Annotated in this window: 96 protein-coding genes, 2 tRNA genes, 3 rRNA genes, 1 other RNA gene and 1 pseudogene (1 of these 103 cut by a window edge); 40 read left to right on the top strand and 63 right to left on the bottom strand. The window is 71.7% G+C overall.

All coding sequences use genetic code 11. The annotated features are described in order from the left end of the window. Positions 1–317 precede the first annotated feature (317 nt). On the bottom strand, positions 318–917 hold the full coding sequence (locus tag O7546_RS27455; RefSeq protein WP_194801994.1) for a hypothetical protein: 600 nt from the start codon (positions 915–917) through the stop codon (positions 318–320). Further along, positions 907–1110, bottom strand: coding sequence for a hypothetical protein (locus O7546_RS27460; RefSeq protein ID WP_194801995.1), 204 nt, complete (start codon positions 1108–1110; stop codon positions 907–909). Before O7546_RS27460 ends, O7546_RS27455 begins: the two co-directional genes overlap by 11 nt. A 309-nt stretch (positions 1111–1419) precedes the next feature. Between O7546_RS27460 and O7546_RS27465 the strand changes: the two genes are divergently transcribed. From O7546_RS27465 to O7546_RS27475, 3 genes are all read left to right on the top strand, one after another. Continuing rightward, positions 1420–1731 (top strand): hypothetical protein, encoded by a 312-nt coding sequence (locus tag O7546_RS27465; protein ID WP_281600203.1) that lies wholly within the window; start codon positions 1420–1422, stop codon positions 1729–1731. 237 nt (positions 1732–1968) lie between these two features. Further along, positions 1969–2643 carry an HAD-IA family hydrolase gene (locus tag O7546_RS27470; RefSeq protein ID WP_194803326.1) on the top strand — a complete coding sequence of 225 codons (675 nt, stop codon included), beginning with the start codon at positions 1969–1971 and terminating at the stop codon, positions 2641–2643. Positions 2644–2719: 76 nt separating this feature from the next. Further along, positions 2720–3823 (top strand): ionic transporter y4hA, encoded by a 1104-nt coding sequence (locus O7546_RS27475; protein WP_228533023.1) that lies wholly within the window; start codon positions 2720–2722, stop codon positions 3821–3823. Positions 3824–3860: 37 nt separating this feature from the next. Here O7546_RS27475 and O7546_RS27480 read toward each other — a convergent pair whose 3' ends face one another. Continuing rightward, on the bottom strand, positions 3861–4334 hold the full coding sequence (locus O7546_RS27480; protein WP_269697788.1) for a hypothetical protein: 474 nt from the start codon (positions 4332–4334) through the stop codon (positions 3861–3863). A gap of 110 nt (positions 4335–4444) precedes the next feature. On the opposite strand from O7546_RS27480, the gene O7546_RS27485 reads away from it, so the two are divergent. Next, positions 4445–5728 (top strand): MFS transporter, encoded by a 1284-nt coding sequence (locus tag O7546_RS27485; protein WP_194803323.1) that lies wholly within the window; start codon positions 4445–4447, stop codon positions 5726–5728. A 57-nt stretch (positions 5729–5785) separates the two neighbouring features. Here O7546_RS27485 and O7546_RS27490 read toward each other — a convergent pair whose 3' ends face one another. The 3 genes from O7546_RS27490 to O7546_RS27500 form a co-directional block, all read right to left on the bottom strand. Beyond that, on the bottom strand, positions 5786–7528 hold the full coding sequence (locus tag O7546_RS27490) for a bifunctional metallophosphatase/5'-nucleotidase (protein ID WP_194803322.1): 1743 nt from the start codon (positions 7526–7528) through the stop codon (positions 5786–5788). A 401-nt stretch (positions 7529–7929) separates the two neighbouring features. Then, the gene (locus tag O7546_RS27495; protein ID WP_281600204.1) at positions 7930–8622 is read right to left on the bottom strand and encodes a histone deacetylase; all 693 of its coding nucleotides are present in this window, start codon (positions 8620–8622) and stop codon (positions 7930–7932) included. 12 nt (positions 8623–8634) lie between these two features. Then, positions 8635–9414 carry a phosphodiesterase gene (locus tag O7546_RS27500; RefSeq protein WP_194803320.1) on the bottom strand — a complete coding sequence of 260 codons (780 nt, stop codon included), beginning with the start codon at positions 9412–9414 and terminating at the stop codon, positions 8635–8637. A 178-nt stretch (positions 9415–9592) separates the two neighbouring features. Between O7546_RS27500 and O7546_RS27505 the strand changes: the two genes are divergently transcribed. Next, entirely contained in the window at positions 9593–11050 is a 1458-nt protein-coding gene (locus O7546_RS27505) for a diguanylate cyclase (RefSeq protein WP_281600205.1), read from the top strand. Positions 11051–11221: 171 nt separating this feature from the next. Here the strand turns inward: O7546_RS27505 and O7546_RS27510 are convergent, their stop codons facing one another. Both O7546_RS27510 and O7546_RS27515 read right to left on the bottom strand, forming a co-directional pair. After that, positions 11222–12283: an aspartate-semialdehyde dehydrogenase gene (locus O7546_RS27510; protein ID WP_194803318.1), complete on the bottom strand. Its 1062-nt coding sequence runs from the start codon at positions 12281–12283 to the stop codon at positions 11222–11224. A 6-nt stretch (positions 12284–12289) separates the two neighbouring features. Further along, a complete protein-coding gene (locus tag O7546_RS27515) occupies positions 12290–13555 on the bottom strand; it encodes an aspartate kinase (RefSeq protein ID WP_135242401.1) in 1266 nt (421 codons plus the stop codon). Positions 13556–13793: 238 nt separating this feature from the next. Between O7546_RS27515 and O7546_RS27520 the strand changes: the two genes are divergently transcribed. Continuing rightward, positions 13794–14555, top strand: a complete 762-nt coding sequence (locus O7546_RS27520) for a hypothetical protein (RefSeq protein WP_281600206.1) — start codon at positions 13794–13796, stop codon at positions 14553–14555. 10 nt (positions 14556–14565) lie between these two features. On the opposite strand, the gene O7546_RS27525 is transcribed toward O7546_RS27520, so the two are convergent. After that, a complete protein-coding gene (locus O7546_RS27525; RefSeq protein ID WP_281600207.1) occupies positions 14566–15552 on the bottom strand; it encodes a DUF5937 family protein in 987 nt (328 codons plus the stop codon). A 71-nt stretch (positions 15553–15623) separates the two neighbouring features. On the opposite strand from O7546_RS27525, the gene O7546_RS27530 reads away from it, so the two are divergent. Together O7546_RS27530 and leuA are read left to right on the top strand one after the other, a co-directional pair. Beyond that, complete coding sequence (locus O7546_RS27530; protein WP_281600208.1) at positions 15624–16898, top strand: MFS transporter; 1275 nt, start codon at positions 15624–15626, stop codon at positions 16896–16898. A gap of 238 nt (positions 16899–17136) precedes the next feature. Further along, complete coding sequence (gene leuA, locus O7546_RS27535) at positions 17137–18882, top strand: 2-isopropylmalate synthase (protein ID WP_194803315.1); 1746 nt, start codon at positions 17137–17139, stop codon at positions 18880–18882. 24 nt (positions 18883–18906) lie between these two features. Here leuA and O7546_RS27540 read toward each other — a convergent pair whose 3' ends face one another. Beyond that, entirely contained in the window at positions 18907–20346 is a 1440-nt protein-coding gene (locus tag O7546_RS27540; protein WP_194803314.1) for an MFS transporter, read from the bottom strand. A gap of 108 nt (positions 20347–20454) precedes the next feature. On the opposite strand from O7546_RS27540, the gene O7546_RS27545 reads away from it, so the two are divergent. Together O7546_RS27545 and O7546_RS27550 are read left to right on the top strand one after the other, a co-directional pair. Next, positions 20455–21114, top strand: coding sequence for an HNH endonuclease family protein (locus tag O7546_RS27545; protein WP_013474959.1), 660 nt, complete (start codon positions 20455–20457; stop codon positions 21112–21114). Further along, the gene (locus O7546_RS27550) at positions 21096–21548 is read left to right on the top strand and encodes a hypothetical protein (RefSeq protein ID WP_194803313.1); all 453 of its coding nucleotides are present in this window, start codon (positions 21096–21098) and stop codon (positions 21546–21548) included. Before O7546_RS27545 ends, O7546_RS27550 begins: the two co-directional genes overlap by 19 nt. Positions 21549–21602: 54 nt before the next feature. Here the strand turns inward: O7546_RS27550 and O7546_RS27555 are convergent, their stop codons facing one another. The 9 genes from O7546_RS27555 to ffs all read right to left on the bottom strand — a co-directional run bounded on the left by O7546_RS27555 (position 21603) and on the right by ffs (position 32026). Then, the gene (locus tag O7546_RS27555; RefSeq protein WP_194803312.1) at positions 21603–22706 is read right to left on the bottom strand and encodes an oligopeptide/dipeptide ABC transporter ATP-binding protein; all 1104 of its coding nucleotides are present in this window, start codon (positions 22704–22706) and stop codon (positions 21603–21605) included. Beyond that, a complete protein-coding gene (locus O7546_RS27560; protein WP_194803311.1) occupies positions 22703–23818 on the bottom strand; it encodes an ABC transporter ATP-binding protein in 1116 nt (371 codons plus the stop codon). Before O7546_RS27560 ends, O7546_RS27555 begins: the two co-directional genes overlap by 4 nt. A gap of 7 nt (positions 23819–23825) precedes the next feature. After that, positions 23826–24794 carry an ABC transporter permease gene (locus O7546_RS27565; protein ID WP_194803310.1) on the bottom strand — a complete coding sequence of 323 codons (969 nt, stop codon included), beginning with the start codon at positions 24792–24794 and terminating at the stop codon, positions 23826–23828. Continuing rightward, entirely contained in the window at positions 24791–25795 is a 1005-nt protein-coding gene (locus O7546_RS27570) for an ABC transporter permease (protein WP_194803309.1), read from the bottom strand. Before O7546_RS27570 ends, O7546_RS27565 begins: the two co-directional genes overlap by 4 nt. A gap of 78 nt (positions 25796–25873) precedes the next feature. Continuing rightward, on the bottom strand, positions 25874–27535 hold the full coding sequence (locus tag O7546_RS27575) for an ABC transporter substrate-binding protein (RefSeq protein ID WP_194803308.1): 1662 nt from the start codon (positions 27533–27535) through the stop codon (positions 25874–25876). A 322-nt stretch (positions 27536–27857) separates the two neighbouring features. Continuing rightward, the gene (gene recR / locus O7546_RS27580; protein WP_013289050.1) at positions 27858–28451 is read right to left on the bottom strand and encodes a recombination mediator RecR; all 594 of its coding nucleotides are present in this window, start codon (positions 28449–28451) and stop codon (positions 27858–27860) included. 8 nt (positions 28452–28459) lie between these two features. Then, on the bottom strand, positions 28460–28768 hold the full coding sequence (locus tag O7546_RS27585) for a YbaB/EbfC family nucleoid-associated protein (RefSeq protein ID WP_228533033.1): 309 nt from the start codon (positions 28766–28768) through the stop codon (positions 28460–28462). A gap of 108 nt (positions 28769–28876) precedes the next feature. Beyond that, positions 28877–31828 carry a DNA polymerase III subunit gamma and tau gene (locus O7546_RS27590; protein WP_281600209.1) on the bottom strand — a complete coding sequence of 984 codons (2952 nt, stop codon included), beginning with the start codon at positions 31826–31828 and terminating at the stop codon, positions 28877–28879. 108 nt (positions 31829–31936) lie between these two features. After that, positions 31937–32026: signal recognition particle sRNA small type (ffs, locus tag O7546_RS27595), an RNA gene on the bottom strand. Between the two features lie 81 nt (positions 32027–32107). On the opposite strand from ffs, the gene O7546_RS27600 reads away from it, so the two are divergent. Then, a tRNA-Ser gene (locus O7546_RS27600) sits at positions 32108–32192 on the top strand. 63 nt (positions 32193–32255) lie between these two features. Here the strand turns inward: O7546_RS27600 and O7546_RS27605 are convergent. Then, the gene (locus tag O7546_RS27605; protein WP_281600210.1) at positions 32256–33476 is read right to left on the bottom strand and encodes a DUF6596 domain-containing protein; all 1221 of its coding nucleotides are present in this window, start codon (positions 33474–33476) and stop codon (positions 32256–32258) included. Beyond that, positions 33473–33805, bottom strand: coding sequence for a YciI family protein (locus tag O7546_RS27610; RefSeq protein ID WP_281600211.1), 333 nt, complete (start codon positions 33803–33805; stop codon positions 33473–33475). The genes O7546_RS27605 and O7546_RS27610 overlap by 4 nt, the downstream gene beginning before the upstream one ends. Positions 33806–34037: 232 nt before the next feature. On the opposite strand from O7546_RS27610, the gene O7546_RS27615 reads away from it, so the two are divergent. Together O7546_RS27615 and O7546_RS27620 are read left to right on the top strand one after the other, a co-directional pair. Next, a complete protein-coding gene (locus tag O7546_RS27615; RefSeq protein ID WP_281600212.1) occupies positions 34038–34652 on the top strand; it encodes a hypothetical protein in 615 nt (204 codons plus the stop codon). After that, complete coding sequence (locus O7546_RS27620) at positions 34649–35170, top strand: hypothetical protein (RefSeq protein WP_194803302.1); 522 nt, start codon at positions 34649–34651, stop codon at positions 35168–35170. Before O7546_RS27615 ends, O7546_RS27620 begins: the two co-directional genes overlap by 4 nt. 81 nt (positions 35171–35251) lie before the next feature. On the opposite strand, the gene O7546_RS27625 is transcribed toward O7546_RS27620, so the two are convergent. Then, positions 35252–35899 (bottom strand): response regulator, encoded by a 648-nt coding sequence (locus tag O7546_RS27625; RefSeq protein ID WP_194803301.1) that lies wholly within the window; start codon positions 35897–35899, stop codon positions 35252–35254. A 273-nt stretch (positions 35900–36172) separates the two neighbouring features. On the opposite strand from O7546_RS27625, the gene O7546_RS27630 reads away from it, so the two are divergent. Then, complete coding sequence (locus O7546_RS27630) at positions 36173–36304, top strand: hypothetical protein (RefSeq protein ID WP_255533242.1); 132 nt, start codon at positions 36173–36175, stop codon at positions 36302–36304. Between the two features lie 131 nt (positions 36305–36435). On the opposite strand, the gene O7546_RS27635 is transcribed toward O7546_RS27630, so the two are convergent. After that, positions 36436–36522 (bottom strand) — tRNA-Ser (locus O7546_RS27635). A gap of 75 nt (positions 36523–36597) precedes the next feature. Here O7546_RS27635 and deoD point away from each other — a divergent pair. The 3 genes from deoD to O7546_RS27650 all read left to right on the top strand — a co-directional run bounded on the left by deoD (position 36598) and on the right by O7546_RS27650 (position 38519). Beyond that, positions 36598–37305 carry a purine-nucleoside phosphorylase gene (deoD, locus tag O7546_RS27640; RefSeq protein ID WP_043327826.1) on the top strand — a complete coding sequence of 236 codons (708 nt, stop codon included), beginning with the start codon at positions 36598–36600 and terminating at the stop codon, positions 37303–37305. Positions 37306–37416: 111 nt separating this feature from the next. Next, complete coding sequence (locus O7546_RS27645; protein ID WP_194803300.1) at positions 37417–38055, top strand: TetR/AcrR family transcriptional regulator; 639 nt, start codon at positions 37417–37419, stop codon at positions 38053–38055. Further along, positions 38052–38519, top strand: coding sequence for a thioesterase family protein (locus O7546_RS27650; protein ID WP_194803299.1), 468 nt, complete (start codon positions 38052–38054; stop codon positions 38517–38519). Before O7546_RS27645 ends, O7546_RS27650 begins: the two co-directional genes overlap by 4 nt. Positions 38520–38536: 17 nt before the next feature. On the opposite strand, the gene O7546_RS27655 is transcribed toward O7546_RS27650, so the two are convergent. The 4 genes from O7546_RS27655 to O7546_RS27670 all read right to left on the bottom strand — a co-directional run bounded on the left by O7546_RS27655 (position 38537) and on the right by O7546_RS27670 (position 40339). Beyond that, positions 38537–38974, bottom strand: coding sequence for a nucleoside deaminase (locus O7546_RS27655; protein ID WP_194803332.1), 438 nt, complete (start codon positions 38972–38974; stop codon positions 38537–38539). Between the two features lie 178 nt (positions 38975–39152). Next, positions 39153–39677, bottom strand: a complete 525-nt coding sequence (locus O7546_RS27660) for a tRNA adenosine deaminase-associated protein (protein ID WP_194803298.1) — start codon at positions 39675–39677, stop codon at positions 39153–39155. A gap of 122 nt (positions 39678–39799) precedes the next feature. Continuing rightward, positions 39800–39970 carry a hypothetical protein gene (locus O7546_RS27665; protein WP_166457820.1) on the bottom strand — a complete coding sequence of 57 codons (171 nt, stop codon included), beginning with the start codon at positions 39968–39970 and terminating at the stop codon, positions 39800–39802. Positions 39971–40042: 72 nt separating this feature from the next. Beyond that, positions 40043–40339 (bottom strand): hypothetical protein, encoded by a 297-nt coding sequence (locus tag O7546_RS27670; protein ID WP_228533020.1) that lies wholly within the window; start codon positions 40337–40339, stop codon positions 40043–40045. Positions 40340–40510: 171 nt separating this feature from the next. On the opposite strand from O7546_RS27670, the gene O7546_RS27675 reads away from it, so the two are divergent. Beyond that, positions 40511–41242: a M23 family metallopeptidase gene (locus O7546_RS27675; protein ID WP_194803297.1), complete on the top strand. Its 732-nt coding sequence runs from the start codon at positions 40511–40513 to the stop codon at positions 41240–41242. 71 nt (positions 41243–41313) lie between these two features. Further along, on the top strand, positions 41314–42384 hold the full coding sequence (locus O7546_RS27680; protein ID WP_194803296.1) for a PHP domain-containing protein: 1071 nt from the start codon (positions 41314–41316) through the stop codon (positions 42382–42384). A 3-nt stretch (positions 42385–42387) separates the two neighbouring features. Here the strand turns inward: O7546_RS27680 and O7546_RS27685 are convergent, their stop codons facing one another. Continuing rightward, a complete protein-coding gene (locus O7546_RS27685; protein ID WP_194803295.1) occupies positions 42388–43362 on the bottom strand; it encodes a DMT family transporter in 975 nt (324 codons plus the stop codon). Positions 43363–43435: 73 nt separating this feature from the next. On the opposite strand from O7546_RS27685, the gene O7546_RS27690 reads away from it, so the two are divergent. Beyond that, positions 43436–45106 (top strand): DUF885 domain-containing protein, encoded by a 1671-nt coding sequence (locus O7546_RS27690; RefSeq protein ID WP_194803294.1) that lies wholly within the window; start codon positions 43436–43438, stop codon positions 45104–45106. Positions 45107–45151: 45 nt separating this feature from the next. Here O7546_RS27690 and O7546_RS27695 read toward each other — a convergent pair whose 3' ends face one another. From O7546_RS27695 to O7546_RS27705, 3 genes are all read right to left on the bottom strand, one after another. Continuing rightward, positions 45152–46696 carry a DUF6114 domain-containing protein gene (locus tag O7546_RS27695; RefSeq protein ID WP_194803293.1) on the bottom strand — a complete coding sequence of 515 codons (1545 nt, stop codon included), beginning with the start codon at positions 46694–46696 and terminating at the stop codon, positions 45152–45154. A 77-nt stretch (positions 46697–46773) separates the two neighbouring features. After that, complete coding sequence (locus O7546_RS27700; protein ID WP_194803292.1) at positions 46774–47397, bottom strand: DUF6230 family protein; 624 nt, start codon at positions 47395–47397, stop codon at positions 46774–46776. A gap of 392 nt (positions 47398–47789) precedes the next feature. Further along, positions 47790–48947 carry a DUF3068 domain-containing protein gene (locus tag O7546_RS27705; RefSeq protein WP_120572659.1) on the bottom strand — a complete coding sequence of 386 codons (1158 nt, stop codon included), beginning with the start codon at positions 48945–48947 and terminating at the stop codon, positions 47790–47792. A 113-nt stretch (positions 48948–49060) separates the two neighbouring features. Between O7546_RS27705 and O7546_RS27710 the strand changes: the two genes are divergently transcribed. Continuing rightward, a complete protein-coding gene (locus tag O7546_RS27710) occupies positions 49061–50284 on the top strand; it encodes an acyltransferase (RefSeq protein WP_194803291.1) in 1224 nt (407 codons plus the stop codon). Positions 50285–50436: 152 nt separating this feature from the next. After that, positions 50437–51615 (top strand): glycosyltransferase family 4 protein, encoded by a 1179-nt coding sequence (locus O7546_RS27715; RefSeq protein WP_194803330.1) that lies wholly within the window; start codon positions 50437–50439, stop codon positions 51613–51615. Here the strand turns inward: O7546_RS27715 and O7546_RS27720 are convergent. The 3 genes from O7546_RS27720 to O7546_RS27730 are packed head-to-tail and all read right to left on the bottom strand — an operon-like array spanning position 51600 to position 55422. Further along, positions 51600–51794: a hypothetical protein gene (locus O7546_RS27720; RefSeq protein ID WP_091425994.1), complete on the bottom strand. Its 195-nt coding sequence runs from the start codon at positions 51792–51794 to the stop codon at positions 51600–51602. The two genes, O7546_RS27715 and O7546_RS27720, sit on opposite strands and share 16 nt — an antisense overlap. A 35-nt stretch (positions 51795–51829) precedes the next feature. Continuing rightward, on the bottom strand, positions 51830–53539 hold the full coding sequence (locus tag O7546_RS27725; protein WP_269697802.1) for a hypothetical protein: 1710 nt from the start codon (positions 53537–53539) through the stop codon (positions 51830–51832). Beyond that, positions 53539–55422 carry a hypothetical protein gene (locus tag O7546_RS27730; protein ID WP_269697803.1) on the bottom strand — a complete coding sequence of 628 codons (1884 nt, stop codon included), beginning with the start codon at positions 55420–55422 and terminating at the stop codon, positions 53539–53541. The genes O7546_RS27725 and O7546_RS27730 overlap by 1 nt, the downstream gene beginning before the upstream one ends. Before the next feature lie 163 nt (positions 55423–55585). Here O7546_RS27730 and O7546_RS27735 point away from each other — a divergent pair, with 163 nt between their 5' ends. Both O7546_RS27735 and O7546_RS27740 read left to right on the top strand, forming a co-directional pair. Continuing rightward, positions 55586–60109 carry an alpha-(1->3)-arabinofuranosyltransferase family protein gene (locus tag O7546_RS27735; protein ID WP_281600213.1) on the top strand — a complete coding sequence of 1508 codons (4524 nt, stop codon included), beginning with the start codon at positions 55586–55588 and terminating at the stop codon, positions 60107–60109. Next, positions 60106–61389, top strand: a complete 1284-nt coding sequence (locus tag O7546_RS27740) for a polysaccharide biosynthesis protein (RefSeq protein WP_269697805.1) — start codon at positions 60106–60108, stop codon at positions 61387–61389. The genes O7546_RS27735 and O7546_RS27740 overlap by 4 nt, the downstream gene beginning before the upstream one ends. Here the strand turns inward: O7546_RS27740 and nudC are convergent. Further along, a pseudogene (gene nudC, locus O7546_RS27745) lies at positions 61292–62203 on the bottom strand (NAD(+) diphosphatase); the annotation flags it as partial. The gene O7546_RS27740 and the pseudogene nudC overlap by 98 nt on opposite strands. A gap of 186 nt (positions 62204–62389) precedes the next feature. Here nudC and O7546_RS27750 point away from each other — a divergent pair. Beyond that, entirely contained in the window at positions 62390–64213 is a 1824-nt protein-coding gene (locus tag O7546_RS27750; RefSeq protein ID WP_281601190.1) for a VanW family protein, read from the top strand. 59 nt (positions 64214–64272) lie between these two features. Here O7546_RS27750 and O7546_RS27755 read toward each other — a convergent pair whose 3' ends face one another. The 5 genes from O7546_RS27755 to O7546_RS27775 form a co-directional block, all read right to left on the bottom strand. Next, the gene (locus O7546_RS27755) at positions 64273–64899 is read right to left on the bottom strand and encodes an NADPH-dependent F420 reductase (protein ID WP_194803287.1); all 627 of its coding nucleotides are present in this window, start codon (positions 64897–64899) and stop codon (positions 64273–64275) included. 204 nt (positions 64900–65103) lie between these two features. After that, positions 65104–65220 (bottom strand): 5S ribosomal RNA (gene rrf / locus O7546_RS27760). Between the two features lie 80 nt (positions 65221–65300). Continuing rightward, positions 65301–68409 (bottom strand): 23S ribosomal RNA (locus O7546_RS27765). A 385-nt stretch (positions 68410–68794) separates the two neighbouring features. Continuing rightward, a 16S ribosomal RNA gene (locus O7546_RS27770) occupies positions 68795–70309 on the bottom strand. Together the 16S, 23S and 5S rRNA genes form the textbook arrangement of a ribosomal RNA operon. 696 nt (positions 70310–71005) lie before the next feature. Then, the gene (locus tag O7546_RS27775; protein WP_194803430.1) at positions 71006–71290 is read right to left on the bottom strand and encodes a hypothetical protein; all 285 of its coding nucleotides are present in this window, start codon (positions 71288–71290) and stop codon (positions 71006–71008) included. 123 nt (positions 71291–71413) lie between these two features. Between O7546_RS27775 and O7546_RS27780 the strand changes: the two genes are divergently transcribed. The 7 genes from O7546_RS27780 to O7546_RS27810 all read left to right on the top strand — a co-directional run bounded on the left by O7546_RS27780 (position 71414) and on the right by O7546_RS27810 (position 79975). Then, the gene (locus O7546_RS27780; protein WP_194803431.1) at positions 71414–71857 is read left to right on the top strand and encodes a PRC-barrel domain-containing protein; all 444 of its coding nucleotides are present in this window, start codon (positions 71414–71416) and stop codon (positions 71855–71857) included. A gap of 270 nt (positions 71858–72127) precedes the next feature. Then, positions 72128–73186, top strand: coding sequence for a tryptophan--tRNA ligase (gene trpS, locus O7546_RS27785; RefSeq protein WP_194803432.1), 1059 nt, complete (start codon positions 72128–72130; stop codon positions 73184–73186). 271 nt (positions 73187–73457) lie between these two features. Then, a complete protein-coding gene (gene argS, locus O7546_RS27790; protein ID WP_281600214.1) occupies positions 73458–75176 on the top strand; it encodes an arginine--tRNA ligase in 1719 nt (572 codons plus the stop codon). A gap of 150 nt (positions 75177–75326) precedes the next feature. Further along, positions 75327–76667 carry an MATE family efflux transporter gene (locus tag O7546_RS27795; RefSeq protein WP_194803434.1) on the top strand — a complete coding sequence of 447 codons (1341 nt, stop codon included), beginning with the start codon at positions 75327–75329 and terminating at the stop codon, positions 76665–76667. Between the two features lie 47 nt (positions 76668–76714). Then, positions 76715–77890, top strand: coding sequence for a hypothetical protein (locus O7546_RS27800; protein WP_194803435.1), 1176 nt, complete (start codon positions 76715–76717; stop codon positions 77888–77890). Then, on the top strand, positions 77865–78554 hold the full coding sequence (locus tag O7546_RS27805; RefSeq protein ID WP_194803436.1) for a hypothetical protein: 690 nt from the start codon (positions 77865–77867) through the stop codon (positions 78552–78554). The genes O7546_RS27800 and O7546_RS27805 overlap by 26 nt, the downstream gene beginning before the upstream one ends. Beyond that, entirely contained in the window at positions 78542–79975 is a 1434-nt protein-coding gene (locus O7546_RS27810) for a condensation domain-containing protein (RefSeq protein ID WP_281600215.1), read from the top strand. Before O7546_RS27805 ends, O7546_RS27810 begins: the two co-directional genes overlap by 13 nt. A gap of 52 nt (positions 79976–80027) precedes the next feature. Here O7546_RS27810 and O7546_RS27815 read toward each other — a convergent pair whose 3' ends face one another. The 3 genes from O7546_RS27815 to O7546_RS27825 all read right to left on the bottom strand — a co-directional run bounded on the left by O7546_RS27815 (position 80028) and on the right by O7546_RS27825 (position 84092). Beyond that, positions 80028–82133, bottom strand: a complete 2106-nt coding sequence (locus tag O7546_RS27815) for an MMPL family transporter (protein ID WP_194803438.1) — start codon at positions 82131–82133, stop codon at positions 80028–80030. A 113-nt stretch (positions 82134–82246) separates the two neighbouring features. Further along, positions 82247–82912 (bottom strand): response regulator transcription factor, encoded by a 666-nt coding sequence (locus O7546_RS27820; protein ID WP_030504405.1) that lies wholly within the window; start codon positions 82910–82912, stop codon positions 82247–82249. Between the two features lie 28 nt (positions 82913–82940). Then, entirely contained in the window at positions 82941–84092 is a 1152-nt protein-coding gene (locus O7546_RS27825; RefSeq protein WP_194803439.1) for a histidine kinase, read from the bottom strand. Positions 84093–84261: 169 nt separating this feature from the next. On the opposite strand from O7546_RS27825, the gene O7546_RS27830 reads away from it, so the two are divergent. Next, positions 84262–85341: an inositol-3-phosphate synthase gene (locus O7546_RS27830; protein ID WP_135242443.1), complete on the top strand. Its 1080-nt coding sequence runs from the start codon at positions 84262–84264 to the stop codon at positions 85339–85341. 48 nt (positions 85342–85389) lie between these two features. On the opposite strand, the gene O7546_RS27835 is transcribed toward O7546_RS27830, so the two are convergent. The 15 genes from O7546_RS27835 to O7546_RS27905 form a co-directional block, all read right to left on the bottom strand. Continuing rightward, positions 85390–86073 carry a 4'-phosphopantetheinyl transferase superfamily protein gene (locus O7546_RS27835; RefSeq protein ID WP_194803440.1) on the bottom strand — a complete coding sequence of 228 codons (684 nt, stop codon included), beginning with the start codon at positions 86071–86073 and terminating at the stop codon, positions 85390–85392. Beyond that, on the bottom strand, positions 86066–87223 hold the full coding sequence (locus tag O7546_RS27840) for an acyl-CoA dehydrogenase family protein (protein WP_194803441.1): 1158 nt from the start codon (positions 87221–87223) through the stop codon (positions 86066–86068). Before O7546_RS27840 ends, O7546_RS27835 begins: the two co-directional genes overlap by 8 nt. Beyond that, entirely contained in the window at positions 87220–87873 is a 654-nt protein-coding gene (locus O7546_RS27845) for a hypothetical protein (protein ID WP_194803442.1), read from the bottom strand. The genes O7546_RS27840 and O7546_RS27845 overlap by 4 nt, the downstream gene beginning before the upstream one ends. Then, the gene (locus O7546_RS27850) at positions 87870–88703 is read right to left on the bottom strand and encodes a hypothetical protein (protein WP_194803443.1); all 834 of its coding nucleotides are present in this window, start codon (positions 88701–88703) and stop codon (positions 87870–87872) included. The genes O7546_RS27845 and O7546_RS27850 overlap by 4 nt, the downstream gene beginning before the upstream one ends. A gap of 5 nt (positions 88704–88708) precedes the next feature. Beyond that, complete coding sequence (locus tag O7546_RS27855; RefSeq protein ID WP_209310374.1) at positions 88709–88984, bottom strand: acyl carrier protein; 276 nt, start codon at positions 88982–88984, stop codon at positions 88709–88711. Positions 88985–89018: 34 nt separating this feature from the next. Beyond that, on the bottom strand, positions 89019–90275 hold the full coding sequence (gene lysA / locus O7546_RS27860; protein WP_194803444.1) for a diaminopimelate decarboxylase: 1257 nt from the start codon (positions 90273–90275) through the stop codon (positions 89019–89021). Further along, on the bottom strand, positions 90272–91651 hold the full coding sequence (locus O7546_RS27865; protein WP_194803445.1) for an ATP-grasp domain-containing protein: 1380 nt from the start codon (positions 91649–91651) through the stop codon (positions 90272–90274). The genes lysA and O7546_RS27865 overlap by 4 nt, the downstream gene beginning before the upstream one ends. Before the next feature lie 9 nt (positions 91652–91660). After that, on the bottom strand, positions 91661–92590 hold the full coding sequence (locus O7546_RS27870; RefSeq protein WP_281600216.1) for a 3-oxoacyl-[acyl-carrier-protein] synthase III C-terminal domain-containing protein: 930 nt from the start codon (positions 92588–92590) through the stop codon (positions 91661–91663). Next, on the bottom strand, positions 92587–92859 hold the full coding sequence (locus tag O7546_RS27875) for an acyl carrier protein (RefSeq protein ID WP_228533073.1): 273 nt from the start codon (positions 92857–92859) through the stop codon (positions 92587–92589). The genes O7546_RS27870 and O7546_RS27875 overlap by 4 nt, the downstream gene beginning before the upstream one ends. Further along, positions 92856–94562, bottom strand: coding sequence for an acyl-CoA dehydrogenase family protein (locus O7546_RS27880; RefSeq protein WP_281600217.1), 1707 nt, complete (start codon positions 94560–94562; stop codon positions 92856–92858). Before O7546_RS27880 ends, O7546_RS27875 begins: the two co-directional genes overlap by 4 nt. Next, complete coding sequence (locus O7546_RS27885) at positions 94562–96283, bottom strand: acyl-CoA dehydrogenase family protein (RefSeq protein ID WP_194803448.1); 1722 nt, start codon at positions 96281–96283, stop codon at positions 94562–94564. Before O7546_RS27885 ends, O7546_RS27880 begins: the two co-directional genes overlap by 1 nt. Position 96284: 1 nt before the next feature. Continuing rightward, a complete protein-coding gene (locus O7546_RS27890) occupies positions 96285–98057 on the bottom strand; it encodes a fatty acyl-AMP ligase (protein ID WP_281600218.1) in 1773 nt (590 codons plus the stop codon). Positions 98058–98172: 115 nt separating this feature from the next. Continuing rightward, on the bottom strand, positions 98173–99327 hold the full coding sequence (locus O7546_RS27895; RefSeq protein WP_269697811.1) for a hypothetical protein: 1155 nt from the start codon (positions 99325–99327) through the stop codon (positions 98173–98175). Continuing rightward, positions 99324–100358 carry a Gfo/Idh/MocA family oxidoreductase gene (locus tag O7546_RS27900; RefSeq protein WP_194803451.1) on the bottom strand — a complete coding sequence of 345 codons (1035 nt, stop codon included), beginning with the start codon at positions 100356–100358 and terminating at the stop codon, positions 99324–99326. The genes O7546_RS27895 and O7546_RS27900 overlap by 4 nt, the downstream gene beginning before the upstream one ends. Then, complete coding sequence (locus O7546_RS27905; protein WP_281600219.1) at positions 100355–101719, bottom strand: aspartate aminotransferase family protein; 1365 nt, start codon at positions 101717–101719, stop codon at positions 100355–100357. The genes O7546_RS27900 and O7546_RS27905 overlap by 4 nt, the downstream gene beginning before the upstream one ends. A gap of 181 nt (positions 101720–101900) precedes the next feature. Here O7546_RS27905 and O7546_RS27910 point away from each other — a divergent pair, with 181 nt between their 5' ends. From O7546_RS27910 to O7546_RS27925, 4 genes are all read left to right on the top strand, one after another. Beyond that, positions 101901–102725, top strand: a complete 825-nt coding sequence (locus O7546_RS27910; RefSeq protein ID WP_281600220.1) for an inositol monophosphatase family protein — start codon at positions 101901–101903, stop codon at positions 102723–102725. Next, on the top strand, positions 102722–103456 hold the full coding sequence (locus O7546_RS27915; RefSeq protein WP_194803454.1) for a sulfotransferase: 735 nt from the start codon (positions 102722–102724) through the stop codon (positions 103454–103456). The genes O7546_RS27910 and O7546_RS27915 overlap by 4 nt, the downstream gene beginning before the upstream one ends. A gap of 28 nt (positions 103457–103484) precedes the next feature. Then, positions 103485–104237: a hypothetical protein gene (locus O7546_RS27920; protein WP_194803455.1), complete on the top strand. Its 753-nt coding sequence runs from the start codon at positions 103485–103487 to the stop codon at positions 104235–104237. A 97-nt stretch (positions 104238–104334) separates the two neighbouring features. Next, entirely contained in the window at positions 104335–105015 is a 681-nt protein-coding gene (locus O7546_RS27925) for a response regulator transcription factor (protein WP_194803456.1), read from the top strand. Positions 105016–105090: 75 nt separating this feature from the next. On the opposite strand, the gene O7546_RS27930 is transcribed toward O7546_RS27925, so the two are convergent. The 3 genes from O7546_RS27930 to O7546_RS27940 form a co-directional block, all read right to left on the bottom strand. Next, complete coding sequence (locus O7546_RS27930; protein WP_194803457.1) at positions 105091–105762, bottom strand: LuxR C-terminal-related transcriptional regulator; 672 nt, start codon at positions 105760–105762, stop codon at positions 105091–105093. A gap of 146 nt (positions 105763–105908) precedes the next feature. Then, the gene (locus O7546_RS27935) at positions 105909–106577 is read right to left on the bottom strand and encodes a response regulator transcription factor (protein ID WP_194803458.1); all 669 of its coding nucleotides are present in this window, start codon (positions 106575–106577) and stop codon (positions 105909–105911) included. Continuing rightward, positions 106544–107902, bottom strand: coding sequence for a histidine kinase (locus O7546_RS27940; RefSeq protein WP_228533084.1), 1359 nt, complete (start codon positions 107900–107902; stop codon positions 106544–106546). Before O7546_RS27940 ends, O7546_RS27935 begins: the two co-directional genes overlap by 34 nt. Positions 107903–108739: 837 nt before the next feature. Here O7546_RS27940 and O7546_RS27945 point away from each other — a divergent pair. Then, positions 108740–109261 carry an alpha/beta hydrolase gene (locus O7546_RS27945; protein ID WP_194803460.1) on the top strand — a complete coding sequence of 174 codons (522 nt, stop codon included), beginning with the start codon at positions 108740–108742 and terminating at the stop codon, positions 109259–109261. A gap of 146 nt (positions 109262–109407) precedes the next feature. On the opposite strand, the gene O7546_RS27950 is transcribed toward O7546_RS27945, so the two are convergent. Together O7546_RS27950 and O7546_RS27955 are read right to left on the bottom strand one after the other, a co-directional pair. Then, positions 109408–109701 (bottom strand): DUF4287 domain-containing protein, encoded by a 294-nt coding sequence (locus O7546_RS27950; RefSeq protein ID WP_194803461.1) that lies wholly within the window; start codon positions 109699–109701, stop codon positions 109408–109410. Between the two features lie 181 nt (positions 109702–109882). Beyond that, on the bottom strand, positions 109883–111424 hold the full coding sequence (locus tag O7546_RS27955; RefSeq protein ID WP_281600221.1) for a non-reducing end alpha-L-arabinofuranosidase family hydrolase: 1542 nt from the start codon (positions 111422–111424) through the stop codon (positions 109883–109885). A 306-nt stretch (positions 111425–111730) separates the two neighbouring features. Here O7546_RS27955 and O7546_RS27960 point away from each other — a divergent pair, with 306 nt between their 5' ends. Both O7546_RS27960 and O7546_RS27965 read left to right on the top strand, forming a co-directional pair. Next, positions 111731–113776, top strand: coding sequence for a hypothetical protein (locus tag O7546_RS27960; protein WP_269697816.1), 2046 nt, complete (start codon positions 111731–111733; stop codon positions 113774–113776). 10 nt (positions 113777–113786) lie between these two features. Next, positions 113787–115343, top strand: partial view of a hypothetical protein gene (locus tag O7546_RS27965; RefSeq protein ID WP_281600222.1) — the 5' portion only. The gene runs 705 nt beyond the window's last position; 1557 of the gene's 2262 nt are visible here — the first part of the coding sequence; it begins with the start codon at positions 113787–113789; the stop codon falls past the right edge of the window.

Below are 115343 nucleotides of genomic sequence, written 5' to 3' on the forward strand. Positions count from 1 at the left end.
GGCTTCCCTCGCCGAGCAGTAATCGAAGCAGGTTCAGCGGCGAAGGCCAGCGCCGATCAAGCTGCTCGGTCCAACATGCGGGCCGCCCAGCACTACCCGACGACGGGGAGCAGCCGCAGCAGTACAGCAGCGAAGTACAGCAACCGAGCAAGCCGCACGAGCTGCCACGCGACGACCAGGAGCTGTGGGAGGTCGGGCGCGGCCACGAGAGATCGCATCGCCCGGAGCTACGGATCAGAAGGTGGCTGTACAGCCAGCCGCTGGCTGGGGCGGTCCTGGGCCGACGGTGAGCGACGCGACGAGCAGGTGGGCCGCAATCACTCCGGGATGGACTGGCCAGTCTCTTGCTCGTAGTCGTTCGTCCAGGTCCGATGAAGCAGGTGCGGGGCCTCGCACAGGTCGAGGAGGGCGGCGTAGTCCTCGAAGCGGGGCGGCACGCCCAGGCCGATGAGGTCACGCACTACGGACTCAAGCGTTACGCGACCACTCAGAATGTGCTGCTTATTCGACAGCACAGCGTCGGGTCGCAGCTGCGATGACCCGAGGTGGATATGGGGTCGCTTCTCGTGCGAGAGGCCCACGGGGTGCCAGTGGTAGTCGATGACGGCCGCCCCGTCCGTCTTGCGAACCGAGTAGTCGTAACCACGAGTGGTAACGCGGTAGGGACCGTAGTCCTCCCGCGGATCCTCAATGATCATGTAGAACATGCGGGCGCGGAACTCAAGGTCCGTGCGGGGAAGCCGCAGGAAGCCATCCGTCTCGCGCTGATGGCCCGTGAGGTAGAGGTTGTGCTTCTGGTTGATCAGCGTTTGACCGCCTGGAGAGACGGCCAGACGCGGGTGGACGACACAGTTCAGCGCGTCCGTCATTGGAGTGACGAACGCGCTGAACGCGGCATGAGGGGTGCTACCGGGCATCAGGCAGCAGCATAGCCACCTGAGTCACCTTCGGGTCGTCATTGTCGCGAAACTCGCCGGCTTCCCAGCGCTGCCGAAACTCTTCGACGTCCATGCCCAGCAGGCGGCGGGACTCTCTCTGGATGTACTCGTGCTCCTCGTCTGGGGTCAGCTCCACCACTTGGATGTCGCGTGCGTCACTTGCGGTAAGCATCGCACTACTCCTCTCGGGGGGGTGCTTGTAACGGTACCTGCCAGGTCCGACCTTTTCGCATCGGATGCTTGTCTAGACTCTCGCCGCTTCCATCTCTGTACCCGCTCCTGGCTGGCACAAGCCCCCTACCCAGCCGCTGCGAAGTGCCACGGCCTGCATGGGCGCGCCAGTGTCGTTGGCGTGTCGGCTGACCTGTTTCCTCGGCCCAGCTGGCTAGCCTCCAAGACTTGGCAGCGAACGAAGGCGCCCAGAGGGGCAGAGGCCGCCTCCGCTTGCTGACCTGCCTTCGCATCCCGTCGTCTACGAGGAATGGAGCAGTACGTGATCTCCGATGAAGACTTCGAGGAGAAGATCGGCAAGTACCTGACCGACGCCTGGGCTCGCGCGCAAGCCGTCGATGATCGACGATCCCACGTCCATCCAGGCGTGGACAAACCTGATGAAATGGCGGCATATGCAACACTCGCACATGCAGACCTCGCGTTGGCGCGGGTATGGGTTGAGATGGCCAAGGCAGCGGCGCAGGCACAGACTGCAAGGGCGTTGACCGAGTTGGCCCGACTGCAAGCCAGCCAGACGGTGGAGGGCAAAGCTCCTACCCCACGAGGGTGGTGGAAGTGAGGCGCAGCCGGGTCGTCACATGCCGGATCTGTACTTCGATCCCTGGCGCCCACTCGCGGAGGCAGCGAGAAGGCACCGCACGTACCGCGTCAGCGCGACACGTGACAACAGATTGAGTGGTCTCCGAGCTGAGGGGCACAGGATGACAACCGGCAACAGCGGTCAGTGGCATCAAGGGCTTCGGATGTGCCCTCCGCGTTTCCCCGGCACCGGTCACCGTCGCAGTAGGATCCCGCCATGCCACGGCCGGTCGTCTTCGACCTCTTCCACACCCTGGTCCACGGCGCCGACGACGAGCGGGACCGGGTGGTCGGCGAGATGGCGCTCGTCGTCGGGGTGGATCCGGCGGCGCTCGTCGCCGCGTACCACGCGACCTGGCGGGACCGCCTCGTCCGCTGGAACGCGGCGGAGACCGTCCGCATCCTCGCCGGGCGCCTCGGTGGTTCGCCCACGGATGAGCAGGTGGCCCGCGCCGCCGCGCACCGGCTGGCGCTCGCCCACCGGGTGCTGGGCCGCGTCCCGGCCGAAACCCTGGACGTGCTCGACGCGCTGCGGCAGCGCGGGCACCGGCTGGCCCTGATCAGCAACGCCACCTCGGAGACGGCCGAGGTGTGGCCGGGCGGCCCGCTCGCACGGCGGTTCGACGTCACGGTGTTCTCCTGCGAGGCCGGGCTGGCGAAGCCGGATCCGGCGATCTACCGCGCCGCCGCGCAGCGGCTGGGCGTCGCGCCGGCCGACTGCGTGTACGTGGGCGACGGCGCGGACGGCGAGCTGGCCGGTGCGGCGGCGGCCGGCATGACGGTGCTCCGGACCACCGAACACCAGGACACCGATCCGGGCTGGATCGGACCGGTGATCGCGAACCTCCGTGACCTGCCCACCCACCTGGGGCAACCGGCGTCGATCGAATAGATCCACAGGACTGCCCGAAGCCACCCCGCCACGCGCGGTTGACCCCGCTGCCTGGCAAAGTATGCGCATGCCGCCGATGATCCGATCCCGCCTGACCGATTGGACCACCGTCGCGCCCCTGGTCGCCGTGCTCGTGCTCGTGATGACCTGGGGACGGGAGCTGCCCGGCCCGCTCATCTTCGTGGTGGCGGGCCTGCTCGCGGCGGCCGTACTGGCGGCTGTCCACCACGCCGAGGTGGTCGCCCACAAGGTCGGTGAACCGTACGGGTCACTCGTGCTCGCGGTGGCGGTCACCGTGATCGAAGTCGGTCTGATCGTCACACTGATGATCAGCGGTGGCGACAAGACGCAGGCGCTCGCGCGGGACACCGTCTTCGCCGCCGTCATGATCACCTGTAACGGCATCCTCGGCCTGTCGCTGCTACTCGGCGCGCTGCGGCGAAAGGTGGCGGTCTTCAATCCGGAGGGCACCGGCGGGGCGCTCGCCACGGTGGCCACGCTCGCCACGCTCAGCATGGTGGTGCCGACGTTCACCACGAGCCGGCCGGGCCCGGAGTTCTCCCCCGCGCAGCTCGCCTTCGCGGCGGTCGCCTCGCTCGCGCTCTACCTGCTGTTCGTCATGGTGCAGACCGGCCGGCACCGCGACTACTTCCTCCCGGTCACGCAGGAGGGCAGCATCCTCGCCGAGGACAGGACCGGCGACGGGCACGCCGAGCCGCCGTCCACCCGTACCGCGCTGGCCAGCCTGGCGCTGCTGGTGGTGGCGCTCGTCGCGGTGGTCGGCGACGCGAAGACGATCTCCCCGGCGATCGAGACGGCGGTCAGCGCGGCGAACCTGCCGCAGGCGTTCGTCGGTGTGGTCATCGCGCTGCTGGTGCTGCTGCCGGAGACGCTCGCCGCGGCCCGGGCGGCCCGGCGGGACCGGGTGCAGATCAGCCTCAACCTCGCGCTCGGCTCGGCGATGGCCAGCATCGGCCTGACCATCCCGGCCATCGCGATCGCCTCGATCTGGCTGGACGGGCCGCTGGTGCTGGGCCTGGGCGGCACCCAGATGACGTTGCTGGCGCTGACCGCGGTGACGGCGGTGCTCACCGTCGTGCCGGGCCGGGCGACTGTGCTCCAGGGCGGCGTGCACCTGGTGCTGCTCGCCGCGTTCGTCTTCCTGGCCGCCAGCCCGTGAGCGGGCCCACCGCCGGGCCGCGCGCCGACAAGGACCGTCAGTCGTGCATCTCCGTCCGCGCCACCTCGGCGAACGCGGCCGTCAGGTACTCGGCGAACGGCCGCCCGTTGACCGACAGCAGGTCGGCCACCAGCAGCGGCGCGTGCCGGGCGATCGCCGCCGGGTCGGGCGGGTTCTCGTCGTCACCCGGGTCGTAGACGCCGAGCGCTCCGGCCAGCAGCACCAGCAGCACGTGCGGGTCGACGTCGGGCCACCAGGTCGCCGCCGACCGGACGCACTGCTCGAGCACCTGCCGTACGTCGTCGCCGTCGAGTCCGTCCGGGTGCCCCTCCTCCAGCAGCAGCCGGACCACGCCGCCGAGCACCAGCCCGGACCGGTCGGCGGCGGCCAGCCGCTCGACGGCCGGGGCGTACGCCTCGGCGTCGTGGGCCTGCGCGGCGCTCACCGCGTCGGTGGCCGTCTCGGCGATCTCGCGAGCCGGAGCGGGCAGGTGCCGCCAGGTCGTCGTCACCGGGTCAGCATGGCAGAGCACGTGTGCTCGCTCACCCTCCGGCCCGGCGACCGCGTGTGTAAGGGGTAAACGGGTCGCGGTCGTCGTACCCGCCGAACAGAATCCCTGCCATGCTGCGCCGCGCCCTGCCCGCCCGTCCCGAAGCCCGCCGGATCCTGCTCGGCACGTTGTTCTCCGCTGTCGGGCGCGGCCTCACCCTGCCGTTCCTGTTCATCTACCTCACCGACGTACGCGGCCTGACCGACACCCGGGCCGGGTTGGTGATCGGCTGGTTCGGCGCTGTCACGCTGGCTCTCTCGCCGCTGGCCGGCACGTTCATCGACCGGTTCGGCGCGCGCCGGGTGGTGCTGCCCTGCCTGGTGATCGAGGCGATCGGCACCGGCTCGCTGGCGCTCGTCGACTCGACCGCGTCGGCGTTCGGCGTGATGACGCTGATCGCCGTCGGCAGCTCGGCGATCTGGGCCGGGCAGAACACGATCCTCGCCTCGCTGACCGACGACGGCGAGCGGCAGCGCGTCTTCGGGCTCAACTTCGCGCTGCTCAACCTTGGTATCGGCACCGGCGGCCTGATCTCCGGCGCGGTGGTCGACGTGGCCCGTCCGTTCACCTTCGAGGTGATCTACCTGCTGGACGCGGTGAGCTACCTGACCCCCGCGCTGATCCTGCTCACGCTGCCGCACGTCGGACGCCTTCCGGCCGTGGCCGCCGGCGCGAAGGCTGACGACCGGAGGACCGGCGGCTACCTCACGGTGCTGCGGGACCGGCCGTTCCGCCGCCTGGTCGTCTTCGGCCTGGTGCTCACCACCTGCGGGTACGCGCAGATCGAGGTGGGCTTCGCGGCGTACTCGGTCCGGGTGGTCGAGGTGACGCCCCGGGTGGTGGCGTGGGCGCTGGCCGCGAACACCGTGATGATCGTGCTCTCCCAGTTGCTGGTGATCCGGCGGCTGGAGGGGCGCAGCCGTACCCGTGCACTCGCCACCGTCGGCGCTGTCTTCGCCGGCGCGTGGCTGGTGCTCGGCGCGGCGGGGGTGGTGGGCAGCGGCAACGCGGTGCTCGCGGCGCTCGGCGTGGTGGCCTGCTCGGCGATCTTCGGGTTCGGCGAGACGATGCTGTCGCCGGTCATGCCCGCGCTCACCAACGCGCTCGCCACCGACGAGCTTCGCGGCCGGTACAACGCGATGAGCTCGATGATCTTCGGAATCAGCGGTGTGGTCGGCCCGGTCACCGCCGGCCCGCTGATCGGCGCGGCGAACGGCCGGGTCTGGGTGGCTGTGGTGGTGGGCGGCTGCCTGGCCGCCTCGGTGCTCGCGCTGTCGCTGCGTCCGCTGCTCACCGCCGCACAGGACGGCCGCCTGACGGCCACCGAGGCACCCGAGCCGGCCCGGGTCGGCTGACACGCGAACGGGCCCCGGAGCGAACGCTCCGGGGCCCGTCGGCGGTGCGGTCGGCCGTCAGCCGGCCGCGACCTCGGTGGTCGTGCGGATCCGGTCCAGCGCCGGCGGGGAGACCGGCGACTTCTCGGTCAGGTACGCGGTGAAGGCGTCCAGGTCGATCTGGCCGGTCACCGCGTTGGTGCCGCCGGTCAGGACGCTGAAGCCGTCGCCGCCACCGGCGAGGAAGTTGTTCACGGTGACCCGGTAGGTGGCGGTGTCAGTCACCGGGGTGCCGTTGATGGTGAGGCTGCCCCGGACCACGCGGGTGCCGGCGCACGGGGTGCCGGCCGGCGCGGTGGTGCCGTTGACGTCGACGACGTAGTTGACGGTCGAGGACGCGTAGAGCACGCGCGCCACCGTGAACTGCTGCTCCAGCATGCAGTAGAGCTGCGCGCCGGTCAGGTCGAGCGTCACCAGGTTGTTGGCGAACGGCTGCACGGTGAACGCCTCGGCGTAGGTGACCGGGCCGGCGTCGAGGTCGGCGCGGACGCCACCGGGGTTCATGAACGCGGCGACCGCGTTCTGCTCGGTGTCGGTGGCGGCGAGTTGCGCGTCGGCGATCACGTTGCCCAGCGGCGACTCACCGGTCTGGTACGTCGGCTTGCCGTTGACGTCGACCCCGGTCTGGTACAGGTTCTCCTGGGTCTTGGTGATCGCGGCGGTGGTCTCGCCGACGACCCGGTCGGCCACCGGGCCGAGCGCGGTCTTGTACCGGTTGATCAGGTCGGTCGAGGGCTGGTCCGGCTTGACGTCCCGGGTGACCACCACGTTGTTGGCGGATGCGCTCACCACGTCGCGGGTACGCGGGTCGATCTTCAGGTCGATCTGGGTGACCAGGCGGCCGAACGAGCTGGCGCTGGTGACCAGCTTGTTGTTGATGTTGCAGTTGTACGCGGCGTGGGTGTGCCCGCTGACGATCACGTCGATGGACGGGTCCATCCGGTTGGCGATGTCGACGATCGGGCCGCTGAAGCCGGTGCAGTCGTTGATGCCGCCGCCGTTCTGCACGCCGCCCTCGTGCAGCAGCACGACGATGCTCTTGACCCCGAGCAGGCGCAGGATCTTGGCGTACTTGTTGGCGGTGTCGGCCTCGTCGGTGAACCGCAGCCCGGCGACGCCCTGCTGGCTGACGATGTTCGGGGTGCCCTCAAGCGTCATCCCGATGAAGCCGATCGGGACACCCTTGACAATCTTGATGCCGAACGGCTGCATCAGCGGCAGGCCGGTGGAGGTCTTGAAGGCGTTCGCCGAGAGGTACGAGAACTTGGCGCCGCCGAACGGGGTGCCGTCGGCGCAGCCGTCCACCGGGTGGCAGCCGCCGCGCTGCATGCGCAGCAGCTCGGCCGCGCCCTCGTCGAACTCGTGGTTGCCGACGCTCGCGAACTCCAGCCCGGCGAGGTTCATCTCCTCGATGGTGGGCTCGTCGTGGAACGCGGCGGACAGCAGCGGCGAGGCGCCGATCAGGTCACCGGCGGCGACGGTGACGGTGCCCTTGCCCTGCTTCTTGGCCTCGGCGCGCATCGACTTCAGGTGGCTGGCCAGGTATTCCGCGCCACCGGCCAGTTGGCCGTCGATGCTGCCGCTGGAACCGGTCGGCGGCTCCAGGTTGCCGTGGAAGTCGTTGATCGCGAGCAACTGGACGTCGACCGGCTTCGGGCGGGCCTCGGCCTGGTCGGGGGTGACGGCGACAGCGGTGAACGCGGTCGCGGCGAGTGCGGCCAGGCCGACGGCGGCCCGGCGTCGCATCCCGGTGACGGACATGGAACTCCTCGTGAGATGCCGGTATGTGGCGTCCGGGCGATGGTGCGCCCGGCGACCCTGGTCCGTGCCGTGACAGGTGTCGATCGCGGAGGGCGGTACTCGGGGGAACGCCGCCCCGCCGGGGTAGCTTCTCATCCACCGGCCGCCAGGTCGAACGGGGTGGCATCAGGAATCGTCGCTGCCTCGGGCGGCCCGCACCGGTCTGCCGGACGAGTCGGACATGACGGTCAGGTGAAATTCCGCGCGGCGCACGCTGCCGGTGCCCGCCGCCGTCGAAGGCGCCGGCTCCCAGGGACAGGGAGCCGGCGCCGACGCTCATGTCACGCGGAATTCGTTGCGCTGGCAACCGTCCTTGCCGGAATCACCTCCTGCCGGACACCCATCGCGGACCGAACGGTCGTTCATGTACGACGGCCCGGCATATCGAGCGAACTGTCCGAACTCGACTCACTGCCGGGTGTGCCGGTTGGAAACCCGCTGTGGGCGGCGGCGACCAGCCTGCGCAACGCGTGCCGGGTCCACCGCCCGGCCACCCCCGGCCGGCCCGCCAGGTAGCCGACGGTCTGCGCGGCGTCCCAGCCGTGCGCCTCGCGCAGCCCGCGCGCCAGCATTCCGAGGTAGATCGGCGCGGGCCGGGTCCACCGCACCTCCACCGCCCGGTGCGGCGCGGTGAACGTGAGCATCGGCAGGCCCTCGTGGACGCCGACGCGCAGCAGCGTCTCGTAGCGGCCCGGCCCGAGCCTCGCCCGCCCGGTCTCGACCGCCGCGAGGATCCCGGCCAGGTCGGCGCCGGGCGGCCGGTACATCTCCTGCGCGGCGATGTCCGCGAACTGCTCGACTGTCACCAGGTAGCCGCGCGCCGCCGCCCGCCCGGGCAGCAGCGGGTCGTAGAACGCCATGCCGCCGGTCCAGGCCCGCGACTCGCCGGCGAAGTAGACGCCGCCGTCAATCAGCACCGGAACCGTCCGGCGTGGCGGCCGGCGGTCCCGGCAGCCGGGGTACGTGCGCAGCCCGCCCGGTGGACACCCGCCACGCAGATACCAGTCGAGCCGCGCGGCGTACAGGTTCGAGCCGTACGCGACGTACCAGAGCATCGGCGGCGCGACTCAGAACCAGCAGGTGCGCCCGGCGGCGTGGCTGACCTGGACGGTGTGCGTCACGCAGCCGCCGCCGGCGATCAGGTGCAGCAGGAAGGCTGTGGGCTCGGCGACGAACCCCGGCTCCTCCTCCTCGGTCATGCTGAGGCTCACCTGGATCCAGGTGCTCGGCGCGGTGGTCAGCACCGTACCGGCGAACGCGCTCGTCACCTGACGGTGCAGGTGACCCGCGGCGACGCGTACGACATGGGGGTGACGGCCGACCACGGCGGCGAGCGCGTCGGCGTCGGCGAGGCCCATCGCGTCCATGCCCGGCACGCCCACGGCGACCGGCGGATGGTGCAGGCACACGACGGCGGGCGCGTCGGTGCGCCCGGCGAGCACCCCGTCCAGCCAGGCGAGCTGCTCGTCGCCGAGCCGCCCGCCGGGGCTGCCCGGGGTGAGCGAGTCGAGCACCACGAGCGTCGCGTCCGGCAGGTCGACGTGGTAGTGCGCCGAGAAGCCACCGGCCAGGTAGGGGGTGCCGCCGAACGTGTCGAGCAGCGACTCGCGGTCGTCGTGGTTGCCGGTCACCAGGTGCACAGGCAGCGGGAACGCGCCGACGATCTCGCGCAGGGCGAGGTATTCGTCCGGGCGGCCGTTGGCGGTGAGATCACCGGTGATCACCACGCAGTCGGGCCGGGGCCGCAGCGCGAGCACCGTGCCGAGCGCCCGGTGCAGCCCGGACGCCGGGTCGGCCGCGAGCGGGCCGGTGGTCACGTGCGGGTCGCTGAGCTGGGCGATGAGCATCGGCCGCCTCCTCGGGTGCCCGGGCCTTCACGCTATCGCCGCGCGGCCTCCCCGCGCAGGCCCGATTCTGCCCACAGGCTGCGTCCACAGCCTGTGGATAGCACATGTGTACGAAGGTCGGTGGCGGTTGCGCTGAGTACGCTTGATCGCGACCCGACCCCCTCCGAGCAGGAACGACGTGGACCACGAGCGAGTCCTCCGCGACGTCACGGTGCGCCTCCCCACGGCGTCGACCGTCCCGGAGGCGTGCCAGTGGACCGTCGCCGCGCTCGCCCGGCACACCCCGGCGACCGCCACCGTCCTGCTGCGCGTCCACGACCGTCTGCGCTGCGTCGCCGCGACCGGTGCCTGGCAGGTCTTCTCGCACGTGCCGGCCACCGCCGACGGCGCCCCGCCGGGCCGCCACCGGCCCGAACCCTCTGTGGTGCGGCGGGTCTACGCCTCCGGGATCACCGCCGCCGTGCCCGACGTCGGCGCCGACCCCGACTACCTCGAGGTCCGCCCGGACGTCACCGCCGAACTCTGCGTGCCGGTACGCGACCCGGACGGCCGTCCGATCGGGGTGCTCGACCTCCAGTGGAGCGAGCCGGTCGTGCTCGCGGCGTGGCGGGAGACAGCAGAACTGGTGGCCGACCGCCTCGGCGGGCGGATCGCCGCGCTCGGCGGGCCGCCGGCCGAGAGCCGCAGCGAGAAGCTGCTCCGGCACGCCGCCGCGTTCACCGCCGCGCCGACCGACTGGGACCTGATGACCGCCGCGCTCGCCGCGGCCCGGGACGTGTCGGCGCTCTCCGCCGCCGTGCTGGTGCTCACCGGCCGGCGCGGCCCGCACCTCGGCGCGCCCACCGGCACCCCGGGCGACCTGGAGGCACGGATCCGGGCCGAGCTGGACGAGGCCGGACCGGTAGCGCTGGACCGCATGATCGACCGGGCCCACCGGTACGGCTCGGCGTACACGCTGGGCGAGGCGGGCCACCCGCCCACCGACGAGTACCTGCCGCTGACCCGGGCCGGCGCGCGCACGCTGGTGGCGGTGCCGGTCGGCACACCGGCCTCCGGTGGGGTGCTGCTCGTGGCCGACGAGCAGCGCCTGCGACCCGACCCGACCACTGTCAACCTGATCGAGCTGCTCGCCGGGCAGGCGTGGACCTGCCTGGACCGGCTGCGTACGCTCGCCCGGCTGCGCGAGCAGGCCAGCTCGGACCCGCTCACCGGCCTGCGGCACACCGGCCCGTTCGGGCAGCGGATCGCCACCGCGACGCCGGGGCGTACCGCGCTGCTGGCGATCGACGTGGACGGGTTCAAGGACGTCAACGACACGTACGGCCACCAGGCCGGCGACCGGCTGCTGGTGGGGCTGGCCCGGGCCCTCGAGGGCGCGTTGCGCCAGGGCGACGAGCTGTACCGGACCGGCGGCGACGAGTTCGTGGCGGTGATCGAGGTGAGCCGCCCGGAGGAGGCGGTCCGGATCGCCGAACGGCTCACCGAGGCGGCCCGCCGTACCGGCCGGACGATCAGCGTCGGCGTCGCCCTGCCGCGACCCGGCGAGTCCCCCGAGCGCACCCTGCACCGAGCCGACCAGGCCCTCTACGCGGTGAAGCGCCACGGCCGAGACGGAGTCCACCTCTCCGCCGCCTGACCCACCCCGCCCTCTCCCCGCCTCCCCCCTCTCCCAGCCGTCGATCATGGAGTTGGCGGTGACAAATCGGGCGGTGATTGCCGTCAACTTCATGATCGACGGGCTCTGGGCGGGCGCGGCGCGGAGGCGCGGGGCGGGGGCGGGGGCGGGGGCGGGGGCGGGGGCGGGGCTTTATGGGCGGGTCAGGTCCTTGGCCAGGAGTTCGGCTATCTGGGCGGTGTTGAGGGCGGCGCCCTTGCGGAGGTTGTCGCCTGTCACGAACAGGTCGAGGGCTCTCGGGTCGTCGACCGCTCGGCGGATGCGGCCCACCCACGACGGGTCGGTGCCGACCGCGTCGATCGGCATCGGGAACTCCCCGGCCGCCGGGTCGTCGACCAGGATCACGCCCGGCGCGTTGCGCAGCACCTCGCGGGCACCCTCGGCGTCCACCTCGGTGGCGAAGACCGCGTGCACGGCGACCGAGTGACCGGTCACCACCGGTACCCGTACGCAGGTGGCGGACACCTTGAGGTCGGGCAGCCCGAGGATCTTGCGCGACTCGTTGCGCAGCTTCATCTCCTCCGACGACCAGCCGCCGTCTGCCAGCGAGCCCGCCCACGGGACGACGTTGAGCGCCAGCGGCGCCGGGAACGGACCCAGCTCGTCACCGACCGCCTGTCGCACGTCACCGGCCCGGGAACCGAGCACCCGATCGCCGGCGATCTTGCCGAGCTGGAGGTGCAGCGCGTCCACACCGGCCTGACCCGCCCCGGAGACCGCCTGGTACGACGCGAGCACCAGCTCGCGCAGGCCGTACTCGCGGTGCAGCGGCGCGACCGCCACGATCATCGCCAGCGTGGTGCAGTTGGCGTTGGCGATGATCCCCTTGGGCCGGTTGCGTACCTGCTCGGGGTTGATCTCGGGGACCACGAGCGGGACGTCGCGGTCCATCCGGAACGCGCCGGAGTTGTCCACCACCACCGCGCCGCGCGCGGCGGCGACCGGGGCCCACTGCGCGGAGACGTCGTCCGGCACGTCGAACATCGCCACGTCGACGCCGTCGAGCGCGTCGGCGGTGAGCGCCTGGACGGTCAGTTCCTCGCCCCGGCACTGCATGCGCCGGCCGGCCGACCGCTCGGAGGCGAGCAGCCGGATCTCGCCCCACACGTTGCGCCGGGAGGAGAGGATCTGGCACATCACCGTACCGACGGCACCTGTCGCCCCGACCACGGCGAGGGTGGGCAGCGACGCCACGGCGCGTTACCGCCCGGTGCCGGCGTAGACGACGGCTTCGGTGTCACCACCCAGCTCGAAGGCGTCGTGGATGGCGCGGACCGCCTTGTCCAGGTCGGTGTCGCGGCAGACCACGGAGACCCGGATCTCCGAAGTGGAGATCATCTCGATGTTGACGCCGGCCGCGCCGAGGGCGGCGAAGAAGCCGGCCGCCACGCCCGGGTGCGAGCGCATGCCCGCGCCGATGAGGGACACCTTGCCGACGTGGTCGTCGTACAGCAGGCCCTTGAACTTGACCGACTCCTGAATCTTGCTGAGTGCGGTCATCGCGGTCGGGCCGTCGGCCTTGGGCAGCGTGAACGAGATGTCCGTGCGGCCGGTGCCCTCGGTGGACACGTTCTGCACGATCATGTCGATGTTGATCTCCGCGCCGGCCACGGTGTCGAAGATCGACGCGGCGGCGCCCGGCTCGTCGGGCACGCCGACGATCGTGATCTTCGCTTCGCTGCGGTCGTGGGCGACCCCGGTGATCAGTGCCTGTTCCACAGGAAGGTCCTCCATCGATCCGGTGACCATCGTGCCGGTGTTGGTCGAGTATGACGAACGGACGTGGATCGGCAAGCCCGCGCGCCGCGCGTACTCGACGCTGCGCAGATGCAGCACCTTCGCGCCGCAGGCGGCCAGCTCCAGCATCTCCTCGTAGGTGATCTGCTTGATGTGCCGGGCGTTCGGCACGATGCGCGGGTCGGCGCTGAAGATGCCGTCCACGTCGGTGTAGATCTCGCAGACGTCCGCCTCCAGCGCGGCGGCGAGCGCCACTGCGGTGGTGTCCGAGCCGCCCCGCCCGAGCGTGGTCACGTCCTTGGTGTCCTGCGAGACGCCCTGGAAACCGGCGACGATGACCACCGCGCCCTCGTCCAGCGCGCCCTTGAGCCGCCCCGGGGTCACGTCGATGATCCGGGCCCGGCCGTGCACCGAGGTGGTGATCACGCCGGCCTGGGAACCGGTGAACGAGCGGGCTTCGTACCCCAGGTTGTGGATGGCCATGGCGAGCAGCGCCATGGAGATCCGCTCCCCGGCGGTGAGCAGCATGTCCAGCTCGCGGCCCGGCGGCAGCGGGCTGACCTGGTTGGCCAGGTCGAGCAGCTCGTCGGTGGTGTCACCCATGGCGGACACCACCACCACCACGTCGTCGCCGGCCTTGCGCGCGGCCACGATGCGCTCGGCCACCCGCTTGATCCGCTCGGCGTTGGCGACGGAGGACCCGCCGTACTTCTGCACCACGAGTGCCACGACGGTGCACTCCCTCCCAGCGACGACCCTGAGCGTGCCGACGCCGCCGGCGCTCTCGGTCCGGCGGCGCGTGTCAGACCGCCTCAGCCTATCGGGCGGCCCGCGACGCCGGGTCGGGTGATCCCACCATCCGGCCCCGGCGTGGGGCGGCTCACCAGCCCGGAAGGACGCGACACGCCAAGCGGTACAGCCGTACGGTGGGCTGACCTGGACCCTCCCCACGACGCAGAATGAGCCGGTGCACGCTCATCGACGTGCGGCCCGCCTGACCGGCGTGCTCGCGCTCACCCTGCCGGTACTGCTGGCCGCCTGCGACGGCGGCAACCCCGAGGCGGCGCCCACCGGCACCGCCGACCCGGTCCCGGTGCAGGTCGACGCCGCCCGCGAGGAACTGGCCGGGCTGGCCGCCGCGGCGCAGGACCGCCACCTCACCGCCACGTACGCGTTCACCCCCGCCGAGGGCACGCCCCGCACGGTTGCCTTCACCAGCGCCAACGACGGCAGCTGGCGGGTCGACGTGCCCGGCTGGGGACACGCCGGCACGGTGGACGTCTCGCTCGCCGGCACCTTGGACGGGCTGTTCCAGTGCGCGCTGCCCTCGGCCGGCTGGACCCAGGCGGCGACCTGCGTGCGCCTCGGCGACGCCGACGACGCCGTGCCGCGCCGGCTCGACCCCCGGGTACAGCACCCGTTCACCGACTGGCTGGAGGTGCTGACCGACAGGCGCGCGCCGCTCGCGGTCTCCCCCGCCGAGCCGCTGCCCGGCACCGGCGGCCCGTGCTACACGGTCGACAGCACCTCGGCGTCGCTGAACGCGCCGCTCGACGTGGGTATCTACTGCTTCCGGGAGGACGGCACACCGGCGGCGGTACGGGCCGGGTTCGGCACGCTGACGCTGACCGGCGAGCCCGGCGCCGCGCCGGGCACCGTCGAGCTGGCCGGCGCGGTGACCGACGGCGAGCCGGTCAGCCGGGACGCCCCGAGCCCCGGCACGCCCTGACGCGTCCCGCTCAGCAGCCCCGCGCCGCGCGGAGCAACGCGGCACCCACCTCGCTGTTGCGGTAGAGCACGTGCCGCCCGGCCCGGGACCGGGTGACCAGACCGGCGGCGTGCAGCGCGGAGAGGTGCTGGGACACGTTCCCGGCGGACAGCCCGGTGAGCCGGGCGAGGTCCGTGGTGGTCGTCGCCGCGTCGAGCAGGTTCAGCAGGGCGGCCCGGCCGCCGCCGACCACCCGGGCGAGCGCGTCGCCGGCCGGTTCAGGTCCGCGTTCCCACAGCGTCCCGACCGCCCGCACCGGGTACGCCGCGGCGGGCAACGAGTCCTCCAGCAGGTTCCACAGCACCCGCTGGCGGCTGAACACGCTCGGGTTCAACGCCAGCCCTCGCCCCCGCAGGTCGAAGTCCCGCTCGAACGGGTCGTCGCTGACCACCCGGTCGCCGAGCCACCGCAGGTCGGGGTGGAGCCGCTCGAACAGCTTCCCCGTCCCGCCCTCGGCGAGCTGGGCCGCTCGATACGCGACGTCGGCGTCGAGCACCGCCCGCATCCGCGGCCAGTCCGGGGCGATCGCCTCGTCGTACCAGACCCGCATCGCCTCGACGAGCCGCGGCAACAGCTCGGCCGGGTCGGCGAGCAACGCCCGCCCGAACGGGCGCAGCGGCCCGCTCGGCGTGGTCGCCAGCAGGTCCCGGACCACCACGTCGGGCGGCGTCGCGGCGATCTGGTCGAGCTGGCCGTCCATCTCCACCCCCGGGCGGGCCGCCGGGGTGAGGAAGTCGGGCAGCCAGCGGCGCGGCAGGGTGAGATGCACCAGCGGAGCGACGCGCTCGGCCACCTCCGGGCGGCGCAGCGTCGCCCGGGCCCGGTCGATCCACGGCAGGTGCACCGGATAGCGGGCCGGAGCGGCGAGCGCCCACATGCTCATGACCGTCTCGTTGGCCGGCGACAAACCGAACCGGACGCCCGCGACGTCGGCCGGCGTGAACCGCAACTCGGACATGCGCACCCCCCGATTCGGCTCAGCCTAAAAGGCTCGACCGGCACGTGGGGGGCACGATCTGCTCATCGGTCATGGGAGCCAGAGAGAGCATCCGCACCGCCGTCCGCGACGTCGTACCGCCGGCCGGGCTGACCCGCGTCCTGGCCGTGCAGGCGATGGTCTACGCCGTCGGCACCGGACTGTTCCAGGCGGGCAGCGCCGTCTTCTTCACCCGGGCGCTCGGGCTGAGTCCGGCCCAGGTGGGTCTCGGCCTCTCCCTCGCCGCCGGCGCGTCCCTGCTCGGCACCGTGCCGCTGGGCGGGCTCACCGACCGGTACGGGCCGCAGCGGGTGTGGATCGTCTGCCTGTTGCTGGACGCGGCGCTGTTCGCGGCGTACCCGTTCGTCGGCGGCTTCGCCGGGTTCCTCGCGGTGGTGATCGCGCTGGCCGTGACGGGCGCGGCGACCGGCGTGGCCCGCCAGGGCTACTCGATAAACGTGCTGCGCCCGGAGGAACGGGTCACCGCGATGGCCTACCAGCGCTCCTCGCTGAACGTCGGCTTCGGGATCGGCGCGCTGATCAGCGGCCTGGTGCTGGCCGTCGACACGATCTGGGCGTACCGCGGGATGGTCTGGTTCATCGCCGCGGTCTTCCTGGTGACCGCCGGTTTCGTCCGCCGGCTGCCCCGGCTGCCGGAGGTGACCCGCACGGCCGAGCCGATGAGCCGGCTGGCGGTGCTGCGGGACCGGCCGTTCATGACCGTCGCGCTGCTCTCCGGGCTGCTCACCGCGCACCAGACGCTCTACCTGACGGTGATGCCGCTGTGGATCCTCACCCACACCGACGCGCCGAAGACGATCATCGCCGCGCTGGTGCTGCTCAACACCGTGCTGATCGTGCTGTTCCAGGTACGCGCCAGCCGGGGCGCGGACGACGCGGCGGGCGCGGCCCGGGCGTCCCGTCGGGGCGCGGTTCTGATCGCCCTGTTCTGCCTGGTCCTGCCGATTTCCGGCGCGACCCGGGGAGCGCTCACCGTGGTCGCGCTGGTGGCCGCCGCGACGCTGCTCATCCTGGCGGAGCTGATCGAGTCGGCGGGCGCCTGGGGACTCACCGCCACGCTACCGCCCGCCGCCCAGCGCGGCGCGTACGTCGGCGCGTTCGGGCTCGGCTCCCAGTTGCAGTTCCTGATCGCTCCGGCCGGGCTGACCGCGCTCGGCGTGAGCACCGGCGGCTGGGGCTGGTACCCGGCCGCGGCGATCTTCATCCTGGTCGGACTGGCGATCGTGCCCGCGGTGACCCGGGCGGAACTGACGCCTCGGCTACCGGGCGTGGCGAAGCCCTCCGACTCCGTGACTCTGGTCCCATAGTCCGGACCAGCCTTCCCACCGCCCGTCCCACCACGTAGGGTGACCTTGTCATGTGGCGCGCGTACCTTCTCCTTGGCTGCCGCGACGAGGCCTGACCGGCCGGCACCTCGTCGCGGAGTAGAAACGCGCCGTCCAGCACATCCGATCTTCTTCTCGGCACCGCCGCGCACCGTCGCCCGGCAACTCGCCGACACCTTTCCGATCTGCTGACGCCACATGTTCCAGGGAGCACTCCGAGATGGCTCAACCTGTCACCGAGACCGATCCGTTCGCCCGCCAGCGCCCCAGCCGGATGCCGGTCCACCGCTACGTTCCGTACGACCGTGAGTTCGGCGTCGACCTGCCGGACCGCGCCTGGCCGACCCGCCGCGTCGAGGCCGCGCCCCGCTGGTGCGCAGTCGACCTCCGCGACGGCAACCAGGCCCTGATCGACCCGATGTCGCCCGAGCGCAAGCGCCGGATGTTCCAGCTGCTGGTGCAGATGGGCTACAAGGAGATCGAGGTCGGCTTCCCGTCGGCGAGCCAGACCGACTACGACTTCGTACGGCAGCTGATCGAGCAGGACCTGATTCCCGAGGACGTCACCATCCAGGTGCTGACCCAGTGCCGGGAGCACCTGATCGAGCGGACCTTCGAGTCGCTGCGCGGCGCCCGCCGGGCCATCGTGCACTTCTACAACTCCACCTCGACGCTGCAGCGCCGGGTGGTCTTCGGTCTGGACCGCGACGGCATCACCGACATCGCCACGCAGGGCGCGCGGCTGTGCCAGAAGTACGCGGAGATCCACACCCCGGACACCGACATCCACTACGAGTACTCGCCGGAGTCGTACACGGGCACCGAGCTGGAGTACGCGCTGGAGGTCTGCTCGGCGGTCATCGACGTGATCGACCCGACGCCGGACCGGAAGCTGATCATCAACCTGCCGGCCACCGTCGAGATGGCGATGCCGAACGTCTACGCCGACTCGATCGAGTGGATGCACCGGCGCCTGCCCCGGCGGGACAGCCTGGTGCTGAGCCTGCACCCGCACAACGACCGGGGCACCGGCGTGGCGGCCGCCGAGCTGGGCCTGCTGGCCGGCGCCGACCGGATCGAGGGCTGCCTGTTCGGCAACGGCGAGCGCACCGGCAACGTCGACCTGGTGACGCTGGGCCTGAACATGTTCTCCCAGGGCATCGACCCGATGATCGACTTCTCGAACATCGACGAGATCAAGCGCGCCGTCGAGTACTGCAACCAGCTGCCGGTGCACGAGCGCCACCCGTACGCGGGCGACCTGGTCTACACCGCGTTCTCCGGCTCGCACCAGGACGCGATCAACAAGGGCTTCGCCGCGCTGAACGCCGACGCGACGGCGGCCGGGGTGCCGGTCGACGACTTCACCTGGGCCGTCCCCTACCTGCCGATCGACCCGAAGGACCTGGGCCGCACCTACGAGGCGGTCATCCGGGTCAACTCGCAGTCCGGCAAGGGCGGCGTCGCGTACATCATGAAGACCGAGCACCAGCTCGACCTGCCCCGCCGCCTCCAGATCGAGTTCTCCGGCGTGGTGCAGCAGGTCACCGACCACGACGGTGGCGAGGTCGAGCCGGGCGCCATGTGGGAGATCTTCGCCCGCAACTACCTGGTCGACCACCAGGTCGACCCGGCCGTGAAGCTGGCCGACTACACCATCGGCACCGTCGACGGCAAGGTCGAGATCGACGCCCGCGTCGGCTTCGGCGGCGAGACCCGCGCGCTCACCGCCGTCGGCAACGGCCCGATCGACGCGTACGTCAACGCGTTGCAGTCCCTGGGCGTGGCGGTACGGGTGCTCGACTACCACGAGCACGCGCTGTCCTCCGGTGGGGACGCGCAGGCCGCCGCGTACGTCGAGTGCGAGGTGGACGGCCGTACGGTGTGGGGCGTCGGGGTGGACGCCAACATCGTCACCGCCTCGATCAAGGCGGTCACGAGCGCGGTGAACCGCACCCGCGCCTGATTCCGGCGACGCGGGGGCCCGGCTTCAGGCCGGGCCCCCGCGCTGCTTCGGCGGGCGGTGAATCAGCACGGCGGCGAGCACCGCGCCGGCGAGCAGCAGCCCCGCGCACCACGCCAGCGCCCCCCGGTACGCGTCGGCGAGCGCGCCCTTCTGCTCGTACCCGGTGCCCGACAGCCCCACCAGCAGCGGCAACGCGGCCACCGCGAGCAGGCCACCGGCCCGGGAGGCGGCGTTGTTGAAGCCGCTCGCCACCCCGGCGAACCGGTCCGAGACGGCGCCGAGCACCGACGTGGTCAGCGGCGCCACCACGAGCGTGAGCCCGGCGCCGAACAGCGCCACGCCCGGCAGCACGTCCACCCAGTACGACGCACCCGGCCCCACCCGCCGCAACAGCAGCAGGCCCACGGCGGCGATCACCGGGCCGACGGTGAGCGGCAGCCGGGGGCCGATGCGGGCCGACAGCGCGCCGGCGCGCGGCGAACCGACCAGCAGCAGCACCGTCATCGGCACCGTGGCCAGGCCGGTGAGCAGCGCCGACCAGCCGACCACGTTCTGCAGGTAGACGGCGAGGAAGAAGGTGAACCCGCCGAGCGCCGCGTACACCACCACGGTGAAGACGTTCAGCACCGAGAACAGCCGGCTGGAGAACAGCCCGGTGGGCAGCATCGCGGTGTCACCGCGCCGCCGCTCGACCAGCACGAACACCACCACGGCGACCACCCCGAGCACCGCCGCGACCAGCACCGCCGGGGAGTCCAGGCCGCGCGCCGGCGCGTCGATCAGCGCGTACGTGACGCCGCCGAGCGCGAGCGCGCCGAGCAGCGCACCGGCCACGTCGAACCGACGCCCCTCCCCGGTACGCGACGCCTCCTCGTCCCGGCTCTCCGGTACCCAGCGCAGCGCGGCGAGCACCACGCCGACTGCGAGCGGCAGGTTGACGAAGAAGATCCACCGCCAGGAGAGCGCGTCGATGAGCCATCCGCCGAGCAGCGGGCCGAGCGCGGTGGACACCCCGGACAGTCCGGACCAGGTGCCGATGGCGCGGCCCCTGTCGTCCGGGTGGAAGCTGGCCTGGAGCACGGACAGCGAGCCGGGGGTGAGCAGCGCGCCGCCCGCCCCCTGGAGGAAGCGGGCGGCGACGAGCCAGCCGGTGTCCTGGGCCAGCCCGCAGAGCACCGACGCGACCGCGAACCAGACCACGCCGAGCAGGAAGACGCGCCGCCGGCCGAACCGGTCGCCGAGCGCGCCGCCGAGCAGCACGAACGCGGCGAGCATGAGCAGGTAGCCGTTCACGGTCCACTGCAGACCGGCGACTGTGGCGTCGAGTTCGGCGCCGAGGCGCGGCAACGCGACGTTCACCACGGTGCTGTCGAGGAACACCATGCCGGAGGCGAGGATCGCGGCGAGCAGTGTGCCGCGTCCGGCGGCGGAGCCGGTACGCAGCGCGGGAGCGGGTGCGGTCACGTCTCACCACTCTGCCCGCCGCCCATCCTCGACGCCACGAATCGCGGAAACCGCCGCCGGGTACTGTGCGGACTCGCCCGGAGCACGCAAGCTGGAGAGGTGTCGTCTGTGCGTACGAGATCAGGAGCCCGAGCCGGGCTGGCGGCCGCGCTGAGCGCGGTGCTCGCCCTCGGCGTGGCCGGCTGCGACGTGTCGGTCACCGAGCCGGAGGCGCCACCGAGCGCCGCCGGGAACGTCAACAAGCAGCTCGGTGAGCTCACAGTGGCCACGGCCGGGTCGATGAAGGGCTACAGCCGTTCCCGCTTCCCGCACTGGCGCGGCACCGGCAAGAACTGCGACGTACGCGACAGCGTGCTGCAACGCGACGGCGAGGGCATCAAGCTGTCCGGCTGCAACGTGGTGGGCGGCCGGTGGGAGAGCGTCTACGACGGTGTGGTGCTCAACGATCCGTCGGACGTGGACATCGACCACACCGTGCCGCTGGCCGCCGCGTGGCGGTCGGGTGCGGACGAGTGGGACGACTCGAAGCGCGGCGACTTCGCCAACGACCTGACCCGGCCGCAGCTCATCGCGGTTTCGGCGCGGTCCAACCGGGCAAAGGGTGACCAGGATCCGTCCCAGTGGAAGCCGCCGAACCGGTCGTCCTGGTGTCAGTACGCGGCGGACTGGGTGACGGTCAAGCACTACTGGCGGCTGACTGTGACAAGTGCCGAGAAGGCCGCTCTCACCGACATGCTGGAGGGCTGCACATGGGCGAGCAAACCGTGACCGGGCCGGACGCCACACCGGCCCCGGCGGCAGGCGGCGCACCGGCCCCGGAGTCCGCACCCGCCGGTCCGGCCTCGGCCGGGATGACGGCGGACGGCCGGCAGCCGGCGTCCGCCGACGTGGCCGGGGCGGGCATGACCGCCGACGCGGTGCCGGGTGCTCCGGCCGGGGGCGCGCCGGCCGGTCCGTCGGACCGCAGCACCGACATCACCGCCGGTCCGGGCGGGGTCATGACGGACGAGGTGGGCGTGGTGACCGGCGAGTTGACGCTGCGCACCGAGCACGCCGACGGCCGGGTGACGTTGCGGGTGCAGTACAAGGACGCCGACGAGTGGTACGCGGTCACCGGCGGTTCCGCGCCGCTGGCCGACCCGGCCGCGCTGGACGCCGTGCACACGATCGCGGTGGGCCTGCTCAACCGCCCCGAGGGCTGACCGACGGACAAGCGCGTCCCCAACCCGGGTCGGGTGGGGACGCGCTTCGTCGTGTCAGACGTACGAGCCGGGCTCGCTCGGCGCGGAGACCACGCCCGGCTCCTCGCCCTCGCCCTCCGGCCGGGTGATCTTCGCGGTCACCTCGTGCGGGCGCAGCTCGCCGGCGGCGATCTGCTCGGCCCAGTGGCAGGCCACCCGGCTGGCGCCGATCTGGCGCAGTTCCGGCCGCTCGTCGGCGCAGCGGGTCGGCTGCGCCCACGGGCAGCGGGTGTGGAACCGGCAGCCCGACGGCGGGTTCGCCGGCGAGGGCAGGTCACCGGCGAGCAGGATACGCTCACGCCGGTCCTCCACGTCCGGGTCCGGCACCGGCACCGCCGACATCAGCGCCCTGGTGTACGGGTGCATCGGCTCGGTGTAGAGCCGGTCGCTCGGCGCCTCCTCCACCAGCGCGCCCAGGTACATCACGCCGACGATGTCGGAGATGTGCCGCACCACGGCCAGGTCGTGCGCGATGACCAGGTAGGTCAGGCCGAGGCTGTCCTGGAGTTCGTCGAGCAGGTTGACCACCTGCGCCTGGATCGACACGTCCAGCGCGGAGACCGGCTCGTCGGCGACGATCAGCTCCGGGCCGAGCACCAGGGCGCGCGCGATACCGATGCGCTGGCGCTGGCCGCCGGAGAACTCGTGCGGGTAGCGGGACAGCGCCCACTTGGGCAGGCCCACCGCGTCGAGCGTCTCGCCGATGATCCGCCGCCGGTCGTCCCGGTTGGCGCCGATGCCGTGGGTCTGGAGGCCCTCGGTCAGGATCGACTCGACGTTCTGCCGGGGGTCCAGGCTGGACATCGGATCCTGGAAGATCATCTGCATCCGGCGGCGCATCGCGCGCAGCTTGCCGGCCGGGAGCGTGGTCAGCTCGACGCCGTCGAACTTCACCTCGCCGCTGGTCGGCGGGTTGAGCTGGAGCAGCGCCCGGCCCAGCGTGGACTTGCCGCAGCCCGACTCGCCCACCAGCCCGTACGTCTTGCCGCGCGGAATGCTCAGGTCGACCCCGTCGACCGCCTTGACGTGCCCGACGGTCCGGTCGAAGAGCACACCCCGGCGGATCGGGAAGTGCACCTTCAGGTCGCGGACCTCGACGAGGATGTCGTTGTCGCTCATGGGGTCTCCTCCTCGCGCGGAGCCGGTCCGAAGCCGGGCACGGCGGGCGGGTCGGCCGGTTCGGCCTGGGCCGGCACCGCACCCGGTTCGGTGGTCGTCGGCGCGGTCGCGCGGGCGTCCGCCTCCGGGGTCAGGCCGGGAACCGGCACCGGGTTGACGCAGCGGTAGCTGCGGGCGTCGTGGGTGATCACCAGCTCCGGCGGCTCGCCCACGCAGGCGTCGACGCGGCGGGCGCAGCGCGGGGCGAACGCGCAGCCGTCCGGCCAGGGCAGCACGTCGCGCACCGAGCCGGGGATGGGGTTGAGCCGTTCACCGCGGCCGGCGTCCAGGCGCGGCACCGAACCGAGCAACCCCTCGGTGTACGGATGCCGGGGCTGGCGGAACAGCGGACGGCGGGTGGCCGTCTCCACCACCCGGCCGGCGTAGAGCACGTTGATGGTGTCGCACATGCCGGCGACCACGCCCAGGTCGTGGGTGATCATCACCAGTGCGGTGCCGGAGTCCCGGACCAGGTCCTTCAGCAGCTCCAGGATCTGCGCCTGGATGGTGACGTCGAGCGCGGTGGTCGGCTCGTCGGCGATCAGCAGTCGGGGCTGGCAGGCGACAGCCATGGCGATCAGCGCCCGCTGCCGCATGCCACCGGAGAGCTGGTGCGGGTATTCCTTGAGCCGGCGCCGCGGGTCCGGGATGCCCACCCGGTCGAGCAGGGCGGCCGCCTCCTTGGTGGCCGCCTCGCCCTTCATGCCCCGGTGCCGGGCCAGCACCTCGGTCACCTGGAGCCCGATCGGGATGACCGGGTTCAGCGAGGACAGTGGGTCCTGGAAGATCATCGCCACGTCCCGGCCGCGGATGTCGCGGCGCGACCGGTCGTCGAGCTGGAGCAGGTCGGTGCCGTCGAAGACGGCCTTGCCGCCCACGCGCAGGCCCGGCTGCTTGGGCAGCAGGCCCATGATCGCCAGCGACGTGACGCTCTTGCCGCAGCCGGACTCGCCGACCAGGCCGACCACCTCGCCGGCGTCGACCGAGAAGGACACCCCGTCCACCGCGTGCACGGTGCGCTGCCCACGACGGGCGAACGTGACGGAGAGGTCGTCCACTTCGAGCAGTGCCATTTCCGACCTACTTCCGCAGCTTCGGATCGAGGGCCTCGCGCATCGCCTCACCGAGCAGGGTGAACCCCAGCGCGGTGATGATGATGCCGAGCGCCGGATAGATCGCCAGGCCCGGCCGGATGCCCAGGTACGGCTGCGCGTCGGCGAGCATGACGCCCCACTCCGGGATGGCCGAGTCGGGGTTGCCGAGACCGAGGAAGGACAGCGCGGCCGCCTCGATGATCGCGGTGGCCAGCGTCAGCGTGGCCTGCACGATGACCGGGGCGATCGAGTTCGGCACCACGTGGGTGAGGGCGATCTTGGACCGCTTCACGCCCAGCGACGTCGCGGCCAGCACGTAGTCGCTGTTGGCCTGCGCGATCATCGAGCCGCGCAGCAGCCGGGCGAAGATCGGCACCGACACCACACCGACGGCGATCATCACGGTGGTGAGGCTGGCGCCGAGCAGCGCCGCGATGCTCACCGCGAGCAGCAGGCTCGGCATGGCCAGCAGCATGTCGATGAAGCGCATCAGGGTGGTGTCGATCCAGCGGCCCCAGCGCCCGCCGAGGCCGGCCGCGGCACCGGCGACGCCGCCGATCAGCGCGCCGACCGCGAGGCCGATCAGGGTGGAGACGACGCCGACGAGCAGCGTCTGCCGGGCCCCGACGATGAGCCGGCTGAACTCGTCCCGGCCCTGGTGGTCGAAGCCGAGCCAGTGGTCGGCGGAGGCACCCGGGATGATGCCCTGGCCGGACTTGACCAGACCCTCGCGGATGCCGATGGAGTCGGTCGGGCTGTACGGGACGAGGAACGGCCCGATGACCGCGACCAGGACGAAGACCGCCAGGATGACCACGCCGATGACGGCCGCCGGGTTGCGCCGCAGGCGGCGGAACGCCTCCTTCCAGAGGCTCACCCCCTGCTCGTCGTCGCGGGCGGACAGCTCGGCGAGCCGGTCGATCTTCTCGCGCTTCTTTCCTCCGGTGATGGTCATCGCACCCTCACCCTCGGGTCGATCACGCTGTAGGAGAGGTCGACCAGGAGATTCACCAGCACGTACACCACCGCAATGATCATGATGAAGCCCATCAGCACCGGGTAGTCGCGCTGGCTGATCGACTCGGCGACGAACGCGCCGATGCCACTGAACGCGAACACGGTCTCGGTGAGCACCGCGCCGGAGAGCAGGAGACCGGTCTGGAGACCGATCGAGGTGGCCACCGGCAGCATGGCGTTACGCAGCACGTGCCGGCGGCGGACGGTCCGTTCGGTCAGGCCCTTGGCCTCGGCGGTGCGGACGAAGTCCTCGTTCAACACCTCCAGCACGCTGGCCCGGGTGATCCGGACGATGATCGCGAGCGGGATGCTGGCGAGCGCGATACCGGGCAGCACGAGGTGCCAGAGCGCGTCGGCGGCGGCGTCCCACTCGCGGGTCATGAGCCCGTCGAGGACGAAGAAGTTGGTGACCCGGGTCGCCCCGATGGTCGGGTCCTGCCGGCCGCTGGAGGGGAACCAGCCCAGGTTCTCCGCGAAGATCGCCTTGAGCACGTACGCCAGGAAGAAGACCGGGATGCAGATGCCGATGAGCGATCCGCCGACCGAGGCGTGGTCGAGGAACCGGCCCCGGCGGCGGGCGGCCAGGTAGCCGAGCGGGATGCCGATGCCGACCGCGAGGATCATGGCCATGATCGTCAGTTCGACGGTGCCGGGGAACCGTTCCACGAACTCCGTGGTGACCGCCCGCTTCGTACCGGTCGAGGTGCCCAGGTCGAGCCGGATCATCCGCCGCAGGAAGCGCGCGTACTGGACCAGGATCGGCTCGTCGAGGCCGAGGTTGCGCCGGATGGCGGCGCGCGTCTCGGGCGTGCCCCGTTCACCGAGGATCGCGGTCTCGGGCCCGCCGGGAAGTCGGTGGAGCCAGATGAACAGCAGGACGGAGAGCCCGAACAGCGTGGGTATCAGCTGTAGCAGGCGTCTGATGATGAACCGGAACACGGGCGCCTCGGAGGGTGTGCGGAGGGGTGCGGGCGGGCGCTGTGGTCACAGCGCCCGCCCGCGTACGGTGCCTTCAGATCACTTGAACTCTGCGGTCGCGTACCGCTCGTCGGTGAGCGGGCTCGCCTTGATCCCGGTCACGTCCTTGCCGAACACGATCGCCGGCGGGGAGTGCGAGATCGGCACACCCGGCAGGAAGTCCATGATCGACTTGTTCAGTGCCTTGTACTTCTCCGTACGGGCCGCCGCGTCGGCGGTGGTGTCGGCGTCCTTGAACTGCGCGAAGAGCGCGGGGTTGTTGAAGCCCCACTCGTCCTTCGGGCGGTCGAAGAAGGTGCCGATGAAGTTGTACGCGTCGCCGTAGTCACCGGTCCAGCCGAGGAAGTGCAGGTCGTGCTTGTTGCCGGAGGTGGTGGCGTTGAGGTAGTCCGGGCTCCACTTCAGCGGGATGGCCTGGACGTTGATGCCGACCGCCTTGAGGTCCGCCGAGAGCAGCTCGAAGATGTCCTTCGGGTTCGGCATGTACGGCCGGGTGACCTCGGTCGGGTAGTGGAACTTCAGCGTCAGGTTCGACGCGCCGGCCTCGGCCAGCAGGGCCTTCGCCTTGGCGGGGTCGTAGTCGTACTTGGTGACGTCGCCGTTCCAGCCCTCGACGGTGTCCGGGAAGAAGTTCATCGCGACCTTGGCGCCCGGGGGCAGCTTCGAGTCGACAAGGGCCTGCCGGTTCAGCGCGTGCGCGATGGCCTGCCGGACCTTCAGGTCGGCCAGCTTCGGGTTCCCCTTCTGGTTGATCGCCAGGTAGAGGATGTTGAAGGCGGGCCGGGTGAGGACGTTGAAGCCCTCCTTCTTCAGCGGCTCCACGTCCGCCGGGCCGACCAGGTCGTAGCCCTGGATGTCACCCGAGCGGAGCGCCTGCTTGCGGGCGTTCTCGTCCGAGATCGTCTTGAAGATGATGGTCTTCAGCTTGGCCTTGTCGCCGTGGTAGTCGTCGTTGCGCTCGATGGTGAGCGTCTTGTTCGCGACGTCCCACGCCTTGAACTTGAACGGGCCGGTGCCGGTCGGGTGCTCCATCGCGTACGCCGGGTACTTGATGTCCTCGGCGGTGCCGGTCACGTTGCTGGCGTCGTACTGCTCCATCGCCTTGGGGCTCTGGATCGAGAACGACGGCAGCATGAGCGCGGCCGGGATCTTGCTGGAGACCCGGGTGAACGCCAGATCCACAGTGGTGGCGTCCTTGGCGGTGCAGGACTTGAAGAGGCTCGGCGGCAGGTCCGGGTTCTCGTTCTTGGCGAACCCGCCCATGACGTCCTGCCAGTACGCGGTCACGTCCGGGCTCTGCATGAGGCCCTTGGCGTTGTACCAGCGGTCGAAGTTGGCGCAGACGGCCTCGGCGTTGAAGTCGGTGCCGTCGTGGAACTTGACGCCCGAGCGGAGCTTGAAGGTCCAGGTCGTGCCCGCCGCATCCGGCGTCCAGGACTCGGCGAGGCCCGGCGTCACCTTGGTGCCGCCCTCCTCCGGACGGACCAGGGTCTCGAAGACCTGGCGCGCCACGCGCAGCGACTCACCGTCGCTGGCGAAGCTGGGGTCGAGCACCTTCGGGTCTCCGGCGACGCCGAAGACGAGGGTGTCCTTCTTGCTATCTCCGGAGCCACTCTCACGGTCGCTCTCGGCGCAGCCTGCAACCGCGAGGGCCGCGACCGCGACGGCCGCGATTGCGACCTTCGGCCTGGATGCACGCATGGTGCTTCACCTCGTCCTTGGGGGTACGGACAACGTGGTGACAGGGTCACCGATGTGCGCAGACCTTAGCCCTCGGGTGGACGGCGCGGAAACGGGCGGGGGGCGGGTTGGTATCGAATCGTGTCTGTTCCGCAACGAGGCATACGAATCGAAGGAGAATCACTTACACTGCCGAGGTTTCGTCGGCCAGAAGGCCGAATTTATTACGTCGATCCGGTCCCGGACGCACGTTCCTGTCAGATCGACGGACATCCCGGTCCGGCCCGGAGACACGTCCGGCGGGCACCCCGCAGGGCACCCGCCGGAGGCGGCACGGCTCGATTCAGACGGCCCGTCGGCCCTCGAAGGCCCGGCCCAGCGTGATCTCGTCGGCGTACTCCAGGTCGCCGCCGACCGGCAGTCCACTCGCGAGCCGGGTCACCGCGATCCCCATCGGCTTGACCATCAGCGCCAGATAGGTGGCCGTCGCCTCGCCCTCGGTGTTCGGGTCGGTGGCGAGGATCAGCTCGCGGACCTCGCCGCCGCCGAGGCGGGTCATCAGCTCACGGATCCGCAGGTTGTCCGGGCCGATGCCCTCCAGCGGATTGATCGCGCCGCCGAGCACGTGGTAGCGCCCCCGGAACTCGCCGGTCCGTTCGATCGCCACCACGTCCTTCGGCTCCTCGACCACACAGAGCACCTCGTCGGTGCGCCGTGGGTCGCGGCAGATCCGGCACTGCTCCGACTCGGCCACGTTGTAGCAGGTGGTGCAGAACCGGACCAGGTCCTTGACCTTGCGCAGCGCGCCGGCCAGCCGGTTCACGTCGGCCGGATCCGCCGACAGCACGTGGAACGCGATCCGCTGGGCGCTCTTCGGGCCCACGCCCGGCAGCCGGCCCAGCTCGTCGATCAGATCCTGGATGGCACCCTCGTACATCTGCCGGCTCAGAACCCGGGCAGGCTGAGGCCGCCCATGCCGCCCGCGACCGGGCCCATCTTCTTCTCGGTCAGCTCGCGGGCCGCCTCGGCGGCGTTGTGCACTGCGGCGACCACCAGGTCCTCGAGCGTCTCGACGTCCTCCGGGTCGACCGCCTTCGGGTCGATCTTGATCGCCTTCAGCTCACCGGTACCGGCGACCGTAGCGGTGACCAGGCCCCCGCCGGCGGTGCCGGTCAGCTCCGCCTCGGCCAGCTCGGCCTGGGCCTTCGCGATCTGCTGCTGCATCTTCTGCGCCTGCTTCAGCATCTGCTGCATGTTCGGCTGTCCACCTGGGCGCACGGACCGCTCCTTCTTCCACTCGTCTGGTCGGCCGCGCCCAGCCTAGTCGGGCCACGGCACCGCTGAATCGCGGTCGGCGCGCGCTCAGCGCGCGTCCACCTCGTCGATCTTCTCCGCCCCGAACGTCTCGCGCAGCAGCTGCACCGCCTGCTCCTCGCTCGACTGCCGGGCGGTCCGCTCGTCGATCACTTCGTCGAGCGGCTCGTCGCCCGGATCGAACCCCTCGTAGGCGGGCGCCGCCGCGGGCGCGCCCCCGCCCCGCACCGGGCCGTCGAAGTCCGGGTCGTAGGGCGGCTCGCCCGCCCACTCGGCATCGGCAGTCTTCCGCGCCGGCTGCGCCGCGCGCGGCCCCTTGCCGGCACCACCGCCCGCGGCAGCAGCCGCCGCGGCCGCCCGCGCCGCCGCGATCGCGCTGTTCTTCGGCCCCGCCGGCCTCGCCCCACCGGCAGGCGCCGTCGCAGGTCCAGCCGGCTTGGGTACGACGACGGGGGCGGTGGCGGTCGCCGTGCCCCCGCCCGGACGGGCAGCCGCCGGCCAGTCCTCCGCATCCCCGGTGCCCGCCGCCGAGGCGGTACCGGTGGCCGAGGCGGTGGCCGCGCCACCGGGTCGGGCCGGCTCCGGCCAGTCCTCCTCGCCGGCCCGGCCAACGGCAGCGGTCGCCGCCGTCCGGTGCGAGGCGCCGACCGAACCCGCGTCGGCCCGGCCCGCCGGTCCTCCGGCCTGGCCTGCGGCGCCTTGGCTACCGGTGGCCGGGGTGCCAGTGGCTCGGCCACCAGTGGTGCCGCCCGAGCCGGACACCGGCTGTCCGGGGCCGCCCGCCGACGCCGGGTGCCCGACGGCGGCGGAATCCGGACGGCCCGGACCGGAGTGGGCGCCGGCGTCCGGGCGGACACGCCCCGCGTCGGCGTCCGGACGGCCGTGAGCAGTACCTACCGCCCCGGAAACCGGCCCGCCGGACCCGGCATCGGCCGCCGGGCGGGCCGGAGCGCTGTCGGACGGGGTGCGCCCCGGTGCGGCGTCGGCCTGCGGGCGGCTCGCGCCGGACGGGCGGGACGGGCCGCCGAGCGAGGCCGCGCCGCGCTCACCGGCCACCTCGCAGCGGATCTGCCACCGACCGCCCAGCTCCTCGTAGAGCGCGTCGGTCAGGACTGCGGCGTGGTCGGCCATCATCTTCGCCAGCACCGTCGACTTCACGGTCAGCACCAGCGTGTCGCCGTCCAGGTCGCGTACCACCGCGTCCCGCATCAGCGCGGCGATCCGCTTGTTGCTGCGGTTGACCTTGCCGACCACCTCGGGCCAGACGCGGCGCACCGCCACGGCGTCGAGCGCGCCCGGATTCGCCGCGCCCGGGCGGGGCGGCTCGGGCGTGGCCGGGTCGGGCATCACCGCGGACGGCGGTACCGGGCGTCGGGCAGCGGCCGGACCGGACGTCGCCGACCCGGCGGCGGCTCGCTCGGCGGCGGCCGACGCGGGGAACCCGGCGTCCGTGTCGGAGTGGACCCCGGCAGCCGCGGCCGCTTCGGTCGCCACCGGAGCGGAACGCGGGCCGGACTCGGCAGATGCCGAACCGGACTCGGGAACCGCACCGGCCGCGGGACGGGAATCGATGCCCGCACCGTTCGGGGCCGGACGGGTGCCGGTGGCGGGGCCGACCGGACGGGAGCCGGGTGTGGTGCTCCGGGCACCCGCCGCAGCGGCTGCGGCGGCACGTGCGGCGGCGGCACCGGTCGGGGCACCGGCAGCCGCCGGCGTGCCGGCGGAATCCGGGTGGACCGCGGCGGCAGCCGCGCCCGGGGCGGGAGTCGCCGGGCGTACCCCAGGGGCCTGAGTGGGGTGCGCGGAGTCGGCGGCGGCCGGCGGCAGCTCGGCGCCCCCGAGCGCCAGCCGGCGCTCCATCCGCTCCAGGCGCTGGAGCAGGCCGGCCGAGGAGTCGTCCGCGCCGGGCAGGAGCATGCGCGCGCAGATCAGCTCCAGCAGCAGCCGGGGCGCTGTGGTGCCGCGCATCTCGACCAGGCCGTTGTGCACGATGTCGGCGCAGCGCGACAGCGTGGCCGGGCCGAGGCGCTGCGCCTGGGCGGCCATCCGCTCGATCTGGTCGGCCGGGCCGTCGATGAGGCCCCTGGCGGCGGCATCGGGCACCTGCTGCAGGACGATCAGGTCGCGGAGGCGTTCCAGCAGGTCGGAGGCGAAGCGGCGCGAGTCGTGCCCGGCCTCGGCGACCCGGTCGACTGTGGCGTACGCGGCGGCGCCGTCACCGGCGGCGAGCGCGTCGCACATCTCGTCGATCAGCGCGGCGTCGGTGACCCCGAGCAGCGCGGCGGCCCGGGCGTAGTCGACGCCCTCCGGGCCGGCGCCCGCGATGAGCTGGTCGAGCACGGAGAGGCTGTCGCGCATGCTGCCGCCGCCGGCGCGCACCACCAGCGGGAAGACCGCCGGCTCGACCTTGACGCCCTCCGCCTCGCAGAGCTGCTCGAGGTAGGGGCGGACCACCTTCGGCGGGAACAGCCGGAACGGGTAGTGGTGGGTCCGCGACTTGATCGTGCCGAGGACCTTCTCCGGTTCGGTGGTGGCGAAGATGAACTTGACGTACTCCGGGGGCTCCTCGACCAGCTTGAGCAGGGCGTTGAAGCCGGCCGACGAGACCATGTGCGCCTCGTCGATGATGTAGATCTTGAAGCGGCTGCGGGCCGGGGCGAAGAACGCCTTCTCGCGCAGCTCACGGGCGTCGTCGACACCACCGTGGCTGGCCGCGTCGATCTCGATGACGTCGATCGAGCCGCCGCCGTCGGGCGCCAGCCCGCGGCACGAGTCACACTGCCCGCACGGCTCGGGGGTGGGGCCCTGCTCACAGTTGAGGGAGCGGGCCAGGATCCGGGCGCTGGAGGTCTTGCCGCAGCCCCGCGGACCGGAGAAGAGGTAGGCGTGGTTGAGCCGCCCGCTGCGCAGCGCCTGCGACAGCGGCTCGGTGACCTGCTCCTGGCCGATCATCTCGGCGAACGTCCGCGGCCGGTACTTGCGGTAAAGGGCCAGTGCCACCCGTCCCGCCTCCTCTCGAGGAGAGCCATTCTGCGCCGGTCGGCCCCGGGTGACCACCCACCACCCCGTGACCCGACCCGCAGCGACGTTACCCGGCCCGGGAGACAGAAAGGCCTCCCGTGCACCCGGCAGAGCTCGCTTATCCTTGCTGCCTTCCGGCCCTGGGGAGGTTCACGAGATACCGCCGCACGGGAGGTGACGCCAAGCCTACCCGAAGGGTTGTGGATCTTCCGGGAGGGTGGGGTGGCCCGCCGTCGGGAGACCTGTATCCTGGCTCGCGGAGGATTCGCCTAGAGGCCTAGGGCGCACGCTTGGAAAGCGTGTTGGGTTCACACCCTCACGAGTTCGAATCTCGTATCCTCCGCTCGCAGACGACAGGGTCGGCTCCCGCACGGGACCGGCCCTGAGTCGTACCGTGCGGCGAGACTCACCGGCCGCCCAACTGGTCCCGTCGCCGCGTCAGGTACGCCGTCTCCGCGCTGTTCCCCGCCAGCTTGATCGCCCGGTCGTACGCCTCCCGCGCCTCTCCGCCTCGCCCCATCCGGCGCAACAGCTCGGCGCGCGTCGCGTGGTACGCGTGATATGCCTCCAGCGGCAGCCCGTCCACCTCCGCCAGCGCGACCTGCGGCCCGTCCAGTTCGGCGACCGCCACGGCCCGGTTGAGCCGCACGATCGGCGACGGGTCGACGCGTACCAGATGGTCGTAGAGCGCGGCGACCTGCGCCCAGTCGGTGTCCCGCGCGTCGCGGGCGCCGGTGTGGACGGCGTTTATCGCGGCGAGGATCTGGTAGCGGCCCGGCGGCCGGCCGGCGGCGATGCACGCGCGGACCAGGGCGTGCCCCTCGGCGATGAGTTCGTGGTCCCAGGCGCTGCGGTCCTGCTCGGCGAGGACGACGAGTTCGCCCGTCGCGGAGACCCGGGCGGGCCGGCGGGCCTCGGTGAGCAGCATCAACGCCAGGAGTCCGGCGGCTTCGTGGTCGTCGGGCAGCAGCGTACGGACCAGGCGGGAGAGCCGGATCGCCTCGGCGGTCAGGTCGGCGCGGACCGCCTCCTTGCCGGGATCGGAGGCGAGGTAGCCCTCGTTGAAGATCAGGTACAGGACGGCGAGCACACCGCTGACCCGGGCCGGCAGGTCCTCGCGGGACGGCACTCGATACGGGATCCCGGCCGCCTTGATCTTCGTCTTGGCCCTGGTGATCCGCCTGCTCATGGCGGCCTCCTGGACCAGGTAGGCCCGCGCGATCTCCGGCACGGTGAGCCCGCCGACCAGGCGCAGCGTCAGCGCCACCCGCGCCTCGATGGCCAGCGCCGGGTGGCAGCAGGTGAAGATCAGGCGGAGCCGGTCGTCGTCGATGACACCGAGCGGTTCCGGGACGTCGGCCAGCATCAGCGCCTCCCGGTGCTTGTCGTCCCGCCGGCTCTCGCGCCGGATCCGGTCGACGGCCCGCCGGTACGCGGTGGTGGTGAGCCACGCGCCGGGGTTCGGCGGTACGCCGTCGGCCGACCACCGTTCGACTGCGGCGGCGAACGCCTCGGCGGTCATCTCCTCGGCCACGTCGAGATCGCCGATGCGCCGGGCGAGCGTGGCGACGACCCGGGCCCACTCCTCGCGGTGGACCCGGGTGAGCGCTTCGCCGACGTCTGTCACGCGCTCAGGAACGGCCGCAGCTCTACCCGCCTGTTGCACCGCTCCGAGGCCAGCGCGGCGAGCGGCAGCGCCACATCGAAGTCCGGTGCCTCGATGATCCAGAACCCGCCGACGTACTCCTTCGTCTCCACGTAGGGCCCGTCGGTGAGCAGCGGACTCCCGCCCCGCGCGTCCACGACGGTGGCCGTCTCCGGCGCCGCGAGCCCACCGGCGAAGACCCAGTGGCCGTCGGCTCGCAACTGCTCGTTGAACTCACCGATCGCGGCCATCTCCGCGTCGGTGGCCGAGCCGGTCTTGCCGTCGAGTACGGAGATCAGGTACTGCGCCATCGGTTCCTCTTTCGCTCTCGTCGGCTGTCGGCCGGGCCGCCGTCACCCCGGCTACGAACGCCGCCACCCCGATCCGACAACCGTGCAGTGCGAGTATCGGGCGCGATGATGCGCGAGCGCTGCTCCGCCCGTACGTTGGGCATCGGTCGCGTCACTCGTCGAGCGCGCCGAGAGGCCCATAATCCGTCGTACACATGTTCCATCCACAGCCTGTGGACGCCGAGAGGACCGGATGAGTTACCAGCTCAGCGCCGTGGTCGCCGACGTCGAGCTGCTTCGCGAGCAGACCGCCGACCTGGACCACGCGGTGCTCGCCGCGCTCCGCCAGGACTTCGCGCTGCTGCCTGTCACCCCGCAGCTCGTGCAGGAACTGACCGGCGGCCTGCCGGACTACGCCACCGACGAGCCGCACGCCGAGCGTCCGTTCCGGCTGGTGCTCTCGCCGCCGCTCGCGGAGGTGCTGGCCCGCTGGTCGAGGAGCGGCCCGGTGGCGTACCTGGAGGCGGAGTTCGCGGGCGGCCTGGGCCACCAGTCGGCGGTGGTGTGGCTCGGCGGCGAGGTGAGCTGGGGCCCGCGGTACGACGCCGCGCTGGACCGGCCGCGTACCGAGTGGCCGATCAACACGGCGCTGGCCCGGCTGGGCGCGGAGCCGGGCGCGTGGATCGACCCGTTCGCAGAGCTGGGCCTGCACCTGGAACGCGACACGGACGGCTGGCTGGCGCACGGCCGGCGCGGACTGTCCGCCGACTACTGGGACGAGCTGGCCGAGGAGTGGGAACTACGCCAATCCGACAAACAACAGCAACCTCATCGCCCCGGTCCCGTTGGTGACTGGGGGATTGCATGAAACTACGACAATTCGGCTTTATTGCCGCACTGCTCGCTGCCGCGTCCGCAGCCGGCAGCGGCGTTCATCCACAGTGGCCCACCCGCCCGGTCGGCGCCGCTCAGGTGGTCAGCCTGGAGGGCCTGCGCAACGCGGAGTTCGGCGACACCGAGGCGGACCTGACCCGGCGCGGCGTACTGCGCGCCGACGAGGAGGCATGCGGACCCGCGCTGGTCGGGCACGGTTCGGTCAGCCCGATCTTCGTCGACGACCGGCTCGTCCTGCTCTGGCTCGACGACCCGATGAGCACGCCCGAAGGCATCAGCGCCGGCGCGCCAGTCGGCGAGGTCCGCGCCGCGTACCCCGGCGCCGTCGACCTGCCGGCACCGCCCGGCAGTCACCGCTTCGCCGGGCTGCTCGCCCGCGACGGCGACCGCGCGTACCTGTTCCTGCACGACGGGGTCACCGTCCGCGAGATCATCGCCGGGTACGCGGACTGGGCCCGCCGCCTCTTCGACGAGGGCTACGGCCCCTGCTGACCGTCTACCGGTCCTAGAGATGACGAGCGACAAATCAGGCTGGCGGCCTAAGCACTGCAAGCCGGGCCACTGGACTACGAGTCAGAAAGCGGTGCCGAACTTGACGCGCTCCATGATGTCGATGACGTAATGGACGATGTCGTCGACGGCGTTGGTGTAGGCGAAGATTCCAGGATGAACGCCGATCTGCGGATCGAAGTTCGATGCGGCGATGATCACAGGGCTTCGGTCTCCCTGACGCTCAAGGGCGTCGAGCAGAGTGATGCCCGCGCTCTGCGCCGGATGTTCGGTATCCCTCCGCATATCGCTGAGGATCAAGTCGTAGCGGCGGCTCCGAAGGTTGGCGATCGCCTCGTCCGTGGAGCGCGACGTGTCTACGGTCATGCCCAGTCGCCGAAAAAGCTGTATCAGAGGCAGGTTCCATTCGGGGTTGTCATCAACCCAGAGAATTCGGCCACCTCGCAGGATTTCGGCCGCGTGTTGCAGCCGTGAGACGGCTGCGCGCTGCTCACTGACGGAAGGTGGCGCGCTTGCCTCGGACCGGGCCGCCGCTTCGACCAGTAACTGCTCGGCGAAGCCGAGCTCGATCATTGGCGTCTTCACGCTGTGAAGGCGGCTAATCTGCGGGATGATCGCGCTCCGAAGAGAAAGGTAGACCAGCGCGGCGAAGGCAACCCAGAGAATCGCGGGCACAGCTTTGATCAACTCAACAGTGATGGTCTGGGACATCTGCCCTCCGTCCATCTCTGAGACAGCCCATCGAAGGGTACCGTTCACTGCGGAGTTCCGTCGATGTCTGCAACCCCCCTTTCAGGAAGAGGCGTAGCAGATTGCCGACTCATTCCGACCGCCCACAGGTCGCCCCCAGATCGCGCTTTCGTGCCCGCTGGATCCGGCGTCTACCCGGAGCTGCCACCATTGCCTCCCCGACGCCGAACGGGCAGGCTTTCGGCCATGACTCCGGAGGAGCGACTCCAGCAGATGATTGAGGATCTTCGGCGAATGCGGCTGCAGTGCGAGCCCAAGTCGAACCAGAACCCTCGCTACCTGCGGTACTCCGCGGCCGTCTCGGCGTTGCGATGGATCATCGACGACCTGGCCAAGGAGGCAACCACCCGGCGGCGAAGTGACTGACGAGCGTCACCGAACCGGTGCCTCGCCGCCTACCAAGCGGCATCAGTCGGACGGCGACTCGAGAAAGCCGGAAACGACGAAGCGCCCGGATCAGTCCTCCTGGACTGCCGGGCGCTGCGCCTCTTCAAAGGCGGTGGCGGCGGGATTTGAACCCGCGGAGGGCGTAAACCCTCACACGCTTTCGAGGCGTGCTCCTTAGGCCACTCGGACACGCCACCGCCGACGAGGGTACAGGACCGCCGGCTTGGACGCCGAACCGGTATCCCTCGGCCCGGCCTGGCAGGATCTTTGCCATGAGTACGCACATCGGCGCTGAGCCGGGAGAGATCGCCGAGCGGGTCCTGATGCCGGGCGACCCGCTGCGGGCCAAGTGGATCGCGGAGACCTACCTGGAGGGGGCCCGCTGCTACACGACGGTGCGCGGCATGCTGGGCTTCACCGGGAAGTGGAACGGTGTCGACGTGTCCGTCCAGGGCTCCGGCATGGGCATGCCGTCCGCCTCGATCTACGCCCACGAGCTGGTCAACGAGTACGGCGTGAAGTCGCTGATCCGAGTGGGCTCCTGCGGCGCCCTGACCGAGGATCTGCAGCTGCGGGACGTGGTGGCGGCCATCGGGTCGTCCACCGACTCGAACATGAACCGGATGCGCTTCGACGGGCTGATCGACTACGCCCCGGTGGCCGACTTCGGGCTGCTGCGTACCTCGGTCGAGGTGGCCGAGCGGCGCGGCATCAGCATGCGGGTGGGGCCGATCCTGGCGGCGGACGCCTTCTACACGGACCGGCCTGACCTGTACGACACGCTCGCCGACTACGGCGTGCTGGCGGTGGAGATGGAGTCGGCGGCGCTGTACACGATCGCGGCGCGTTTCAAGGCCCGTGCGCTGACCATCCTGACCGTCAGCGACCACATCAAGACCGGCGAGAAGACCACGTCGCAGGAGCGCGAGCAGACGTTCGGCCAGATGGTCGAGATCGCGCTGGACACCATCATCGCCTGACCCCGACCGACCTGGACCGCCCCGTCACCGCTCGGTGGCGGGGCGGTCCGCGTTACCGGCGTCACAAAAATAAATACGACCGGTCGTGCTTGTTTCCCCTAGGCTGAGCGCATGACCTCCGACGGCCGCGTCGCCCGTGGCGACCGCACCCGCACCGCGGTGCTGGACACCGCAGTGGCGCTGGCGACCGAGGTCGGCCTGCACGGTCTGTCCCTGGCCCAGCTCGCCGATCGGCTGGAGGTGAGCAAGTCCGGCCTCTTCGCGCACTGGCGCTCCAAGGAGGCACTGCAACTCGCCACCGTCGACCGCGCGGTGGCGCAGTGGCAGGAGATGATCGTCGCTCCCGCCCTGCACGCACCCCGGGGCGTACGCCGACTGCGCGCGCTACACGAGGCCCGGATCGACTTCTACGCCGCCCGGGTGCTGCCCGGCGGCTGCTTCTTCGCCAACACCGAGTTCGAGTACAACGCCCGTCCCGGCCCGGTCCGGGACCGGCTCGCCGACGCGTTGTCCCGCTGGACCGCACTGCTGGAGCGCCTCGTCCAGGAGGCGGTCGACCTCGGCGAACTCCCCGCCGATCTGGACGTGCCGCTGCTCGCGTACGAGATCGACGCGCTGGGGATCAGCGCGGTGATGCGGTCCCGTCTGCTCGACCCGGACGCCTCCTACCGGCACGCCCGCCAGGGCCTGCTGAACCGGCTGCGGGCGCTCTGCCCGGATCCGGCCCTGCTACCGGAAGGCCAGTCATGAGCCACGCCACCACCGACCGGCCGGTCGCGGAGTTCGGGCACGTCGAGCACGTGCCTGTGCACTTCGACGACCTCGACGCGATGGGCATCCTGCACAACGCCCGGTACGCCGTGCTGCTGGAACGCGCTTTGACGCCCTACTGGGCCGAGCGCGGCGTCGCCTTCCGCGGCGACGTGCACGCCGCACCCGACGTGTTCCACGCGGTCCGCGAGTTCACCATCACCTACCAGGCGCCGGTCGTCGGCGTCGGCACGGTGGCCGTGCACTTCTGGCTGGAGCACTTCGGCACCAGCAGCGCCCGTTACGCCTTCGAGTTCCGCTCGACCGACGGCGCCACCGTGCACGCCACCGGCACCCGGTCGATCGTCCGGCTCGACCCGGCCACGCTGCGTCCGACCGCCTGGACCGAGGTCGGCCGCGCGATCGCCGCGACGCTGCTGCGCCCCGCACCGGCCGGCGCCTGAGACAAGACCAGAACCCCTCAGCGGAAGAAGGCGCGCAGCACCGCCGCGCTCTCGCGTTCCAGCACGCCTCCGTACACCTCGGGGCGGTGCGTGACGCGGCGGTCGCGCAGCACGTCCCAGAGTGACCCGACGGCGCCGGTCTTGGGTTCCCACGCGCCGAACACCACTGTCGAGACGCGGGCCAGGGCGATCGCCCCGGCGCACATGGTGCACGGTTCGAGCGTCACGACGAGCGTGCAGTCGTCCAGCCGCCACCGGCCGAGCCGCTGCGCGGCCCGCCGCAGCGCCAGCACCTCGGCGTGTGCGGTCGGGTCGCCGGTCAGCTCCCGCTCGTTGCGCCCGATCGCCAGTTCGGTGCCGTCGGGGCCGTAGAGCACCGCGCCGACCGGCACGTCGTCGGCATCTGGGGTCGCACCGTCCGGGCCGGTCACCGCGACCTCGAGGGCCCGGCGCATCCACAGCTCGTGCCGCTGCCGGCGGCCCACAGCGCCCGGGTCGGCGAGCGCCTCGTCGGCGCCGGGACCGACGCGCGCGGCCCGGCCGGGGGTGGGCTGCCCCGGGCGTACGGTCTCCAGCGACGGGTCGGTCGCGTCTGCCGGTTCGGCGGCGCCGGGCGTCACTGACTCCCCGGGCTCAGACCTCACGCAGCTCCTCGACCTCGTCCACGCAGCCGAGCACCTGGCAGATCTCGGCTGTCACGTCGGCCGGCATGGAGCCCTCGTGCGCGCAGAGCGCCAGCAGCTTCTGCGCCGGGATGCCCAGATCGGCGAGGAGATCCGCGTCGCCGACCGGGTCGGCCTCCGGGTCCACGGCGGGCTGCTCGGTGTCGTCGTCGCCGGTGGAGGTGCGCGGTTCGTCGACGTCCTCCAGCCCGGTCACCGAGGTCTTCAGGTCGCCGACGAGCAGCGCGCCCAGCCGGGACTCCTCTGCGTACGCCGAGTCCGAGCCGAAGACCCGCAGGTCCTCCCCCTCGTCCAGGCGCAGGATGACCAGGTACGTGTCGTCGGCCTCGACGAACAGCAGCGAGAGGTCGGCGTCCGGCTCGACGTCGCGCAGCCGGTCGGCCACCTCCTCGATGTCGGTGACACCGCGCAGGCTCACCTCACCGGCGGTCCAGCCGCCGTCGACGCGCGCCACGGCAGCAGCGAAGTACGACACGGTCCCCCCAAATCAGCCTCGGCAGCACGCCGACACGTCACGCGATGCACGTTAACCGGTCGGGTCGGCGGGCGAGCGGTCAACGCCCCGTATGGGCCGGCCGTTCCTGAAGAGAAAGCCGGTCAGCCGACGACGCGCCGGCGGGTGGCGATGAGTTGGCGCAGTCGCTCGGTGCGGGCCCGCTGCGGCCGTTGCCGCTGCTGTACCGCACGGGCACCGGCCAACTCGGCGAGGAGTTGCAGGCGACGGCGGCTCCGCTCGGGGTCGAGCCGCGGCGGTGTGGTCCAGGCCATACCGCGAGCGTGGACCGTCCTCAGGCGTACGTCAAGGTGGCCTTCGCTACGCAGCGAAACCGGCACCGAAGGTCACCAGAGCGGCCAGTCCCCGGTCTGCGCCCAGCGCATCGCGACGATCGCGGCGGCGATGCTCCAACCACCGGCGGTGACGATCGCGACGCCCGTCGCCACCCCCCGGTCGCCGTGACGGACCAGCACCGCGGCGGCCATCCACGCCAGGCCGCCGGCCAGCAGCGTCCACCAGGCGTATCCGGCCACGCCGCCGCCGAGCAGCCCGAACAACAGCAACCAGGCGAACGCGACGAGCGCGCCGGCTGCGACGCCGGCGCCGGTGATCGGGTACGGCTCGCGATAGCTGGGCCGCATCGACGTGCTCGACGGGAACAGCCCGGAGGGTGTACGCGGTGGCGGGAACGCCCCCGGACCGGTCCCCTCGGGTCCGCCGTGCCATCCGTGCGTCACCGCCGCCCCCTTCCCGGATCACCCGTCCCGTGCTCGGCATTCGTCCCTACGGTAGTGGTCTGTCAGGATGACCGGATGCGCTCGCCATCGATCGGACGCCGGACGCGGCCGGCGTACCCGGTCCTGCTGCTCGTCGCGGCGCTCGCCGCCGCCGGGTGCGGCGCCACCACCGGGCGCGCCGACAGGTGGCAGGAGCCGAGCCCGATGACGACGGCCGCGCAGCCCGCCGACCCGGCCCCGCCACCAGCCGCCTCCTCGTCCGCCGCGCCGTCGCCGGCCCGCACGGACCTGAAGCGGGTCTTCCCGGTGCGGGCCGGCAACGTCGACTACCACCCGACGCACGGCGGCTACCCGGGCACCGACGTGTTCGCCGACTGCGGGGAACCGGTGGTGGCGGTCACCGACGGCGTGGTGCTGGAGGTGAGCCGCGTCGACAGGTTCGACAAGCGCGGGCCGCTGGGCCCGAACAACGGCGGGCTCTCGGTCTCGCTGCTCGGCGACGACGGGGTGCGCTACTACGGCTCGCACCTGAGCGCGATCGCCGCCGGGGTCGACGCCGGGGTACGCGTACGCGCCGGGCAGCAGCTCGGGAAGGTGGGCCGCACCGGCAACGCCAACAACGTCTGCCACCTGCACTTCGGGCTCTCCCCGAAGTGCACGGGCGCTGACGACTGGTGGATCCGCCGGGGAGTGGTCTGGCCGGCGCCGTACCTCAACTCGTGGCGCAAGGGCGGCAACCGCTCCCCGGTCACCGAGGTCACCGCCTGGCAGCGCAAGCACGGCTGTCCGGCCGCGCCCGGCCGGTAGGCGCGCGGCGGCTGACCGGCTCGCGGTGCGGGGTCACCCGGCGGGCGACGAATGCGCGTAGGTTCCAGGACATGACTGCCCGGGATCCCATCGCCGACCTGCGCCGGATCGCGTTCCTGCTGGAACGGGCCAACGAGGCCACGTACCGGGTCCGGGCGTTCCGGTCGGCGGCGAAGACGCTGGGCGCGCTGCCCGCCGCCGAGGTGACCGAGCGGGCCCGCACCGGCAAGCTGACCGAGCTGTCCGGCGTCGGTGACGTCACCGCCCGCTGCGTGGCCGAGTCGCTGGCCGGCGAGGAACCGGTCTACCTGCGCCGGTTGCTGGCGACGGAGGGCACCGACCTGGACGAGGCGGCGGCGAAGCTGCGGGACGCGCTGCGCGGCGACTGCCACACACACTCGGACTGGTCCGACGGTGGCTCACCGATCGAGGAGATGGCGCTGGCCGCGGTCGAGCTGGGTCACGAATACCTCGTGCTCACCGACCACTCGCCCCGGCTGACTGTGGCCCGCGGCCTGACCGCGGCGCGGCTGCGCAAGCAGCTCGACCATGTCGCCGCCGTCAACGAGGCGCTGCCGAAGGGCTTCCGGATCCTCACCGGCATCGAGGTGGACATCCTCGCCGACGGCTCACTCGACCAGGACGAGGACCTGCTGGCCCGCCTGGACGTGGTGGTCGGCTCGGTGCACAGCGGCCTGAATGACGACCGGGCGAAGATGACCCGCCGGATGCTGACCGCGATCGCGAACCCGCACCTGGACATCCTCGGCCACTGCACCGGCCGGATGGTCTCCTCCCGGCCCGCCGGGGTGACCGGGCCCGGCGACAAGGGGCACCGGGCGCGTACCCGCAAGGAGAGCGAGTTCGACGCGGACGCCGTCTTCGCCGCCTGCGCCGAGCACGACGTGGCCGTCGAGATCAACTCCCGGCCGGAGCGGCAGGACCCGCCGAAGCGTCTGATCCGCCTCGCGCTGGAGGCCGGGTGCCGGTTCGCGATCGACACCGACGCGCACGCGCCTGGCCAGCTCGACTGGCAGCGCTTCGGCTGCGAGCGGGCCGCGCTGTGCGGCGTACCGGCGAAGCGGGTGGTGAACACCTGGACGGCCGACCGTCTGGTGAAGTGGACGGCCGGCCGCGGCTGACGGTCAGCCCCTGGTGGCCGCTTCGGCCGGACGGGTGGTGGGTGTCACCGCGTCCGGGCGCGGGCGGCGCCGCCCGAACAGGCCCTGGGCGACCGCGACGCCGACGAGCACCACGAACGCGCCGACCGGTTGGTGCCAGTTCATCCGCTCGCCCAGCACCACCGCCCCGACGAGCACCGCGAACACCGGGATCAGGTAGGTCACTGTGGACGCCGTGCTGGCCCCGGCCAGCCGGATGTTGCGCATGTTGATGACGAAGGCGAGCCCGGTGCCGAGCGCGCCGAGCGCCAGCACGCTCGCCGCCACGCGCGGGGAGAGGTCGAGCGGTGACGGCGGCGTGCCGACGAACGGCGCGACCAGCGCGAGCTGCGCGGTCGCCACCAGCAGCTGGGCCGCCGACAGCGAAAGGCCGGAGTACGCGCTGCCCGCGACGAACTTCTTCTGGTACGGGATCGCCAGCCCGTAGCAGGCCGCCGCGCCGAAGCACATGAGCTGGCCGACGAAGTGGGCACCGCCCACGCCCTCCCAGACGCCGAGCACCACCAGGACGCCGACGAAGCCCAGCCCCAGCCCGACCGCCCGCCGGGCGGTCAGCCGCTCGGTGCGGAACACCAGCACCGCCAGCGGCAGCACGATCAGTGGCGTGGTGGCGTTCCAGATGCCGGCGAGCATCGACTCGACCCGCTGCTCGCCGTAGCCGAACAGCGTGAACGGCACCGCCACGCCGAACGCGGCCACCACGAGCATGTGCGCCCAGACCCGGGGCTCGCGGGGCAGCCGGTCGCGCAGCACCGCGAGCACCACGAGCAGCGTCAGCGCGCCGGTGGCCACCCGGTAGAGGGTGAGGTGCACGGGGTGCAGCTCGGCCACGCCCACCTTGATGAACAGGAAGCTGGAACCCCATATGGCGGCGAGTGCGACGAACCCGGGCAGCCAGCTGCGCACCGGGGCCCGGTCAGGAGTGATCTCGACGGTCACCCATGACACTCTGCCGCAGAGGTACGACGAAGTCGCGCGGTATTCCGGATGCGGGGTCACGTAGGGTCGCCTCGTGGGACGAATCGATGACCTCGCCAACCGGTACGTGGCCGAGTGGGCGCCGCTGAGCCCGACCGGCGCCACCTACGTCGGCATCGCCGGCTACGACGACCAGCTCGACGACCTGTCGCCCGAGGGTTACGCCGCCCGCGCCGACCTGGCCCGCCGCACGCTCGGCGAACTCGACGTGACCGAGCCGGAGACCGAGGCGGAGCGGACCGCCCAGGAGGCCATGCAGGAGCGCCTCGGCCTGGAGCTGGCCCGCTACGACGCGGGCGAGACCGGCAGCGAGGTCAACGTGATTGCGAGCGGACTGCACGAGATCCGGATGGTCTTCGACCTCATGCCGACCGACGGCGAGGAAGCCCGGGCGAACGTGGCCGCGCGGCTCAACCGTTTCGCGTCCGCGCTGGACGGCTACAAGCGGACGCTGCGCGAGGCCGCCGCCGCGGGACGGGTCAGCTCGCGGGTGCAGCTCGTCGAGGTCGCCAAGCAGTGCGACGTCTGGGTCGACCCGGAGGGCGACAACTTCTTCCACGGGCTGGTCGAGCGGATCGACGCCGACGGCGCGCTCGGCGCGGAGCTGCGCAAGGGCGCCGCCGCCGCGACCGCCGCCACCGCCGAGTTCGGGCAGTTCCTGCGCACCGAGCTGGCGCCGGTGGGCCGGGAGAAGCAGGCCGCCGGGCGGGAGCGCTACGAGCTGGCCTCGCAGTACTTCCTCGGCGCGACTGTCGATCTGGACGAGACGTACGCCTGGGGTTTCGCCGAGCTGGCCCGGCTGGAGGCCGAGATGCGCGCGGTGGCCGCGCGGATCGCCGGGCGCGGCGCCTCGGTCGACGACGCGGTACGCGCGCTCGACGCCGACCCGGCGCGGACGGTACGCGGCAAGGAGGCGTTCCGGGACTGGATGCAGGCGCTCGCCGACAGGGCGATCACCGAGCTGAACGGCACCCACTTCGACATCCCGGAGCAGGTACGCCGGATCGAGTGCTGCCTCGCGCCGACGAGCGACGGCGCCATCTACTACACCGGCCCGAGCGAGGACTTCTCCCGGCCGGGACGGATGTGGTGGGCGGTGCCGCAGGGCATCACCGACTTCTCCACCTGGCGCGAGGTGACCACCGTCTACCACGAAGGCGTGCCGGGTCACCACCTCCAGGTCGCCCAGACCGCCGTCCGGGCCGACCTGCTCAACCGCTGGCAGCGGCTGCTGTGCTGGGTCTCCGGGCACGGCGAGGGCTGGGCGCTCTACTCCGAGCGGCTGATGGACGAGCTGGGCTACCTCGACGACCCGGGTGACCGGCTCGGCATGCTCGACGGGCAGGCGCTGCGCGCGGCCCGGGTCATCGTGGACATCGGCATGCACCTGGAGCTGGAGATCCCGAAGGACAACCCGTTCGGCTTCCACCCGGGCGAGCGGTGGACGCCGGAGCTGGGCTGGGAGTTCATGCGGGCGCACTGCCGGGTGCCGGACGAGAACCTGCGCTTCGAGCTGAACCGCTACCTGGGCTGGCCCGGTCAGGCCCCCTCGTACAAGGTGGGCGAGCGGATCTGGTTGCAGGCCCGGGAGGACGCGAAGGCCCGCAAGGGAGCCGACTTCGACCTCAAGGAGTTCCACCGCCAGGCGCTCGACCTGGGCTCGCTGGGGCTGGACCCGCTGCGCAAGGCGTTGGCCCGGCTCTGAGCCGTGGTCCGGGTGCCGGCGGTGCGTCCGCCGGCACCCGTCGCCCTACGCGCCGAGGGTCAACCGCAGCGGCTCGCCGGTCAACGTGTTGCTGGTGACGTACGCCAGGTCGATGACCGGGTCGGTGAACGTCACCTTGAAGGGCAGCGTGACCGGCAGCCCGTCCGGGAACGGCAGGTCCGGGGTCAGCGTCAGCTTGATGCCGGCGAGCTTGCCGACGAACCGGGTGCAGTAGAACGCGACGTCGTCGCGGACGACGAGCTGAGGGGTCACGTACCGCTGGGTGCGACCGAGTGGACCGTCGGCGACCAGCAGGAAGTCGTCGGTCACCGCCTCCTTCATGCTGAACTTCAGCACCTTGAGCGCACCCTGCTCGGTCTGCAGGTCGGTGATCCCCTCGAACCGCAGCCCGGTCATGGCCACCTTGGAGCCGGTGAGCTTCGACGGCGTCCGGCCCACCTTCGGCAGGCCCGGGTCCGCGGCGATACGCGGCAGGGGCTTGCCCGGTTCCACCTTGCCGGGCTTCGCCGGGTCCACCTTGCCCGGCTTGTCCGGCGCCGGGCACTCGGTCGACCCGGGACGGGCCGTCGGCTTGCTCGTCGGGGCCGCCGATCCGCTCGCGGTCGGCGTGGGCGAGGGCGTCTCGCTCTTCTTGCTGCTGCCCTTGAACAGGTCACCGATCCCCTCGAAGAAGTCGGTGATGATGTTGCCCGCCCGCGTCGGGCTCGCGCTCGGCGACGGGGTGGGCGTCGCCGTGGGCGCGCTCGCGCCGGGCGCCGGCGTGGCGGGCTTCGACGGGCAGGCAGTGGCGGCGGGCTTGTTCGGGGCGGCCTGCACCGCGCGCGGCTGCACGGCGAGGCCGGCGGTGGCGAGGCCGAGCACCACGAGGACGATGCCGAAGGCGCGCGGGTCCGCCGAACGGCCCGCCCACTCCGGCGGCCCGCCGTCGGATCCGGCCGCCTGCCCGTTCACCGACTGCCGAGGGACCGGCCGCTCCCCGCCCGGCCGCTCGGCAGTCGGCTGCTCGACGGCCGGCCGTACGCCGGCCGGCACCTCGACGGTCGGTCGCTCGTCCGCGGGCTGCGTGTCCACGGGCTGCGCGTCCACGACGGTGTCGGCCTCGGCGTCCGCGGCGGTGCCGGGTTCGGCGTCCGCCTCGGTGTCGGGTTCGTCGGCGGCCGGACCGGCGGGACCAGCCGGAGGGGTCGGCACCCAGGCGAACGCGAGCGCGCTGCCCACGATGCCGAGCAGCAGGCCGAGGAAGAAGCCGCCGAGGTTGAGCCCGATCAGGGAGTAGACGGCGGTGATCGCCGCGACGATGGAGTAGAACAGCCGCTGCGGCGGGCTGAGCCAGAGCAGCACCCCGCAGGTCACCAGGATGCCCGGGATCAGCAGCGAGAGCAGGCCGGTGGCGCCGCTGCTGAAGCTCAGGCCGTTGAGGGTCAGCCGGGTGGAGGCGAGCATCTCCACCCCGGCCAGGATGATCAACAGGCCACCCCAGAACGGCCGGCTCCGCTGCCAGCGGCGGAAGGTCCGCCATGCCCGGGCCGCGGTGCCGGGCCGGGCGTGGGACGGGTCGACGGTTGTCACGTACTCCTCCTGGCGGAGCGGGGACGGGGACGGTCGGGCGGGCCCGCGGTGGTCGGCCACCGCGGGCCGTGCTCAGCTCAGAAGCACTCCTTGCCCTTGGCGTCGTCGCCCACGTTGACCTTGAGCCGCAGCCCGACCAGGTTGAACGTCGAGGAGGTGGTGTAGCGGGACACCTGCTTCAGGTCACGGATGGTCACCCGGTCGGAGTTCTGGCCGAACGAGCCGCGCTGCGCCGTCGGGTTGAGGTCGCTGGCGTCGCGTCCGATCTTGATGTTGGTGAAGGTCGCGTTGCCCTCGAGCGAGTCCATCGCGATCACGAGGTCCTTGGCCCGGGCGGGCTCCTTGCCCTCACCGGCGTTGATGGTGAGCACCACCGGCAGGCCGGGCAGGTCGGCGCGGACGGACTGGCAGAGCTTGTACAGCTCCGCGCTGCTGATCTCGGCCATCGCGACCGGGCGGGTCGCGCCGGCCTTCCCGTCCTCGCCCTTCTCGCGGACGATGCCGCCGTACTGCTTGAAGCCCTCACCCTCCAGGCGGTCGGCGCCGATCTTGAACGTCTGCCCGGACACGGTGATGTCGGAGGCGATGGCGCCGGTCGACATGCCGAACAGGATGGCACCGGCGGCGGCCGTGGTGGGCACGATCATGGCGGCGAACCGCCGCCACCGGGTACGACCCTGGTTGTCGAGCCGATTCTGCACGGGTTCCTCCTCGAACGAATGTGCGCGGCGGCCGGTGGGGAACCGGCGGCCCGCGCCGGGCCCGTCCTCTGTTACCGACGGGTAACGATCGAGCCTGATCGTGCACCCGATGCGGTGCAGCTCACAACCCCCCGATTACCCGGCGGTAACACCGGGGTGAGACGGGGAGGTGACCACGCGTCACGAAATCCCAGGCCAGGGGCGGCCTGGAGGGCGAAATGTCGCGGCAAACCGGGCATAGATGACGGTGAGCGCGACGGAAAGTCACCGGATATCTCGCCGTTACAATCGAGTAACGAATGTAAAGTAGGTTCGCCCGCATGGGAGATCTTCACGACGGAGGGGTGGACCGCGATGCGGCCCACCCCTCCGTCGTGCTTACGGCTCACCGGTCAGCGGCGCTCCACCTCACCGGCGCCCGAACGCTGGGCCGGCACCGACGGGTCGTCGGACCGCCAGTTCGTCGACGCCGGCGGGATCTCGTCGTCGAGCGGGCCACCCACGGGCTCCTGGTCGACGCGGGTGGGCGTCGGGTCGGAGGTCGGCGCGTCCGCGCGGTGCCGGGCGTTGCCGTCGCCCTTGGGCCGGGTCACCAGCCACACGCCCGCGATCAGGGCGATCAGGCCGAGCACGCCGGCGATGATCGGGCCCCAGACACTGATCATGCCGATCTTGAAACGGTTGTCCTTCACCGTCTCGACGCTGCGGCTGATCGTGTCGTCGTTGTAGTTGAAGTCCGCGTCCAGCAGCACGGTCGGGGCGCCGGTGTCCGGACGCAGCTCCTTGTACTGCTGCTCGCGCACCTTGATGTAGGCGCCGGTCACCGGGTCGACCCAGAGCGTACGGGTGTTGCTGTAGACGACCTGGCCGCTGGTCGCGGTCGGGGCGAACTTGCCCAGCAGCGTCTTGACGCTGTCCGCCGGGGTGTTCAGCGGCTCGTTCTCGATCCGCTGCTCGAAGCGGTACGTCTCGACGCCCTTGATCTTCTCGGTGCCGGTGAACCGCGCCGGGAACGTCTTCTTCAGGTCGCGGTCGAACACCTGGTAGTCACGCTTGCCGGTGCCGAACGGGAACTTGTAGATCTGGCCCGAGTAACGCACGTTGCCGACCGGGGTCTGCTCCGCGCCGGACTCGTTGAGCCACTGCTCGTCCCACGGCGCCGCCGCGCCGGAGATCCGGTAGAGCGCCAGCTCGGTGCTGTACTGGCTGATCACATCCTGGTTGTCGCTGCGCTTGACCGTCTGGAAGACGTTCCAGATGACCGCGTCGCCCTTCAGCTCCTTGGGCACGCGGTCCTTGGTGTCCTCCGGCTGCGGGATGACCTCGATGCTCGATACGAGATCGGCCTGCGGCACCTCGATGCTCACCGCGCCGGCTTCGGACTTGATCTGTAGGAACTTCGCGCCCTTCGCCTCCGCGACGGACGTCGTTGGTTCCAGGTCATAGGGCAGCTTGGTCACGGCGGGGGCCACGTAGAACGGCAGCCCGGCCGCGAAGACCAGCAACAAGACACCTAGCCCGAAGAGCGCGGCGCCCACGCGAAGCTTCACTCATCCTCCTGTAACCTGCCGCCCTGCGGTCTGTCGTCCGGGGCACCCGATCCTTAGCATTGGCGGGAGGTTACTCCCCAGTCACCTGCAAAAGCGACCCCCTGGATGTCCAGATGTCCACAGCCACCACGCCAACAATCCCGGAGCCACCGGTAACGGGCCGTCTTCCCGCCCTCGACGCGCTGCGAGCGATCGGCGCGGTGGCGGTCGTCGGTCACCACGTCGGCTTCCAGACCGCCGTCACCATGAACACCACGTGGGGCGGCTGGTTGGCGCGCCTGGACGTGGGCGTGGCGATCTTCTTCGTGCTCTCCGGCTTCCTGCTGTTCCGCCCGTGGGCGCTCAGCGTCGCCACCGGACGGCCGCGGCCCCGCACCGAGCGGTACTTCTGGCGCCGGGCGCTGCGAATCCTGCCCGCGTACTGGCTGGCGGTGGTGGTCTGTTTCGTCGTCCTGCCCGGCAACCACCCGGTGTCGGCCGGTGACTGGCTGCGCCACCTCACGCTCACCCAGATCTACGAAGCCGGCCAGCTCGGGCACGGGCTCAGCCAGACCTGGAGCCTCGCCACCGAGGTCGTCTTCTACCTGCTCCTGCCGCTGCTCGCCGTGCTCGCCGTGGGCCGGACCTGGCGTCCCGTCCGCACCGTGCTGCTCGCCTCCTCCGGGGCGCTGCTGACCCTCGCGTGGGTCGCCATGATGGGCGCCGGCTGGCTCGACGGCGCGCTGCACACGATGTGGTTCCCGTCGTACGGCGCCTGGTTCGGCGGCGGCATGGCGCTGGCCGCGGCGCACGTGGCTCTGCGTACCGGCACCGCGCCGGCCGCCTTCCGCGTGCTCGACGACCTCGCCTCGGCACCGCTCGCCTGCTGGGCGGCAGCGGTCGCGGTGATGGCGATCGCGACGACGCCGATCGCCGGCCCGCGCGACCTGACCAGCCCGACCGCCACCGAGTTCGGCACCAAGCTGGCTCTCTACCTCCTGATCGCCGTCCTGATCACGATCCCGGTGGCGTTCGGCGGGCAGACCCGGGCCAAGGAGGCCTTCAGCAGCGGTTGGGCACGCTGGATGGGCCACGTCTCGTACGGCCTGTTCCTGTGGCACCCGCTGGTCATCGAGCTGATCTACCTGCTCGAGGACCGGCCGCTGTTCACCGGCGATTTCGTCGACGTCTTCGCCCTGACCATGATCTTCGGGCTGATGTACGCGGCGGCCAGCTACTACGGCGTCGAGCGCCCGCTTCAGATGCTCGGCACGCAACGCCGCCGCCGGCCGACCGGACGCGGACCGGCGCCGGGGACACCGGCCGCCACCACGCCGGACGTCGCGGCGCCCGCCTGAGGGTCACCGACCGAACACCGATCGTCATACCGCGACGCCCGGCGGCTCAACGCCGCCACTCGGGGCATTGCCGGGCGCAAGTCCCAGCCCTTAATGTGACGCGCACCGCTAAATTACTTGAGAGTAGGGTTCGCGTGGAGCGTCGCTTCGGCATGCCCGGACACGTGCTGTTCCTCAACTGGCGAGACACTCGCAACCCCGAGGGCGGCGGTTCCGAGGTGTACGTGGAACGGATCGCCGCCGAGCTGGTGGCGCGCGGATTCCGCGCCACCCTGTTCTGCGCCGCGCACCGCGAGGCTCCCGCCGACGAGGTGAACGACGAGGGCATCCGGTTCGTCCGGCGCGGTGGCCGGCACACCGTCTACGTGTGGGCCGCGCTCTGCTACCTGGCCGGGGCGTTCGGCCTCGGCCCGCTCGCCGCACGCCGGGGCGGCCGGCCGGACATCCTCGTCGACGTCTGCAACGGCCTGCCGTTCCTCTCCCCGCTCTGGGCCCGGCGCCCGGTGGTCAAGCTGATCCACCACGTGCACCGCGAGCAGTGGCCGGTGGTCCTGCCGCAGTGGGCCGCCCGGTTCGGCTGGTGGGTCGAGTCGTCGCTTGCGGTACGCGTCTACCGGCGCTGCCGGTACGTCACCGTGTCCGAGGCGACCCGGCGCGAACTCGCCACCCTCGGCGTACCACCGGAGCAGGTGTCGGTGGTCTACAACGGCACGCCGGAGCTGCCCCGCACCGACGCCGAGCGCGCCCCGTTCCCCCTGCTCGTGACGCTGAACCGGCTGGTGCCGCACAAGCGGGTGGAGGTGGCGCTGCGTGCGGTCGCGGCGCTCGCCGACGAGCTGCCCCAGCTCCGGCTGGTGGTCGCCGGTCAGGGCTGGTGGGAATCGCACCTGCGTGAGGTCGCCGACGAGCTGGACATCGCCGACCGGGTGGACTTCCGGGGCTTCGTGACAGAGGAGGAGAAGGCCGCGCTGCTCGCCTCGGCCTGGGTCGCCCTGACGCCGTCACTCAAGGAGGGCTGGGGGCTGACGATCGTGGAGGCCGGCGCGGCGGGTACGCCGACAGTGGCGTTCCGGGAGGCGGGCGGCGTCGCGGAGGCGGTGGTGGACGGGCGTACCGGCCTGCTGGCCGACGACATCGACGACTACCTGGCGAAGGTGCGCGCGCTGCTGCACGACGACGAGATGCGTCAGGAGATGGGCGCCCAGGCCCGGCGGCACGCGGCGAACTTCACCTGGCCGGTGGCGGGGGAACGCTTCGCGACCCTGCTGGAGACTGCGGACTCGCCCCGCCCGGTCCAGCGGCGGGGCGACCCGTCCTACCTGTTGCCGTAGACCTCGGGGGCGTACGGGTCCTGCTTCCCGGCCCGCTTGGCCGCCTCCGTGGCGTTGCGCGCCTCGGTCGCGGCCTCCTCGGCCGTGGCGGTCGCGGCGGCCGAGAGCCCGCCGAGGGCCAGGACCCCGAGCAACGCCGCCACCAGGCCGGACACGACAAGGGTCAAAGCTCTACGCATGCCATTCCTCCGATGGTGAGACGTGCGAGCGGACGTTACCACGCAGTAGCTCGCCGGCGTAGGGTCGAAAAGGCGGCAGCCATGACCGCCAGAACGGCAGTTCCGCACGCCAGCACGACCAGCCAGCGGCTCGCTCCGGTCCGCGGCGGCGAACCCGAGGCGGCCGGGTTCCGGTAGAGGCTCAGCGACTCCCCCTCGTACCGGAGGTCGAGACCGGTCAGAACGGCCGGGTCCACTGTGCTCGGCGTACCGTGCTGCACCACCACCCAGCCCACCCCGGTGGCCGAGACGGGCCGCCCCTCGGCGAGCGCCCGGCGCACCTCGCGCAGGCGCGGATTCTCCCCGGCCACCGCGACGTCGTCGACCACCAGCGTGTCGTCGGTGAGCACGGTTCCCGGCAGATAGCGGGGCGCCGGGTCGAGCACCACCCGCCCCGGGTTCCACGGATAGGCCCGGTAGGTGGTCAGCGGCAGGGCGAGGACCTCCCCCGGGTCGTCGGGCAGGCGCTCGGCGACCGCCCGCCAGTCCGCCGGGTAGCGCACCGGGCTGATCCGGCCGGCGCCGCCGAACGCCAGGTCCGGCATCGCGGCCACCGGCAGGAGCAGCAGCCCGGCCAGCACGATCCCGCCGACCTCCCGGTCGATCCGGGCCACCAGCCGCTCGGCGCCCAGCGCCGCGCACACCACCAGCACGAGGGCGTACGGCGCGAGGAACTTCTGCCCGTCGCGGAGCAGTCCCGCGCCCGGCACGTGCGCCACCGCCCAGCTCAGCGCCGCGTTCCCGCCGGGCAGCACGGCGAGGGCGGCCAGCAGGTACCCGCCGCCGGCCAGCACGCCCAGCCGTACCGCCGCGCCCGCCGGCAGCCGGCGCCGCAGCAGGCCCGCGCCGGCCACCGCCAGGACCACGAGCACCACAGTCGCCAGCGGGGCCAGCGTGGCGGACCGGCTGGACGGGGTCGCCTGCACGTTCCAGATGCCGCCGGTGCCCGCGAGCGCCACCAGCGGGCCGGCCCAGTTCTCGGCGCGCGCCGAGAACGCCGCCACACCCGCCGGGTCGGACGTGCCACCCGCGCCGGTGACCAGGGCCGCCACGATCCACGGGGCGTTCAGCAGCGCGACACCGCCCACCGCGACCGCCGACGGGCGGAGCCGGGCCCGGTCCGCCGCCAGCACCAGCACCGTCGCCAGCGCGATCAGGCCACCGGTCGGGGTGATCGCGGCGGGCGCGGCGAGCAGCACCACCCGGGCGAGCGCGCCGTCACGGCCCGCCCGCAGGTCCAGCGCCGCCCGCACCAGCCACGGCAGTGCGGCGTACGCCAGCAGCAGCCCCCACTGCCCGATCAGCAGCCGCTCAGCCAGGTACGGCGTCCACGCGTACGCCACGGCGGCCACGAGTTGCACCGCACGCCGCTGCGTCGGCACCAGCCGTCCGGCGCCCACTGCGGCGAACAGGACCGCACCGGCCAGCGCCACCCGCTGCACCACCCAGCCCGGCACGAGCTGGGTCACCAGCGAGACCAGCGCGTCCATCGGCACCGCCCGGGGCAGGCTCTGCGCCGGGGCCACCAGATCCCAGCTCAGCGGCTGCCGGGGGACGAACACCATGTCGTACCGCAGCGCGTAGCCCGGCGCCACGAGCGGCGCCAGGATCAACGCGGTGACGACGACCGCCACGAGGTACAGCGGCAGCGTCTCCCGCCACCGCCGGAGCGCGGGGCCGCCGGCCTCGGCGGGACGTCCGGTCATTACGGCTTCGGCACCGCCCGGCCGATGGTGATCAGGTTGGTGCACAGCCGGACGCCCGGCGTGTTCACGGTCAGCTCGACGGCGGAGCCGGCGCCCTCGAGCATGAAGAACACGTCGTTCAGCCCTTCCTTCAGCGTGATCTCGCGGGTGGCGTCGCCGAGCTTGAACACCGCCGTCGAGTCACCGGAGCCGACGTAGCCGAAGTGCACCACGTACGGCCACTCCACCAGGTAGCCGTCCATCGGGATCCGGGCGGTCCGGCCGCCCTCGGCCAGGTGCCCGCAGCCCTCCACGGTGCCGGGCGCGACCTTGCGCCCCTCGACCACGACCGGCCGGATCCGGCCGTTCTCGTCGAACGTCGACGGCTTCTCGCTCATCGTCACGAACGTCGGCCGACGCTGGGCCGGACGGAAGAAGTGGGACTGGAGGTTGTCCGGCCAGAAGTATCCGGCCACGACCCGGTCCGGGACGGTCGTGTCGAAGAAGACGGTGCCCGGCGGCGCGGCGGCCAGCTCGGCCTGCGTCGTGGCCAGGTAGTCCCGCCCGTGCTTGGTGCTCCAGTTGTCGCCGAACCGCGCGGTGCTCCACAGCGTGCCCACGCCGATGGTGGCCAGCAGCACGACCATCGAGACCAGGCCGACCGCGAAGGCGCCCGGCTCCCGCAGCACGGTCGGCAGCGGCCACGCGGAGACGTCGTCCTCGTCGCTGTCCTTCATCCCGAGCAGCGCCACCCCGACGCAGATCGCGGCCACCAGCACCACGTCCGCGACGTACCGGGGGACGACGCCGACCAGCGGTCCCAACGGTCCGCCGAGCCGGGTCACCGCGAACAGCGCCGCGACCAGGCCGAGGTAGCAGGCGAGCAGCAGCCAGGCCCGCCCGGCGGTCGGCCGCCGCCGCACGGTGACCACGATCAGCGCCGCGAGCACCGCCCACGACAGCCACTTCGCGATGTCGTACGGGTCGGACAGCGGCGGCCCGTCACCGGCGTACGTCCAGCGCCACGGCCCGCCGAGCAGGCCCGGCACCACCGTGTCGCCGATCAGGTCGCCGAGGAAGGAGAAGACCTGCCCGACCGAGGTGGGCTCGTCCAGCCCACGGGCCGGGCGGGTCAGGTAGTACGCCAGGTACGCCCCGGACAGCACGGTGAGCATCAGCCACGCCGGCCAGAACCGCACGACAGTGCTCACCAGGCTGCGCCACGCGCGGCCCTTGGTGAACAGGAACGCGGTCAGCAGGAACAGCAGCGGCACGATCAGCAGCGCCTTGGTGTCGAAGAGCAGGCCGAACACCACCCAGAACGCCACCAGCACGAGGTGCCGCCTACGGCCGGTACGCACGTAGCGGACCTGGGCCGCCACCGCGAGGACCAGGGCGAGCTGCGGCGGCAGCACGAGCAGCCCGACCAGCCACAGCGACGACACCTCGAGCGTCAGCGGGCTGAACAGGAACAGGCTCAGCGGGACCAGCAGCCCCCAGCCGGGCCGCAGCAGGTCACGCAGCAGCCGGTAGAGGGCGATCCCCACCGCCGCCTGCCCGGCCGCCAGCAGCAGGATCCACGGCCAGCCGGCGAAACCGGCCGCCCGGACCATCAGCCACGCGACCGCCAGCCCGGCCGGCATGAGGTGGTTGTTGAACGTGCCCAGCAGGTAGTCCGGGTCCAGGCGGGTGTCGAGCACCTGCGCGGCGATGACGAACTCGTCCTGCGAGAACCAGCCACGGGCGGCCAGCCCGGCGCGCGACGCGACGGACACGACGATGAGGGCGATCGCGACCGCGCGGACGCGGTCGGCGGCGATCCAGCGACCGATCGGTCCGGGTCCGTCGTCCTCCGCGCCGACGGCTGCCGGATGCGTCTCGGCCGCTGCTTGTGGCATTGACATGGTCGGCAGCCTGCCACACGCTTACACGCCGTGGGGACGGCCGTTCTCCTGATAACGCCTCGCCGCGCCCCCAGGTCGCCACTGCGCGTCCGGTCCGGATAACGTCGCGCGACACGCGTCATGTTGCAGGTGCGCGTACGGCCGGCGGAGACGGGAGCCGAAAATGCGTGCGGACGGGACGACAACGTCGCCGACGGGGACGGACACCCCGGCCCGGGAGACCGGCCGTGCCCGGCAGACGGCGCGACGGTTCCGGCACCTGACGATCTGCCTCGCGCTCACCGCCCTCGCCTTCCAGCAGGCACCCGGGCAGGTCGTACCGGACACCAAGGTCGACCTGAACGTCAACCCGGCGGGCTGGCTGCTGCGCTCGCTGCACCTGTGGGATCCCACCGGCACGTTCGGCCAGCTCCAGAACCAGGCGTACGGATATCTCTGGCCGATGGGCCCGTTCTTCCTGCTCGGGACGGAACTGGGCATCGCGCCGTGGATCGTCCAGCGGCTCTGGTGGGCGCTGCTGTTCTGCGTCGCGTACCTCGGTGTGGTGCGGCTGGCGGGCCGGCTCGGCATCGGCAGCCCGGCGGGCCGGATGATCGCCGGTGTCGCGTTCGCGCTGTCGCCGCGCATCCTGACCCAGCTCGGCTGGTCGTCGGTGGAGTCCTGGCCCAGCGCCGTCGCACCGTGGGTGCTCATCCCGCTCGTGGGGCTCGCCCGGGGCGCCCGGCTGCGGCGCGCGGTCGCCGGGTCGGCGGTCGCCGTCGCCTGCGCGGGCGGCGTCAACGCCACCGCCGTCGCCGCCGTGGTGCCGCTCGCCCTGCTCTGGCTCGCCACGCTCCGGCCGCTGCGCCGCCGCGTCACCGCCCTCGCGGCCTGGTGCGGCGCGGTCGCCCTGGCCACCGCGTGGTGGCTGATCCCGCTGCTGGTCCTCGGCCGGTACAGCCCGCCGTTCCTGGACTACATCGAGACCGCCCGCAACACCACGAGCGTCACCGACGCGGTGACGACGCTGCGCGGCGCCTCCTACTGGGTCGCGTACCTGGCCTCCCCGTTCGGCGCGACCATCCCGGCCGGCGCGCGGCTGGCCAACGACACGCTGCTCGTCGTGGCCACCCTGGCGGTCGCCGCGCTCGGCGTGCTCGGCCTGTCCCGGCGCGGCATGCCGCACCGCCGGTTCCTCATCACCGGCCTGCTGGTCGGCGTCGCGCTCGTCGGGCTCGGGCACACCGGCGACCTGCCGAACATCCTCGCCGGGCCGCAGCAGCAGTTCCTCGACGGCATCGGCGCCCCGCTGCGCAACGTGCACAAGTTCGACGTGCTGCTGCGCCTGCCGCTGGCGCTCGGCCTGGCGCACCTGGTCAGCCTCGCCGTACGCGCCGCCCGGACCGCGCCCGAGCAGCGCCGCGGTCGTGCCACCGCCCGGGCCTGGCTCACCGCCGGCACGGCGATGGTCGCGGTCGCGGGCGTCGCCTCGCCGGCGATCGCCGGTGGCCTCGCCACCCCGGGAGCGGTGAAGGACGTGCCCGGCTACTGGCACGAGGCCACCGACTGGCTGGACGCGAACACCGGACGCGGACGCGTGCTCGTCGTCCCCGGCGCGCGCTTCCCCGCGTACGACTGGGGCAACACCACCGACGAGATCGCCCAGCCGCTGCTGGACAGCCGGTGGGCGGTCCGCAACGCCATCCCGTTCACCCCGCCCGCCACGATCCGGCTGCTGGACGCGATCGAGTCGACGCTCGCCACCGGCGCCGGTTCGACCGGCCTGGCCGACCTGCTCGCCCGCTCGGGGATCAGCCACGTCCTGTTCCGCGCCGACCTCGACCACGGCCGCTCGGACACGGCCCGCCCGGCGGTCGTCCGGCAGGCGCTGGAACGCTCGCCCGGGCTGACCCGCGTGGTGTCCTTCGGCCCGGTACGCGGCGGCTCCGACACCCCTGACGAGTTCCGCGACCAGGGCCTGGACGTGCCCGGACGGGCGCTCGAGGTGTACCGGGTGGACCGGCCCGTCCAGCCGGTGGTCGCGTACGACCGCGACGACGTGACCACTGTCGTCGGCGGTCCCGAGTCGCTGCTCGACCTGGCCGCCTCGGGCCAGCTCGGCGCCGCGCCCACGATCCTGGCCGGCGACGTGAAGGCCGGCGAGACCAACGGGCGGGTCGTGATGACCGACGGGCTGCGCCGGCGCGACGTCTCGTTCGGCCGGCTGCGCGACAACTCCTCCCAGACGCTCACCGCCGACGACACCTTCGCGGTGTCCGCGCCCGCGCACGACTACCTGCCCGACTGGGGGCCGGAGTGGTCGACAGTCGCGCGTTTCGAGGGCATCAGCGGGATCCGCGCCTCGACCGCCCGCTCTCAGATCGACGCCACCGGCGGCGCCCGGCCGGAGTACCAGCCGTACGCGGCGATGGACGGAAACACCGCCACGTCCTGGCGGTCGGCGCCGCACTCGGACAGCGACAAGCAGTGGATCGAGGTGAACCTGGCGAACCCGACCCGGGTCACCCGGGTGGAGGTGTGGTTCGACCTGAAGGCCGACGCCCTGCCCACCACGGTCACCGTGACCGCCGGGTACGAGAGCCGCACCGTCGAGCAGTTCGGTGACCACATGGTCTTCGAGCTGCCCGGCGTGCACGCCACCCGCAAGGTCGAGGTCTCCGTCGACGCCGCGTTCGACCTGCGCCCGTTCGGCGACAAGTCGGTCGGCATCAGCGAGATCAAGATTCCTGGCGTCGAAACCGGCCGGACGCTCCAGTTGCCCGCCGCCCCCGCAACCGAGCAGCCGGCCGGCGTCGTCGTGTCGGCGGCGCCGTCCACGCCCGCCTGTTTCACCGTCGACGGCCGGCCGCGCTGCTCCACCGACGCGATCCGCGGCTCGGAGGACGCCTCCACCATCGACCGCACCTTCACGCTGCCGGTCGCCGGGACGTACGACGCGAAGCTGTGGGCGCGACCGACCCCCGGCCCGGAGCTGAACGAGGCCTTGGACAAGCTGGTCGCCGACGCCCAGCCGTTGCGCCTCGCGCCGCAGGTCACCGCGTCCTCGACGGCGGTGCCCGACCCGGCCGGCCGGCCCGGCGCGGTCCTCGACGGCGACCCGGCCACGAGCTGGTCACCGGCGCTGAACGACGAGGCGCCGATCCTGCGCCTCACCTGGCTCGAACCGCAGGTCATCAGCAAGATCCGGTTCACCGTCGAGGAGGGGACCGCCGCCACCCGGCTCGGCAGCGTCCGGGTGGTCGGCAACGACGGGTTCCGCAGCAACCTGCTCACCAACGACGGGGTGCTCACGCTCGACCCGCCGATGCGGACCGACTCGATCACCATCCAGTTCCTCGACAAGCCGTCCGCCACCAGCACCGACCCGTACGGCCTGCGCCTGCCCGAGCCGCTGCCCATCGCTGTCGGCGAGGTGACGGTGCTGCCCCTCGGGACCACTGTCGCACCCCGCCCGGAGACGCCGCTGAAGCTGGCCTGCGGCTCCGGCCCGACGCTTCAGGTCGGCTCGTCCCGGATCACCACCACGCTCACCGGGACCGTCCGCGACCTGCTGGAACTGCGCGAGATGCCGGTCACCGCCTGCGGCCGGACCACGCCGAAGCAGCTCGACCTGGGCAGCGGCGAGCACCGCCTCGTCACCACCGCGAGCACGCTCGCCACCGCCACCCGCGTCGCGCTGACGCCACGGACCGCGACGCCCGCCGCGGCGGCCACCGCCGGCGACATCGAGGTGGGTTCCTGGTCGGCCACCGAGCGGCGGGTACGGGTGTCCGAGCACTCCGTCGACCGGGTGCTCGCGGTCCGGGAGAACACGAACACCGGCTGGCAGGCGACCATCGGCGGCACGACGCTCACCCCGCTCGTGGTGGACGGCTGGCAGCAGGGCTGGATCCTCCCCGCCGGTGTCTCCGGGGACGTGGTGCTGCGTTTCACGCCGGACACCCCGTACCGGATGGGTCTGCTGCTCGGCGGCGTCCTGCTGGCGGTGGTGGTCCTGCTCGCGGTGCTGCCCGACCGCCGGCCCGCCGGGGATCGCGCGGTCGTCGTCGCACCGGCGGCCCGGCGACGGCTCACCCGCTCGCTGCCGCTGCTGGCAGTCGGCGCCGCCGCGCTCGTGCTCCACAGCGGTCTCATCGGTGCCCTGCTGGTCGCGGCGGGCTTCATGCTCGCCGTACCCGGGCCGCGCCGCCTGCCCTGGACCGGTGACCCCAGGCGGGTCAGGAGAATCGCCCGGGCCGCCGAGACGTGGCTCCCCGGCGCGCTCGTCGTGCTCGCCGGATGGATCTACCTGGAGTCGGCCGACCGGCACACCGACGCGCTGCCGCAGCTCGTGACTGTCGCCGCGCTGGGTGCGCTCTGGCTCTCCACTACCGCCCGCCGACGGCCGGTACGCCGGATCAGCCCGGCCTCGGCCGCAGCCGTGACCGTGCCGGCTCCCCGGATGCCGGAGCCGGCCGGACAGCCGGCGCTCGTCCCCGCCCTCGCCGGGGCCGCCGCGGCTCCCACCGCCCACATCGACCCGGGCGCGGGTCCTGATCGAGCGCCGGACCTCGACGCCGAGCCGGAGCCGGACCGGGATGCGGATCTGGACGGTCGTGCCGAGCCCGACCCGGACGGGCGGCCGGGGCCGGACGCCGCGCCGGGACCGGACGGCGGTCCGGCGTCCCGCGTCTCGGAGATCACGTGAGCGAGGGCCGGCCGGGCCCCGAGCCGGCGGGCGGCCGGAGGACCGGGCTGGGTGCGGCGGGCGTCGCCGTCACGCTCGCCGGGGTCCTGGTGAACGGCCTGGCCTACCTGGTGCCGGTGCTCGCCGCCCGGAAGCTCGACGCGGACGACCTCGGCGCGCTCGCCACCGCCCTCGGCCTGGTCGCCATCGCCGGTGTGCCGGGGCTCGGCCTGCAACTCGCGGTCGCGGTGCACCACGCCCGGCACGGCCCGTCCGACACCCGGCGGCTCACCGTGCTGACCGCCGCCCTCTGCGCGGGTGCCCTGCTGGTGGCGACGCCGGTGCTGGTCGCCGCGCTGGACCTGCCGACTGTGGTACCGGCGCTGCTGGCGGTCACCACCGCCTCGGTGGTGCTCTCGTCGCGTTCGCTCGGCGAACTGCAGGGCGGTCAGCGCTTCCTGCGGCTCGCCACCGCGATGGCGCTGCTCGCCGCCGCCCGCTACGGCGGGGTGATCGTGGGGCTGCTGCTCGGCGCGGGCCTGACCGGCGCGCTCGGCATCGGTGCGCTCACCGCCGCGCTGGCGCCACCGGCGCTGGCCTGGCTCACCGGTACGCCCCGGCGTCCCTCGGCCGCCCCGCGCCTGACTGTCGCCCAGGTGACCGCCGGATGCGGCGCGACGCTGGCGATGCTCGTCGTCTCCTACGCCGACCTGCTGCTGGCCCGGCAACTGCTGCCGCCCTCGGGCTCCGGGGCGTACTCGGTGGGGACGGTTCTGACCAAGGGCGCGCTCTGGGCGCCGCAGGTCGCCGCCGTCCTGGCGCTGCCGCGCCTGGCCCGTGGGGACCGCCGCAGCCGCACCGTCGCGCTCGCGGTGACCGGTGCCTGCGGTCTGGTCCTGGTGGGCGCGTCGGCTGTCGCCGGCGGGCTGGCCTTCCGGCTCGTCGGCGGACCCGGCTACACGGCGCTCGGCCGGTACGCGCCGCTGTTCGCCGCCGTCGGCGCGCTCTACGCGGTGACGTTCGTGCTGCTCAACGACCGCCTCGCCGGGGGCGTCAGGTGGGCGGCGGCGCCACTGTGGTTCGGCACGGCCGCGCTGGTGACAGTCGCCGCGACCGTGCGCCCGCGTACCGTCGGCGGTCTCGTCGTCGCGGCCCTCGCCACGGCCGCGGTCACGACACTGCTGATGGCCGTGCCGGCGCCTCGGCGGACAGCCAGTCACCCAGCAACAGGTGATCGATCGAGTCCACCCGGCCCAGCGGCCGACCGGACGCGATCCGCTCCCGCAGCTCCGCCCGGCTGAACCAGCGCGCCTCCAGCAGTTCCTCCCCGTCGACGCGGACCTGCTCGGAGGTGGCGACGGCCCGGAACGCCACCATCAGGCCGGCGGGGAACGGCCACGCCTGCGACCCCTGGTAGGTCACGTCGGTGACTGTCACCCCCGCCTCCTCCGCCAGCTCGCGGCGGACCGCGTCCTCCAGGCTCTCACCGACCTCGACGAACCCGGCGAGCGTCGAATAGGACCCCTCGGCCGCGCCCGCGTGCCGGGCCAGCAGGCAGCGCCCCGGCGGGCCGGGCGCCTCGACGAGCATGATGACGGCCGGCTCGATCCGGGGGAACAGCAGCCGCCCGCACTCCGCGTCCGCGCAGGTCCGGACGTGTCCGCCGCCGCCGGCCACCGCCGCCGCCCCGCACGCGCCGCAGTATCGCTGCTGCCGGTGCCACGACAGCAACCCCCTGGCGTACGCCTGAACGGCCGCACCGGCCGGGTCGAGCCGGCCCGCGAACGCCCGCAGGTCGACGGCACGCGTCGCGGCCGCCGCCTCCACGGCGGCCCGCTCGCCCAACGCGGACAGATCCGCGGCGAACACGGCGGCGTCCCCGTCGACCCCGAGGAAGACGGTCTCGCCCGCGGCGGCCCGGACGGCCGACGCACGTTCCCCGGTGAGCCGGACCGGGCCGTCCCCGTCGGCCAGGCAGCGGTCCCGCCACAGCGGCAGCACCACGCTCGCCGGATCGGTCAGCCGCTCGGCCAGCCAGTCCGCGTCCGTGCGCCGCGCCGCCGCCCGGTCCAGCCATCCGCCGCCGTACGCCGGCACCCGATCCTGTGTCCGCACCCGCTCACCGTGCCACGATCCACACCGTGGCACGGCCCCGAAACGGGTGATCGGTGCGACACCGGCGGTCACCCGACACGACCGCCGGGCCGGACCCTCCCGGCGGGCCCGAGCGTTGGTTACCGTAGGTGTCTCCCGCGGGGGAAGCGGTCCCCGCGTGTACTTCCGATCGAGGTTGCAGTGACGATGTACGGCGAGAAGATGCCGGCTGCCGACGACCGTCCCACCATCAAGGTGGCGGCGGTGAGCTGGCCCGGCGTCGAGATGGAGCCGGTCGCCACACCACCCGGAGGCGGCGCGGCCAAGCCCGCACGCTCGCGACGGGCCCGGCTGCTGCTGGCCGGCGGGATCGTTGCGGCCGTGCTCGCCGGCGGTGTCGGCCTGGGCGCCTACGCGTACGCCGGCGACGTGCCCCGCGGCACCACTGTGCTCGGCACCGAGCTGGGCGGGCGGAGCAAGGCGGAGGCGGCCCAGGCGCTCCGCGCCGAGCTGGAACGCCGGGCCGACACGCTCAACGCCCCGCTCGCTGTCACAGTCGGTGAGAACAAGGCCGAGCTGAAGCCGTCCGAGGTGGGGCTCACCATCGACGTGGACGCCACGGTGGCGGCCGCCGCCGAGGCCGACGCGCACGCGGTGAGCCGGCTCGTCGGCTCCCGGGCGGTCGAGCCGGTGGTCACCGTCGACCAGGCCAAGCTGGGCGCGGCCCTCCGCAGGGTGATGGGCACGCAGGGTCGCGAGATGACCATGCCGGCGATCATCTGGACCGGCACCACACCGAAGCCGGTCTACCCGAAGCCGGCGCTGACGATCGACACCGACGGCGCCACCGCAGTGGTGAAGGCCGGGTGGCTGGCCGCCGAGCCGGTCACCGTGCCGCTCGTCGAGAAGTGGCCGGCGACCACCCGCGAGGAGGTGGACCGCCTCGTCGCCGAGCTGGCCCGGCCCGCGGTGGCCGCGCCGGTCACGCTCACCACCGACGGCGGCTCGGTCACCATCCCGCCCGCCGCCATCGCCCGCTCGCTGCGCTTCTCCGCCGACGACGCCGGCACGCTCACCCCGAGGGTCGACGTCAAGCGGCTGCGTACCGCGCTCGGGGACCAGCTGACCAAGCTCGAGGTCGAGCCGCGGGACGCCGGGCTGACCATCAGCGGCGGCAAGCCGAAGGTGCTGCCCAGCAAGGCCGGACGCCAGGTCGACGCCGCCGCGCTCGGCCCGGCGCTGCTCGCGGTGCTCCCGAAGACCGAGGGCCGTACGGTGACCGCCGAACTGAAGCCGGCCGCCCCCGAACTGACCGAGGCGGAGCTGGCGAAGCTCGGCATCAAGGAGCGGGTGTCGAGCTTCACCACCCACTTCACCGGCGGTCTCTCGTCGCCGCGCAGCCAGAACATCGTCCGCGCCGCGAAGGACGTGGACGGCGCGCTGGTGAAGCCGGGCGAGACGTTCTCCCTGAACGGGCACACCGGCGAACGCGGCTACGACCAGGGCTACAAGGACGCGCCGACGATCGTCGGCGGCAGGCTGGTGCCGGGTGTCGGCGGTGGCGTCTCCCAGTTCACCACCACGCTGTTCAACGCCACCTACTATGCCGGGCTGGAGGACGTCGAGCACAAGCCGCACTCGTTCTACTTCAGCCGCTACCCGGCAGTGATCGAGTCGACCATCTACTGGCCGCAGCTCGACTTCAAGTTCCGCAACAACACGCCCTACGGCGTCCTGATCGACACGTCGTACACGTCCAGCTCGATCACCGTCTCGATCTGGAGCACCAAGATCTACGACAGCGTGAAGACCGAGTACGGCCCGCGCCGCAACATCACCCAGCCGAAGACGGTCTACCTGACGCCGGGACCGAGCTGCATCGCCGCGACCGGCAGCGTCGGGTTCGCCCAGGACGCGTACCGGGTCATCAAGAAGGACGGCAAGGTGTTCAAGCGGGAGAAGTTCAGCTGGCGCTACGACGCCGAGCCGCGCTTCATCTGCGCCCCGAAGCCGGGCGGCGGCGACGACTGATCCACCGAAACGCCGAAAGGCCCCGCCGGACGCATCCGGCGGGGCCTTTTCCATGCTTGTCACGGCCGCGCCGCGGCCAACCCTTCGCGTACGCCGTCGGCGTCCCGGTCGGTGCCGTAGACGGGCGTGTCCGGCTGCTGCCGCCAGCTCTCGTCCAGGGTGCCCGCGTCGACCGGGTCGAAGCCCAGCTCGTCCACCAGACCCATCACGATCCGCTTGGCGTCCGCGTCGTCGCCGGCCACCGGCAGCGCGATCCGGCCCGCCGTACCCGCCGGCTTGCCCTCGTCCATCAGGTGCGCGGCCTGGATGTTGTTGAAGACCTTCACCACCCGGGCGCCCTTGAGGTGGTCGGCGGTCCAGCGGCTGGAGCTGAGGCTGCGGTCGAGCAGCTCGGCGATGTCGCCGTCCCGCTGGGGGTAGTAGTTGTTGGCGTCCACCACGAGCTTGCCGTCGAACAGCGCCGCCGGAAGCTGCGGCACCGCCTTCAGCGGGATCGCGACGACCACCAGCTCGGCGCCCTGCACGGCCTCCTCCACCGGCACCGCCCGGGCGCCGGTCTCGGCGGCCAGGTCGGACAGGCTCTGTGGCCCGCGGGAGTTGGCCACCGCGACGTCGTGACCGAGTGAACGCAGACGACGGGTGAGGGTGCCCCCGATGTGCCCCGACCCGATGATTCCGATCTCCATGCCCACTCCTGTACCCCGTGCGGTCGGACCCGATCAGGGTCCCGGCGTACGACACGTCACGTTTCCCGCCACCGAGCCGGCAGGCGGACGTGCGTCGTCGGTCCCGGCTCGACGGTACGAGACGGAGGCGGCCCGGCGTGGTGTTTTCCGGGGGTGAACGCAATTCAGGGCCACCCCGGTCGGGTGGCCCTGAATTGAAAGATTGTCCGGCGGTGTCCTACTCTCCCACACCCTCCCGAGTGCAGTACCATCGGCGCTGGAGGGCTTAGCTTCCGGGTTCGGAATGTGACCGGGCGTTTCCCCTCCGCCATGACCGCCGTAACTCTATGAACATGTCAACCAACCCAACCCTGGTGGGTGATCGTTTGTTCAGAGTTGCACAGTGGACGCGTAGCAGCTTAGTAGTCAAGTCCTCGGCCTATTAGTACCGGTCAACTGAACCCGTTACCGGGCTTACATTTCCGGCCTATCAACCCAGTCGTCTAGCTGGGGGCCTTACCCCACAATGTGGGTGGGATACCTCATCTTGAAGCGAGCTTCCCGCTTAGATGCTTTCAGCGGTTATCCCTTCCGAACGTAGCTAACCAGCCGTGCCCCTGGCGGGACAACTGGCACACCAGAGGTTCGTCCGTCCCGGTCCTCTCGTACTAGGGACAGCCCTTCTCAAGTATCCTACGCGCACGGCGGATAGGGACCGAACTGTCTCACGACGTTCTAAACCCAGCTCGCGTACCGCTTTAATGGGCGAACAGCCCAACCCTTGGGACCTGCTACAGCCCCAGGATGCGACGAGCCGACATCGAGGTGCCAAACCATCCCGTCGATATGGACTCTTGGGGAAGATCAGCCTGTTATCCCCGGGGTACCTTTTATCCGTTGAGCGACACCGCTTCCACATGCCAGTGCCGGATCACTAGTCCCGACTTTCGTCCCTGCTCGACCTGTCAGTCTCACAGTCAAGCTCCCTTGTGCACTTGCACTCAACACCTGATTGCCAACCAGGCTGAGGGAACCTTTGGGCGCCTCCGTTACCCTTTAGGAGGCAACCGCCCCAGTTAAACTACCCACCAGACACTGTCCCTGAACCGGATAACGGTCCGAAGTTAGATACCCAAATCAACCAGAGTGGTATTTCAAGATTGCCTCCACCCATACTGGCGTATGGACTTCACCGGCTCCCACCTATCCTACACAAGCTAATTCAGATACCAATGTCAAGCTATAGTAAAGGTCCCGGGGTCTTTCCGTCCTGCCGCGCGTAACGAGCATCTTTACTCGTAATGCAATTTCGCCGGGCCTGTGGTTGAGACAGTGGGGAAGTCGTTACGCCATTCGTGCAGGTCGGAACTTACCCGACAAGGAATTTCGCTACCTTAGGATGGTTATAGTTACCACCGCCGTTTACTGGCGCTTAAGTTCTCCGCTTCGCCCCGAAGAGCTAACAGGTCCCCTTAACGTTCCAGCACCGGGCAGGCGTCAGTCCATATACATCGAATTACTTCTTCGCATGGACCTGTGTTTTTAGTAAACAGTCGCTTCCCCCTGCTCTCTGCGGCCATACAACGCTCCACCCGCGCGGGGCTTCACGTCTCCGGCCCCCCTTCTCCCTAAGTTACGGGGGCAATTTGCCGAGTTCCTTAACCACAGTTCGCCCGATCGCCTCGGTATTCTCTACCTGACCACCTGTGTCGGTTTGGGGTACGGGCCGCTAAGAACTCGCTAGAGGCTTTTCTCGGCAGCATAGGATCACTGACTTCACCTGAATCGGCTCGGCATCACGTCTCAGCCCTAGTGGTGTGCGGATTTGCCTACACACCGGCCTACACGCTTACCCCGGCACAACCACCGGCCGGGCTCAGCTACCTTCCTGCGTCACCCCATCGCTTGACTACTACCCGCCAGGTTCCCACGCTCCCCACCATTGGTCCGAAGACCGCCGGCAGTTCGGGTGGTTAGCACAACGAGGTTCATCAGGGTCGCTCTTTCGCGGGTACGGGAATATCAACCCGTTGTCCATCGACTACGCCTCTCGGCCTCGCCTTAGGTCCCGACTCACCCAGGGCGGATTAGCCTGGCCCTGGAACCCTTGGTCATCCGGCGGAAGGGTTTCTCACCCTTCTTTCGCTACTCATGCCTGCATTCTCACTCGTGCCGCGTCCACAACTGGGTCACCCCGCTGCTTCACCCCCGGCACGACGCTCCCCTACCCATCCACACACCTGCATACCCCATCAAGGAGGCACGAAGTTAAAATGTGAATGCCACAGCTTCGGCGGTGTGCTTGAGCCCCGCTACATTGTCGGCGCGGAACCACTTGACCAGTGAGCTATTACGCACTCTTTAAAGGGTGGCTGCTTCTAAGCCAACCTCCTGGTTGTCTATGCGACCCCACATCCTTTTCCACTTAGCACACGCTTAGGGGCCTTAGCTGGTGATCTGGGCTGTTTCCCTCTCGACTACGAAGCTTATCCCCCGCAGTCTCACTGCCGCGCTCTCACTTACCGGCATTCGGAGTTTGGCTGATTTCGGTAAGCTTGTGGGCCCCCTAGACCATCCAGTGCTCTACCTCCGGCAAGAAACACGCGACGCTGCACCTAAATGCATTTCGGGGAGAACCAGCTATCACGGAGTTTGATTGGCCTTTCACCCCTAACCACAGGTCATCCCCCAACTTTTCAACGTTGGTGGGTTCGGCCCTCCACGCGGTCTTACCCGCGCTTCAGCCTGCCCATGGCTAGATCACTCCGCTTCGGGTCTAGAGCATGCGACTAAAAACGCCCTATTCAGACTCGCTTTCGCTACGGCTCCCCCACACGGGTTAACCTCGCCACATGCCACTAACTCGCAGGCTCATTCTTCAAAAGGCACGCCGTCACCCCGCAAGGCTCCGACGGATTGTAGGCGAACGGTTTCAGGTACTATTTCACTCCCCTCCCGGGGTACTTTTCACCATTCCCTCACGGTACTCGTCCGCTATCGGTCACCAGGAAGTATTTAGGCTTACCAGGTGGTCCTGGCAGATTCACGGCAGATTTCAGGAGTCCGCCGCTACTCGGGAACACCCACAGAAGACCAGCAACTTTCACCTACCGGACTATCACCGTCTACGGTCAGCCATTCCAGACTGTTCGACTAGCCACCAGCTTTGTAACTTCTCCAACAGATGTCAGTCTGTTGAGCAGGGTCCCACAACCCCGACCACGCAACCCCTGACAGGTATCACACGCCGCCGGTTTAGCCTCAATCCGCTTTCGCTCGCCACTACTCACGGAATCACTATTTGTTTTCTCTTCCTACGGGTACTGAGATGTTTCACTTCCCCGCGTTCCCCCCACACACCCTATGTGTTCAGGTGCGGGTGACATCACATGACTGATGCCGGGTTTCCCCATTCGGACACCCTGGGATCACAGCTTGGTTGACAGCTCCCCCAGGCCTATCGCGGCCTCCCACGTCCTTCATCGGCTCCTGGTGCCAAGGCATCCACCGTTCGCCCTTGACAACTTGACCACAAAGATGCTCGCGTCCACTGTGCAATTCTCAACAAACAACCAACCCACAACCCACAGCCCCACACCTACAACCACCACATGGTCACGGTTTGCGAGACCAGGCCATGCCTGGCGCCTTCCGCCCCCTCGGACACAGTCCACAGGAGGCATCTCAAGGCTCTGAAAAAACAACCTCGGTTGTTCCTTCAGGACCCAACAGGGTGCTTACATCCGCCACCAGCCGCACCACGGACTCGTTCCCACCACCCAAGAGTGGCTGTACTAGAGGATCCGCAGCCGTTGCCGGCACCAGACTTGCCAGTGTCTCCGCCATCTGAGCACCCCGACCCGACATCCGCGGGCCGCGGGCTCCATGCCACCTTTCGGTGGATGGTGCTCCTTAGAAAGGAGGTGATCCAGCCGCACCTTCCGGTACGGCTACCTTGTTACGACTTCGTCCCAATCGCCAGCCCCACCTTCGACGGCTCCCTCCACAAGGGTTGGGCCACCGGCTTCGGGTGTTGCCGACTTTCGTGACGTGACGGGCGGTGTGTACAAGGCCCGGGAACGTATTCACCGCAGCGTTGCTGATCTGCGATTACTAGCGACTCCGACTTCACGGGGTCGAGTTGCAGACCCCGATCCGAACTGAGACCGGCTTTTTGGGATTCGCTCCACCTCACGGTATCGCAGCCCATTGTACCGGCCATTGTAGCATGCGTGAAGCCCTGGACATAAGGGGCATGATGACTTGACGTCATCCCCACCTTCCTCCGAGTTGACCCCGGCAGTCTTCGATGAGTCCCCGCCATAACGCGCTGGCAACATCGAACGAGGGTTGCGCTCGTTGCGGGACTTAACCCAACATCTCACGACACGAGCTGACGACAGCCATGCACCACCTGTGACCGCCCCCGAAGGACCTGCCATCTCTGACAGTTTTGCGGCCATGTCAAACCCAGGTAAGGTTCTTCGCGTTGCATCGAATTAATCCGCATGCTCCGCCGCTTGTGCGGGCCCCCGTCAATTCCTTTGAGTTTTAGCCTTGCGGCCGTACTCCCCAGGCGGGGCGCTTAATGCGTTAGCTGCGGCACAGGGAACCGGAGAGGCCCCCCACACCTAGCGCCCAACGTTTACAGCGTGGACTACCAGGGTATCTAATCCTGTTCGCTCCCCACGCTTTCGCTCCTCAGCGTCAGTATCGGCCCAGAGACCCGCCTTCGCCACCGGTGTTCCTCCTGATATCTGCGCATTTCACCGCTACACCAGGAATTCCAGTCTCCCCTACCGAACTCTAGCCTGCCCGTATCGACTGCAGGCCCGCAGTTGAGCTGCGGGTTTTCACAGTCGACGCGACAAGCCGCCTACGAGCTCTTTACGCCCAATAAATCCGGACAACGCTCGCGCCCTACGTCTTACCGCGGCTGCTGGCACGTAGTTGGCCGGCGCTTCTTCTGCAGGTACCGTCACTTACGCTTCGTCCCTGCTGAAAGAGGTTTACAACCCGAAGGCCGTCATCCCTCACGCGGCGTCGCTGCATCAGGCTTCCGCCCATTGTGCAATATTCCCCACTGCTGCCTCCCGTAGGAGTCTGGGCCGTGTCTCAGTCCCAGTGTGGCCGGTCGCCCTCTCAGGCCGGCTACCCGTCGTCGCCTTGGTAGGCCATCACCCCACCAACAAGCTGATAGGCCGCGAGCCCATCCCAAGCCGAAAAACTTTCCACCAAACACCATGCGGTGCAAGGTCATATTCGGTATTAGCCCCGGTTTCCCGGGGTTATCCCAAAGCCTGGGGCAGGTTGCTCACGTGTTACTCACCCGTTCGCCGCTCGAGTACCCCGAAGGGCCTTTCCGCTCGACTTGCATGTGTTAAGCACGCCGCCAGCGTTCGTCCTGAGCCAGGATCAAACTCTCCAACAAAAACTTGTCGAACAGCATCCTGACAACAAAAGTGTTGCCAAAGGAATCCCAACCAGCCAGACAACAGCCTGACCAGTCCGGGGTATAAAACAATTGGCACTGGCTTTACAAGCACCCTGTTGAGTTCTCAAAGAACAACCACACACCAACCAGAAGCACCACCATCAGCGGCACCCCGACCGGGGCATTTCGTTCGTTCACCCGCCGCTCTCGCGCCGGGCACTTTTACTACGTTACCTCACCGTCTCTGCCGTGTCAAACCGTGTGTCCCGGTCTGTCATGCTTCGTACGGGTCGGCGCCGCTGAGCACGCGCAGCAGTCACCCGCTGCGATGATCATCGGATTTGGCAGGCCGGCCGCTGCGGTTTCCCGCTAGCTCGCCCGGTGCCCTGCCGGTCGACAACCTTACCCGGTCGGTTCCGCTCCGCCAAATCCGCCCTGCGGCGTTTCGGCGGGCCTCGCCCGGACCGCGTCCTCGCAAGATCTCAGTCTTGGTCGTACCCGGTGCCACCGTTGTTCGATGCTCCCGGGTTTCGTCCCGTTTGCCCCGTTCCGCGCTGGCAGAGAGAAAGTTACGCGTCTGCGGGTTTGAACGTCAAATCGAGGGGTAGCGGTGCGCGTCACACCCGTCCGCAGCGCCCGCGATCAAGGAGTTCGCGTGCCGATCGACGTCCCCACCGGACACAAACTCCTTGATCACCGGGGTGGGGCGGAGGGCGAGGAGGGGGACGGGTGGGAGGGGCGGCGGGCGGCGCGGTAGGCGCGGATGCCGAGGACGCCCACAGTCGTGCCGATGGCCAGGGACGCGGCGATCAGCAGGGCGTGCACCCAGAGGAATCCGGTCGGGCTGCCCTCGCCGACGACGCCCGCCGACCAGGCGCGCTCGTCGTTCCAGATGGCGACCGCGAACCTCGGCCAGATCGCCCACGTCCAGACGCCGACGGCGACCAGGAACAGCGACCAACCACGTGACAGGACCATGGTCGGCCAGTATGCCAGCGCGCCGTCCACCCAGGTCAGGACCGCGGTCGGGCGCGGCAGGCGTTTCCGTTCCCGCCGCTGGGGCACTGATTCCGTCGAGCCGATTCGACGGAGGTGCCACCGATGCAGCCGTTCAACCCGTGGACCTGGCGGGATCCGTCCGCCCTGGCCGGTGGGTACGACCAGACCCGGCCCACAGACGTACCGGAACAGCGCACCGGCGAGGCGGACGACGGCCCGGACGCCCCCGGCCCGGGTACGCCGATCGACCTCACCGGCTACCGGGTGGAGGCGACTGACGGCCGGATCGGCTCCATCGACGAAGCAAGCGAGGACGCGGACGCGCGGTACCTGGTGGTGGACACCGGTCCGTGGATCTTCGGCAAGAAGGTGCTGCTGCCGGCCGGCACTGTCGCCCAGGTCGACCACCTGGACCGCGTCGTGCACGTGGACCGCACCCGGGAGCAGGTGAAGGAGTCGCCGGCGTTCGACGCGGACCACTTCGCGCACCCGGAGTACCGGGAGCGGGTCGGCAGCTACTACGCGGAGAGCTATCGACAGCAGTAAGCGCGGCAGGAGGCAGCGGCGCGGGCCGGTGAGCGGTTACCGTGTCAGTCATGGTCCGGCCGCGCAGCTGCCTCCCGGAGACCCGTAGCGGTCTCCCGGGCCACGCTGTCGACGGCCGGGAGCAGATCCTCGACGTACTCCGTGCCGGCGGACTCCGTTTCCGCGCCGGCGGGCGATGGCGGCGCTCGTTCTGACGAGCCCGCTCCACCGACCCGGGTGACACCCGGGTCGCGTCTCCCCGCCATCGAACGGCACGAAAGGCGTACGACCATGTCCTCTGCACGCATGCTCACCGGCGACCGCCCGACCGGCCGGCTGCACCTCGGCCACTACGTGGGCAGCATCGCCAACCGGGTGCGGCTGCACCAGCGCTACGAGAGCTTCTTCATCATCGCGGACCTGCACATGCTCACCACGCGCAACAGCCGCGCGGACATCGAGCAGGTGGCGCACAACGCCCGCGAGATGGTCACCGACATCCTCGCCGCCGGGGTGGAGCCGGAACGGGCCACGTTCTATCTCCAGTCGGCGATCCCCGAGGTCGGCGACCTGAACACGCTGTTCCAGAACCTGATCACGGTGCCTCGGCTGGAACGGGTGCCGTCGCTGAAGGAGATGACCCGCGACGCCGGCAAGGACGAGATGCCGTACGGCCTGCTCGGCTACCCGGTCCTCCAGGCCGCCGACATCCTCTGCGTGAAGGGCCAGGTAGTGCCGGTCGGGAAGGACAACGCCGCGCACGTCGAGGTGACGCGGGAGATCGCCCGCCGGTTCAACCACCTCTACGGCGAGGTCTTCCCGGTGCCCGACATGCTGATGTCGGAGACGCCGACGCTGGTCGGCACCGACGGCGCCGGGAAGATGAGCAAGAGCAAGGGGAACGCGATCGCGCTCTCCGACGACGCGGCCACGGTGCGCCGCAAGGTGATGGGGATGTACACCGACCCGAACCGGGTCCGCGCCGACGTGCCGGGCACGGTCGAGGGGAACCCGGTCTTCGAGTACCACGACATCTTCAACCAGGACCGGGCGCAGGTGGCGGACTTCAAGGCCCGCTACCGGGCCGGCCGGGTCGGTGACGTCGAGGTCAAGGAGGCGCTGGCGACGGCGCTCAACCGGTTCCTGGACCCGATCCGGGAGCGCCGGGCCCGCTTCGAGGCGCAGCCCGGCCTGGTTGACGAGCTGATCGTCACCGGCACCGAGCGGACCCGCGTCGAGGTGCGCCGCACGCTCGTCGAGGTGCGCCGGGCGATGGGCCTGAGCAGCGCGTACACCCAGGTGCGGCGCCGGGCCGAGCGCTACCGCAAGGCCGTCGCCACCTCGGCCTGACGACGAGCCGGTCCGGGGTACGCGCTTGCGCCGACCCCGGACCGGCCGGTTACGCTGCCGGCATGGCCAGCTCGCACGCGTACCCGATGACGTCCCCCGACGTCCGGCTCGGCGCGCTGCGACGCCGGCGGTCCCGCGACCGCCTGCGCTGAGCCTTCCCCTCCTGCGACCGGCGGATCGAGCCGCCGGTCGTCATCGATCGTCCTCGCTCCGCCGTCGCGTTCCCGTCAGGTGATCCGCGCGGCGGATCCACAGCGAGATCGGCGTACTCATGGATCTTGAAAGGTTGCTTGCCGACCGGCTGGCGCCCGCGTTCGCGGCGGTGGCCGGCATGCCGGTGGACCCGGCCGTGCGGCGCTCGCAGCACGCGGACTTCCAGTCGGACGCGGCGCTGGGGCTGGCCCGGCGGCTCGGCCGTCCGCCGCGGGAGATCGCCGCGGAGGTACGGGAGCACGCGTCGCTGGCCGACGTCTGCGCGGCGGTCGAGGTGTCCGGTCCGGGTTTCCTGAACCTCACGGTGGCCGACCACGCGCTCGGCGGGCTGGTGTCCGCGCTGGCCGCCGACCCGCGGCTCGGGGTGCCGCCGGTGGCCGAGCCGGAGACGGTGGTGGTCGACTACTCGGCGCCGAACGTGGCGAAGGAGATGCACGTCGGGCACCTGCGGTCGACGGTGATCGGGGACGCGGTGGCCCGGACGCTGGAGTGGCTCGGGCACCGGGTGCTGCGCGCCAACCACCTCGGCGACTGGGGCACACCGTTCGGCATGCTGATCGAGCACCTGCTCGACCTGGGCGAGGCCGGCGCGGCGCAGGAGCTGTCGATGGGTGACCTGGACGGGTTCTACAAGGCGGCGCGGGCGAAGTTCGACGACGACCCGGCGTTCCAGGAACGGTCGCGGCGGCGGGTGGTGGCGTTGCAGGGCGGCGACCCGGCGACGCTGCGGCTGTGGCGGCTGCTGGTGACGCAGTCGGAGAGCTACTTCCTGACCGTGTACGACCTGCTCGACGTGACGCTGACCGGCGCCGACTTCCGGGGCGAGAGCAGCTACCACGACCAGCTCGCGCCGACCGTCGACGAGCTGGACCGGCTCGGGCTGCTGCGGCGCAGCGACGGCGCGGACTGCGTGTTCCCGCCCGGTTCGGTGGGCCGTGACGGCGAGCCGTTGCCGCTGATCGTGCGCAAGTCCGACGGCGGGTACGGCTACCCGGCCACCGACCTGGCCGCCCTGCGGCACCGGACCGGCACGCTCGGCGCGACAAGGCTGCTCTACGTGGTAGGCCTACCGCAGCGGCGGCACTTCGAGATGGTGTTCGCGGTCGGCGCGCAGGCCGGCTGGCTGGCCGCGCCGGCACGGGCCGAGCACGTCGGCTTCGGCTCGATCCTCGGCCCGGACGGGCGGATGCTGCGCAGCCGGGCCGGCGGGTCGGTGAAGCTGGTCGGGCTGCTCACCGAGGCTGTGGAGCGGGCCACCGCGCTGGCCCGGGAACGCAATCCGGAGCTGGGCGAGGCGGAGGCCGCCGCGGTGGGGCGCGCGGTGGGCATCGGCGCGGTCAAGTACGCCGACCTGTCCGGCGACCGGCACAAGGACTACGTGCTGGACTGGGAGCGGATGCTGTCGCTGGACGGGAACACCGCGCCGTACCTCCAGTACGCGTACTCCCGGGTCCGGTCGATCTTCCGGCGGGCCGGCGCGGCGGCGCGGCCGGACGCGGAGGTCTCGCTCACCGAGCCGGCCGAGCGGGCGCTCGCCATCGAGCTGGTCGGCTTCGCCGCGGTGGTCGAGGAGGTGGCGGGCACCCTGGAGTTCCACCGGCTGACCGCGTACCTGCACCGGCTGGCGGTCGCGTTCAGCGCGTTCTACGAACGCTGCCCGGTGCTGCGGGCCGAGGGTCCGCTTCGGGACATCCGGCTCGTGTTGTGCGAGCTGACCGGGCGGGTGCTGCGGCAGGGCCTGGACCTGCTCGGCATCCGTACCCCGGAACGGTTGTGAGGCCGACCGGACACCTCCTGGGCATAGCCCTTTGGGCAGCTTGTGGGCCTGATTCGCGCGTATCTATGGTCGGTGCGTCTCCGCGAGCCCGACATGGGGGTGGGTCATGCCCGAACGTCCGACTACCGGCTCGGCGGCGGTGGCACCGTCGTGAGCACCACCGAAGCACCGACCACGATCGTCTGGGACGGCGCGTCCCGGATCCGCCGCCTCGCCGCCACGATCGCACTCGGCGAGACGGCCGGCGTCCTGGTGCCGGTGGTGGTGATCGCGCTGATGGCCCGGATCAGCGTCGAGGCGATGTACGTGCGCTCCCTCTACGTACCGTTGGCGCTGCTCTTCGCCGCCCTCCAGGTGGGCTTCGACGTGAGCAACCAGGTCTCCGCGTCGGTGAGCCGCGGCGCCGGCCGGGCCAGGGACGTCCTCCCGGTCGCCGCCAGCATGGCCCGCGTCGGCGTGGCCGTCTGGGGCACCGTCAGCCTCGTACTGATCCTGGCGGCGCCCTGGCTGGCGGCGCTGCTGAACGTCCCGGACGCGTCGGTGGGGGAATTCGTCGCCTTCACCCGCTGGGCCTGCCTGGCCAACCTGATCTTCTTCCCGACCGTGCTGCTCTCGTCGAGCCTGCGCGGCTACGGCCGGCCGGGCTCCGCGGCGGCCGTGGTGCTGACCGGCGCGGTCCTGGAGGTGGGCGGCGTCGCGGTCCTGGGCTTCGGCACCGACCTCGGCGTGTACGCGCTTCCGGTCGCGATCGCGATCGGCGGCGTGGCCGCGCTGACCGTCGGCATGGTGCAGGTGTACCGCTGCGGACTCTGGACGGCGAGCGGGCCGCTGACCTGGCGGCCGGAGGCGATCGGGCGACTGACCGGCACCGGACTGCCGGTCACCGCGTCGTTCGTGGTGATGGCCGTGGCGAACGCGGGCCTGCTGTGGGCGCTCAGCCCGTTCGGGCCGGACGTGGTGTCCGGGTACTCGGCGGCCGGCGCGCTGCAGAACCTGCTCATCGTGCCAGCCTCGGCGCTCGGTTCGGCGACCGCGATCGTGCTCAACCAGATGCGGGGCGCGGGGCGGCCCGGCGAAGGGCCGGCGGTGTTCGGGGCCGGACTGCGCCTGACCGCCGCGGTGTACGCGGTGCTCGCGGCCGCGATCTGGTTGGGCCGGGAGCCCCTGGCCGCGCTGCTGGCTGGTGACCCGACCGTCGCGTCGGAGACCGCACGGTTCCTGGGGATCGTCGGCCTGACCTACCTCGGTCTGGGCCTGAACGTGATGACGCTGCTCCTTCTCGAACAGGTCGGCGGGGGCCTGATCGCGCTGCTGCTGAACGTGCCCTACTTCGGGGGCATGGTCGTCGTCGGCAGCGCGCTGGCCCGGACCCAGCAGGATCCGTCGGCCCTCTACTGGACGATCGCGGTGCTCAACGCCTGCGGCATGCTGCTCGTCCCGCTCCTCACGTGGCGGCACGTCCGCCGGACCAGCCGGGCGGACGCCCGGTGAACCGCCCCGAATGGCGGGCGCGGGACGTTCGCCTGAGCGTCACGATCATGCACCATCCGGCTCGCGACGTCGCCCTGGACGTGCTCGTCGATGCGTGCCGCCCGCTGGAGGCACGCATCGTGCACGACCCGGACCCCGACGCCGCGCGCAGCCCGTTGCGGACCGCGAAGGTCGCCTGGGCCTCGATCGCCGAGGGCGCCACGCACCACCTGGTCCTGCAGGACGACGCCCGGGTCTGCGACGACTTCGCCGCGCACGTGCTGGCCGCCATCGCGCGCCGCCCGGCACACGGCATCGCCCTTTACACCGACTGGAGCAGCCCGCAGAACAGCTTCCTGTGCCGGCTGGCCGCGGTCGCCGGATCGCCGTGGGCAGCGCTGTCCCCGATGGAGTGGATACCGGCGCTGGCGTTCCTGCTGCCGGCCGACGTGGCCGCGGACCTGGCCGCCTACCTGGCGCCGATCCCCGACGAGGTCACCGACGACGACCAGATGATCGCCCGATACTGCCGGGAACGCGAGGTGCCGATGCTGGCGACGGTGCCGCACCTGGTCGACAACCGCGGGCTGCCGACCCTGATCGCCGGGCACGGCGGCCGGCACCATGCCACCGTGTGGGCGCCGCCGGTGCCGTCCGACACGCACTGGGAACTCGACCCCCGGATCGACGCGACCCTGGCGTCGCGGTCCCGCTACCGGTCCCACGACGAGTACGTCGTGCAGGTCAAGGACTCGCGCTGCCTGATCCGGCTGCTGCGGCCGCACACCGGTGAGCCCGGCGGCAACGAGTTCTGCTGGTACTGGGCGGACTGGTGCGACCTGCTCGGGGTCGGCGCGGAGGAGGTGACGACCGCGCTGGCCGCGTACCTGGACAGCCGGCCCGGGCCGCGACCGCAGGCGCGGGCCGCCCTGGAGATCTGGGCCGCCGGATACCTGCTCGGGCTGGAGGCCGCCGCGGTACGCCGTGACCTGCCCGTCCCACTCGGCCCCGCCCACCCCGCCCGGATCCGTTCGGCCGTGTCGACCTGGGTGGACTCCGGCCTGACCGCCCCGGACGGCACGGCCCTCGGCGCCGCCGGCCGGGCCGCGCTCATCGACCTCGGCGTGGCCGCTGTCGCTCTCGGCCTGCACCGCCGGAGCCCTGACACCTTCGTCACGGCCGGCGTGCCGGCCGACGCCAGTGGAGAGGACATCCGACATGACCACGCTTGCCACGACTCCTGACCCGGCCCTGGGCACCGTGGTCGAACGGATGGCGCTACGCGAGGTGGCAGCCCACTTCCTCGTTCCGGCCGATCAGCCGCCGGGGGTGATCCGCCCGCCCGCACCCCCGATGGCGGTCCGGATCATGACCTGCCCGGACTGCGGCGCCGACGCCGACACCTTCGGGGACGCGGGCGTCGCGTTGCCCTTCGCGGAGTGGCGGATCGTCGCCGCGGACGACCCCGACGCCGGCGACCTGCCCACGCTGACGGTGCTCGGCTGCGAGTGGTTCGCGCCGCGCGCGATGCTGCCGGTGGCGATCGCCATCGAGCGGTTCGGCCCGGTGTCGGCGACCGGCTTCCGCAGCCGCGCGGTGGCCGTCACCGAGCTGCGTGGCCTGCCGTTCGACGCCGTCCTGGCGGCCCTCGACGAGCAGGAGAGCTGGGCCGACGCCGTGTGCGCCGGCAGCGGCCTGCCGCCGGGGCCGGCGCGGACCGTACCGGCCGCCAGCCGGCTGGTCAGCTCGGCGGCCACCTGGGCCGCCTTCCGCGCCTCGGTCACCGCCCGGTTCCTCGGCCCGCACGCGTCCGACGCCGGACCGGGCCGATGGAACGAGCGGTACCTGGAGAACCGCCGGGACGCGGCGGTCCGCACGCTGGACGGATACGCATCGTGCCCGGCCTGACCGCCGACGTGCGCTGGCAGCCGGCCCGCTTCACCGGTTCGCGGGCGGTCGTCGAGCACCTGACGTGGGGTCAGGTGCTCGTGGAACGCGACATCCGGCGGATGCCGCCGGGCACCGCCTACAACGTCACGGTGCCCGTGCTGATCCCCGACGGCGTGGACCTGGCGATGGTGTGCGCCGCTGTGGGCGCGCTGACCGGCCGGTTCGAGGCACTGCGTACGCGGTTCCCGCGGCGGGACGGCCGGCTGGTCCAGGAGGTGCTGGACAGCGGCAGCATCCCGGTCGGGGTCTTCTCCGGCGACGGTCCGGCCGAGCGGTTCACGGCGACCGCCCGGGAACTGGACGAGCAACTCCAGGCGACACCGTTCGACCACGATCGGGACCTGCCGATGCGCGTCCTGGTCTGCGTGCACCGGGGCGTGCCCCGGGCTCTGGTGCTCTGCATCGCTCACCTGGCCGCCGATCTGCAGAGCAGCCGCCTGGCGGCACGGGTGCTGGCCGAGATGCTGGCCTGCCGGGCGGCGGGGCGCCCCGATCCGGCGACTCCGGAACTGGTTCATCCCGCCGACCTCGCCGCCTTCGAGCGTTCCCCCCGGGGCCGTACGGTCAGCGCCGCCGCCGTGGCCCACCTGCGCCGGCAACTGAACGCGGTCCCGCTCGACAACTTCGCCGCGCTCCGGCCGGTGGCGCCGGCCGAACCCCGGTTCTGGCGCGGTGTCCTGGACTCGCCGATCTCGGCGCCGGTGCTGGGGATGCTCGCCGACCGGTACCGCACCAGCACCGCCACCGTCGCGCTCGCGGTGACCGCAGCCCTGCTGGGCGTGGTCGCCGAGACCGACAGGTGCGGATTGCTGCTGGTCGTCGGCAACCGCACCACCGCCGCACAGCGGGCCTCGATCGGCACGCTGACGCAGCACATGCCGGCCGTCGTCGACCTGACCGGGCCGGCCTTCTCCGACCTGGTCCGGCACTGTTGGGGCACTGCCGTGCGGGCCTTCCGGCACGGCCGCTTCGATCCGGTGGACGGGTGGGCGGCGCTGGCCGAGGTGAGCCGGGAACGCGGCGCCGAGCCGGAGATCAGATGCTTCTTCAACGACATGCGCGGCGCACCGGAGACGCCGCCCGTCACCGCGCCGATCGACAGTGACGTGGTGCGGCGGGTCCTGGCCGAGCCGCGCTTCCGGTGGACCGAGCGCCGGCCGGCCGGCGCCTCGTTCTTCATGGAGGTCGGCGACGTGCTCGACACCCCGGGGCACCTGCGCTGGACGCTGCTCGCGGACACCACCCTGCTGCCCCCCGACCTCATCCGTGCGGTCCTGGCCGGAGTGGACCGGCTGCTGGTGCGACTGCTCGACACCGATCTGCTCCTCTCCGAGGTGGGCGAGGCCGCCGGCCTGCGCGGCGTGGTGGTCCCGCACTGAACGATCCGATCGACCGGGGCGGGGCAGCGGGGGTCTGCCCCGCCCCGGTCTCTCAGCCCTGGGCGGTGGCCGTCAGCTCCGGCTGCGCGTCGACGGCGTCCGGAGCGGAGGGGACCGGCGGCCGGCCACCCAGGAAGCGAGGCGCCCACCACGCGGCGCTTCCGAGAATCGCCATCGTCGCCGGGACCAGCAGCATCCGGACGATCACCGCGTCGATCAGGACGGCCAGCACCAGACCCAGGCCGACCTCCTTGATCGGCGCGAAGCCCCCGGTCATGAAGCCGGCGAAGGTGACCGCGAGGAGCAGGGCCGCAGCGGTCACGATGCCACCGCTTCGCTGCAGGCCCTCCCGCACCGCCTGGTCCGGGGCCGCGCCGGCGAAACGGCGCTCACGGATCCGGGACAGGACGAAGACCTCGTAGTCGGTGGAGAGCCCGAACGCGATCGCCGCAACGACCACCGGCACGGTCAGGTCGATGCCGTCGAGCCGCTCACCGCCGAGCAGGCCGACCAGGTGCCCCTCCTGGAACACCCAGACCACCACACCGAGTGCGGCGAACAGGCTGAGCAGGTTGGTGAGCACGGCCTTCAGCGGGATCAGCACCGACCGGGTGAACGCCAGCAGCAGGACGAACGTCGCCAGCAGGACGATGCCGCCGGCGATCGGGAGGCGGTCGCGCAGCTCCTGCTGGTAGTCGACCAGACGGGCCGCGTCGCCGGTGACCTGCACCGTGAAGGGTGCGTCCAGGTCACGGATGTCGCGTACCGCCCGGGCGGTGTCCGGGTCGCTCGTCGGGTTCTCCGGGGTGGCCTGCAGCACGGCCAGCCCGCCGCCGCTGCGCCCCGGGTTCACCACCGAGACGCCGGGCACCGCGGCGACCCGCTGCCGGAAATCGGCCAGGTCGGGGTCGTCGGCCGAGGTCCGGGCGACGATCGTGATCGCGCTCGGGCCGGCGAGTGCCGGGAAGTGCTCGCGCAACGCCTCGGTGAGCTGGCGGGTGGCACTGTCGGCCGGCAGCGACTTCGGGTTGCTGGTGTCCAGCCGCAGGTTGGTCGCGGACAGCCCGGCCATGAGCAGGCCGACGAGCACCACCAGCAGGGTGAGCACCGGCATCTTCTGCACCCCACGGGCGACCGCGGCGAACGACCGGCCGCGCTCCTTCCGGGCCCGGACCGGCTTGATCCGGTTACGCAGCAGCTGGAGCAGCGCGGGCAGCAGGGTGATCGCGGCGAGCATGTCGATCAGCACCACGGCGGCGCCGGCCACGCCGATGGACCGCAGGAACGGATCGGCGAAGACCACCAGGCTGGCCAGGCTGACCGCGATGGTCAGGCCGGAGAAGACGATGGTCCGGCCGGCGCGTTCGGAGGCCCGCACGAGCGCCTCCTCCGCGTCCTCGGTCAGCGCCCGCTCCTCCCGGAACCGGCTGACCATGAGCAGCGCGTAGTCGACGCCGAGACCGATGGCGAGCATCGTGGTGACCTGGATCGAATAGATCGACACATCGGTGAAGAAGCTCATCACCAGCAGCGTGGTGAAGGTTCCGCCGACACCGACGAGGGCGATCAGCAGCGGCAGCCCGGCGGCGATCAGCGACATGAAGACCAGCAGCAACAGGAGCAGCAGCAACGGCGCGGAGACGATCTCGGCCCGCCTGGTGTCCGAGGTGGCCTGGTCGTTGAACTCGCGGTCGGTGAGCGGGCCGCCGGAGACCACAGCCGTCGTACCGTCGATCCCGGTCAGCTGCGTCCGTACCTTGTCGGCCAGCAGGTCGCCCTGGTGCGCCAGCTCCACGTTCACCAGGACCGCCGCGCCGTCGGTGGCGACCGGGGCCTGGGTACCGAACGGGTCGGTCACCGCCAGCACGCCGTCGACGGCGCGCAGCTCGGTGAGCGCGGCGGAGACCTTCGTACGGAAGGCGGGGTCGGTGACCGAGCCGCCGGAGATGACCGCGTTGATCACCGGTGGCGCGAGCTCGGCGTCACCGAGCGCCTGCGCGCCCTGCTGCGACTCGCTACCGGCGATGGCGCCGACGCTTGTCGTCATCCGGGCGAAGACGCCGTTTCCGACGGTGAAGCCGGCCGCTGCGATCACCAGCCAGATGACGAGCACGACGGCAGGGCGCCGGCGAGCGAAACGCGTAACGGCACGGATCATCACACAGCTCCTCAGGACGGAAAGACCGATGTGATCTCATCCTGATGAAGCGGGCCCTCCGGCAGATCGCCGCCGAGAGCCAAATCCGGTCTCACCCGAGCGAGGGAGAGCGCTCAGTCGAGATCCTCACCGGGACTGATCAGTCCGGCCTCGTAGGAGAAGACCACCGCCTGCACCCGGTCCCGCAGGCCCAGCTTGGCCAGCACGTTGCTGACATGAGTCTTGACGGTGTGGTCGCTCACCGTCAGCCGGGCGGCGATCTCGGCGTTGGAGAGCCCACGAGCGACCAGGCACAGGATCTCCCGCTCCCGCCCGGTCAGCTCGTCCAGCCGGGCCGGCGGGCGGATCGCGCCCTGGGGCCGTCGCAGCAGGTCGGCGATCACCCGCCGGGTCACCGTCGGGGCGAGCAGCGCCTCGCCCTTGGCGATGACCCGTACCGCTTCGACCAGCTCGGCCCGGCGCATGGTCTTGAGCAGGAAACCGTTCGCGCCGGCCCGCAGCGCGTCGTGCACGTGCTCGTCGACGTCGAACGTGGTGAGGATGAGCACCCGCGCGTCGGTGGTGGCGCAGATCCGGCGGGTGGCCTCGATGCCGTCGATCGGGCCCTCCATCCGGATGTCCATGACCACCACGTCCGGCTTCTTCTCGGCCACCACCCGCAGGGCCTCCAAGCCGTCCGCCGCCTCGCCCACCACGGTCAGGTCCGGCTCCGCGTCGAGGATCATGGCGAAGCCACCTCGGACCAGATCCTGGTCGTCGACGACCACGATGCGCACCATGGGGCGCCACCCCTCGATTCGTAGCAGCTCATTCAGTGGGCAGGACGGCGCGCACAGTGAAGCCGCCGCCGTCGGGACCCGCTCCGACGCACAGCTCACCACCGCAGGCGGTGACCCGCTCCCGCATGCCCATCATTCCGTATCCGCCGCCGACATCCACCGCACCGATGCCGTCGTCGGTGACCGTGACCCGGATTTCGAGCGGGTTGAACTCGATCAGCACGTCCACCATCGACGCCCGCGCGTGCCGGATGGTGTTCGTCAGCGCCTCCTGCACCACGCGGAAGACAGTGGCGTCCACATCGGCGGGCAGGGGCCGCTGCTGGCCGCGCCAGCGCAGTGCCGCCTCCAGGCCGCCGCGGCGCGCCTCGCCGAGCAGTCGCGGTACGTCACCCACCCCCGGGACCGGAGCCGGCGGCTCCTCGCCCTCCGCCGAGCGCAGCGCGGCCAGCGATCGCCGGAGCTGGGCGATGGCGGACCGGCCGCTCTCGGCGATCACCTCGAAGGTCTTCTCGGCCCGGGCCGGGTCGGTGCGGGCCACCACCGGCCCGGCCTCCGCCTGGACCACCATGATCGCGACGGTGTGCGCCACGATGTCGTGCACCTCGCGGGCGATTCGGTTGCGGTCGCGCGCGGCGGCGGCGGCCCGTTCCTCCTCCTGGCGGGCAGCGCGTTCCTCGAGCACCGCGATCCGGTCGCCGCGGCCGCGGGAGGCGATCCCCATGCTGTACGCCGCCACGTACGCCATCCCGACGTACCCGAAGGTGGCGGCGTTCTCGCCCGGGACCACGAGTGAGACGACCACCCCCACGGCCTGCACCCCGATCGCGACCTGCCGCCAGGGGGACGGGCTCAGCGACGCGAACGTGTACGTCGCGACGAGCGGCCCGAACGGCAGCGGCGGCATCTGGTGTGAGAGCCCGAGGACGCTGATCGCCAGGCCCACAGTCACCGTGGTGAGCAGCGGGGCCCGCCGGCGCCAGATCAGCGGTAGCGACGCGCCGGCGGCCACCAGGATGTGCCAGACCTTGCCGTCCTCGGAGAACGTCACCGGCAGGGCGGTGCCGACGAACACGGCCACCGCGATCAGCCCGTCCAGCCAGAGCGTGGCGTTTCGGGGCAGCCGCGCGGGTCGTGCCCGCGTCCGGACGGCGGCCGGAAGAGGCATGGACAACGGCACGATCGGCTCCTCAACGCGCGACGGTCCCCAGTATGCGGCCCCGGCGGCCGTCCGGGGCGTACGCGCGCGCTCGGACCGCCGTCGATGTCCTGTTCAGGACATCGAGGTGGAGACCGGGACGAGCGGGTCGGTTGAATCGAGTTCTGTCGCAGAGAGAAGGAGGCACCACGTGGGCGCAGTCCGCGTCGCCATAGCCGGGGTCGGCAACTGTGCCGCGTCGCTGGTGCAAGGCGTCGAGTACTACCGGGACGCGAGGACGACCGACACCGTTCCCGGCCTCATGCACGTCGCCTTCGGCGACTACCACGTCGGCGACATCGAGTTCGTCGCGGCTTTCGACGTGGACGCGAAGAAGGTGGGCCGGGACCTGTCCGAGGCCATCGTCGCGAGTGGCAACAACACCATCAAGATCTGCGACGTGCCCCCGTCCGGGGTCGTCGTGCGGCGTGGCCCGACACTCGACGGTCTCGGCGAGTACTACCGGGAGATGATCGAGGAGTCCGACGAGCAGGCCGTCGACGTGGTTCGCGCACTGCGCGACTCCGGCGCCGACGTCCTCGTGTCGTACCTGCCGGTGGGCTCGGAGGAGGCCGACCGGTTCTACGCCCGCTGCGCGCTGGAGGCGGGCGTGGGGTTCGTCAACGCGCTGCCGGTGTTCATCGCCTCGGACCCGGTGTGGGCGGCCCGGTTCACCGAGGCCGGCGTGCCGATCATCGGCGACGACATCAAGTCGCAGGTGGGCGCCACCATCACCCACCGGGTGCTGGCGAAGCTCTTCGAGGACCGCGGGGTCCGGCTGGAGCGCACCTACCAGCTGAACTTCGGCGGCAACATGGACTTCATGAACATGCTGGAGCGTCGCCGGCTGGCGTCGAAGAAGCTGTCCAAGACCCGCGCCGTCACCTCGCAGGTGCCCCACGAGATGGCCGCCGGCGACGTGCACATCGGCCCCAGCGACTACGTGCCGTTCCTGGAGGACCGCAAGTACGCCCTGGTCCGCCTGGAGGGGCGGGCGTTCGGCGACGTGCCGCTGCAACTGGAGTACAAGCTCGAACTCTGGGACTCGCCCAACTCGGCCGGCGTGATCATCGACGCGGTCCGGGCGACCCGGATCGCCATGGACCGGGGGATCGGCGGACCCATCCTCTCCGCTTCCTCGTACTTCATGAAGTCGCCGCCCGAGCAGTACGACGACGCCGCCGCCCGGGACGCCGTCGAGCGCTTCATCCGCGGCGAGGTCGAACGCTGACCGACGGGTGACGGGGGAGCCGGAGTCCGGCTCCCCCGTCGTCGTTCGTCACGGTCCCCGCCTCAGATCGCCCTGGAACTCGTGGTGGTGGCAGACCGCGGGATCCGCTCCGGCCAGCGCCACGGCACCGCGGAAGGCGCCGTGGTCGGGCAGGTCCCGCAGGAAGTAGGCGCCGGGCAGCCGGCCGGACGGATCACGGATCACCGCACCGCTCGCCGCGCCGGGGACCGGCAGCCGCAGCCCGAGCGCCAGGCGCGCACCGGCGGCCTTGACGCACGCCTCCTTCCGGGTCCACAACCGCAGGTAAGCGGCGTAGGCGCCGGCACCGGCGGCCGCCACCAGCGCGGCCTCCGCGGGGGTGAAGAAGCGCGCGGCCATCCGCTGCGGATCCAGCCCGGGCCGGGGGTGGTCCAGGTCCACGCCGACCTCCCGGCCGGCGAGCGCGATCACCGCCCGTTCCCCGGCGTGCGCGAGGCTGAAATGCAGCGAACCGCCCGGCAGGTACGGCCGCCCGAGCGGCTCGCGGCGCAGCGGCAGCGCGGTGGGCCGCAGGTCAAGCCGCCCGGCGAGGATCCCGTTCAGGGCGGCGTGCGCCACGACGAAGCGACGGCGCCCGTCCGGATCGCCGATGTCCGCGGCGCGCCGCAGTTCGGCCGCGCCGAGCCAGCGGGCGGCGTCGACGTCGCGGTCCAGGTGGACGGTCCAGACGTCGACGCCGCCCGGCTCAGTCACGGTCGAGTTTGCCCTGGACGAGGCCCTGGAAGGTGTTGAGTCGCTGGATGTTGCCGGTGCCTTCCATGAATTCGACGCCCCGGGCGTCGCGGATCAGCTTGTCCAGCATCGGCTGCGTGAGCCGTGCGCCGGGGCCGAAGTACTCCAGCGCCTCCAGCGTCACCTCCTCGGCCAGCCGGGCCGCCCGGGCCTTCGCCGCCGAGGCCAGGTGTCCGTTGGCGGGCTGGGCGTCCACGATCGAGGCGGCCTGCCAGATGAGCTGCCGTACGCCGTCGATCCGCCGGCCGGTCCGTTCCCAGCGCAGCCGCTCGGCCTTGGACAGCGAACCGCGCTGCTCGATGACGTAGTCGTGCGCGGACCGGGCGATGCCCAGCGCGATCGCCGCCACGCCCGGCCGGAGACGGTTGAACATCTGCACGCCGCTCCACACGCCGCGCCGGGTGGGGCTGAGGTGGCGGCCGAGCACCCGGTCCTCCGGGACCGGCACGCCGTCCAGGGTGATCGCGCTGAGCTGGGCGCCGCGCAGGCCGATCGTCGGGATCGGCTCGGCCTTGAAGCCGGGCGCGCCGGTCTCGACGAGCACCGCGGTGGCGCCGAGCGGACCGGGCCGGTCGCGGGCGAAGACGACGCCGACCTGGGCCCGGGCGCCGTTGCCGATGTAGCGCTTGGCGCCTCGCAGCAGCAGGCCGCCCTCGCCGTCGGGGTCCAGTCTCGTGCCCATCGCCCCCGCGTCCGAGCCGTGGTCGGGCTCGGTCAGCGCGAAGAAGGTCCACGTCGGCGCGGCCAGCAGCCGGCCGTAGAACCATTCCTTCTGATCCCGGTCGGCGAGCAGGTCGACGAGCACCCCGGACAGCGAGGCACCGGGGGACGCGAGCATCATGCCGGCGTCCCCGGCGGCGATCTCCTCGGCGAACACCACCCGTTCCATCGCCGTCATGCCGTCGAACCGGTACCCGCCGATGAGCGTCCGGTCCGGCAGCCACGGCGCCGGGATGAGCATGGTGGACAGGTGCCGTACGGCCGGGTTGTCCAGGCACCGGTACACGGTGTCCGGGTCACGGTCCAGCTCCAGGGCCGTCGAGCGCAGGTCGCGCGCCCAGTCCCGGGCGTGCGCCCGGGCGGCGGTGAGCCGGTCGTCCAGTTCGATCACGGCGTCCACTCCTGTCCACCGATCCAGGCATCGGCCAGCAACTCCGACGCGTCGACCACAGCGCCCGGCCCGTCCGCGGTGAACCCGCTGGCTCCGAGCAGGCGCAGCAGCATCCGGTCGGCAACGGTGATCTGCCGGTGCAGCCAGGCCAGGGATCCGGCCGGGGGCGGCGTACCGGTGAGCCGGACCTTGATCTCGATCTGCTCGGTGACGGCGTCCGCCAGCGCACCCTTGATCATCTGTTGCAGCAGCAGCGGGGTGTCGCCGACGCGGCGGTCACCGAGGTGGGCGACTGTGACATCGAGCAGGGCCTCGGAGAGTCCGAGCCGGAGCCCGGCCAGCGCGGCCATCCAGTCCGGCCAGGGTGCCGGCGCGCCGACCGGGCCGGGTGCGCCCCGGTAGCGGACGGCCGCCAGCCGGCCGTCCGGTGTCTCGACAGTGCCGAGCCGCTCCACGGCGGCCGGGTCCAGGGCGGCGACGGTGTCCCCGGTCCAGACCCGGCCGGCGTCGTGCAGCGCCGGCTCGGGCAGCACGCAGCACCCGGTCGGGCCGCACGGCAGGGCCCGGTCCGCCAGCGCGGCGTGCATCGCGGTGAGCGTGGCGGTGAGCCCGCCGGTCCGGGCGCTGCGGCGGGCCTCCTCGGCGATCACGACCGCACCTCCGGGCCCGAGCCGGCGAAGACCGCCACGCACAGGGTGCCCGAGATCGGGTCGTGGTCCGCCACCGCGATCGGCCCGGCGGTGCCCGCCCGTTGCCGGGCAAGCTCGGCCCAGACACCCGCAGCACCCGACCCCGGCGCCGGAACGGCCTGATCGCCGCCGGTCAGGCCGGGACCGGTGATCAGGACGGCGTCCGCCGGCACCAGCTCGTCGAGCAGCGTCCCGGCTGCCGCCGGTGACACGTCCGGTCGCTGGTGCACTGATGTCCCGTCCGTGCCGGCCGGTTCGAGCAGCACCGCCACCCCGACGTCGTGGCCGGGAACCGGATACCGGGGCCCGACCACCTCGTACGGGATCGTCGTCTGTTCCAGGATCAGCAGCAACGCCCGGCAGCCGGGGAAGTCGCCGGAGTAGGTCCCGAGCAGCCGCAGGGCGGTGAACGCCGCCGCCGGTCCCTGGTCGGACACCGCGAAGGCGAGCGGATCGCCCTGCACCAGCTCGTTGAGGTAGCAGGCGGTGACCCGGCGCGGGTCGCCGTCCGGGGTGGAGTGCGCGATGGCGATCAGATCCACCGGCGCCGCGAGGTCGAGATCGCGCACCAGGCGGTCCGCCATCCCGGTGAACGAGTTCCGGGCGGCCGCCGCGTGCCGGTCCCGGTCGAAGCGACGACCGTACAGCTCGGTCATGTCCGACAGGTACTCCTCGAGCAACGGATCGCCCCGGTACGGCTCCGGATCGGGGTCGAACCGGCGGGCGATCACCTGAGTCGGCCGGAGCCGGCCGGTACGGACCGACGGGGCCGGGGCGATGGACAGGAACATCGGCGTCAGGCCAGGCCCTGCTCGATGACGTAGTCGGCGAGCGTGCCGACCGACTCGAAGTGGTGCTGCTCCAGCGTGTCCGAGTCGATCACCACGTTCAGCCGGTCCTCGATGTGCATGAGCAGTTCGAGGACGTTCGTCGAGTCCAGCCCGAGCTCGTCCATCAGCCGGGTCTGCTCGGTCACCTGGACCGAGTCGCGGTTCAGCACCGCGACGACGGCGTCGATCATGTGGTCGACGACCGCGGCGCGGTCGACGGTGGCTTCCGAAGCCATGGTCATGGCGGGCCTCCTGTGTGCCGGTCGGGATGGGTTGTCAGTCGAGGATCTGCGGGCCGAGCAGGTCTTCGACGGTGTCGCGGCGGCGGACCAGGCGGGCCCGGCCGCCGTCCACCAGCACCTCGGCCGGGTGGCCGTGGCTGAGGAAGAGCACCGGTGAGGCGCTCGGGCCGTACGCGCCGGAGCGCAGCACGCCGACCAGGTCGCCCGGCCGCAGCTCGGGCAGTTCCACGTTGCGGCCGACGGTGTCGTTCGGCGTGCACAGCGGGCCGGTGACGTTCCACGGGCCGGCGTCCGTGCCGGCCCGGTTGAGCAGCCGCATCGGGAAGTTGCGCTTGACGTAGGAGCCGATGCCGACGGCCGCCATGTGGTGGTTCGTGCCGCCGTCGGTGACCGCGAAGCGCTCCCCCATCGAACTCTTCACGTACCGCACCCGGGTGACGTAGGTGCCGCAGGGCGCGGTCAGGTACCGGCCGAGTTCCAGCAGGAGCCGGGCCCCGGGGTGCGCGGCGTGGAACGCCTCGACCACCGGGTTGAGCAGGCCGGCGACCGCGGCCGGGTCGAGGTCCGGCTCGCCGGGGAAGTAGGCCACCCCGAGGCCACCGCCCACGTCGACGGCCTCCAGGACGAAGTCCAGCCGCTCGGCGAGCCGCTCGGCCAGGTCGATGATCCGGCGGGCGTTCTCGGCGACCACCCCGGGATCGAGGATGCGGGTGCCCAGGTAGGCGTGCACGCCGATGACGCGCACCCCGGGATGGTTCTTGACCAGGTCGGCCTCGTCGAAGAGCTGCTGCTCGTCGATCCCGAACTGGCGCGGTTTGCCGCCCATCGTGAGGCCGGAGCCCTTGACCGCGAAGCTCGGGTTGACCCGAAGCATCACCGGTGCGATGACGCCCCGCTCCCGGGCCAGCTCGTCGATCGTCGCCAGTTCCCCGAACGACTCGCAGACCAGCGCGAAGACGCCCTCGGACAGGCACGCCTCGAGTTCGCCGCGGCTCTTGCCGGGGCCGAGGAAGATGATGTCGCGCGGGACCACCCCGGCGGCGAGCGCGGTACGCAGCTCCACCATCGACGACACCTCCGCCCGGGCGCCCTGCGCGCCGAGCAGCGCGCAGACGGCCATGTTCGGGTTGGCCTTCAGCGAGTAGAAGATCTCCATCGCCGGATGCAGCCGCTCACGCAGCCCCAGGTACTGCCCGCGCAGGCTGTCCCCGTCGTACACGTAGAGGGGCGTGCCGAACCGCTCGGCCAGTTCGGACATGGCCACGCCCTGGATCGTCACTTCTCCGGTCACCGTCGTGTTCCTTCCGCCACGGCCGCCAGGCGGCCCGCGATCTCGGCGTCCATCGCCGTCAGCTCGTCCGCCGTCGGCGCGGTCAGCAGGCCGTACAGCCGGCCGTCCGCAGCTCCCCCGCCCTCCCGTACCAGGGCGTTCACCGTCGAGAAGTTCTGCACCACCATCCCGGCCGCACCGGCGGCGCTCAGCAGCCACGGCCCCAGCCCGTCGCGGACCTCACCGAAGCGCAGCGGCCGCGCCAGGCGCAGCGGGTACTGCCGGGCCAGCGCGTACCAGCCCGCCGGCACCAGGTGCTCCTGGAGGCCGACCTGGTAGGTCGACATGTTGTGCCGTGCGTTGATCTCCACGACCGGGTAGACGCCGCCCTCCGGGTCGAGCATCGCGTCCACCCCGACCACGCCGTGGTAGCCGTCGCGGGCCAGCCGGGCGCCGAGCACCGCGGCGCTGTGCGTCACGACCGCGACCTGCCGCGCGGTCAGCCCGGCCGGCATCCGGTGACCCTTGTGTACGCCGTTGGCGGTGACCGCCTCCTTGACGAAGTCGAAGTGCACCCCGCCGTCGCGGAACACGGTGAACTGGTAGTTGAGGTCGACGGTCTTGGCGACCCACTCCTCCACCAGCAGCGCCAGCCGCCGATCGCCGGAACGGTCGGCCCGGCGGCGCAGCGTCCGGTGGATCTGGTCCAGGCGCGCCGCGTCCCGGATCAGCAGCAGGCCCTTGCCGGACACCCCGTACGAGTCCTTGAGCACCACCGGCCGCCCCGCAGCGAGCAGCGCGCGGGCGTGTTCGACCGCCTCGTCCAGCTCCTCGACGGTCTCGCAGATCCAGCCCGCGGACTGACGCAGCCCCAGCTCGGTGGCGATCCGCCGGCTGTAGATCTTCCCGTTGACGGCCTTGCAGACGGCCGCCGGCGCCCCGGCCAGCGCGACACCGGTCAGCGCGGCGAGCGCCTCCTCGTCGGCGGAGACCCCGTGCGGGACGATCGCGGCCGCCCCCGCCAGGGCGGACAACCGGGCCAGCAGGGCCGGACTGTCCAGCGCGTCCTGGGTCACCGTGCGGTGCGGATCCTGGCGGTCGGTGGTCAGCACATGCGGCAGGGCCGTCCCGAGCGTCTCCAGATGGGCCAGGTGCTCCGGGTCCGGCCGGTCCTTGAGCACCACGTAGTCGTCCGGGCCGGCCAGCAGCAGGGCGAACTCGTCCATCCGGTTCACCATCGCGTCGCCCGCGGTCAGCGCGACGCGCGGCAGACCCGGCTCGTCACCGCCCCACCGCTGCTCGACCTCGAAGTTGCCGAGGAACACCAGAGGGGTCCGGTCGGTGCCCAGCAACGCCGTCCGCAGCCGTCTGACGAAGGGTTCCCGTGTCGTCGTCATAGCGTCCTATCAGTGCTCGAACACCGCGGCGGCGAAGGTCGACCCCAGCCCGACCGCGGCCATCAGGTAGCGGTCGCCGGGCCGAAGCCGGCCCAGCTCACGGGCCGCGACGTAGTTGAGGAAGGAATCGGCGCAGAAGCAGTGGCCGGTGACCGGCATGTTGTCCAGGAACAGGCGCTCCACCGGGATCCCGACCTTGCGCGCCACCCGCACCCAGGACACCCGGTTCACGTTGTGCGGCAACACCACGTCGAGGTCGGCGACGGTGATCCCGGCGCGCGCCACCGCCGCGAGGATCACCTCGGCGAGCGCGTCCGGATAGCGTTGCTGGAACTCCAGGGACATCGCCGCGGTCAGGGACAGCCCGGCGTTGAACTCGCCGTGCGTGGCCGAGGCGTACGACAGCAGCCGGTCGCGCCGGCCCGTGCCGACCAGGACGGCGGCGCAGCCCTCCCCCATCAGCGCCGTGCCCGGGATCATCCGGGCCGACGGGGTGAACGCCTTCTCACCGACGAAGACCAGGGCCAGCGCGCCGGACTCGCCGTCCTCGGCGAGCAGCCGGCCGGCCATCTCGACGGCCAGCAGCCCGGAGGCGCAGGCGTGCTGGGTGACCGCGAAGGCCCGCGCGTGCCGCAGACCGAGGGCCCGCACCACGTCGTGCAGCGGATCCTCGGGGTACGGCGCGACCGCCTGCAGGGTCCGGGCCTGCACCACGTACCGGACCTGGGACTCACGGCCGCGCAGCTCGGACAGTTTCGCCGCGGCGTTGAGCATCAGGTCGGTGATCGTGCCCGTCGGTTCCCGCAGCACCTCGGCCAGCCCGTAGTACCGGCGGAACATCCGGACCTGGGTGTCGGTCAGCCCAAGCTCTCCGGCCAGCGAATCGATCGGCACCCGTTCCGGCGGCAGGTAGGCGGAGACCGCTTCGAGGGCGGTCACGTCCCGGCGTCCAGCGGCAGGCCGGACAGGTACTCGGTGAGCGCGTCGATGCTCGGGTGGTCCCACACGATCGTCGGTTCCAGGGGCATCCCGAGGTGGTCCTCGATCTCACCGCAGAGCGCGAGCGCGTACACCGAGTCGAGGCCCAGGTCGGCCAGGGGCGTGGCGGTGTCGATGGTGGCCGGATCCCGGTTGGTGAAGTCGGCGACGCGGTCCCGCAGCCACGGACGGAGCTGTCCGGCGGCCCGGTGGTTCGGCAAGATGGTCAATTCCGGCTCCTTGGAAGGTCGGGCAGCACGCTGTCGGACAGGTCGAAGGCCCGGCCGGCGGCGTACCGGCGGGCGAGCTCCGCGTGGATCGGGCCGGCCAGCGCGGCCGGCAGCGACCGGGACGTGCCGTCCAGCTCGTCGGCCAGCCGCAGCAGGGCCGCCGTCACCCAGGCCGGATCGGCCAGGAAGGTTCCCGGGTGGCGCTGCTCGGCCAGCCAGAGGTTCAGGCAGGTGGCTGCGGTCAGCACCGTGGTGTAGCGGGCGGTCAGGTCGAGCGCCGCCGGGTCGCCGCCGATGGCCAGGTCCGCCGGGCGGAGGCCGAGCGCGGCCGAACGCAGCCGGGCCAGCTCGGCGGTGAAGCGCCGGACCAGTCCGCGCAGCCGGTCGTCGCCGGCCGGCATCGTCTCGGCGGCGGCGAGCAGCTGGGCCGTGATCGGGTCGGCCGCCGAGGCGATCCGCAGCCGGTCGAACGGCAGGGCCGGGAGATCGGCGTCCAGGTCGTACAGGGTGGGCGGTGGCTCCTGGCCGGTCGCCCAGGAGCGCCGGGCGAGCCGGGGGAGCTGAGGGAGGACGGTAGCCAGGCAGGCGACCCGGGCCGCGTGCCCGAATCCCGCCGGCGCCAGGTCGCGCTGCAGCTTCTGGAAGATGCCGTACTCACCGGTGCGCAGGTAGCTCTGTGCACCGAGCAGCTCACCGAGCCGGGTCATGGCACGGATGGACCGGCCGGACACGACGTACTTGACGGCCGAGGCGTACGCGTTGGTGTCCTCGGGCAGCAGGTGCACGGCGCGGGCGACGGTGGTGGACAGGCAGTCGGCGATCAGCAGGTCCGTGAACGCCTCGGCCAGTGCCGTACGGACCACCGGCATGGCGCCTACCGGTCGTCCGCGCAGCCACCGGTCCTCGCCGAACCGCAGCACCGCGCGCAGGCCGGTGTCCAGCACACCCAGCGTCATCGCCGGCAGCCCGGTACGGGTCAGCTGGAACGAACGCAGCGCGACCTCCATGGCCGAGCCGAGCGGCCCGAGTGCCACGCCCGCGTCGACCGGGCACCGGTCCAGCTCGATCCCGCCGAGCTGCACCCCGCGCATCCCGCTGCTGGGGAACCGCGGCAGATACCGCAGCGCGCCCGGCGGCAGCGCGTCCTTCTCCACGAACAACTGGGTGTGGCTGCGGCCACCGGCCGCGTCCGAGGTACGACTGAAGATCACCATCGCGCTGCACCGCTGCGCGTTTGTGACCACCTCCTTGCGGCCGGTGAGCAGCAGTTCGCCCGGCCGCCCCGGGTCGGCCCGGAAGTCCACCCGGGCGAAGTCGTTGCCGTGTGCCAGCTCGTGGTAGACGGAGGCCACCCGACGGCCGGAGAGCAGCAGCTCCGCCAGCCGTCGCTGCTGGGCCTCGTCGCCGCCGGCCCACACGTTGACCGAGGCGATGAACGAGCTGGCGCCGTAACCGAGACCCAGGCAGGGGTCCCGCCGGAACACCGAGCGCATCGTCCGGACCAGCCGGTCCAGGCCGGTCATCCGGCCGCCGCGGGCGACCGGTACGAACTCGGCGTTGAGCCCGAAGTCGTCGAGCGCCAGCTCACCGTCGGCGAACATCTCCTGCCGCTCGTCGGCCGCCAGCACGGCCCGGTTCCCGAGGGGGTTCGCCGGGTCCCACGGATCGCCGAAGCGGCTCTCCAGATCCCGCATGGTGGTCATCACGCCTCCCCGGCGCCGTCGAGGTCGAGCACCGAGGGGCGACGGTCCGGGGCGAGGGACGCGTACACCCGGTCGTAGCCCTCGGGATGGTCCGGCGCGACGCCGAGGCGGTGCAGCACCCAGGTCAGCGCCGCGTCGAGCCACAGCCCGTCCGCCCACAGCGGGTCGGCGCCGGCGTGCTCGTGGTTGTGCAGCCACAGGTGCACCGCGCTCGCGCCGGCCACACACAGCTCGTACCGGTGGGCCAGGTCGTAGGCGGCGGGTTCCACGTCGTGCGGCCGTGGGCGGTACCCGGCGAGTTCGGTGTGCAGCAGCTCGGTCGCGGCCAGGAGCGCCTCGGCCCGGGCCGCCGGGCCGCCGGCCGCGCGGACGGCCGGTACCGCTGCGGACAGCCCGCGCAACGGCAGGCACCCGCGTCCGGCGGCCAGCGAGATCCGGTCCGGGTCCAGTTCGGGCACCGGCACCCGCAGGTCGGCCAGCGCCCGTAGCCGGGTCGCGTCCACCGGGTCGCCGGGCCAGCCCCGCGCCAGTTGGGGGAACTGGTTGATCAGCGCGTTGCGGTTGACCGGGGTGCTGCCGTCGAAGATCCCGACGATCCGGTGGTCCCGCTCCACCTTCTGGAAGCGTCCGTAGTCCGGGATGCCGGTCAGGAAGGCACGGGCGCCGAGCTGCTCGCCGCACCCTCCGATCAGTTCGTCGGTGAGCGTCGGCACGAAGGCCTTGAGCACCGGGGCGAGCACGCCCAGTTCCTCGGTCTCCGCCGTCGCCGCCCGGCTGACCAGGGCGGTCACCGCCTCGGCCAGGAACAGCATCGTGTGCAGCCGGCCCACCCCGCGCCGCAGGTACGGCACGTCGGCCAGCCGCCGCCCGTACAGCCGGCGGTCGGTCAGGTATCGCCGGACCAGCGCCAGCGCGTGGTCGGCGGCACCGAGCGACAACGCGGCGCAGGTGGTACGCGTCAGTTGCAGGGCGCGCAGCACCGTCTCCAGCCCGGCGCCACGCGCACCGACCAGTGCCGTCTCCGGCACCCACGCGTCGTCGAGGACGATCCCGCTGATGTCGGCACCCCGGATGCCGTGGGTCGGCTCCCCGGGCAGGCACCGGTACGAGTGCGCGGGAAGCTCCCGCTTGTCGGCGAGCAGCACTGTGAAACCGCGTGGCCCGCCGTCCGGGTCGGTCCGCGCCAGCAGGCACACCACACCTGCCCGGGTGGCGTTGTTGATCAGCCATTTCGTCCCGGTCACCCGGTACCCGCCGTCGCTCCGGACCGCCGAGACCTCGCCGCCGAGCAGGTCGCTGCCGTGGCCCGGTTCGGTGAGCGCCCAGCAGACGGGCACCCCGGCCAGGACCGTGCCGGCGAGCGCGCGCGCCTGCGCCAGGTCCGCCTCGTCGCGCGGCGACCGGGCCCAGACCGAGGCCGCGCCGAGGAACGTCTTGCCGTGTCCGATGGCCGTGGTCAGGTCCCGGCGCGCGATCACCCGCAGGACCTGGACCAGGGTGTCGAAGCCGCGCAGTTCACCGCCGTACGCCGCCGGGACGTAGTGCGCCGGCAGGCCGAGCCGGTCCAGGTGCGCGCAGATCTCCGCCGGGAACGCCTCGCTCTCGTCCGCGGCGGCGACCCGGGCGTGGTTGAACACGACGTCGGCGTCGTCCGGATCGCCCAGCCGCTCGTCGAGGTGCCGGGCCACTGCAGCGGCCAGGGGCAGGGTGGGCGCGGCCATCTCAGGCCCGCACCGGGTCGCCGGTCCGGCGCGCGGCCCGCACGCCGTCGGTGAGTTCCTCGTGTTCGGCGCCGAGGGCACCGGTCAGGAAGAGCATCCGGGCCAGGCCGCGCTGGATCTTGCCGCTGGTGGTGCGGGGCACCGTGCCGGGGCGGACCAGCACCACGCTGACCGCGCCGGTCCCGAACTCCCGGGACAGCACGTGGCGGACGGCGGTGACCACGGCGGCGCGGGCCGCCGAGTCGAGGGACCGGGCCCGGCACTCCTGCACCACCACCAGTTCCTCGTGCGGCACCTCGACGGTGAAGGCGGCACCGACACCCCGGGACAGGCTCTCGTCCACGGCGCGCACCGACACCTCGATGTCGTGCGGGTACAGGTTGCGGCCGTTGACGATCAGCAGTTCCTTGATCCGGCCGGTCACGTAGAGCTGGCCGTCGCGCAGCAGGCCCAGGTCCCCGGTACGCAGGAAGCCGCCATCGCCGTCGGCCAGCTCGTTGCCGAACACCTCCCGGGTGGCCTCCGGGTTGGCCCAGTAGCCCCGCGCCACGCTGGTGCCACGTAGCCAGATCTCACCGATCCGGTCGGGCGGTTGCGGCAGCCGGGTGGCGGGGTCGACGATCCTGATGTCGAACTCCGGAGTGGACTCGCCGCTGCTGACCAGTTCGCGCACCGGCTCCGGGTGGCCGGCTCCGACCGGCGTCACGACGTTCCGTTCCAGTTCCTCGGCGTCGACGGTGAGCACCACCGGCGGGCGGCCGATGGTGGCGCCGCTGACGCTGAGCGTGATCTCGGCCAGGCCGTACCCGGGGCACATGGCGTCCGGCCGCAGCCCGGCGGCGGCGAATCGACTGGCGAACGCGGCCAGGGTGGCCGCCTGCACCGGTTCCGAGCCGTTCACCGCGCGACTCCACCGGGACAGGTCGACGCCGGCGATCTGCTCGTCGGTGATCCGCCGGGTGCACAGGTCGTACGCGAAGTTCGGTGCCGGGGAGATCTCGATGTCGTGCCTGTCGATCAGCCGGAGCCAGGTGCCGGGGCGCTTGAGGAACGTCGTGGCCGACATCCCGACGCTGCAACCGCCCCGCGAGAGTGGGGCCAGCAACTGCCCGATCAGGCCGAAGTCGTGGTACATGGGCAGCCATCCGCCGACGCGGACGCCCTCGCCGCCACCGAGGATCTCGTTGAACGCCCGCAGGTTGGGCAGCAGGTTCGCGTGGTCCACCACGACGCCCTTGGGGTCGCTGGTGGAGCCGGAGGTGTACTGCAGGAAGGCGATGGTGGACCCGTCGATGTCCGGCCGCCGCCATGCCGTCGCCCGCTCCAGGGGGACGTCGTCGAAGGCCAGGCACGGTACGTCGGACAGCCCGCACTCGGCCGCCCAGTCGCGGACCGCGTCGAGAGCCGCAGCGTCGGTGACCACCGCGGCCACCTGGGCGTTGTGCGCGATGCCGGCGAGCCGGTCCCGTTGCCGGCGATATCCGTCCGGCAGCGGGGCCGGGACCGGGATCGCACCGGCGTGCTGGACGCCGAGGAAGTTCTCGGCGAAGGCGGTGCCGGGCTCGTTCAGCACGAGCACCCGGTCACCCGGGCGGACGGTGCCGGCGAGCAGCACGGCGATCTGCCGGGCCCGGGCGGCCAGGTCGGCCCACGACACCGTGCGCACCTCGGCGTCGCCGGATCCGGGGTCCGCGTCGAAGATCAGCGCCGGTCGCTCCGGGTGGACGGCGGCACGCTCCTGCAGCAGGTCGACGAACGTTTCGTGGTCGGACATCAGGCGCTCCCCGCGGGTCGGTGACGTGCCGGACCCAGCGTCGCGCCGGATCCGGCATGTGCAGAAGGCTCGATCGAGCGGGCGGTTGGGGTAGCCGAACAGGTATGCCAGGCGGTCACGGCGTCTCCTGCCAGCCGCCGAGCCAGCCCTGCGCCACCCCGGCCAGACCGATGGCGACCAGCGCCGCCCGTCGTTCCACGGTCAGGCCGGCGGCGTCCGGCTCGGCCAGGCCGGAGGTGATCCAACTGGTCATCGCGGCCTGGGCGAGCCCCGCACCGACGGCTGCCGGGGGCCAGACCCCGTCCGCCTCGCCGCGGCGGACCGTCACCGCGTCCGCGCCTAGCAGGTAGCCGGCCGCCCACACCTCAAGGGCGAGTCGCCAATGGAGGCCCGAGGGCAGGCCGGTGACCCCGAGCAGGCGGTCGAACCCGTCCACCACCTGGTTCACGGTCAGCCCGACCAGGCCGCAGTGATCGGCCCAGTACCAGCCGAAACCGTGTTCGACGGGCTCCCCGGTGCCGGGGCGCAGCGGCCGCAACAGGCACCGGCTGCGATGCAGCTGCACGGTGTAGGGCAGCTTCTCGTCGGAACGGCACCGCCGTGCCAGGGCCTCCTCGGCGCTCGCGCTGAACTGCCAGTACGTCGGTGACAGGACCGGCGCGGGCAGGAAGACGGTGGCGTGGAACCGGCCCGGATGCCCGACGATCGTCGGGTCGAACCGGTGGTCGACCAGGTGCGGCACGGTCCCGACGACCGGGATGCCGGCCTCCCGGCAGAACATCACCACCATCTCGTCGTCGTCCTTGACGTCGTCCGGGATGCCGGCCAGGTAGTCGGCCAGTTCCCGGGCCACCCGCACCGGCAGGACGAACCCCTGGGTGGGGGTCCACTCGAACAGCGACAGCGGCGCGAACGGCCAGCCGGCGATCACCGCGCGACGGACCAGGTACGAGTTCTGCGGGCTGTCCCAGTGCGAGTAGAGCGAGATGCCGTGTTCCGGACGGGCCGCGATCGCGCGGTGGACCTGGGTGGCGAAGCTCCGGATCAGCCGGATGTCGTCCTGCAGCACCAGGTGGTGGGTGGCGCCGTCGGCGACGGCGCGCCAGGCCACCTTGGCGGTACGCAACGGGCTGGGCACCCCGTCCGGGTCCGGATCGGTGACCACCCGGGCGGCCAGCGGGGCGCAGTCGCGCACGAGCGATGGGATGCGCTCCCGCCGGCGCGGGTGGTGCATGATCGCCACGCTGAGCCGGATCTCGCTGGCCGTCACCGCGCTTCCGCGGCCGACAGCCCGGCCGGCACGACCGGCTCCCCACCGCGGGTCGCCGACCGGTAGGCCGCCTCGATCAGCGCCGTCGTGGTGACGACCTCCCGCATCGGCCGGTCCCAGCCGGTGCCCGCGGCGACCAGGCCGGCGAAGTCGGCGAACATGCCGGGGAACCACTCCTGGTGGGTCTGGTCCCGGTTCGGCGGGGCCAGGTCGGTGCGTTCCAGCCCGTCCGCCGTACGCACCTCGGCCATCCCGTCGTGCACGTCGGCCGCGCCGTCCGGGCCGCTGACCAGGTAGCGGTTCGACCGGGTGTCACTGACCCAGCTCAGATCGATCTCGCAGGTCCCGCCGTCGCCGAACTCCAGGTCCAGCCGGGCGGCCACGTCCATCCCGCCGGCGGCGTCGCCGTCCGCCCACTGCGCGACGCAGGAGACCGTCCGGGGCGCCTCGCCGAAGAGCTGGGTGGCCATGTACGCGCAGTGCGTCCCGTGGTCGAGCATGATCCCGCCCCGCGCCACCGAGATGTCCCGGCGCCAGTCCGGTTGCCATCCGGGCACCCCGCGCGCGTGCGAGTCGCGGGCGATCCGGAACCGGGCCCGCAACGGACCGCCGAGCCGCCCGTCGGCGACCGCGCCGCTGAGCACCCGCATCATCGGCGAGAAGCCGTAGTTGTGGGCGGGGTAGAGCAGCAGGCCCCGGTCCCGGGCCAGGTCGATCAGGTCGAGTGCCTCGTCGGTGCGGACCGCTACCGGCTTCTCGCAGATCACGTGCAGACCGGCGGCGAGCGCCTCGCGTTCCAGCTCGACGTGATGGTTCGGCGGGGTGCAGATGTCGACGGCGTCCACCGGCTGGGCGGCGAGCAGCTCGGCCAGCGTGGGGTAGGTGGCCAGGCCGGGGTCGAGCTGCCGGGCCCGGGCCCGCCGCTCCGGCGACGGGTCGAGCACCGCGACGACCCGGCCGGCGGTGACCGTACGGTAGGCGTGCAGTCGCCCTTCCCCGGCGGTGCCGAAACCGATGACGGCGATCCTCATGCCGGTACCTCCTCGAGGTGCTGGGGCGCCGCGCCGTCGATCAGGACGCGGCGGATGATCTCGACGGCCTGCTCGGCCAGCTCCGCGTCCACGTTCAGCGGTGGGTAGAGGCGCAGCGTGGTGCCTCCGGTCATCACCAGCACCCCGGCGTCGACCAACGCCAGGAACGTCTTCCGGAAGGTGTCCTTGTCCAGCGGCCGGCGGGACCGCTTGTCGGCGACCAGCTCGATGCCGATCGCGAAACCGGCGCCCCGGACGTCGCCGACGAGCGGGGACTCGTCGACGAGGGGCTCCAGCGCGGCCAGCATCTCGGCGCCGAGCTTGCCCACGCGGCTGGGCAGGTCCTCGTCGACGAGCACGTCGGTGGTGGTGGCGACCGCCCGGCAGGCCAGCGGGAACGCGCCGAAGCTGGACGAGCTCGCGCTCGGGTCGGAGAACGGGCTGGCGGCCATCAGATCCGCTGTGGAGATCACCCCGGTGACGGGGTATCCGGCGCCCATCCCCTTGCCGACGGTGACGATGTCCGGCGTCACCTCGTCGCGCATGAAGGCGAACGGTTCACCGGTACGGCCGAACCCGGTCATCATCTCGTCGACGATCAGCAACGCGTCGAACTCGTCGGCGACCGAGGCCAGCGCGGTCAGGTAGCCCGGTGGCGGCACCACGTTGCCCGACCGGCCCTGCACCGGCTCGACGACGAGCGCCGCCAGCGCGCCGGTGGAGTTCTCCTTGACGGTGTCCCGCACGGTGTCGACGCAGGCGTAGCCGCAGCTCGGGAACGTCATCTTCAGCGGGCAGTGGTAGCAGTTGGCGTACGGTGCGCTGAAATAGCCGGACGGCAACGGGCCGAGACCGGTCCGCGCCCCCGCGGTGAGCGCCAGGCTGCCGAGCGTCTTGCCGTGGAAGCCGCCCCAGAACGACAGGAACTCGTGCTTGCCGGTGACCGACTTGGCCAGCCGCAGCGCCGCCTCCACCGCCTCGGTGCCGCCGCTGTAGAGCTGGATCCGGTCCAGCGGCGGCGGCAGGAACCCGCGCAGCGACTCGGCCATCGCCCGGCGGCCGGCCGACCCGAACGCGCCGGCCGGCGCGGTGGCGAGCTCGGCGGTGAGGGCGGCGATCAGGCGCGGGTTGGCGTGGCCGATCGAGTTGACCCCGCCGGCTCCCTGGAAGTCGATGATCTCGTTGCCGTCCACGTCGACCAGGACCGCGCCGGCGGCGGACTCGACGCACAGCTGCGCCCAGAGCATGACCGCCTGCAGGCCGGGCCCGATCACCTCCTGCTCGGCGGCCCAGTGCCGGGCACCACGTGGCCGGTCGGGCGTACGCCCAAAACGTCGGCCGTCGCCTGAACTCTCTGCCATCGCTCCGCCTCTCGGGTGCGGCCGATCCACCGGTCACGCCGACCGCGGACCGCTTTCCGCCCATGCTCGGGATCCGGCGGCGGGCCCGGGAGCCTCCATCGGCCACGACGAATGGGCATGCCCGGACGGCTGACACGTCCGGGCAGCGCGGCACCGAGGCGGACGCGGTTAGCGTGGCGCCGTGACCAGCACCGTGCAGGACCTCATCGACGTGGCGGCGCAGTCCGCCGTGGACGCCGGCCGCCTGGTCCGGCAGCGGTACGGCGACCCGGTGGAGGTGTCCCGCAAGCAGGCCGCCCACGACGTCGTGACCGGGACCGACCTGGCCGCCGAGGAGTTGATCCGCGCCGCGTTGGGCGACGTCGGCGCGCGCTCGACGGTGGTGGGCGAGGAAGGCGGCCGACCGGACGGTGCCCCGACCGGTCCGGACGATCCGGTGTGGCTCGTCGACCCGATCGACGGCACCTACAACTTCGTCCGGGGCATCCCGTTCTTCTGCGTGTCGATCGGCCTGCGGATCGGCGGTCGTACGGTGGGCGGTTGCGTCTACGACCCGCTGCGTGAGGAGCTGTTCACCGCGGCGGACGGCCGCGCGTGGTTGAACGGCACTCCGCTGCCCACGCGTACCTCCGCGTCGTCGGCGCCGCCGCTCGTGCTGTGCGACATCCCGAACGCCGGGGGGCCGCCGTCCACCGCCGAGACCGACCTGCTGGCCGCGCTGCTCACCGCCGCCGCGGACGTGCGGCGGCTCGGTTCCTCCGCGCTGGCGCTGGCGTACGTGGCGGCGGGCCGGGCCGACGTGGCCGCCAACGCGGACGTCTACGACTGGGACACCGCCGCCGGGCGGGCGCTGGTCACCGCCACTGGCGGCGGTTACCTGAGTCATCCCGATCCGCTGCCGACCCGTCGGCGGGGCAGCTTCGTCGCATGGGCCCCGGCGTACGCGGCCCTCGGCCGCGCGGTCGGCGAGGCCCTGCGCCCCGACAGCCTCGCGGAGGTCGCGTGACACGCCGGCGTTTTCTGATCATGGGCGGCCTGCACCGCAGCGGCACCACCCTGCTGGCCGCGCTGGTCGGCACGAATCCGCAGGTGGCCGGGTTCCGGCAGACCGGCGCGCCGATGGACGAGGGCCAGTACCTGCAGACCGTCTGCCCCTACGACGAGCAGCACGGCGGTCCGGGGCGGTTCGCGTACGCGCCCGAGGCGCACATGACCGAACACCACGAGCTGGCCGGCCCGGCCACCGCCCGGCTGCTGCGCGAGCAGTGGGGCCGCTACCTGGATCCCGGCCGACCGGTGGTGCTGGAGAAGTCACCGCCCAACCTGCTGCGCTTCCGGTTCTTCCAGCGGCTCTTCCCGGGCTCCCGGTTCGTGCTGGTCATGCGGCATCCGGTGGCGGTGGCGATGAGCACCCGGAAGTGGACGCCGGCGCTCACCGTGCGGCAGCTCGTCGAGCACTGGCTGCACGCCCACGAGTTGGCCCGGGCCGACGCCGCCCACGTCGACGCGATGCTGACCGTCCGTTACGAGGACCTGATGGACGACCCGGACCGCACGTTGGGGGGCATCGCGGCCTTCGCCGGCCTCCCACCCGCCTTCGACGTCGGCGGCCTGGACCGGGACACGAACACCCGCTACCTGCAGGCCTGGCGGCAGGGGCCGGGGGCCGGCGACGACCTCGCCGACCTCACCGACCGGGTCGCACGGTACGGCTACCGGCTGCCCGCGCCCGCCTGAACCGGCTTCGTCTGAGAGGGGAGAACGGATGTCCCGGCTGCTCATCGTGCACGGTACCGGCGGACCGCGGCGCTCCGACGACTCGGTCCGCCGGGAGTGGATCGGCTCCGTCGAGGACGGTCTGGCGCTGGCCGGCTATCCCGCGGCGGCACCTGATGCCGCCCTGGTCAACCTCGACGCTCCGGATCGCGTGCCGGCTGTCGGCGACAGCGATCCGGCCGCCGAGGCCGCACTGCTGCGGCGCTGCTGGCAGGCCGCCACCTTCGACACCGAGGCCGGTGCGGAGCCGGTCGGCGTGGACGCGTTGGCCGGGCGGCTGGCCTGGTCCCGGTACTTCTGCGGCCTGACCGCCGAGGAGCTGACCGGAACCCTGCGTCAGGTGCTGGCGTTCGCCACCGGCGCGGCGGCCGGGCATCCCGCGATCGACGCCGTACGCGCCGCGCTCACCCCGGACACCGAGATCGTGATCGGCCACTGCCTGGGCGGGGTGGCCGCCGCGCTGGCCCTCGCCGACGCCGGTGCCGCCGCTCCCGCGTTGATCACCCTCGGCGCACCGCACCCCCCGGCCGTGGGGCCGCCCGCCTTGGGGCCGGCCGTCTGGGTGGATGTCGCCGACGTGCAGGACACGCTGCTCCTGGCGGCCGGGAGCGGCCCGGCCGGCGTCACCGGGAGGGTGTCACTCGACTGCGACCCTCGGCTGCGCGGCGCTCGCAACTATCTGGCCTCGCCGGAGTTCGGCAAGGTGCTCGGCAGCCTGCTGGAGACGTGCGACGGCGGTTGACCTCCGGAGCATGTCCGGAACGAGACATGGTCCTGGAAGGGGTGTGCCGCACTCCGTTTCGATGATTCGTGTGACTCCGAGTGAGAGGAGCGCGGTCATGACCGCGACGATCGTCGAACACCATCCGCACCGCGAGTCGGCAAGCCTGCGCATCGCACTCGTCATGATCAACGACATCCTGCGGGACGGTCTCAGCGTGGCGCTGCGCGGCCTGGCCCTGACCACGTCCGTCCGTTCCTACCGCTCGATGCCCGAGTTGCTGACCGAGGCCGTCGACAAGCGACCGGAAGTGCTCGTCGTCAACGCTGCCGACGGCGTCGCGGGCATCGCGGCCGCCGGGCTGATCGCCCCGGAGAGCAAGATCGTCATGCTGATCCACGACGCCCACGCCGCCGAGTCGGTGCTGGCCGACGGTGTCGTGGTGGACGGCTTCCTGCTCCAGCAGGACCTGTCCGGTCGCACCTTGGAGAACGCGCTCCGGGCGATCATGACCGGTGAGGTGCCGATGCCCGCCGTCCTGGCGCAGCAACTGCTGGCCCGGGCCGGCATCCGCCGTACGCCGTCGTCGATGGCGCCCATCAAGCTGACGCCGCGCGAGCACGAGACGTTGTTGCTGCTCGTCGAAGGGTTGAGCAACAAGCAGATCGCGCGACGCCTCAAGATCTCCGACCACGGCGCGAAGCGGCTGGTGGCAGGGGTGCTGCTCAAGCTCGGCTGCACCAATCGGACGTCGGCGGTGGTCACCGCCATCCGCTCCGGCCTGGTGGAGTGCGCGTAGCGCGAGCTTCCGCGCCGGCGCGCGGGACCACGAAGGTGGCGGCACCGGAAGTGGTGCCGCCACCTTCAGGGTTCCTCAGACCGCCTGTCGTAGCGGCGGCCGCTCGTAGAGGCCGTGCGCGGCCAGCTTGATGCCGAGTTCGAGCCGGCTCCGGGCACCTACCATCTGCATGATCTGCGTGACCTGCCGCTGGACGGTACGGGTGGACACGGCCAGCGCCCGCGCGACCACGTCGTCGGTGGCGCCGCCGGACAGCCGCCGCAGCACGTCACGCTGCAACGGGTTGAGCCTGCCGTGCAGGTCGCTCACGTCCGCCCGCGCCTCGGACCAGTGGTGGTGGAAGATCGTCGTCAGCGCCTGCACAGCGGTCGGCGATCGTACGGCCAGCGGTGACGCGGCCCCGCCCCGCGACACGATCGCCAGGTTGCGGTCCAGCACGACCATCAGAGTGGGCGAGTGCTTGCCGCTCCGCACGTCGGCCCGGACGCCCAGCAGGGCCCGCAGCCGGGCGCCCCGGTCCAGCAGGGTCTCCCCGGCCACCACCGCGCGCACCCGGGCGGCGCCGGACCATCCCGCCCGGTGCGGCCAGGCCCGGCCCGGCTCCTGATCGGACAGCAGCGCACAGTTGGCGGGTATCAGCGCGAGCACCTCGTCGCGCGCGGCTCTGATCACCCGCGCCGCCAGGCGCCAGCCCGCAGCCTCGGCCTCGACGACCGTCGGCTTCGGTTCCACGGCTTCGTTCTGCATCAACTCTCCCCCGAGTTGCCGTCGCACGCACGTGGTCATGCGACAAGCGGACAGTGATTGAAACGTAGCGATGGGCGAACGTCGCGGGTACCGGGGAATCCCTCCCTCGCCCAGCCGGGTTTCACCGGCTCACCCCCCGGACGGGCCTAGGGTCCCCAGCCGGCGGAGGTGTTCGACCGGAGGTACATCAGCACCGCCCGCACCCGCCGGTGCACACCCTCCGACGCGTCGATCTGCAGCCGCTCCAGAATGCTCGTCACGTACGACTCGATGGTCTTGCTGCTCAGACGCAGACGGTCGGCTATCGCCCGGTTGGTGAGCCCCTGCGCCATCAGCGCCAGCACCTCCTGCTCCCGGACGGTCAGGCGGTCGATCCGGCCACCCGTCCGACGCCGGGCCATCAGCTCCTCGACGAGGGCCGGATCGATGACCGCTCCACCGCTCGCCAGCTCACGCAACGCGGTGACCACCTGCTCGACGTCGAGGATGCGCTCCTTGAGCAGATATCCGACGCCACCCTCACCCGAGTTGACGATCGCCAGCGCGTACTCCGTCTCGATGTGCATGGAGAGGACCAGCACCGCGATGCCGCTGTAGTCCCGCCGGATCCGCTCGGCGACCGCCAGCCCCTCGGTGGTGTAGGTCGGTGGCATCCGGATGTCGACGATCACCGCGTCCGGGCGGTGCCCGGCGACCGCGTCCAGCAGTTCGTGCGCGTCCTTGACCGCCGCGAGCACCGTCATCCCGGCCTGCCGCAGGAGGGCTGACAGGCCCTCCCGGATCAGCACCGCGTCGTCTGCGATGACGATGCGCACGGGATCACCGTCCGCAGCGTCGTGCCGACACCTGGTCGGCTCTCCCACTCCAGCCGGCCGCCGAGTGCCTCGGCGCGGCGGCCGAGGTGACTCAGGCAGTCTTCGTCCTCAAGGGTCCGGGTCGAGCCGGAGCCGTCGTCGCACACCTCCAGGTGCAGGCAGTTCTGCTCCATCCGCATCCGGATCACCACTGTCGAGGCGCCTCCGTGCCGGACCGCGTTCGTCAACGCCTCCGCCGCGACGAAGTAGGCGGCTTCCGCCACCTCACGCGGAACCAGGCGGGGCCGGCCCTCGATCCGCACCGTCACCGGCGTGTTCGTGGTCAGGACGGCCAGCGCCTCGTGCAGCTCACGCCGCTCCAGCGCGGGCGGACGCATCCCGCGGCTCAGCAGCCGCAACTCGGTGAGTGCCATGGCGAGTTCGGTGACCGCCGCGTCCAGGTGGGCGTCCGCCTCGGCGGTGTCCCGCATCGTCCGCCGCGCCATCTGCAACAGCAGGGTCGCGTTGACCAGCCGTAGCTGCGCGCCGTCGTGCAGGTCCCGTTCGATCTCGCTGCGCGCCCGGTGCCGGCCGTTGCGCGCCTCCTGCTCGTATCGACGTTCCCAGAGCGCGGCGTCGGCCCGCCAGCCGCGCGCCTTGGCCAGCAGCACCAACGGCGGTATCAGGATCTGCAGGACCACACCTGCCGCATTGCTCACCAGCCAGGCCGGATGGGACGGGGTGGTGAACAAGGGCACCATCGCTGCGGCGCCCACCTGCAGGCAGAGCAGGACGCCCGGGAGCACGACGATCCGCTGCGCGCCCTGCCACCGCCTGACCAGGTGGACGGCGAGCCAGATCGCCACCACCGTGACCACCAGCCGCGCGACCACCGGCTGGTACGGCGCGGCGGCCCAGCCCGGTTCGGGAAGGCAGGCCAGGCACGGGTCGATCGCGCCGGCCGGTGCGGTATAGCTGTCGATGACCAGCAGCGGCAGCCCGCCGAGCGCGACGGCCAGCAGGACGCGGTCCGCCCGGTTACGCGTACGGCCGCGCGGCTGGGTGACCAGGATGGCCACCAGGAGGGTCCAGATCAGCGGGTGCGCGACGGCGGCCACTCCGGTGCCTGTCTCACCGTGCAGCGGCCCGGCGCTGCGGGCCAGCCACACCATCGCGACGGCGAAGAACAGCATGCCGGTCAGCGGGTTGGCGGCCGACCCGATCAGGATCATCCCGGCGGTGCCGTAGGAACAGACCAGGGCCAGAGCGGTAGCGACGAAGAGCGTGGTCTCCGGATCACCGGATTGGATCACCCGAACCGCGGCGACCAGGCTCCCGCCCAACATCACACAGACCAGCATCGCGACAGCCGCGCCCCGCAACGCTGGTCCCGCGTCGACTCGGCTGACTCTGCCGGGCATCGCAAGCCGGACCAATCATCCCTCCGCGGTCGGTAGCCGATGGGAGCCGACCAGCGGACGGTGGTGAACCGATGAACGGTCGCTCGACGGTCGCGACACGATCCCTGAAGATGACCAGACCGCCCGAATCGATCTCCTCGATCGGCGTCAATACTATCGCATCGCCGATTAATCGGGGGCCGGTAAATCGTAAAAGAGATTCCGCAAAAGCGGTCATTACTCACCCACAGCCGCCGTAGCGGCCCCAAGCGCTCGAACCGGACACCGCCGAGCCGTAGCCCGATATCACCTATGATTCTGAGGGTATTTACCTTCCGTTCGGAACAGCAGGTCGACGCACTCCTTATCCGCCCTGCCCCGGTCGCACGGCATCGCATTCCACCCTGCGGGCACGCTTCGGCGATGGAGCAGGTGGACAGACCAGCAGGCGATCCGCCGGGCGGAGGCGACGACACATCCCGGCAATCAGGATAATTGTCGTCCACTCCCCGGAAACAGGCCCCGCGCATACCACCTGCGGCCAGATGTCGGGGGCCCGACACAATAGAGGGACCTCGGCGGGCGATCCCCGCAAGGCGTGATCGGAAACCCGACCCGCCCGCAATTCGCCTGGCCATCCGCCGCATGGAGCCGAACTGCACGTCCGAAAGGCGACACTGTTCCGAGCACGACTCGCGACTGCGGCTCTCCGGGAACGGCGGACAGCATCGATCGAGACGAGGCACTAGCGTGACGCATCGATCGAACGAGAGGGAGGCGATCATGGCGAATCGGCGCGCGGTACTCGCACCGGGACGGGGCTACGACACCCGGGGGCCGCTCTTCGTCTACATCGGGGAGGCGTTGCGCCGGCTCGGTTTCGAGGTGCACGAGGTGACCTGGCGGTCGCTGGGCGAGCTGCGCCTCGACAGCGCGCCGGAGTGGGTCGCCGAGCAGCTGGACCCGGTCCTCGACGCCGGGGTGGACCTGCTCGTGGGAAAGTCGCTCGGCAGTTTCGCCGCGCCGCTCGCCGCCGACCGGGGCATCCCGGCGGTCTGGCTGACGCCGCTGCTGACCGACCCCGCCGTACGGGAGCCGCTGGGCCGGGCCACCGCGCCGTTCCTGCTGGCCGGCGGCACCGGCGATCAGGTCTGGGACGGCGCGGTGGCGCGCCGGCTCACGCCGTACGTGGTGGAGGTCGCCGACGCCGACCACGCGATGATGGTGCCCGGACCGCTGGCGGCCTCGGCCGAGGCGCTCGGGCGGGTCTGCACCGCGGTGGAGGAGTTCGCCGCCGGCCGTTGACGGGTCAGCGGCGACCCCGTCGCGTCCACACCACCGCCGCCACTGCCGCGATGAGCGGCAGCAGGCAGCAGAGCGTCAGGACGAACAGGTGCCACGGCTTGATCGCTCCCATGTGGCGAACGATAGGCGTCGCTGTCCACGCCCCGCTACGCGGAGGCTCGGGCGGCCTTGCCGTCCAGCCACAGGGTGTCGGTGTCGTCACGATGGGATCCGGTGGTTCCGACGTGCCTGGCGCTGATCGTCGGCCCGTTCCTGATCACGTGGACCAGCGCCATCGCGTGTCCCCGGCCGAGTCCGTACTCGTCCTTCAGCCAGCCCACGATCACGGCGGCCTTCACGTCGGCGGCGTCGTAGCCGCGTTCCCTGGCCTGGTCGACGAGCGTGCGCGGGGTCTTGCCGGTCTTGTCCTCGATCGCGTCGAGGTATGCCTGGAAGGACATCTGCCCAACCCTTCGCTCGGGAGGTGGTGACGACTCCAGCCTCCCGGGCGGGGCGGCGCCGATCAACGACGGACCGGGCCACCGTCGTTGCCTCCAGGGCAACGATCGCCGTCGGGCGGGACGCCGGAGAGCCCGGCCCGCGTGGTCGCGGGCCGGGCTCTCCAGATCTCGGGGTACGCGCTCAGCGCTGGAGGGTGAGCAGTCCGGGTCGGTAGGGCAGGAGGCCGTAGTCGCCGCCGGAGTTGGGGGAGCGGCCCTGGTAGAGCAGTTGGAGGTTGCAGGGGTCGACGGTGAAGGTCTGGTCGGCGGTGGTGCGGATGAGTTCGCCGTGGCTGATGTCGTTGGTCCAGGTGGCGCCGCTGTTGGCCTTGCCGGCGAACGGGTTGGACTCGGTGGCGGCCTGCGGGGTCCACGATCCGCCCAGGCTGGTGGCGGTGAAGGAGCGGAAGTAGCGGCCCTGGGAGCCGATGGCCTCGACGATCATGAGGTAGCGGGTCTGGCCCTGGAGTTTGTAGACCTGCACGGCTTCGAACAGGTTGTTCGTCGAGTCGCTCATGATGGTGGTGTAGTTGGAGCCGAAGCTGCCGGGGAAGTTCCCGATCGGCATGCTGGAGCGGTAGATCTTGCCGTTGTCACCGGCGAAGAACAGGTACATGTTCTGGTCGTCGGCGATCAGGGTCTGGTCGATCGGGCCGGTGCCGGAACCGGAGATGCTGCCGGTGAACAGCGGCTGCGCCGAGGACCACCCGTTCGGGTTCGTCGGATTCGTCGAGGTGCGGTAGGAGAACGCGGTCGGCCCCCACTGGTAGGCCAGCACCCAGATGTTGCGCGGCGCGAAGTAGAACAACGTCGGCGCCACAGTCCCCGACGACATCGCGTTCTGCGACGCCGAAGCCATCTGCGACCAGTTCGAGAACAGACCGAAGTTCATCGACCCCCACGACGACCCGGTGTCGTGCGTGGTGGCGTAGACCAGGTGCTGCCCGTTGTACGGCACCACCGTGAAGTCCTTCAACGACACCCACCCCGAACGCGGCTGCGCCAACGCACCCGTCGACGACCACCGGTACGACGACGGCAGGTTGCACGTACCGCCCGGCGGCGGGGTCGTCGGAGGCGGCGTGGTGGGGTTGCCGCCGCCACCGTCCACCCGGACGAGCTGCCACTGCTGGTTGGCGCCGTTCCAGTCGTCGTACTGGACGATGTTTCCGCCGTCGGCGGTCGAGGCGCCCTGCACCTCCACCACCTTGTTGCTGTTGCGGTTGATCAGCCGGACGTAGCCGCTGTCGGAGTCGGCCAGCCGGAACTGCTGGTTGGTCCCGTTGAGGTCGGAGTACTGCACGATGCTGCCGCCGTTGGCGGTCGACCAGTTGTAGACGTCGAGCACCTTGCCGGACAGCCGTGACTTCAGCCGGTAGTAGCCGCCGCCGGAGTCGACGAACTGCCACTGCTGCTGGTTGCCGTTGTTGCGAGACCACTGCACGATCCGCGCGCCGTCGTTCGTGGCCAGGTTGTAGACGTCGAGCGCCTTGCCGCTGTTGCGGTTGACCAGGACGTACCAGGCGTTCGTGTCGACGCTCGCGGCGGCGGCGGGCGCGGACACGGCAGCCACCGCGGCGGCGCCGACGAGGACCGCGGTCGCGCCGGACGCGACGACTCGCGGCAGCCATCCGCGCCGTCGCGGCGGCGACACCGTCGATGGGGACCTACCGAATGCAAACATGTTCCTCCCTCTGATCACATGTTGTGAGCGCTAACAATTCGTCGTAGCGCACTGATCCCACACCCGGCCTGCCACGCGGCCACCCGCGCCCGCCCGGTGGGCCATCGATGCCGCCGTCCCGTGCCATCGACTGTGAGCGATAACACGTCGTTCGTCAAGTCGTAACAGTCGATGGACCGGGGAGCGCGCCGTCGGGGGACCATGTCAGCTTCTCGACCCAGCACTACCGCCGCCCGCACCACGGCCCGACAGTGCACACGGCTGGAGGGGGTGGGGGAATTGGGGCAGCCGGCGAACGAATCCGTCATGATCCGGGACTGGTTCAGCGTGCCGCGGGTGCCCGCCGAGGACCGGGTCGCGGTCTTCGGCGCACGTACCCAGGACCCACGGGTGGAATTCGTCGCGCTGACCGTCAAGTACTGGATGGACGCACACGCCACACGCTCGATGACCCGCGAGCGCGTGCTGGCCGCGATGACCGGCCGCATCACTCCGGAGAACGTCTGGGACCTGGTCTCGATGCTCGCGCGACTGCGACTGGCCGAGGCGTTCTTCGACCTGGCCGCCTCCGACGTCGACTCCGACGGCACGTTCCGTCGCTACCTGCTCGGTCTCGACCCCGCGCTGCTCGACGCGATGCGGCACTACGCGGCCTGGAACGGGATCAACCCGAAGCTGTTCCTGGACGGCTTCGCCGTCGGCGTCGGGGAGTCCGTGGCGACGGTGGTGGTCGACCTCGGCAAGCTCGTGCACTTGATCGGCCGCCTCCAGCAGGAGCAGTTCACCACGCTCATCGTGCTCACAGTCGACCCCCGCGCCGGTGTCCAGCGCCTCGCCGACCAGGCCACTGTCGTACGCCAGGCGCTGGCCGGCATCGTCGCCGCGCTGGACCCGACCACGGTTCCGGAACGGCTGCTGGCGCTGTGGCGCGGCTGGGCGGCCGAGTTCGCCCGGCACCTGGAGAACCTCGACCCGTTCGCCGCCGGCCGCCTGCTCGGCCGCGTCGCCGGCGACCTCTATCAGGTGCTCACCGGGCTGGTGCATCTCGCCCGGCTGCTCGGCGGCGTCGCGGTCCGCGCCGCCGTCCGGTACGTGCCGCTGCTGCTCGCGGGCGCCCGGGAGGCGCGCCTGCTGACCGCCCGGACGGCCGCGCTGCTGGTGGCGATCGGCCGGGCAGCGATCCTCGCCGCGCCCCAGGTGGGCCTCGCGATGCTGCGGACGCTCTTCCCGCCGAAGGTGCTCGACGCGCTGTTCCGGCAGGGCCGGATGCTGCTCGCCGACGCCGAACTCACACTGACCCTGTTCAACCAGGCGGCGCACGCCGAGGCGTTCGCCGGCGCCGGGGCGGGCACCCGGCTCGGCGCGCTGGTGAGCCTCGACGGCCGGCCCGTGCTGATGGCGAGCATGTCGGAGACGGTGTCGTCGGCCGGCCGGGCCGCGACCCGCGCCGAACTGAACGAGGCGCTCGACGAGATCATCAAGCGGGTCGAGGACCTGCGCGAGTTGACACCACCGAAGACACCCCGGGACATCCGGGCCGCCGTCGTACGCGCCGCCGTCGCCCGGCAACTGGAGCAGCGGCTGACCACCGCGTTCAACAGGGCGCTCCAAACCGTCGCGTACGAGGAGTACCGCGCGTTGCGCAAGGCCGGGCAGGCGCAGCCGTGGCGGCTCGGTCAGCAGGTGCACCGGCGGATGGCCGCCGAGGTCGCGCAGCTCGCCGGCCGGTCACCGGGCCTGGAGCCGTTCGCGGAGAAGTCGCTGGCGACGGTCGTCGAGGCGGTCCGCGCCGCCCACCCGGAGCTGGCGCCCGCGCTGCGCGGCTCCGAGACGGTGCTGCGCCGGACGGTCGCCCAGATGCTGCTCGGCCACCCGGACCGGGATCTGCTGCTGCGCCTCGTCGGGTTCACCGGCAACCCGGCCGCGACCGGCGCGGAGAAGGCGCTCGCCGGCCACCTCGCCGAACGGTTCCGGTGGAAGGCGTCGACCACTGTCGGGGACCTCCGCTCCGACCTGCTGCTCGTCGACCCCGAGGCGGCCCGCGTCACGAACGTCGACTGGACCTCCTCGACGAAGCTGGAGCGCTTCGAGAAGACCTGGGGGATCGTCGCCGACGACCTCGGGGAGACGTTCGACGGGCGCTGGGAGGCCGTCGCGGAGGCGTACCAGCGGGCCGCGAAGGGCGGTGTGCCGGCGGAGGTCGTCGCCGGCCTCGACGAGCTGACCGCGCACGCCGTACGCGAGACGGTCGTCCGCCAGGCCGCCCTCAGCCAGTTGTTCCCCGGGTTCTTCGTCACCTCGCACGAGATGGCGTACCGGGGCCTGCAAGCCCTGTTCAACCTGCCGCTGTAGAGGAGCACCGATGGGCAGAGTCGTCGTCGCCGACGCCGATCCGGCGACGCTTGGTTTCAGCACCGCGCATTCCGACCGGTACGTCTACTCCAACTACTTCGTACCGGTCCGGCTCACGTTCGGCGGTGGCGAGACGCCCATCCTGCCGTTCTACGTCAAGCAGGCGCTGATCGAGGCGATCCGCTACGGCGGGCTCGACGGCGACCGGCTGCCGCACCTGCTCAAGGAACTCGGCCTCTACGACCTGTGGAAGGCCAACGACATGGACGCCGCCACCGAGGCGCTGCCGGGCGCCGACTCGGGCATGTCGTACCGGGAGCCGCCGGCGCGGCGCCAGACGCTGCTCGGCGACCAGCAGGCGGAGTTCCTCGCCGGCCTGCTCCAGTCCGACGTGGGCATCGCGTTCCTCGACCGCACCCGGATCCGGCCGGTGGGCTTCGCGCTCGGCGAGCACGTCTACGCGCTGGCGCTCGCCCCCGGTGAGGAGGCGGTGCTGGAGCAGCGCACCTACACCAAGCGCGAGCTGACCCTGGAGGAGCAGAACGAGTCGGAACAGCAGACCGATGTCGAGCTGACCAGTGCGCTCACCACCGAGCTCCAGGAGGGCTTCGAGCGGCAGAAGTCGCTCACCGACACCTGGGGGCTCAACGCGAGCCACACCGGCCAGTACACCAGCCCGACCGGCATCTGGGGCACCTTCAACGCCAGCCACACGATCGGCTTCGCCAGCAGCGTCACCGCGGCGAGCCAGGAGACGAGCCGCCGTGCCGTGAAGGACAGCCGGACCGCCACCTCGAAGGTCGCGGCGCGCTACCGCACCCAGCACAAGACCGACTTCAAGCTGGTCACCGAGACCGGCGCGGAGTCGTCCTCGAAGCGCACCGTCCGCAACCCGAACCGGGCCACGCCGATCACGCTGCACTACTTCAAGGTGCTGCAACGGCTGGAGCTGGCCCACGAGCGGTACGGGGCACGGGTCTGCTGGGCCCCCACGATCAAGGATCCGGCGTTCGCCTTCGCCCAGAAGATCGTCGACGGACGGCAGCGGATCCGCGACAACGCGGTCGCCGCGCTGCCCCCGATGCCGGTGAAGCCGGAGCGCCCGCCGCGTGGCGCGCCCGCCGCGGTGGAGACGCGCGTCGTGTACTCCCCCGTGGTCACGCTCGACAAGTGGGGATTCACCGGCGACATGAGCGCCGACTACGACGTCGACGTCGCGTTCGAGGCCGGCTGGGAGTGGGACGGCGACGTCGACACGATCCGGCAGAACCTCACGCTGATCACCCGCCGTCCGCCGGACGCGATCGCCGCCCGGGTGGTGGGCGTGCCGGTGGTCACCGAGGCGGACGGCCGGCCGGTGCTCCGCGTACGCGTGCACGTCGGCGCCCGGAGCTGGCTGGCGGGTCCGGGTGCCGACGTGCAGCTCGCCGCCGGGTTCCGGCGTACCCCGACGGTGGTGGACCAGACCGCCGACGACGCGGCGTACAACGCGCTCGTCGCGGGTCACCTGACCGATCTCAAGGAGTGGCAGGACCGGCGCGACGAGGCGCTGGCCGCGGCAGAGGCG

The organism is Micromonospora sp. WMMA1976, assembly GCF_027497335.1.
In the GTDB taxonomy this organism is placed as follows: domain Bacteria; phylum Actinomycetota; class Actinomycetes; order Mycobacteriales; family Micromonosporaceae; genus Micromonospora; species Micromonospora aurantiaca.

Bases quoted from the DNA above. Each gene is read 5' to 3' on its own strand.
- O7546_RS27735 (WP_281600213.1), top strand. From the start codon at position 55,586: ATGCGTGCGGACGGGACGACAACGTCGCCGACGGGGACGGACACCCCG.
- O7546_RS27675 (WP_194803297.1), top strand. From the start codon at position 40,511: ATGCGCTCGCCATCGATCGGACGCCGGACGCGGCCGGCGTACCCGGTC.
- O7546_RS27680 (WP_194803296.1), top strand. From the start codon at position 41,314: ATGACTGCCCGGGATCCCATCGCCGACCTGCGCCGGATCGCGTTCCTG.
- O7546_RS27490 (WP_194803322.1), bottom strand. From the start codon at position 7,528: ATGTCCGTCACCGGGATGCGACGCCGGGCCGCCGTCGGCCTGGCCGCA.
- O7546_RS27780 (WP_194803431.1), top strand. From the start codon at position 71,414: ATGCAGCCGTTCAACCCGTGGACCTGGCGGGATCCGTCCGCCCTGGCC.
- O7546_RS27820 (WP_030504405.1), bottom strand. From the start codon at position 82,912: ATGGTGCGCATCGTGGTCGTCGACGACCAGGATCTGGTCCGAGGTGGC.
- O7546_RS27725 (WP_269697802.1), bottom strand. From the start codon at position 53,539: ATGACCGGACGTCCCGCCGAGGCCGGCGGCCCCGCGCTCCGGCGGTGG.
- O7546_RS27945 (WP_194803460.1), top strand. From the start codon at position 108,740: ATGGCGAATCGGCGCGCGGTACTCGCACCGGGACGGGGCTACGACACC.
- O7546_RS27885 (WP_194803448.1), bottom strand. From the start codon at position 96,283: ATGGCCGCGCCCACCCTGCCCCTGGCCGCTGCAGTGGCCCGGCACCTC.
- O7546_RS27950 (WP_194803461.1), bottom strand. From the start codon at position 109,701: ATGTCCTTCCAGGCATACCTCGACGCGATCGAGGACAAGACCGGCAAG.
- O7546_RS27755 (WP_194803287.1), bottom strand. From the start codon at position 64,899: ATGGAGATCGGAATCATCGGGTCGGGGCACATCGGGGGCACCCTCACC.
- O7546_RS27455 (WP_194801994.1), bottom strand. From the start codon at position 917: ATGCCCGGTAGCACCCCTCATGCCGCGTTCAGCGCGTTCGTCACTCCA.
- O7546_RS27560 (WP_194803311.1), bottom strand. From the start codon at position 23,818: ATGGCACTGCTCGAAGTGGACGACCTCTCCGTCACGTTCGCCCGTCGT.
- O7546_RS27655 (WP_194803332.1), bottom strand. From the start codon at position 38,974: ATGCGCCGGGCCCTCGAGGTCGCGGTGACCGGCCCGGACGGTGCGACC.
- O7546_RS27955 (WP_281600221.1), bottom strand. From the start codon at position 111,424: ATGTTTGCATTCGGTAGGTCCCCATCGACGGTGTCGCCGCCGCGACGG.
- O7546_RS27890 (WP_281600218.1), bottom strand. From the start codon at position 98,057: ATGTCCGACCACGAAACGTTCGTCGACCTGCTGCAGGAGCGTGCCGCC.
- O7546_RS27475 (WP_228533023.1), top strand. From the start codon at position 2,720: ATGATCCGATCCCGCCTGACCGATTGGACCACCGTCGCGCCCCTGGTC.
- deoD (WP_043327826.1), top strand. From the start codon at position 36,598: ATGAGTACGCACATCGGCGCTGAGCCGGGAGAGATCGCCGAGCGGGTC.
- argS (WP_281600214.1), top strand. From the start codon at position 73,458: ATGGATCTTGAAAGGTTGCTTGCCGACCGGCTGGCGCCCGCGTTCGCG.
- O7546_RS27880 (WP_281600217.1), bottom strand. From the start codon at position 94,562: ATGACCACCATGCGGGATCTGGAGAGCCGCTTCGGCGATCCGTGGGAC.
- O7546_RS27850 (WP_194803443.1), bottom strand. From the start codon at position 88,703: ATGTTCCTGTCCATCGCCCCGGCCCCGTCGGTCCGTACCGGCCGGCTC.
- O7546_RS27565 (WP_194803310.1), bottom strand. From the start codon at position 24,794: ATGACCATCACCGGAGGAAAGAAGCGCGAGAAGATCGACCGGCTCGCC.
- O7546_RS27775 (WP_194803430.1), bottom strand. From the start codon at position 71,290: ATGGTCCTGTCACGTGGTTGGTCGCTGTTCCTGGTCGCCGTCGGCGTC.
- O7546_RS27800 (WP_194803435.1), top strand. From the start codon at position 76,715: ATGCACCATCCGGCTCGCGACGTCGCCCTGGACGTGCTCGTCGATGCG.
- O7546_RS27665 (WP_166457820.1), bottom strand. From the start codon at position 39,970: ATGGCCTGGACCACACCGCCGCGGCTCGACCCCGAGCGGAGCCGCCGT.
- O7546_RS27585 (WP_228533033.1), bottom strand. From the start codon at position 28,768: ATGCAGCAGATGCTGAAGCAGGCGCAGAAGATGCAGCAGCAGATCGCG.
- O7546_RS27555 (WP_194803312.1), bottom strand. From the start codon at position 22,706: ATGAGCGACAACGACATCCTCGTCGAGGTCCGCGACCTGAAGGTGCAC.
- leuA (WP_194803315.1), top strand. From the start codon at position 17,137: ATGGCTCAACCTGTCACCGAGACCGATCCGTTCGCCCGCCAGCGCCCC.
- O7546_RS27900 (WP_194803451.1), bottom strand. From the start codon at position 100,358: ATGAGGATCGCCGTCATCGGTTTCGGCACCGCCGGGGAAGGGCGACTG.
- trpS (WP_194803432.1), top strand. From the start codon at position 72,128: ATGTCCTCTGCACGCATGCTCACCGGCGACCGCCCGACCGGCCGGCTG.
- O7546_RS27460 (WP_194801995.1), bottom strand. From the start codon at position 1,110: ATGCTTACCGCAAGTGACGCACGCGACATCCAAGTGGTGGAGCTGACC.
- O7546_RS27470 (WP_194803326.1), top strand. From the start codon at position 1,969: ATGCCACGGCCGGTCGTCTTCGACCTCTTCCACACCCTGGTCCACGGC.
- O7546_RS27720 (WP_091425994.1), bottom strand. From the start codon at position 51,794: ATGCGTAGAGCTTTGACCCTTGTCGTGTCCGGCCTGGTGGCGGCGTTG.
- O7546_RS27650 (WP_194803299.1), top strand. From the start codon at position 38,052: ATGAGCCACGCCACCACCGACCGGCCGGTCGCGGAGTTCGGGCACGTC.
- O7546_RS27620 (WP_194803302.1), top strand. From the start codon at position 34,649: ATGAAACTACGACAATTCGGCTTTATTGCCGCACTGCTCGCTGCCGCG.
- O7546_RS27930 (WP_194803457.1), bottom strand. From the start codon at position 105,762: ATGCAGAACGAAGCCGTGGAACCGAAGCCGACGGTCGTCGAGGCCGAG.
- O7546_RS27865 (WP_194803445.1), bottom strand. From the start codon at position 91,651: ATGACGACGACACGGGAACCCTTCGTCAGACGGCTGCGGACGGCGTTG.
- O7546_RS27530 (WP_281600208.1), top strand. From the start codon at position 15,624: ATGGGAGCCAGAGAGAGCATCCGCACCGCCGTCCGCGACGTCGTACCG.
- O7546_RS27960 (WP_269697816.1), top strand. From the start codon at position 111,731: ATGATCCGGGACTGGTTCAGCGTGCCGCGGGTGCCCGCCGAGGACCGG.
- O7546_RS27625 (WP_194803301.1), bottom strand. From the start codon at position 35,899: ATGTCCCAGACCATCACTGTTGAGTTGATCAAAGCTGTGCCCGCGATT.
- O7546_RS27525 (WP_281600207.1), bottom strand. From the start codon at position 15,552: ATGTCCGAGTTGCGGTTCACGCCGGCCGACGTCGCGGGCGTCCGGTTC.
- O7546_RS27500 (WP_194803320.1), bottom strand. From the start codon at position 9,414: ATGCTCATCGCCCAGCTCAGCGACCCGCACGTGACCACCGGCCCGCTC.
- O7546_RS27750 (WP_281601190.1), top strand. From the start codon at position 62,390: ATGTACGGCGAGAAGATGCCGGCTGCCGACGACCGTCCCACCATCAAG.
- O7546_RS27485 (WP_194803323.1), top strand. From the start codon at position 4,445: ATGCTGCGCCGCGCCCTGCCCGCCCGTCCCGAAGCCCGCCGGATCCTG.
- O7546_RS27855 (WP_209310374.1), bottom strand. From the start codon at position 88,984: ATGACCATGGCTTCGGAAGCCACCGTCGACCGCGCCGCGGTCGTCGAC.
- O7546_RS27920 (WP_194803455.1), top strand. From the start codon at position 103,485: ATGTCCCGGCTGCTCATCGTGCACGGTACCGGCGGACCGCGGCGCTCC.
- O7546_RS27630 (WP_255533242.1), top strand. From the start codon at position 36,173: ATGCGGCTGCAGTGCGAGCCCAAGTCGAACCAGAACCCTCGCTACCTG.
- O7546_RS27610 (WP_281600211.1), bottom strand. From the start codon at position 33,805: ATGGCGCAGTACCTGATCTCCGTACTCGACGGCAAGACCGGCTCGGCC.
- recR (WP_013289050.1), bottom strand. From the start codon at position 28,451: ATGTACGAGGGTGCCATCCAGGATCTGATCGACGAGCTGGGCCGGCTG.
- O7546_RS27925 (WP_194803456.1), top strand. From the start codon at position 104,335: ATGACCGCGACGATCGTCGAACACCATCCGCACCGCGAGTCGGCAAGC.
- O7546_RS27465 (WP_281600203.1), top strand. From the start codon at position 1,420: ATGGAGCAGTACGTGATCTCCGATGAAGACTTCGAGGAGAAGATCGGC.
- O7546_RS27715 (WP_194803330.1), top strand. From the start codon at position 50,437: ATGCCCGGACACGTGCTGTTCCTCAACTGGCGAGACACTCGCAACCCC.
- O7546_RS27550 (WP_194803313.1), top strand. From the start codon at position 21,096: ATGGGCGAGCAAACCGTGACCGGGCCGGACGCCACACCGGCCCCGGCG.
- O7546_RS27495 (WP_281600204.1), bottom strand. From the start codon at position 8,622: ATGCTCTGGTACGTCGCGTACGGCTCGAACCTGTACGCCGCGCGGCTC.
- O7546_RS27615 (WP_281600212.1), top strand. From the start codon at position 34,038: ATGAGTTACCAGCTCAGCGCCGTGGTCGCCGACGTCGAGCTGCTTCGC.
- O7546_RS27805 (WP_194803436.1), top strand. From the start codon at position 77,865: ATGACCACGCTTGCCACGACTCCTGACCCGGCCCTGGGCACCGTGGTC.
- O7546_RS27905 (WP_281600219.1), bottom strand. From the start codon at position 101,719: ATGGCAGAGAGTTCAGGCGACGGCCGACGTTTTGGGCGTACGCCCGAC.
- O7546_RS27710 (WP_194803291.1), top strand. From the start codon at position 49,061: ATGTCCACAGCCACCACGCCAACAATCCCGGAGCCACCGGTAACGGGC.
- O7546_RS27575 (WP_194803308.1), bottom strand. From the start codon at position 27,535: ATGCGTGCATCCAGGCCGAAGGTCGCAATCGCGGCCGTCGCGGTCGCG.
- O7546_RS27670 (WP_228533020.1), bottom strand. From the start codon at position 40,339: ATGCGGCCCAGCTATCGCGAGCCGTACCCGATCACCGGCGCCGGCGTC.
- O7546_RS27730 (WP_269697803.1), bottom strand. From the start codon at position 55,422: ATGTCAATGCCACAAGCAGCGGCCGAGACGCATCCGGCAGCCGTCGGC.
- O7546_RS27645 (WP_194803300.1), top strand. From the start codon at position 37,417: ATGACCTCCGACGGCCGCGTCGCCCGTGGCGACCGCACCCGCACCGCG.
- O7546_RS27940 (WP_228533084.1), bottom strand. From the start codon at position 107,902: ATGTTGGGCGGGAGCCTGGTCGCCGCGGTTCGGGTGATCCAATCCGGT.
- O7546_RS27815 (WP_194803438.1), bottom strand. From the start codon at position 82,133: ATGATCCGTGCCGTTACGCGTTTCGCTCGCCGGCGCCCTGCCGTCGTG.